Here is a 115,343-nt window from a genome sequence, read left to right on the forward strand (position 1 = left end):
GAAAAGTAAATCCATATTTTACCGCGTCCTCTATCACCCTCTTTGCATCAAAAAATTTATGAATATGCAAGGTTCCACCCACATGAACGAATAAGCCCAATAGAGCAACGAGACCGGTAATATGATAAATCGGGGTTGCAATTACAGAAATATCTCTATCCGTAATGCCCAGCGTCCTTCTATATACTTCCACGGCATGCATTACATTATAATTTTTAAGCACTACCCCCTTACTCTGGGAAGTCGTACCTGATGTAAACATAATAATCGCCGTGTCCTCAGTCTTTCCCCTTTTGTTTCTCTTTGTTTCTTCTATGTCCGTATTACGGTTCTCCCATCCCTGAAATACCGTTTCAAACCCATATCGCTCTCCCACACCGGTCACAGTCAGCACAGTTTTTTCCGCAAATCTTTCTTTGAACCATCCTGTATAGTCTTCATCGCAGATCAAAACCTTTACTTCCGCACGCTCAATCAAAGGCAGCACCTCCGCCTTTTTAAACTTGCTCGGCAAAGGAACTGTGACCGCCCCTAGTTTTGACAGTGCTAAAAAAGCAACACAAAATTCAACACAGTTATACATAAGCAGCCCCACATGTGTTCCTTCTCTGACAGACTTTACATAATACAAAAAAGCCGCAAGTTCATCCACCTTCTCCAGAACTTCCCGATAACTGTATTTCTTTTTTCTATCATCATACAGCAGTGTTTTTTCTGCATGCTGTGAAACTGACTTTTTCAGTGCTTCATACAAATTTACGGGTAATTCCGGAAAAGTGTCGATTATCTTTTCTGCCGAAACACTTTTCTGTATCATATCTCGGGTTATTTCATTATCCCACATAGAACTTCCTTCTATCACTCTTTTTCCTCCCTCTGCATATACCTCACATTTTAAGGTCAGTCATTACGCAATCGATTTCTTTATTTTTCATCATATCAAACGCATTTTCGCAAGTCAATACACATTTCTTCTATATCTTATCGTATTTTTTTAGTTATTCTGTACATTTCACTTTTCTGTACTGCCCTCTTTTTATTTGTATATTTTTTATATATTTTATACATCATTTTTGTATATCATATACAATATGCACTCTTTTTTGTATTTATATCTTGTTTTTACCCCCCCCCTTGTGATATTATCTACTCATATTTTAGAGAAATCGATTTCGTTAATCTCCTCTCTGATTTTGTTATCGGTTTCTCTATATCAACATATTACTACATTCAGAAAGGAGACAGATCTATGAAAAAAGGTGTAAAAATAGCATTTGTAATCTTTAATATTATTTATTTCTTTATTGATTACATATTAGTCACGTTTTTACCCAACCCGATTCTTTTTGGTTGGCTGCCTTTGCAGCTATGTATACTTTTATTTTTACCTGTACCTGCTGCAATCGTCTGGGGTCTTTATTACAACGCTTTTTTCAATACCCAGGAACATGTAAAATAGGAATTTTAAACGAATGAGATAATAAGGAGGATATTTATGAACCCAGCTGTTCTTATCAGTTTAGGAATTTTAATTTATGCCGTCTTTATTGTATGGCATGGCTTTCGTTCCTTTAAATCTACCAGTGAATCTTCTGAAAAATTTTTCACTGCTGACCGAGGATTAAATCCTTTTGTTCTGTTATGTACTACATCTATTTCTGTATTCAGCGCCCTTGCATTTTACGGTGCTCCTGCCGGTATTTACAAAGACGGTATCGGTTTCTATTCTAACACCGGAGGTATGGTAGCCGGCCTGATGTTCGTAGCTCTCGGATACAGATTGTGGCTTTTAGGAAAAGAGTATGGTTTTACGACGCCAGTAGACTATCTGCGTTCCAGATATTATTCTGAAGGATATGGCCTGCTCGTTTCTATTGTCCTAGTACTTTTCATTGTTCCCTATGTTGCCATGCAGCTCATCGCTATAGGGGATGCTGTTGTCGTTACAACAGATGGACTAGTTCCCTACGTGATCGCTGTCGCTGTCGGAACGATCGTCGTATCCTTACATATTGTCGGCGGAGGTATGGGATCGGTTGCCTGGATGGATACCTTCCATATGTGCTTGGGATTCGGTACCCTAATCACATTAATTGTTTATCTGACGATGCACTATTTTCCAAATGGAGGGTTTGCCGAGGCCGTAGATATTATGAGACAGAACGGAACCTTCAGTATTCTTTCCACTCCCGGGCCAAACGGAGCTTTTGACTGGAAAGGAATAGTCGGGAACGCGCTTACCGGAGCTATTGCAACGGTTGTATGGCCTCATATTTTCATGAGAACCTTCGTTGCTTCCAGTAAGGAAAACTTCCGTCAGATGTCTTGGGCTATGCCAATTTCCTATGTGCTGGTTTATACTCCTATCGTATTAATCGGTGCAATCATTGCCCCTGCAATTTTAGGGCCTGGTTTTTCGCAGCCAGACAACATTGTTGCCGTATTATCTACACAGTACGCTCCACCGTTTATCGCATTTATCTCTCTGCTGTGTCTGTTTGCATTTGGTGTCTCTACGGCTGATTCCCTTTTGCTTTCCGCAAGTGCGATGGCCTCCAGAGATATCTATCTGCATCATGTATATGAGCTGAAGGGAAAGACATCTGACCCAAAACAAGTCGTAAAATTTGGACGTATTGTCCTTTTGATCCTTATGGTAATCACATTGATCATCGTAGCAATCCGACCAGCGTCCATTACCGACTATGCATACAAGCTTTCTTCTCCATTCTTTGCACAGATACTTCCCGCCACAATGGCAGGCCTATTCTGGAAGAAAGCTTCTAAAGAGGGTGCGATTGCAGGTACTGTCGGAGGACTCATTGTTGCAACTGTCTTTACTTTCTTTGTGACTCCTCCGCTTGGTTTTTCAGCGCTTATCTGGGCATTGGTAGCAAATACTGCTCTGCTTGTTGTCATCAGTCTGTTTACCAAGGTTCCTGAAGATGTAATTTCTAAATATCATACAAGAATTGATTCTATCATTTACTCCGGCGCAGAGCTTTCTTCTCTGACAGATGCTACTATCGCCGCTGTAAACAATAAATAATTTTGTGCAGAAAGGATGTTGTATATGTTTCGTTTTAACAGAGGGAATCTTGCAGAACAAGATTTTCATCAGCCTAACCACTTACAGAAAATCGTATCTGAAGAGTATCATTTGATTCCGTTTCAAGTTTATGGAGTAGGTATCCTACATCCAGATACGTGGCAGATATATGTAAATCCCAGTAAGTCTTTCGCATTTCACGATGGCTTCGCTAAAATCGATCGTTCTGCTGATAAGCGCAGCCCTGACCAGGCCTCCCTATCATTGAGGTGGGCAAAGCTAAAGAAGGAGACAACGATCGATGAGTATATGCAGGAAATTCAAGTGCAGTATAAGAGGAAGCAAAAGAAAAACAAAAAAGACCGCTTTGAGATCGTCTCTATAGAACCAGCAGAAGGATTGCCGCATAAGGCTTACCTTATGCACTCTTCTATTCGGGCTAACCATTCTGTTTACCGTTCCTTCGGAAAAGAAGAAACAATATTGTCGCTACAACTCACTACTTACTGTGATGTAACCAAGCGCCTGGTCATTGCAAGTATAGCTTCTACACCGGAGGACTTTAAGCAAAAGGAGGAAATGTATAAAAAGATATTATTTTCTTTGACCTGTCACTAAAGAAATATATACAGCATTTTTTCAAGAGGACATCTCTCCTGCCAGAGTATTAACTTATAAAAGAGAGATGTCTTCTTATTTTCTTTTTTCCTGAAAAATGTTATACTACAACTATATTAATTAATATTCGGAAACAATATCAGGTTAAGGGGATAAAATTTATGGATAAACATTCTTATACAATAGCTGAGGTCGCTAAAATGCTTAAGGTTTCTCCTTCTACAGTATCACGTGCTATCAATAATGCCCCTGGAGTCAGTGACTCTGTAAGAGAAAAAATTCTTAATTTTGTAGATGAGATCGGTTACCGTCCCAATACAATCGCCCAGAGCTTAAGCCGCGGTAAGAGCAATATGGTAGCATTGATCCTCGGTGATATACGGAATCCATTTTATGCTGATCTCGCTTTTGGAATCCAGAAAAATTTAGATACACACGGCTATATCGTCACAACTTTTAACAGTGAATATGATTTTCGCAAGGAATTAGAGTTTATTCAATTTGCCAAACAGTATCATTACTGTGGAATCATTCTTGTAACTGTCAACAGCAAAGAAGCCGATAAGTATATCAATAAGCTGGAGCTTCCTATTCTGCTTGTCAACCGTATCACTGAACATTACAGTGGCTCCTTTGTCGTCACAGATAACTTTCAGGCGGGTTATATCGCTGCCAGACATCTGATCAATCTCGGACATAAAAAAATTAGCTTTATGTCCGGACATCATAAAAGCTCTACAGCTTCTTACCAGCGTTTTTTAGGGTACCGGCAGGCTCTCAAAAATTATTGCCTGACATATAATGAACAGTATTGTCTCTTTGATCTGAACTGGAAGATGGAAACAGGCTATGAGGCTGCGAAAAAGATTTTTTCCCTGTCCTCTTCCCCTGATTTTCCTTCTGCTTTTCTTTTATCAAATGACCTACTTGCTCTCGGTTTCATGGATTACTGCGAAGAACATGGTATACGAATACCAGATGATATATCCCTCGTTAGCTTCGATAACATCGTTTATTCCGGACTACACCGGATACAGCTTACTACTGTCAGCCAGCATGTAGAGAAAATATCATCGGAAGCTTCTAAGGTTATGATCGATCTGCTGGAGGAACCTTCGAAAGAGCCTAGAAAGATTATCATAGAACCCACTTTAATCGAACGAAATACTACGCGTGCATACAAAAATGCTGAATCTTGAAATTAAGATTCAGCATTTTCATAATTTATATCTATTTTAGCATATTCCCATCTTTAAATGCATTTCCGACTTTCTCCCCCAATGCCAGATAAGTATAATTTACAGGATCAAATGTAATTGGCTTTAATTTTGCCGGATCTATTTTTCCGTTTTCATCCAATATTTTTTCATCCGCATTTACATTTACAATCTCTCCCACTACACGTTCATATTCTGTATCGTAGCTAATAAGCCTGCACTCCAGCGCCATAGGGAATTCCTCTATCAGTGGCGCGTCAACGAATTCACTTGGAAAGGTGTGAAGTCCCGCCCTTTCTAGTTTATCTGGCACTTTATTTCCTGAAACGATTCCCACATAATCCGCCTCCACAACATGCGCTTCATCTGCCATACTAACAGTAAACGCCTTACGCGCCAGAATATTTTTTACAGTTTTATGTCCCGCACTTAAGCACATGGAAATCTGATTAGACTCGCTGATTCCTCCCCACGCCGCATTCATAGCGTCCGGTGTTCCATCTTCCCCATAAGTAGCAATAATCAAAACCGGTTGTGGATACGTAAACGGTTTTGCTCCAAAATTTTTTCTCATTTTTCTTCCTTCCTTTCCCTGTTCATATTCTTCCTTCCTGCCAGGAGAGCCTCCTATATAGTCATCCTGCCCGATAGAGCCACAGTAAAAATACTGTTATCTAAATTATACAATAGTCTACATAAAAATAGTCGGTAACCAGCCTGCAGAATGAAGTCCATCGCATACAAAAGCGAATAGAAAACCCCAGTGATGCACCACTGGGGTTTTACTGTAGGTTTCTTAGAATTTACCTTCTTTATGTGCTTCTTCGATGCTTACAGCAACCGCTACCGTCATTCCGACCATTGGATTGTTTCCTGCACCGATAAGTCCCATCATCTCTACGTGAGCCGGCACAGAAGAAGATCCTGCAAACTGTGCGTCAGAGTGCATACGTCCCAGGGTATCTGTCATTCCATAGGAAGCCGGCCCTGCCGCCATATTATCTGGGTGAAGAGTACGTCCTGTACCGCCGCCGGAAGCTACAGAGAAATATTTCTTTCCTGCCTCTACACACTCTTTCTTGTATGTTCCCGCAACTGGGTGCTGGAAACGTGTCGGGTTTGTAGAGTTTCCTGTGATAGAAACGTCAACACCTTCCTTCCACATGATTGCGACACCTTCACGTACATCATTTGCCCCATAGCAGTTTACTTTTGAACGAAGTCCGTCTGAATAAGCAGTTCTGGATACTTCCTTCAATTCTCCTGTATAGTAGTCATACTCTGTCTGTACATATGTAAATCCATTGATTCTGGAAATAATCTTTGCCGCGTCTTTTCCAAGACCGTTTAAGATAACACGCAGTGGTTTTTTGCGGACTTTGTTTGCTTTCTCTGCAATACCGATAGCGCCCTCTGCCGCTGCGAAAGATTCATGCCCTGCAAGGAATGCGAAGCAGTCTGTCTCCTCCTCCAGAAGCATTTTGCCAAGGTTTCCATGTCCTAAGCCTACTTTTCTCTGATCTGCAACCGAACCTGGAATACAGAATGCCTGCAGTCCTTCTCCGATTGCCGCTGCCGCGTCTGCTGCTCTTGTACACCCTTTTTTGATCGCGATTGCCGCGCCAGTGATATATGCCCAGCATGCATTCTCAAAACAGATTGGCTGGATTCCCTTAATCTGATTATAAACATCCAGTCCGGCATCTTTTGTAATCTTCTCTGCTTCTTCCAGAGAAGCAATGCCATAGCTATTTAATACTTCATTGATTTTATCAATTCTTCTTTCATATGATTCAAATAAAGCCATTCTATTGTCCTCCTGATTATTCTAATGTTATCTGTATCCATTTGCCGCGGATGCAAAATGAACTTTGTTCCTGCCAGTGTGGTTCACTTCTGCATTTTCTGCCCGCCTTTTTGACTATTCTTTACGTGGATCGATAATTTTCACTGCATCAGCTACACGGCCATACTGTCCTTTTGCTTTTTCCCAAGCATCATTTGGTGTATCGCCTGCCTTGATAAAGTCAGTGAATTTTCCAAGACTTACGAACTGGTATCCTATGATCTCATCTTTCTCATCCAGAGCAATACCTGTTACATAACCCTCTGCCATTTCCAGATAACGAGGACCTTTTGCCAATGTTCCATACATTGTTCCTACCTGAGAACGCAGTCCTTTTCCAAGGTCTTCTAATCCTGCACCGATCGGAAGCCCGTCTTCTGAGAAAGCGCTCTGTGTTCTTCCGTATACAATCTGTAAGAACAATTCTCTCATTGCTGTATTGATTGCATCACAAACTAAGTCTGTGTTTAATGCCTCTAAAATTGTTTTTCCCGGAAGGATCTCAGATGCCATAGCTGCAGAATGAGTCATTCCAGAACATCCGATTGTCTCAACCAGCGCTTCCTGAATAATTCCGTCTTTCACGTTGAGCGTCAGCTTACATGTTCCCTGCTGCGGAGCACACCAGCCTACACCGTGTGTCAAACCGGAAATATCCTTGATCTCTTTTGCCTGCACCCATTTTGCTTCTTCCGGAATCGGAGCTGGTCCGTGATTAGCACCCTGAGCCACCGGACACATCATTTCTACTTCATGTGAATAAATCATGTTAAAACTCCTTTCAAATATCTATAATTTTCTTCCTATACGGCACGTTGCCTTTTTCCGCACAAAAACGGACGACCTCACGCCACCTGCCGCGAAAGGTCAGCCCTGCACCATATACAGGTATTTTCGCACAATTTTCGACATTCGTCAATCGGTACTTTGTACAAGTTTCCACGCTAATTCGGTCTTTCCTCTAACATTTCAAGCAGCATCTTAAGCGCCGTCTGTACAGTCATCAGCCGGTTCTCCATCCGGCTTCCATTAAAGTGACATTCCTTCACTGTCACATTGCCGTCCACGAAACAACCGATATAAACAAGACCCACCGGCTTCTCTTTTGTTCCCCCACCTGGTCCGGCGATTCCCGTCGCACTCAACGCCGCCTCTGCTCCTGCCGCTTTCGCTGCTCCAAGAGCCATCTCTTTTGCAGTCTGTGCACTAACGGCACCATAGTTCTCCAACGTCTCACGCTGCACGCCCACCAAGCGTTCTTTTGCTTCATTAGAATACGTAATGTATCCTTCACACAGTACCTTTGATGCTCCTGCCGCATTGACAAGCGTTCCTGCAATGAGCCCTCCTGTGCAAGATTCTGCCGTAGTAACTGTCATATGACGTCTAAAAAGCGCTTCAACCACTTTTTCTTCTAATTCCATTTTACATGCCTCCTTGTGTCAGCACCTGCTTATTTTTCATAATATAGTCAAACAGTGAAATGAGCGTAAGCGCGAGCGCAATCCAGATGAGAATCTCTCCAATTACATCAAATACACCTCCAAAATCTGCAATTAGAACAATGATCATTGCCATCTGGAATACGGTCTTAAATTTTCCCCAATAGCTTGCAGCAATCACAATTCCATTGTCGGATGCCACCAGCCTGAAGCCACTGATAATAAATTCTCTTGCAATAATCACAATCACAATTCCGGCAGAAAGCTTTTTCTGCGGAATCAAACAAATCATAGCTGAGCATACGAGCAGCTTATCTGCAAGCGGATCCATAAATTTCCCAAAATTTGTCACTAGATTGTATTTTCTTGCTATCTTCCCATCCAGCATATCTGTTAGGCTGGCAATCACGAAAAGTGCAAGAGCAATCCACTTATTTGCTGCTCCTCCTACATCTGTAAGCATAAAAAACACAAAAAAAGGAACCATTATTACTCTTAAAACCGTCAGTTTATTTGGCAGATTCATTCTACTAATCCTCCTATCAAATCATAATCTATGGCGCCTGTTACCTTCACCTTAGCGAAGTCTCCGGATACCAGCACCTCTTCTGTATTGATGAATATCAGCCCGTCCACATTTGGTGCATCCCGATAAGTGCGTCCTACATATGCATTCTCATCTGCAACCTTTCCCTCTACCATCACCAATACTTCTTTTCCAACCATCGCATCTGCATTGTCGAAGGCAATTTCCTGCTGAAGCTCCATCAGCTCCGCCTGTCGCTCCTCTTTTACCTCCTCTGGAATCTGATCCGGCATGCCGGCTGCGGGGGTATCCTCTTCCGCGGAATATGTAAATACACCCAAACGGTCAAATTCCATTTCATCTATAAATTCCAGCAATTCTTCATGCTGCTTTTTTGTCTCTCCGGGAAATCCTGTAATCAAAGTAGTCCGCAGGCAGATGTCCGGAATTTCTTTCCGCAGCTTTGCAATCATTTCTTTTATTTCCGCCTTTGTGGTTCTTCTTCCCATCCGTTTTAAAACCGCATCACTTGCGTGCTGGATCGGCAAATCCAAATAGTGGCAGATCTTCTTTTCTTCCTTCATCACCTGGATAAGCTCCTCTGTGATCTCCTCCGGATAGCAGTATAGTAACCGTATCCACCTAAGTCCTGCAATTTTGCATAATTCTTTCAATAGAAGAGGCAGTGTTTTCTTCCCATATAAATCTGTTCCGTATAGCGTCGTCTCCTGCGCTACTAAAATCAACTCTTTGACTCCCTGCTTTGCAAGTTCTTCTGCTTCCTTTAAAAGTCGTTCCAGGGGAACACTTCTAAAATTCCCCCTTATTTTAGGTATGATACAGTATGTACAGCATTTGTCACACCCTTCCGCAATTTTCAGATAGGCAAAATGTCCTCCCGTAGTGACAAGCCGCTTTGTATCCACGAGTGGAAGCATATCCTTGTCCTTGAGTATCACTTCACTTTTGCCTTTCAGTGCTTCGTCCACTGCTTCCAATATTTTATCATATGCAGTCACGCCCAGAACAATATCCACCTCCGGTATCTCCTGTAAAATCTCCTCGCGGTATCTCTGTGCGAGACAGCCTGTCACAATCAGTGCTTTTACTTTTCCGTTCTTTTTATATTCTGCCATCTCTAGGATGTTCTGGATACTTTCTTCCTTCGCATCATGGATAAAGCAGCAGGTATTGATCACAATTACGTCCGCCTCTGCCTCATCATCTGTCATCTGGTATCCTTTCGAATCTAAAAGTCCCAGCATCACTTCTGTATCCACCAGATTCTTATCACATCCAAGAGAGATAAACAATACCTTCATCCTTGTCTCCTTTACAGTGGAAAGGACAGATACCACACATGCGCATCTGTCCTTTCTTTTTATTCTTCTGCGTTTTCAGCGATAATCTTTAACTTTCCTTCATTCAGTTCTTCGATTGCAATGGAAAGCGGCTTCTCTCCGTTTTTTGTATGAACGAGAGATGGTTCTCCATCTATGAGCTGTCTCGCCCGCTTGGATGTCGCAAGAACAATCGAATACCGGCTGTTTACGATCTTTGTCTCTCCCTCTTCAACATCCTTATTTACCACTTTCATTAAATCTGTATAAGATGGGTGCAGCATAATCCTTTCTCCTTTCTGATCCCTTTTTCAAATTTTTCTTAATTCTTCTTTTATTTCCTGTATAAATTCACTGTTACGGCTGCTGCGCAGATGTTCTCCCTGGATAATGGCATGCATCTCTTCTACACAGGCTTTCAGATCATCATTGACAATCAGATAATCGTAGAGCTCCATGCCTTCCGCTTCCTGGGCAGCCCGCTTCATACGGGACTCGATCATTTCCATTGTCTCCGTTCCTCTCCCCACCAGACGCTTTTTCAGTTCTGCAATCGACGGCGGCGTGACGAACAAAAGCAGCGTATCCGGAAACTTCTTTTTTACCTTCAATGCACCCTGGATTTCAATTTCCAGAATCACATCTTTTCCGGAATCGAGCATTTTTTCTACATATGCTTTCGGTGTCCCGTAATAATTTTCCACATATCTAGCATACTCGATCAATTCCTCTTTCGCAATCATTTTTTCAAATTCGTCTTTTGTCTTGAAAAAATATTCTCTGCCCTCCTGTTCCCCTTCTCTTGGGCTTCTTGTAGTAGCAGAGATAGACAATGCATACGTTTCTTCATACTTAGAAAGTAGCTCCTTCATCAGTGTTCCTTTTCCGGCACCGGAAAATCCAGAAACAACAATCAGAATCCCTCTTTTTCTCATATCTTTCTCCAACTTTTTTATACTTCGTTATCTTTTTATTCTATATTTTGTATCTGTTCTCTGATTTTTTCGATCTCTGTCTTTAGCCCGATCGCATAATTAGATACTTCCAAATCATTCGCTTTCGAAAGAATGGTATTTGCCTCTCGGTTCATCTCCTGAGCAATAAAATCCAGCTTCCTGCCGATCCCTTCTTTTTCCTCTAAAGTCTTCCGCATATTCAAGACATGGCTTTTTAGCCTCACCACTTCCTCATCTGTACAGATTTTATCTGCAAACAGAATCACCTCCGCTGCAATCCGGCTTTCTTCTATCTGCGTATCGCAAAGTAGTTCCTTTACCTTAGTCTCCAGTTTTTCTCTGTATTCTGCCATAATCTGGGGCGAACGCTCCTCCACTGATGCAATCAGCTTCTCCATTCCCGTTAATTTTTCAAGAATGTCTTCTTTTAAATGTCTTCCTTCCGCAGTACGCGTCTCCACAAACTGCTGGAACGCTCCGGTAAGCGCATCCTTTAATCCCAGCCAAAGCTCTTCTTCATCCTCACACTGTTCCTCTAACGTAAGTACCTCTGGATAACGGGACAAAGCGGACACCTTGACATCATTTTCTAAAGAAAATTCTTCCTCCATCTGCTTTAAATACTTCAAGTATTCACCTGCAAGAGACGCATTATACTTCAAAGCCCCTTCTCCTTCAGATAAATTCTCATAGGTGATGAATATATCCACCTTTCCGCGATTTGCATACTGTTTCAGCAGATTTCGGATTGCTGTTTCAAAAAAATTCAGTTTCTTTGGCATACGGATATTGACGTCCAGATAGCGGTGATTCACACTTTTTAGTTCCACCGTATATTTTCTGGAATCCTTTTGTATCTCACATCTTCCATAGCCAGTCATGCTTTTTATCATATTATGTATCCCCTGTTTTTATAATTAAAATTGGAGCCAGTACAAAAGGCAGATATTTCTCCTTTGTACACCTACGCTATTATACCCCCTACAATAGTGTGAGGTCAACCTTCAAACAGTCTTTTTTATGTCTTTGGGAAAATCCCTTATAGCCTCAAAATACAGCTTCTCTTTTTAAAAATAAGTAACAGTCCAGCCCGCGCTATTCCTAAAACCGCACTTCGTGCTTATTGCGGCTGAGCTGATACAAAAATTAAGTAAAAACTCCTTCTTTTTGACAAAATATAAGCTGCTTGTGGTATAATTTAAAAAAATATGAAAGGCTGGTGCAAAACTAAGCAGTGTCTGACTATCAGAAATATAAGAAAATATAGAAGCTGCCATTGATGAAACCATGGACAGCACCAACCTGGAAGTACAGGCAAACTTCAAGCGATATTTGGGTAATAACCAACCTGCACCAGAGGAATATATTATACTATTACTCAAAAATAGAGGAAGTTATAGTTTGAAAAGTGAGATAAAATATGCAGTATAAAATTTTAATAATTGAAGATGATGTGGAAATCAATAAATTATTATCCGATTTTTTGACAGAAAACAAATACGAGGTAATCAGTCAATATGACGGACTGCGTGTATTGGAAATTCTGCAAAAAGACACAATAGATTTGGTGATTCTTGATATTATGTTGCCGTATCGGAGTGGTGATGTTGTTCTTTCCGACATAAGAAAATCTGACACTGTTCCAGTTCTTATTATATCTGCAAAAGAAACAACCCAGAACAAAGTGGATTTATTACGTTTGGGGGCAGATGACTATATTACGAAACCTTTTGATATGGAAGAAGTGCTTGCTCGAATTGAAAGCAGCTTACGGCGAGTGCAATTTCAGAAAGCACCGCAAAGCCGGTTACAGTATGAGGATTTAATTTTAGATATAAATAAAAATACAGCTTTCTTACAAGGAAAGGAATTGTCTTTAACCGCAAAAGAATTTGCAATTTTAGAATTAATGATGAAGTACCCAGATAAAATATTTTCTAAAGCAAACCTCTTTCAAAATGTTTGGAACACCGAGTATATCAGCGAGGATAATACATTAAATGTCCATATCAGTAATTTGCGTAATAAACTGAAAGTATTATGCCCTAAAAAAGAATATATAGATACTGTCTGGGGGATTGGCTATCGTCTGCATAAAGCTAGGAGTTAAACTCTTAGCTTTATGATTTTTTTAACTTTTCCCTGTATGATTTAAGAAATTCTTTATAATTGCTGTTTATACTGAAGCTATAGAGGAGGTCTGTTATTATGAGCGAAGTTATTTTAGAAACAGAAAATCTTACAAAAAAATATAAACATACTTTGGCATTAGACCATATCAGTTTGCAAATTGAACAAGGAAAAATCTATGGCTTTATCGGACAAAATGGAGCAGGAAAAACTACTTTATTGCGATTGGTAACAGGATTAGCGTTTTCAACAAGCGGAACGCTTAGTTTATGGGGAAAATCAAATCCGGCAGAATTGCAGGAGCAAAGGAAAAGAATTGGCTGTATGATTGAAACTCCTGCATTATTTCCGAATTTGACTGCTTTCCAAAATATGGAGATACAACGTATTCAACGGGGGATTCCCGATAAGGAAGTCATTGAAAAGACTTTAAAATTAGTGGGCTTACATCAGATGAATAATAAACGAGTCCGTAATTTTTCGTTGGGAATGCGGCAACGTCTTGGAATTGGAACAGCACTTTTGAACACGCCGGAGTTTTTGATTTTAGATGAACCAATTAACGGGCTTGACCCGGCGGGGATTGTTGATGTCAGAAATTTGTTAAAGACATTGAACAGAGAATACGGAATGACAATTCTTGTTTCAAGCCATATTTTAGAAGAATTGTATCAGACTGCAACGGAATTTATTTTGATTGATAATGGAAAAATCATTGAAAAAATTTCTGCTCAAGAATTAGATGAGCGTTGTAAACGCCACATTGCCATTCAAACTCTTGATACAAAACAGGCACTTATTGTTTTAAGCGAACAGCTTTGTACAGATAATTATAAAGTAATGCCAGATGGAACAATCCGATTGTATGACTACTTAGACAATATAGAACAGGTTGCAAGGGTATTCTCCGATGCGCATATTCTTGTGACAGGTCTTACACTATCTGGCGATACATTGGAAGATTATTTTTTAAGCAGAGTAGGAGGATTTAAAAATGGTAAATCTTCTGAAAGCTGAAATTTATAAACTGGTTCATAGCCAAAGTTTTTTGATATTAGAAGTATTATCCTTTCTTTTGTATGGTGTACTTTTATTGGACAGTAAAGGTTTAACGACAGATTTTTTTTGTGCGGCATTATATAATACACCGCTGCTGTATTTCCTAATAATTATTTTTACTGCACTTTTTGTAGGAAACGACTTTGGACAGCAAACCTTACATACTTATATCTATACAGGGCATAAACGAAGTTCTATTTTATTTGCAAAAACATTTATTTATATAATTGCGTGCATGATACTTCTACTATTACCCATAGTATTTTATGGAATTGTAGGTATATTAAAATTCAATCTTCCAATATGTATCAACTGGACAGATGTTTTTATTATTTTAATTTCAACAGTCTCTATGTGTTTTCTTCCATTTATTCTTGCAATTATTTTCCGAGATACAGGGAGAAGTCTGGCAGTATCTATAACCGTTTTCTTTTTGATGATTTTTGTTATGAACGGAAATCACGCGCAACAGATAGGAATGTTTTTGCCAATGGGACAATTTCGCCTTATTGCTTTACAACAAAATAGTTTCCTATTGCCGATAATTCCAGTAGATATTTTGTGGATTTTAGTTTTATATTTTGGAGCTGTTGTCATTTTTAATCGTTCCGATTTAAAATAAAGGGGGTATCTAAATGAGTAATTTACTTAGAATGGAAAAATATCATTTATTGCATAATCGGGTGTATTGGCTTGGTGCGGCAACGGTTTTTTTGATTGGTTTTTTTACGGCAGATACTTATGTGCAAGACTTGATTTATAGTGCAACTGCCATATCTCTTTCTGGTATTTTTGACAAAATGGTTTATGACTCTACTTTTTTGCTCATTATCATTTCTTGTCTGCTTGCATTGATTTTAGGGCAGGAATTTTCCAATCGCACGATTGTTTTAGAGATCACTGCAGGACATTCAAGAAAAGAAATTTTTATTAGTAAGGTTATTGTATATCTGATTTTCTTTAATATTATGGCAGTTATTTATCCATTTGCAGGGTGTTTAAAAGAATATGGATATTTCAGTATTCCAGATATCGGAAATTTTATTTATCATGTCGGAAAAAACATATTCTATTCATTTTTACTAAATAGTGGTATTTTTTTTGTTGCAATATGGATTTGCTTTTGCTTTAAAAATACTGCTAAATCTGTAGCGGTTACAGCAGTCACGCTATTTGTGTTAAGTTTATATTTAGGGTATGGAATGATGATGAAATTTCCTGTTTCATTTTTACCAACTTATCAAATTCGGTTAGCAGTTAGTAATATAAAATTTGTTCTTTTTCCAGCGGTTATGGCAGGTGTTCTATGGATAGGTATATTCGCTATTCTAACATGGCGTAATTTCCGGACAAGTGATTTTAAATAAATGAAAAGAAGGTGTCTGGCGTGAAAACAGCAATATTTATTTTAATATTTTTTTGCTTGATATTGCTTTGGAAACATTTACTGCTAAAACGGCAAATACGAAATATAACAAAACAAATCACAAACTTAGTCAGCGGAAATTCTCAAAAAATGTTAGATATTTCTCTCGTTGACAAAGACTTAGAAAGATTAGCGGCAATATTGAATAAATATAACAATAAGCAACGTCAGACTGTTGCACAGGCAATACGACATGAGGAATATTTAAAAGAATCCATTGTCAATATTTCACATGATTTACGAACACCATTAACTGTAATACTGGGACATTTGCAATTACTTCAAAAATCAGAATCGAAAATAGAGCAGAAACAGCGTGTATTAGTAATTTTGAATAAAGCAGAAAAAATGAAATCTCTTATATCCGATTTTTACGAAATTTCTGTTTTAGATACAAAAAATGTGATGCCCGAAAAAGAGAAATTTAATTTATCTAATCTATTGCTTGATTTGATTGCCGAAAATGCACCATCTTTAGAGAAAAGAGGGATTTTGCCTAAATTTCATTTTCCAGATTATTCTGTTATGCTTGTTTCTGACCGTATCATGGTAGAACGAATTTTTCAAAATTTGATAACTAATGCGGTACGGTATAGTACGGGAACAATAAATTTAAGTTTGACCCAAAAAGAAAACGGCAAAATTATTTTCTCTATTGAAAACCCAGTATCCAAAGACACAAAATTAAATCCTGACAGACTGTTTGAGCGTTTTTATACAGGCGATAAATCAAGGCATAATGAAAGTACAGGGATTGGACTTTCTGTTGTAAAAATATTAGTGGAAAAACTGGACGGAGCTGTTTCAGCCAAACTTCATCAAGAAAGATTGATTGTGACGTTAGAAATTTAAGGGTATAATCGGTTCAAACCGGGTCATTATGAATGGAAACCGTATGCAGAATAAGTAAAAACAATTTGAGAAAATTATAGACAATTGGATGCAATCTGATGAAAGCAAGCCTTAAATGTGGTATAATTATTGCATTAAGTTTAAGACTACGATTTTACTATTTCCGAACAGGAAAACACATAGAGATAATACTATATGAATTGAGGATAATTATGGCTTTTGATGGAATTGTCGTGGCGAATCTCGTCTATGAATTAAAAACAGAACTATTAAATGGAAGAATTACAAAAATTGCACAGCCCGAGCCAGATGAACTACTGTTGACTGTGAAATCTGCTGCCGGCCAGAAAAGGCTTTACATCTCGGCCAGTGCTTCTCTTCCTTTGATTTACCTGACAGAAGAAAATAAACCCAGTCCTATGACTGCCCCCAACTTCTGTATGCTCTTGCGCAAGCATATAAACGGTGGGAGGATTGTGAATATATGGCAGCCTGGATTAGAGAGAATCCTGCATTTTACAATCGAACACCTGGACGAATTGGGAGATCTGTGCCAGAAGGAGCTGGTTGTGGAAATCATGGGAAAGCACAGTAATATTATCTTCTGCGATGCCAAAGGAAACATCATTGACAGCATTAAACACGTCTCCGCACAAATGAGCTCTGTGCGCGAGGTCCTGCCTGGAAGATCCTATTTCATCCCAGACACGATGAAAAAAGCAGATCCTTTCTGCGTATCAGAGGAAATGTTTCTTTCTCTGCTGACAGAAAAGGCAGCGCCTCTTTCGAAAGCAATTTACACAAGCTTTACGGGTATCAGTCCAATCGTGGCAGAGGAAATTGCATTTCTGTGCGGCATAGATTCTTCAATCCCGGCAAAGGAGTTTTCCGGTGACGTACTGCATCATCTGTACAATCAGTTTCATATTTATTTGTCTGATATAAAGAACAACAACTTTACACCTGCCATCTACTACGACGGTGCAGAGCCAACGGAATTTTCCTCTCTGCCTCTCACCCATTTTAAAAACTGTAGCCGCAGAGAGTTTTCTTCCATCTGTCTTGTCCTTGAAACCTATTATTCCCTGCGCAATACTCTTACCCGTATTCGGCAGAAATCAGCGGATCTGCGCCACATTGTTCAAACTGCATTAGAACGAAACCGAAAGAAATATGACTTGCAGCTCAAACAACTAAAGGATACTCTAAATCGTGATAAATACAAAATATATGGGGAATTGATTCATACTTACGGATACAATCTGGAGGAAGGTGCAAAAAAATTGGAAGCTCTAAATTATTATACAAACGAAATGGTTTCCATTCCTCTAGATGCGGGGAAAACGCCGGCAGAAAATGCACAGCGCTATTTTGATAAATACAACAAGCAAAAGCGCACTTTTGAGGCACTTTCCCATTTAAGCCAGGAGACAAAAGAAGAAATTTTATATCTGGAATCTATTCAAACTGCACTGGATATTGCGCTGACAGAGGAAGATCTCGCGGAGATTAAAGAAGAACTTATTCGTTCCGGATATATGCGCCGGAAGTTTACAAGAAAAAAAATAAAAATTAAAAATCGTCCACTCCACTATATTTCCAGTGACGGATTTCATATGTACGTTGGAAAAAACAATCTGCAAAATGACGAACTCACCTTTGATTTTGCCGTTGGAAACGACTGGTGGTTCCACACAAAAGATGCTCCTGGTTCTCACGTCATCGTCAAATCAGAAGGACGTGAGCTTCCGGACTCTACATTCGAAGAGGCAGGCAGGCTTGCCGCCTACTATTCCAGTATGCGCGGCGGCAAAAAAGTGGAGATCGATTACGTAGAAAAAAAACATGTTAAAAAGCCTAAGGGCGGCAAACCAGGATTTGTCGTCTACTATACCAATTACTCACTTATTATAGACAGCGATATCCGACAAATCACACCGGCAGATTAAGCCTTTATGTAAAAACAAACAGACAGCACTTTTCCTTCTGTGCTACCGTTCATTTTAAGCATCTATTATACAGAATCGAAATGCTGTCTGTTTTGTTCTGCTAGATTCCCTCTCCTACAATTGTATAAAACAGCTTTCAAACGCTTCCAGTTCTACTTCCCGTCTTTTCCCTTTCAACCAGATGGTTGTACTTTGTCTCTTCTCCGTATTATTAATGATAATCGCAGTATCTACATTCGGGAAAACGGTACATTCTGTATACAAATTTTCCGTAATTCCCTCCTGTTCTAAAGATTCTCCTGTTCCATATAGAATTAAGTTCTGAAGCATTCTTATATTTTCTAAACTAAGTTCATAGCCTCCCATATAAATGCCTGTTCCCTTTCCTGCCTTATATAACGTAAGCGTAGGAATGCCATCTTCCTCTAGAAGAACCTGTGCTTTCCCATCTGTAAGATAGATGTTTTCTTTTTTCTTTACATACGCGTTTGAAGGTATCAATCCCTTTATTCTTCTTGCCTCGAATTTCCATTTGCCATGGCAGACACGTTCTCCTCTATCCTCATCTACCCCTAATATATGGGCCATCCGAAAATAGGTATCTGCTCCAGGAGCCGCAGAGGGTTCATTAACCCCAATAAATACACCACCCTCATATACCCATTGAGTCAGTTTTTCTATGATTTCTGTCTTATTCCACACTTCTCCCCCACTCCATGCACTCCCTCCATATCCTGCATTAATAACTACGTCAAGTTCCTTAAGCGTTCCGTTTTTTATATCCTCAAAGCTTAGAAACGTTACATCAAATGGAAGTCCTGCTAAACTTTCATTGATATGAATCAAATCGTGCTTATATGTCTCATGGAAATGGCCGGACAATGTCCAAGATCTAAGGCTTCCCCAATAATGCAGCACTCCGATTTTCGGTTTTAGCACAGCCGGTCTCCCACTTTCATGCAATTTCCGGATCTTCCTAAATTCTTTTGCTATACAGGTAATATATTCTTCAAATTCTGGTGCCTTTTCTACTAAATGTAGATAACCTCCCAGGCCAATTCGTTCAACCGGAGCACGCAGAATTCCCCGTCTTACTGACTGCCAGTATTTCTGTGCATCTTTTTTTGGATTTCCTCCTTCTAAAAAGCTTGGAGAGCCATCCACTCCCGTAGGAAACAGATACGGATGAAGTCTTAACTCATGGATTTTTACATCCACTCCACTACACAAACGTGCCTCATACCCATGAAAGACACATTTGATTATTCCATCAAATCCAAAATCTTTAAAATGTATACCGTATGGTTCTATTCCTACCCAACTATCATCATAAAAAACATATGCTTTTTTTCCATATTTGTGTACAATTTCAATTAATTCTTTTCCGAAAGAAACCACAAATGTATTAATAAATTCCATCCAGTCTCTTTTTCTTTGATTCCCCGGCATATGAGTAACATGCAACTTTCCTTGATTTATAAAATCTTCCGCAGACAGAGCATAGCCATAACATGCCTCAAATTCCTTTAATGCTTTTGGACTAACTGTAAAATCATACGATGCCCAGTCTGTAAACCAATTTAATTTTCTTTGAGAGCTCCCCCATATCCAGACAAAATTATAGAATAAGGAAGTAAATCTTACTACATTTGTATGCGGATGTCGTTCACACCACTGTCTAAGCCAGTCTTTCATATAGTCTCTTACCTCCTTATACCGAGGATCTATTTGCAGGAGGTGTTCTTTATCCCAATGGTTTGTCTTATGATTATACATAGAAATCTCTTCCCAAATTCTATACGCCAAAAAAGAAACCGTATATTTGTGCCATGGGAGGATTCCTTTTATTTTTACACACTGTTCTTCTTTCTCATAATGCCAGCAAGCTCTATCTATCTTTTTGCCCGTCGTCCGATCAAATACTTCCCAATATTCTAAAGACTCTACACTGTCATTTATTTCAAACTGTTCTTCTGAAAAATCCTTTAAAAGAAAAAATGATATTTCATTTGACCAAGCTGTTTCTGGCTGTGTCATTAAAAACGTCTGCTGTAATCTATTTCTGTTTTTTTCTGCCCATGCATTGTGGTCCCTTATGATACAGATTGTAGAATAAATGTCGTACCTTGCTTCTAAAATTTCTGAAGACAGTTCTGTCCCATCACTGTCCCGTATCACATCTGCTCCCCATTTCTCTGCCAGTCTAAGCGTCAGTGCCTCATATCCAGCTTCCCCTGGAAGTGTAAAACCACCAGATTCCACTCTGTCCTTTGTCATGTCATACCTCCTTGTCTTTTTCTTAAGTCCAAAGCCTTGTATATATTTGAATGATGTCCGATTTTGTGACCTCTTTCCTCAAGTTCTGCGGACTTCCACTTATAAGGGCATCGTCTGCCATCTTGTCTATTACCTTTAAGAAATATTCTTTGTCAATTCCATATTCCTCCGCTGTCGGTATTTTACAAAGCTCACACAGTGCCTCCAACCTTTTCAAAAATCTCTCTGCATTCTCTTTTGTATCTTTTCCTGACGCAGCCAGCTGAACTCTTCTCGCTAAAATTTCCATTCTCTCATAAGAGCTGTCTGCCATAAAATACATACATTCTTTCAAAAGCATTGCATTTGCCAGGCCATGCGGCACATGAAACAAAGCACCGATTGGCCGACTCATCCCATGAATCAATGTTACCGAAGAATTATTGAATGCAATTCCCGCCTCTAAAGCAGCATATGTCATTTGTATCCGTCCTGTTTTGTTTCTTTCGTCTTCTGTTACAACCGGCAAGTACTTCATAATTCTCTGAACTGCCGACAGTGCAAATATATCGCTCAAAGGCTGTGCTTTTTTCGACAGAAAAGCTTCTATACCGTGAATCAGGGCGTCCATTCCTGTAGATATAGTAACCATTGTAGGTGTCGTCATTGTAAATTCCGGTACTAAAATAACAAGTCTGGGCATCAGTTCCTTCGCACCTATCAACATCTTAATATCTCTTTTCGTATCTGTAATGATCGTAAATTGAGTTGCCTCAGATCCTGTTCCTGCCGTTGTAGGCACGGCCACCATAAAAGGAAGTGGATTTAAATCCGCCTTATTTCCCATATAACTCGCTATCTCCCCCGGATTTGAGATTAGTAGTCCGACCGCCTTCATAACATCCAGGACACTGCCCCCACCTATTGCCATCAAAAAATCACAGTTTTCTTCTCTGTAAAGTTCTACCCCGTCCATCACCATTTTATCTGTAGGTTCACTGTCGATCTTATCATAAATAAACCAACTATATCCTGCCGTTTTTAATATTTCCGTAAACCTGGTAACAAAACCTAATGCGATGTTGCACTGTGCAGTTACAATAAATCCCTTTTTCAGCCCTCCTGGTATTCTTTTCATTCCTTCTTCTATCGCATTTTCTCCCGATAGAATCATCTCTGGCATACTAAATGTGTGTGTCATCTTTCTTCTCCTTGTCTATTTCCTCCGCTGATTCTGTCTATCTCTTTTAATTCTTCTTCAGAGAATGTATGATTTCCTATCACTTTCATATTTTCCTTAATCTGTTGTGGCGTAGAAGCGCCAATGAGCGCACTACAGATTTTATCATCTTTTACAACCCACGCCAAAGCCATCTGTGCAAGTGTCTGTCCCCTTCTGTTCGCAATTTCATTCAACTGCTTAATCTGCATTTTTTTTTCTTTTGTTAAACAACTCGGTTTTAAAAACCGTGGATCTTTTGCAATTCTGCTATTATCGGGGATTCCCTTTAGATACTTATCTGTTAAAAGCCCCTGCGCTAGAGGACTAAATGCCACCACTCCGATCCCATTTTCAGAGGCAAATTCTTTTACTCCATCTTCTTCGATTGTTCTGTCAAAAATCGAATATCTTCTCTGATTGACAATACACGGACATTCTAATTTTTTTAATATCTCTGCTGCTTGCTTTGTATATTCTTCATCATAATTTGAAATTCCTATATACAATGCTTTTCCACTTTTAACGATATATGCCATTGCCTCCATTGTTTCCTCCAACGGCGTCATTTTATCCATACGATGATGATAAAATATATCTACATATTCACATCCTAATCTCTTTAGACTCTGTTCCAGACTTGCAATCAAATGTTTTCTGCTGCCCCAGCTTCCATACGGTCCTTCCCACATATCATAGCCAGCTTTTGTACTAATAATCAGCTCATCTCTGTATGTCTGCAAATCTGTCTTAAGTATTCTTCCAAAATTTTCTTCTGCGCTTCCTGGCTCTGGTCCATAATTATTTGCCAAGTCAAAATGTGTAATTCCCTGGTCAAATGCCGTAACACACATATCACGCATCATGTCAAAACTATTATGTATTCCGAAATTATGCCATAGTCCCAAAGAAAGAATAGGGAGCTTTAGCCCACTCTGCCCACATCTTCCATATTCCATATTCTGATACCGGCTCTCATTTGCCCTATATATTTTCTCCATATTCTGTGCTCCTATTTGTTATCCCTGTCTATCCTTATTCTTTTACTGCTCCCATCACAACACTGCTCATAAACTTATCCTGGAATATAAAAAATACAATCAAAAGAGGAATTGTAATCAATACACATCCTGCAAAAATCAATTCCCAAGGTATTACATAACTTGTTCCTGTATCGCTTAATGTTGGTAAAATAACCATAATCGGCATATACTCTTGTTTTGTAATCATCGTTCTCGGCATCAAATAATCATTCCATTTTCCCAAAAACATAATGATTGCAAGAGCGCTTGTCGCTGGTTTTACCATCGGCATCACAATCTTTGAATATACTGTCCACTTTCCTGCTCCATCTAAATAGGCGGACTCCATAACTGAATCCGGCAACCCCTCCATATATTGTTTATACATATACATTGCCAGTACATTGGCAATTCCAGGCAATATTTGCACCTGATAAGAATTCAGCCAATGTAATTTTGAAAACATAATAAACAATGGAGTCATATTTACTTCCAACGGAAGCATCATCGTTGCTAAAAAGAAAATAAATAGTCCGCGTTTAAAACGAAATTTAAATTTTGCAAAAGCATACCCTGCCAGTGACGCCAAAATAAGTATTACAACCGTAGATACAATGGATACACCAATTGCATTAAAGAATGTTCTTGATATAATGTGAGAATTATAATTCAATAATCTTGAAAAATTTTCCAATGTAAAGTGAATGGGCCATCCGGACGCATTGACCGTTAGCTCTGACGAAGTCTTAAACGCTCCTGCAAACATAATGAAAAATGGATATAATGTGATAAAAGAAAAAAATATCAGTATCACATGTAGGCTTATCCTGCTAATCTTTTTCTTCATCTTTTACACCCCTCCTTTTTCATTAAAAATAAGCATATAAACCAACGTAAAAATCAAAATTACTGCAAAAAGTATCCACCCTGCTGCTGATGCCATTCCAAATTGTCCGCCATCCAGATTGCTGACAATTACATTCACAAAGGGGGCTGCCGCGATCGGCATTGAAGTAGCTGTCACATTATTTGTAACTAAAGCAGGTTCTGTGTAAATTTTGATAGAGGACATTGTCTCTGTAATAATCAGAAATGAAATAATCGGCTTCATAATCGGTAGTATTACATAACGAATCTGTTTCCACCGGCTTGCCCCATCCAACCTTGCTGCTTCAATCAAATCTGTACTGACTGTGCTCATTCCAGAAAGCAAAATCAAAAAATACCATCCCATAGTCCTCCAGATGATCAAAATAATCACCGGTATTTTTATATAATTTAAATTTGTTAAAAATGGAATTGATGTTCCTAATAATTGATTTACCACACCAATATTTGTCCCAAAAATAACTCCAAAAACCATTGATGCAGCAACTGTTGCACAAAGCTGGGGAAGATAAAATATCGGCTTATAGATTCGCTGTGTACGCTTGCCTACCATACAGTAAACGGCATATGCCAATATAAATCCGATCACAAGACAGGGAATCAAATGTGAAATATAATAGATCATTGTATTTCCCATTTGTCGCCAGGTTGAACCCATACTAAGTAAATTTTTATAATTTTCTAGTCCGATAAATTTTGCTTCTCCATATCCTCTATATTTAAAAAAGCTCAAAACAAAAGAATAGACTGCAGGAATGACTGTAAATATCAGATGCAGTACCAAAAATGGTACCAATAAAAACAGTATAAATCCCTTGTCAGATTTTCTTTTTTTCTTTATTCTCTTCATTTGCGTCTGCTCCTCATTTTACTTACATATAATTATGGCTCCGCTTTTATGAAATATCGACTTTGTACCAAATGTACAAAGTCGATATTTTTTACTCTGCCGTTTTAATCATATGCATTTCCAATCTGCGCTTTCATTTCATCTTCTGCAGTCTGTAATGCGGTATCTAAATCCATCGTTCCAGATAAATACTCTCCTAAGTACCGTACAATAATAGTTTCTTCCAGAGAAGAGTTTGGCGTGTATGGATATACACTTAATAAATCCATCGCTTTAAATTCTGTTTCCATTCTGTCTACGCCAAAATAGTCATTCTCCACAAGAAATTCTTCACTTTCTGCACACGATTTCAGATATGGAATAATTCCCCTCTCACTGTGGAACAGTGCACTTGCACTTTCTTCTGTATAACAGAATTTTGTCAGAAGTTCTACACAAAAGTCTGCATTCGGGCTTAGGTCATTGACCATCATCAGTTTCGCACCGGATTCCGATCCTCCTGCGATTTCTTCAGGCCACAGGGCAAGCCCCCATTTTCCTGCTAAATCTGGGCATTGGTTCGGCAGATGATTAGAGGTAAACCATCCTGCCAGTACCTGTGAACATATTGTACCGTCATTTAAAGCCGCATACCATTCTTCTGAAAAATCTTGAATCGTAGTACTTACCACTCCTGATTCCCTCATTTTCGTATAAAATTCAAACGCGTCCTTCACTCCTGGATCCGATGCGCAGATATAATTTCCTTCCTCATCTGACAGCCGCGCTCCATTTCCAGTAAAATATGCAAACAAGTCATATCCTTGAGGCACTTCCGTATAATTCTCAATATAAGAATCTGGATACACTTCCTGTATCTTCTTTCCTGCTTCAATCAAATCATCTACTGTTTTGCATGCATTGGGATCTACGCCCGCCGCTTCAAACATGTCCTTTCTGTATGCCCATATCTTTGTCTTTACTTCCGCAGGAAATCCCATGTACTGATCCTCATATTTCATAAGGTTAACAACCCCTGTAAGAATCTCATCCCCTTTTTCCTCATATACATCTGATACATCTCTGATAATATCCATTTCATAATATTCTGGCACTTGTGCCCAGTTACAGGTAATAATATCCGGCATTTCATCTGTTTCTCCGGAAGCCACCATCTTTCTCATGGTTTCCATGATGTCAATCGGACCGCTTCCTCCTGTCACTACTTCAATCTCTACCTTATCTTTATATTCTGGAAAAGTGTCTAAAAATACTTCCCACTCCGTCTTAGCGTTGTCTACCCCGCTGTCCCACTCCATTAATGTAATCTTGATTTTCTCATCTTCACTCTCCCCATCTTTTTTCCCTTCTTGGCTGCTTCCGCAAGCAGCAAGTCCTGCTACCATTGTCATACTCATCAATACCGCAAGTACTCTTTTTCCTATTTTCATAAACTTTGTCCTCCTTTTATACAGTAAAATGTTTATGCAGTCTCATAGCATTTTTGTATAATATGTTCTCTGCTGTTTCTGCCGCATGCTCCTCGGACATAAATCCGTTTTCTACTGCTCTGCTTAATACGGAATTCAATGCATTTCTGGCTGTTTTTGCTGCCATCCACCCTTTTTCTGGAATACCGCCTTGACCGCTTCCCACTACAATTTTAGTAAACGGAGCATAACTCATCAGTTCCTCTAATGTTCTCTCACTGGCAAATGATGTCCATGACAACGCGCAAGACATATCAATATATACATTCGGAAAGAATGCTGCCATCATGGAAAGATTTCTAAGCCACGGATATCCTCCATGCAGAAATACCACTTTTGTATTTCTAAATGCAGGCTTTGTTAAAAACAATGACAATGCAAATGGTTCTCCATCGAACATGCTGCCCTGTTTCACTGTAACCTGTCCTGCAATCCCCGGTTCTCCAAGATAAGTAGAATGTCCTGTAATCCCCGAATGAATATGCAAAGGCACATCCAATTCCTGACACAGAAGCATTGTCTCTGTCAACATCGCTAAATAAATAACCTTCAGTTCTTCTCTTCCATGTACTTTTGCTCCCGCAAATGCCTCTCTTGCTTCTTCTTTATACACCGGTCTTGCCTCTGCATGTGAAAACACTTCCGATAAATGGCATTTAATTCCTGTATAGTGTGGATCCTCAAATGCTTTTTTTGTTTCCTCAATAAAACGTTCCAAGAGTTCATCATAACTGTTTGTCTCTTTTAACAGTTCAAATACTTTGTGATCAAATGAGTATAAGCGAAGTACTTGAAATCCTGGAATTTTATCTTCTACATCCTCTCCGACTGGATTGTCTGTCTCTAAGACGCCTCCGATTAAGTTTCCTTCTGCATACAGCATCTGTGTATATTTCTGTATGCCATGCTCCTCTACATACTGATTTCTTCTTTCTATTACAGTTTCAAGGATGGGGTCGCATGAAAAAAGTTTGGCAAGATGACAAATTGTAGAATATACTACGCCTGTACTTTTTGTGTGCAGAATTAATTCTTCCGAGAATCCCCCATACAGCGGATCTCTTAAATCTCCACTCGGTGGTTCCATACGATCTTTTAATGCTTGGTATCCTTTTAGAAAATCAAATGGAGTAATACGCTCCTGGTTCCCATCAATGGAATGTGCATGATTATCAAAACATGGTATCTTTGAAAAATCCATAATATCCTCCTGTTCTTTTATAAATTATCGATAATTTATTTACTTAAATTATATCTTTTTTCGGTATCTTTTACATAACACAAAGGAATCCAAACATGACACTATGTCACTTCCTAATTCCTTATTCCATTAATGCTGTATTCCTTTTTTCCGTATTTTACTGTGTGCCGATAATGTACTTCCACTGTCTCTTTTTGCATCTTAATTCGCATAATATCTACAAAAGGAGTTTCTGTATATGCCAACTTTATCACATATTCCTCTCCCTGCCATGCACCCGTGCATGCCACCCTCTGGAAAAAAATAACCTTGTCACATGAAAAGCCATCTGGGTCATATCCATTCTGATTTGACAACCATTTTTCATACCCTATCTCGACCTTAAAACTACCTTTTGAAGTAGTAATTGTAATGACATTCGGGCTATTTTCTTGGAACTCTAATTCCAATGTCTGTATATCCATCTCATTTTCTGACATATGGTATTTTCGTCTCACATGTTTCTTTCCACTAGCAGGATATTTTGAACCTTTTACTATAGGTAGCTTTAAATTTTCTAAAACTCTGTTTAATTCTGCTTCTGCTTTTTTATCTGCAAATGGCACATCCACAGCAGGAAGCAAATTTCTCCATATCACATCCAATATCCTGCCTGGTTCTTCACAACCTGCTGCCACGGCAATTGTCATATTTTGTTTCGGCAGAATTATACACATCTGCCCAAAAATTCCATCTCCACGATAACCTTCTTTCTCTTTGCAGTGCCAAAACAGATAGCCGTATCCACTTTTCCAATCTTCTGTAAATTTTCCAAATCCTTGTCTGTATCCTAACTCCTGATTTTTTGCGTTATCTATATTGTCTATCTGTAATTTTCCTGCTTCTGTAACCCACTTTTCAGACAAGATCTGCTTCCCTTTCCATTTTCCTTTGTTCAGATATAAAAGAGCAAGCTTCGTCACATCTTCTGCTGTCGCATTCAATCCATTAAACCCTGTATTTAACCCTTCCGGAGACGTCTCCCACCAAATGTTTTCTGAAAATCCTAATGGCTTAAAGAGGCGTTCCTTCAAATATTCAAATACCGTCTGTCCGGTTAGTTTCCAAATCACCGCACTTAATAAATATGTAGAACTGCTGATATACCGAAATGTCTTTCCTGGCACTTCATCAATGTATGTACTTAGCAGAGAATATGTCCAGGATTCTCCGTCAGAAAATATGTTTCGCTCATCCCTTTGTCCTGTACTCATAGTCAATACATGCCGGATTTTTAATTTCTCCATATTTTTGCATGGTGCTGCTGGAAGAATATCATCTAAAATATCCAGTACATAATCTTCCGTTGAAAGTAATCCCTCAGAAACTGCGAATCCTACTGCCGTTCCTACAAAACTTTTGCTAACAGAATACAAAATATGATTATATTCCGGACGATATGGTTCCCACCATCCTTCTGCAATTACTTTGTTATTTCTTGTAATCATTACAGAATGTACATTCCATTCCCCTAGTTCTTCATACATCTTAGCAATCCCTGCTGGATCCACACCGCAGGAAGAAGCCTTTGCACGTTCTAACGCTTCCAAATAAAAACACCTCCTATTTTGTTATATAAAGATAACGGTCTTTTCCTATTACTGCATAAAATTCTCCGCCTAAGGAATCATTCGCAGATTCTATTTTCTCCGCCTTAATAAAATGTTTTCTATCCGTTTCCCACCTCCCTTTTCTGACATACTCTATAATATTGCCATCATAGCATACTGAAATCACTCTTACATTTCCATTTTTATCCATTACAGGTGCTATATCTCTACATGCTTCTACCTGCAGTATCTCCCATCCTTCCCATGTGTCCATTTCCTTTCCCTGTTTACAGGTTAAAAGTTTTCCATCTGTTTCAATCAAAAAAATACGAATCGTCCCATCTTTTTCCTGAATACTTTTCATTTTTTCTGCTTTGTACTGCTTTAACACCTGCCATTCTCCCCATAGTCCATCGTCATGGTGTCTCCTTGTCAAAATAGACTTCTCTTCATTTATCAAAAATATTTCAGGAAATCCTTCCTTATTATTTGTCACCGTAATTGCTGTTCCATACTGCCCTTCCAACGCCTGCCATTGGGACCAATTCCCCTTTTTATCCGTCCACTGATGCCATAATCGGCCTGCAAAATCTAATCGAAATAACTCTATACCCCCGTTACATCTTGCACATACCTCCATCGTCTCTCCGACAAGTTCACCTGACTCATTCCAGCAAATCTTCTTTCTCCTCTCCCCCTCTTCTAACCATCCGTTTAGACTCTCGCCGTGTATTCCTATAGCGAACACACCTATCCTTCCGTCTCTTTTGTATAACGCTGCATAGATTCCCCGTTCGATATCCACTTGTTTTTCTCCGTATTCCTCGATTACGTTCCACTCACCCATTTGTCCTTCTTCTATTTCTTCATTCCACAAAAGCTCTCCTGTCTTGCTACGCACAAACAAACATAATCTACCATCTTTTGTATGTGTCATTCCTAACCTGCCAAGAGGTTGAATTTCCTGTCTCTTCAATTCTATACTCATTTTTCTTCCCTCCTAATTTACCATGCATATGCTTCAGGAGCCTGTCCTCCAGGTCCTGGGAAAATATCGTTTAACTGTTTCAACACCATCTCATCCAGGCTGATTTCCACTGCGCGTAATGCACTGTAAAGTTGCTCTACAGTTCTAGGTCCTATAATAGGAGCTGTAATTGCCGGATTGTTAAGAATCCATGCTAAAGAAACTGTATCCTCTGCTTCTCCTAGTTCTCTGCACAATTTTTGGAATCTTTCTAGCCTATACAGAACTTTTTGTTCTATAATTCTCTTATTTTTTCCGTTTCGTGAAAGCAGCCCTCCATTTAATGGACTCCATGCCATCATTCCCATTCCATGCGCAGCCACGCTTGGAATTACTTCTAATTCCGGAGTCCGACACATAAGATTATATTTATGCTGTTCACAGACTAATCCAAACATATTCATTTTTTCTGCTTCTTTTTGTATATCCGCAACATTCCACCCTGCAAAATTACTTGAAGCAATATAATCAATGTCTCCTCGTTGTATCATTCCATGGAATGTTGGAAGTACTTCACTCCATAAAACACTTCTGTCTATATGATGCATATAATAAATTTCTACGTGATCTGTCTGTAATCTTCTAAGAGAATCCGTAAAATGCCGCCTTATCTTATATGCAGACAATCCAGCTTCTTCATTTGGCCCATTTCTTTTCATCGCCTCATATACTTTTGTAGACAATATGACTTTTTCTCTTCTTTTATCCCCCTTCATAAACCATCTTCCAATAATCTCTTCGGATATTCCCTCCCGATTTATGCTCTTGCCATAATTATTGGCAGTGTCAAAATGATTAATCCCCATTTCTACAGCCGCGTCCATAATTCGAAAAGCTTCTTTTTCCTCTATACTACTTCCGAAATTCATCGTTCCGAGTACAAGCCTACTGATCCATAAGCCTGAACGTCCTAACTTTTTGTATTCCATATTCTCTTCCTGTTCATCCTTTCCTCATAATAATTACTTATAGATAATTATAGGCTTTCTATTTCTAGAAACCATTACCATAAGGCTACCGTTTATGATGGAATGTCTCTACTTTACATTTTCTCTATATTGCAATTCGATTTTTAATGAACTATAATCAAAATAATATGTGTGGTGTCACTTAATATTTTTAAGTAAGGGAGAGGTTTTATGGCTAAAAATTCCATCCTAAATGATGGGGCAGATAACAAAAAAAATACCGATTTAGAATTGTATTATTTTGGCACACAGCAGTGCAAACCGAATGAATCCTGGGGACCAGGAATCAAAAATCAGTATAAACTTCACTATGTCCACAGTGGAAAAGGTTATTTACATGCAAATCAGAAAGAATACACAATCATGGCAGGCCAGCTTTTTGCCTGCTATCCAAATGATGTCGTATACTATAAAGCAGACGCACAGACTCCCTGGAGATATTCCTGGGTCGCTTTTGATGGATTAAACTCAGAATTTTATTTTGAGCGCGCTGGTTTCACGAAAACAAATCTGGTGATCGATTGTCCCAATTGTACGCTCATTGAGAATGCATACAACGAAATACTGGCAACCCAAAAATCTGCTGAAAATAAGGACTTGAACTATATGGGCTATCTATACCTTATTCTGGCTTCCATTGTCGATAAATCACCGAGAGTAACGGATACAAGTAATTCTAAAAGATATGTCAAAGAAGCGTTAAAATACATTAAAAAGAACTACTCACAGGCAATCACAATTACAGATATTTCCGCCAATCTATCTTTAGACAGAAAATATTTTTCTAAAATATTTAAACATGAACTTCAAATGACTCCAAATGAATACCTAATTCATTACCGCCTTACGCGCGCCTGTGAGCTCATGGAAACTACCAGCCTTACAATCGCTGAAATTGCCGCTACTGTCGGTTATGACAATCAATTTTCGTTTTCCAGGGTATTTAAAAAATACAAAAAATTATCCCCCAGCGATTATAGAAAGCAGCTTGTTTCTACTTGTAAAAATGCTTGATCGCCTATATTTGTTTTTGTCAGACAGCTAGAACTTTTGTGATAAGAAAAAGGAACGTTTCCGCATAACGCAAAATCTTACATAAGATTGCGTCTCTGCTTAAAAACGTTCCTTTTTTACAGTTTTCTTACAAAACAGGCTTTATTCCACACATATATTTTACTCTGCCGCTTCTTTTACCTCCTGTGGCACCTGTATCTGCGGCACTTTCCCATAATCTCTGAATATAAGCTCTATTGTAAAATCGCTTACATTTTTCCCCTCTCCATAGGAATCATACAGGTTTTCTACTGCCTCTTTCATATCTACAATCATTCGCGCCGGAAGCATCTCTTCTTTGTAGACGTCAAAAATCACCGGAATTTTCATATTTTCCACTGTATCCATTTCCGGAAGTTCCAAAAGTCCAAATGCATAAATCATTTCTTCGCCCAAAAAATCTGTCAATTCCTTGCATGGAATATCCCCATACATCTGATAACACTCTTTTCCCTCCACTTCTACTGTTTCTTCCGACAAGTGGAATGCTTCCATAGGTTCCTTGGCAGATTGAAAAAAGTTTTCATTCACTCCGATTTGGGAGGAAGCGCCTGCCGTTTCTTTTGTCCACTCATCATAGATACTGCTGTAGGTCACATGCTCGTTTCCCTCTGTCACCTGGTAAATCTCCATATCACTGGCAACTTCCGTCCCTTTTACATTTACCTTTGCAGTCCCTTTCGCATGCCCTGCCCGCGGGGAGGCGGTTGACTCCATCTCCATCTCCATGGATACCCCCATACTGTCCACCACTTCATCTACCTGGAAATCTAATTTTACAGTATTGGCAAAGGACTTTTCCTTCTCCATATTCTTAGCCGCATTGTCCACCAGCTTTTTCGATGTCACCTGGCTGCACCCTGTCAAGCATACTAGACATACACCGATTAAAGCAACGTACTTTCCTGCCAAAGCAATGCGCCTTTTCTTTTTTATTTGCTCCATAACACTCTCTTTTCTAAGCTTCCGGCAATTTTTGACCAAGCAGATAGTCAATAAACTGCTGGGCCGTTCTTCCAGACATTCCCCCGTGAGATAATTCCCACTTGTTTGCCTCCAGAAGAAGTTTTTCCTCCGGCATGGAGATTTCGTTTACTTTTGCCAGTTCTTTTACAATCTGCTGAAATTCCTTTTTATCTGGAGAGCCGAAATAAATCGTCACACCGAATCTCGCCACCAGAGACAGCTTTTCCTGTACCGTATCATTGGTATGAAGCTCTTCGTCCCTGTCTGCTTTGTCTTTAAAGGTCTCCCGCACAAGATGCCTGCGGTTGGAGGTTGCATAAATCAGAACATTTTGGGGCTTTCTCTCCAGTCCGCCTTCAATCACTGCTTTCAGATATTTATATTCCGTTTCAAATTCTTCAAAGGAAAGATCATCCATATAAATAATAAACTTATAATTCCTGTTTTTAATCTGTGCAATAACATCATTTAAGTCTTTAAACTGGTGTTTATAGACTTCAATCATCCGAAGCCCTTGATCGTAGTACTGATTTAAAATCGCCTTAATAGAAGAAGATTTTCCTGTACCTGCATCCCCATACAGCAGGCAATTATTTGCCCGCCGTCCTTCCACAAACGCCTCTGTATTGTCCTTAAGCTTCTTCTTTGCGATCTCATAACCGACCAAATCATCCAAATGTACATGAGCAATGTTGGTAATTGGAACAATCTGCGCTGTGCTCCCTTCGGGGTGTTCTACCCGAAAGGCTTTGTGAAGCCCCAGCTTTCCTACGCCGAATTCTTTATAAAATTGTGTCATTTTTTTCTTAAATGCTTCTATAGATGCAGCTTCTCCAAGTGCTTTACTTAAGTCACAAATCCTGTCCCGGATACGGCGGTTAAAAATCTTTCCGGCATTTTTACCATTCTCATAAGAAAATAAAACAGACAAGCAAGGCGCCTTAAGTGTCTCTTCCATCGGCTTAAAATCATAGTCAAACAATTCCTTAAAAATGGAAAAGTCATGCTCTGCAATTGTATTGATGCTCCCTTTTGCCTCTCCTACAATCTCGCAGGATGTACTGTAGGCATTCTCATCGTTTGCCAGCAGAAAGGTAAGATAAGCATGCCACAGATTTCCTTCAAATCCATGACTTGTGGAAAGCTCCAAAATTTCATTCATACATTCAAACAAAAGAGCTCTCAAATCTTCCCGATTGTAATACTCGCTGGCATAATTCTCCATCAAAAAAGCCATATCCTTTAAGACTTTTCCATAGTCCATATTTTTATATAGCATCAGTTCGTTGATTCTCATTTTACATCCTCTTTTAATAATTCCCAAGTATCTTTAAATTCCTGGCTTCTTCTCTAAGTCCTCGTATTGCATTTTTTACAGCCGGTTCTGCCATATTTCCTTCAAAATCCACGAAAAACCGGTATTCCCAGTTTCTTCCTTCTATCGGACGAGATTCAATCTTCGTCATGCTCAAATCATTGTATATAAAATGGGAAAGAATCCTGTAAAGGGAGCCACTTTCATGGGGCAGTTCAAAGCAGATGCTAATCTTATCCGCTTCTTTTAAAAATATTTTCTGGTTTGTCACCACAATAAAACGAGTTGAGTTATTCGGTTCGTTGTTTATCTCATCTACCAGGACAGACAATCCGTATACTTTTGCCGCATAAGCGCTGCACACAGCCGCCTGTGTTTTATCCTGATCCTCTAATATTTTCTTTGCCGCAACGGCTGTATTGACAACACTGATCTGCTGCCAGTGCGCCTGCTCATCCAGAAAGCGGGAAGTCTGCATCAGTGCTTCTGCCTTAGAATAGACTCTCTGAATGTCTGAAATATCAGCTCCCGGCAGTCCCGACAGTGTATTCGTAATTGAAATGATCGTCTCCGCCACAATATAATTTTCAAACTCGTCCAGCAGATCATACATCTCATTGACCGCACCCGCTGATGAATTTTCAATTGGCAGTACCGCATAGTCTGCAGCGCCCTCTTCAATCGCCTCCATTGCATCCCGAAATGTACGCACATGAAAGCTATTTACATTTTCTCCGAAATATGCCTGCATTGCCGCCTGTCCATAGGCGCCCTCCACACCTTGAAACACCACTCTGGCCGATTCTTTTTCCAGAGAATCTACCTGGATAAACGGCAGCTTTCCAAGAGCCCCCGCCTCTACTAACTGCTGGTACTGCAGCTTCCTACTCATAGACATGAGCTGTTGATACAGCTCCTGAATTCCTTTTTTATTAAATTCTCCAGATACCTTAGACGCTACATCCAAAAGTTTATTTTTTTCTCTTGTCCGGTCAAATACCTTCCGACCAGACTGAATCTTGTATTCTCCTACTTTGCTGCACACTTCCATCCGTTTTTCATACAGCTTTGCCATCTGATCATCTATTTCATCCAACTGTTTTCTTAATTCTTCAAGTTCCGCCATCTTTTCTTCTCCTTTTGCAAAAACTAAATCACATTATAATACATTTCAAGCATAAAATCTACGTTTTCTGCTCATACTTTTTCCTATGAAGAACAAATTTATTTTATGCGGCACCCTCGGCTGGTGCATGGAAATCCTGTTCACAGGATTGCATTCCTTAAAAAACAAAGAACATACGCTTACCGCACGCACCTCCATCTGGATGTTTCCGATTTATGGCATGGCCTGCCTCCTAACCCCAGCCTGCCGTCTCTTAAAAGGAAAGAGTCCCCTCCTGCGCGGAAGTATTTATACCTGCTGCATTTTTGCCGGAGAATATATCACAGGCAGTATTTTAAAAAGACACCGTGCCTGCCCCTGGGACTACACAGATGCACGTTTTAATATAAATGGCGTGATTCGTTTTGACTATGCTCCGCTATGGTTTGGAGCAGGTCTTATTTTTGAAAAATTCCTGTCATAAAACTTAAAAATTTCCGGTTGAAAATCCTTTATAGATAGTATATCATTAGAGGAAGGAAATTTTGCACAGGCTTTTTTGTGCCTTGTGCCAGCAGACAGGGAGGTTACATATATGAATATTACGCAATGCATTAAAACCCGAAGAAGTATTCGTAAATATAAGCCGGATTTAATTGAACATTCCATTATTGATTCTATTATTTCAGCAGCTTCTTATTCCCCTTCTTGGAAAAATACCCAAATTACTCGTTATATTGCAATTGAAGATGCTTCTCTTCGAAAACAGATTGCAGACAATTATACCCCTCCATACAATTCCCAAATTATCAGCCAGGCTCCTATGCTTATCGCATTGACCTTTTTAAAGGGACGCTGCGGTTTCGAACGCGACGGCTCTTATTCCACTAAAAAAGAAGACCGCTGGCAGATGTTTGACGTAGGAATATGTGCACAGACTTTCTGTCTTGCTGCAAAAGAGCAAGGATTGGGGACTGTTATTATGGGGATTTTTGATGAAGACGGAATTTCCCATCTTCTTCACATACCAGAAGATCAGGAACTGGCCGCTTTAATCGCAGTCGGTTATCCGGCGATAGAACCGGAAGCGCCCCGACGCAAAGCTGTAGAAGAACTACTGGAATACAGATAAAAAAGAATGTGCAAAGCACATTCTCGCGCCGAAGCGCGGCTGTGTCAGCAGCCATTTTCCACTTACGCGCAGTGCGCATCCCCCCAGAGGGTTTTATTGTATAGGAAACGAAGTTTCCTATACAATAAGAATATACGCCGTTTACCGGCAGTAATAGGAGGATATTTTATTTATGAGACATTTGATGAGCCCACTCGATTTTTCTGTGGAGGAACTGGACAAACTGTTGAATCTCGCCCAGGATATTGAAAAACACCCTGAAAAATATGCACATGCCTGTGCCGGGAAAAAGCTTGCAACCCTCTTCTATGAGCCAAGTACCCGCACCAGATTAAGCCATGAGGCTGCCATGTTGAATCTGGGAGGAAGTATCATGGGATTTTCTTCTGCTGACTCTAGTTCAGCGGCAAAAGGAGAAAGCGTATCCGATACAATCCGAACGATCTCCTGTTATGCAGATATTTGTGCTATGCGTCATCCAAAAGAGGGCGCCCCTATGGTAGCAAGCCAGCACTCCTCTATCCCTGTTATCAATGCTGGGGACGGAGGACACCAGCATCCTACACAGACACTGACAGATCTTCTGACGATTTTAAATGTAAAAGGCAGGCTGGACAATATGACTATCGGTCTGTGCGGTGATTTAAAATTCGGTCGTACCGTACATTCTCTTATTCACGCCCTGGTTCGTTATCCAGGCATCCGTTTCATCCTGATCTCTCCAGAAGAACTGCGCCTGCCCGGATATATGCGCTATGATGTGCTGGATAAGCTTGGGATTCCATATGAAGAGGTTGTACGGTTAGAAGAAGCTATGCCGGAACTCGACATACTCTATATGACCAGGGTTCAAAGGGAACGTTTCTTCAATGAAGAAGACTATGTCCGTATGAAAGACTTCTACATATTGGATAAAAAGAAAATGCTTCTGGCGCCTTCCGATATGTATGTGCTTCACCCACTTCCTCGTGTGAACGAAATCAGTGTGGAGGTTGATGAGGATCCAAGGGCAGCTTATTTCAGGCAGGTGCAGTACGGCGTCTATGTGCGCATGGCTCTGATTCTTACCCTGCTTGATATCCATGTCGATTGACAAGGCGCGCATCATATCATTGTTGTATGAAATATAATAAGAGGAGGCAGATTCTATGGTAAAAAACACTTTGAATGTAGGACGTATTTCCGAGGGGTTCGTGCTTGACCACATTGAAGCAGGAAAAAGTATGGAAATTTATAAATATTTGCACTTAGATAAGTTGGACTGCTGTGTTGCAATTATTAAAAATGCGAAAAGTACAAAAATGGGAAAAAAAGACATTATTAAGATTGAGTGCCCCATTGACTTTATGGATTTAGATATTCTTGGCTTTATCGATCATAATATCACAGTAAATATTATTGAGAATGAGCAGATTGTTTCAAAAAAAGAGCTTCGGCTTCCAAAAGAAATCACCAATGTAATCCGCTGTAAAAATCCGCGGTGCATCACTTCTATCGAACAGGGACTCGATCACGTTTTTGTTCTCACAGATGAAGAAAAACAGACTTATCGCTGTAAATACTGTGAAGAAAAATACAGTTTATAATTCTTAGCAGGTAGCTTATATGGGAACAAAGCGTATTTTACAGGAAGCTTTGATTTATGAGATTCTCTCGGTAGTCGAAGAAATCCCTGAGGGAAACGTCGCTACTTACGGACAGATCGCCGGACTTATCGGCAGGGAGAAAAATGCAAGGCTTGTCGGCAAAGTGCTTAGTATGGCAGAATACTATGGAACATATCCCTGCCATCGGGTTGTAAACCATGCCGGAAGACTGGCTCCAGGCTGGTTTGAGCAAGGTATACTGTTAAAAGAAGAAGGGGTTCCCATGAAGGACAGTACACATGTGGATTTAAAAAAATGCCAGTGGGATCCGTAAAATGTATTTTATTAAAATAACCCTGGAAACGCAGTATCTGCATACTCCAGGGTTTATTTTTGTTTACGGTTAAGCAAGACGATAAGCCGGGTTATGTCGTTGGACAATCATCTATCTAGACCTAGCGTCGCCGCTAGGTTCAAGCGACTTACCTGAGGCGTGACGGGCAGCCACATAGCCTGCGTTTAGTCTTGCTTCGGATGGGGTTTACATGTGCCCTTCCCGTTACCGGCAAGGCGGTAGTCTCTTACACTGCCTTTCCACCCTTACCTATCAACTCTTAAGGCATTCGCCTAAGAGGCATTGACAGGCGGTTTATTTCTGTTGCACTTTCCTTGGAGTCACCTCCACCGGACGTTATCCGGCATCCTGCCCTGTGAAGCCCGGACTTTCCTCGTCTGCTGCTTTCGCAGACAGCCGCGATTGTCTGTCTTACTTAACACAGTTTTAAATTATACTATAACTGCCTGTAAATGTCCAGTCATCCTCTATGTCTTCTGCCGGAAGCCCGCTTTCTTTTCTGCTTTATACGCCTTCGTCCACTATCAGCTCCGTCCCGTCTGCTGCTGTTGTTGCCAATGTATCGCACCGTTCATTCTGCGGATGTCCGTCATGCCCTTTCACCCAGCAAAAGCGCACCTTGTGTTTTTCTTTTGCAGCTAATAACCGCTTCCATAGATCTACATTTTTCACTGGTTCATTTTTTCCACGCTTCCAGCCTTTTTTCAGCCAGCCATCCACCCAGTGTTGATTAAAAGCGTCAACCACATATTTCGAATCAGAATACACCTCCACCTCACAAGGCCGGTTTAGAGCCTCTAACCCTGCAATCACTGCCATCAGCTCCATGCGGTTATTCGTTGTGCGGACATATCCCTGGGACAGCTCTTTTTTATGCAGTTCCCCCTTTGTATCCACATATTCTAACACGGTGCCATACCCTCCTGGCCCGTCCGGATTTCCTCTGGCCGCGCCGTCCGTATATATTTTCACTAGCATATTTTTCTTCTCCTCTTCTTAACGTCGGTGTACAAGGGGCGTGTTGCCCCTTGTACACCGACGTTATTCTCTTCCGAAATCATTCCAGTAAAAAGGTCTGCCCTTCCTTTTCTATATTCTGTATTCTTTCCAGGTATTCTTTTGTACAGTGTTCCAGAGCCAGCCTGGAAAAAATATCATATTTTTCCCAGAAGTGCATGGGAAATACCACTTTTGTTTCTATTCTCTTCATAAAACAGTCCAGACCTAAACAGTACTGCTCCCCTAGTCTTGGATCCACCGGCACAAATGCAACATCTATCTTTTCCTTCTGCAATTTATTGATCTCATGCTGATAATTTCTTCGCATCTGCGTATTATATTCTTTTGTCTCCCCCTCCCAGTGCCACCAATTCAGATCTCCTGCATGATACACTGTCTTTCCCGCATAGTGAATCAGAAAAGCCACCCCTGCGTCTGTAGAACGCAGTGTCTCAATCCGCAGCTTTCCAATCCTCCTATGCTCTCCTGGCCCCATAAAAATAACATTCTCTTTTTCCTCTGCCGGTATATCCGAAGAAAGAATATACTGAATGTCCGGGTGCATATCCTGAAATGAAAAAATTTCCTTCCTGAAATGATCGTAATGCGCATGGCTTGCGAATACATACCATTCTTTTTCTCTATCTATTTTAGGAAGTTCTCCTTTATAATAATCAAATAAAAAATATGCTTCCTCCATCTCGACAAGGAAACCGCTGTGTGCCAAATATGTTACCTTCATCATACCTGCATCGTCTCCACTACTTGTACTAGTTCTGGCAAAATATATTCCAGCCCTTCTTTCGCCGCCTTCGCGCTGTCTGGAAGATTCACAATCAATGTCTTATTCCTGATTCCCGCGGCGCTGCGATCCAATATCACTTTCTTTGTATACCTAAGCGTATATGCCCGCACCGCTTCTGGTATACCTGGAAGAAGTCTGTCCGCTGATGCCATCAATGCATCCGGCGCACAGTCCTTCTCCCTGTAACCACATGCTCCTGTTGTCAAAATCAGATCCACTGCCTTTGTATCTGCAAGTCTGCAAAAAACAGAAGCTGCTATCGCCTTCTCCTGGGGAAGAACCCCCGCCGCTTTCACTTCGAATCCTACTTGCACAAGCATCCGTTTTAATACGGCTGCTGCCGGACTTTCTTCTTTTGCCTTATACATCCCTGTATCTAACGTAAATATTGCTGCTTTCATCCTTCGTACCCCTTTCGATTTTATTGTACTCTCCTTAAGATTGTTTTACTCCTGCTCTTTTAGAATCCGCCTGACTGTCTTTTCAGCCTCTTTATAAATTTCTTCTTTGGAAGAATCCAGATAAAACTCCCCATTCTGATACAGTACTTTTCCTGCTATCATTGTCATCTTTACATTCTGCTTGCTTCCACTGTACACCAGATTTTTCTCGATATGGTGTAATGGCTGCATATTCGGCTGTTCCAAGTCAATTAAAATCAAATCTGCCTTTTTGCCCACACGCAATGTATCACACTCGGCAAGACCCATCGCATGTGCTCCATTTACGGTCGCCATCTTAAGAACCTCCATTGCAGGCACTGCCTCTGGATCATCATATAACACCTTCTGAAGTCCTGTCACCAGAAACATCTCCCGAAACATGTCCAGACAGTTGTTGCTCGCCGGACCATCTGTTCCAATCGCAATCGGGATTCCCATATCCAGATACTTCTTTACCGGTGCGATCCCACTGGCAAGCTTTAAATTAGATGCTGGATTTGTCACAATGTACAGACCCTTTTTCTTCACCACCTCAAAATCTGCTTCTTCCATATGCACTCCATGAAAAAGACCGCCGCCATGTTCAAACAATCCCAGTGTATCCATATATACAGGCGGGGTCATGCCTGTTCGTTTTTTGCAATCCTCCACCTCTTGCTTTGTCTCTGAACAATGAACGTAGACTGGAGCAGCATACTTCTTGGAAAGTGCCGCAATCCCCTCCATCTTTTCTCTGGAAGTCGTATACTCTGCATGAAACCCAAGCTGATAAGAGATAAGCTTCGACTTGTCCTTGTTATATGTAAGATAATCTTCCTCTACTTCCTCAACTGTCCCGCCAAAGTCATTGATACTTTCGCAGAATACATTCCGAAAGCCCGTATCAATCGCTGCACGTGCGCCGTCCTTCCGATACATATACATATCAAATATAGAAGTGATTCCACTCGTCAGATACTCCAGAATGGCAAGTTTCGTAAGCCAATATACATCTTCTCCCGTAAGCTTGGCCTCTGCCGGAAAAACCCTTGTATGCAGCCACTCATTCAGCTTCATGTCATCTGCATAGGAGCGAAGAAACGTCATCGCAGAATGTGTATGCGCATTTTTAAATCCCGGCATCAAAAGATTTTGCTTCCCGTCAATTTCCAGATCCCATTTTCTTTTGGCTGTTTCTTTTGGCTGTCCGACACAGATAATTGTATCGTCCTCAATCCAAACTTCTCCTTCTGCAATTTTTCCTCCTTCTTCCATTGTCAAAATTCGTACATTATATATTCTTGTATTCATCCTAGTCTTCTCCCCTGTGTATCTTTAAAATACTCTTTGTTACAAGCCGTTCAAATTCTTTTGCCCGCTTATCTGCCACAGCCTGTACATCCAGGTGGCTCAACTCTTCTTTTGAAATGCCGCTTGCCATATTAGAGATACAGGACACCGCGCACACACGGATATTCGCATGCCGCGCCGCCACTGCTTCACATGCTGTACTCATCCCTACAGCGTCTGCACCGACGGCGGCAAACATTTTAATCTCAGCCGGACTTTCAAAATTCGGCCCGCTGGTCTGTACATACACTCCCTTTTGAATGGAAATTCCTTCTTCTGCTGCTGTCCTGCTTATAATATTTTGCAGTCTTTTATCATAGATTTGCGTCATATCCGGAAAACGTTCCCCCAGCTCCTCTATGTTTTCCCCTATCAGCGGAGACGGAACAAAACTGGAAATCTGATCTGTAATTATCATAAAGTCTCCCGTCTGAAAGTTCGGATTGATCCCGCCTGCAGCATTCGTCAGAAACAGAACCTCTATTCCCATCATTTTCATCAGACGTACAGGCAGAACCACATCCTCCATCGCATATCCTTCATAGTAATGTACCCTTCCTTTCATCACCATTGCCGGAACATTCCCGATATAACCAAGCAGAAATTTCCCATCATGCCCTTGTACTGTAGAAACCGGAAAATCTGGAATATGTCCGTATGGAATTTCACATACAACCTCCATATTTTTCGCATATCCGCCAAGTCCGGACCCCAGTATCAACCCAATCTTTGGCTTAAAGTCTGTAATTGTTCTGCAGTATTCATAACAGCGCTTTATCCGTCCATATTGCCTGCTCATGTATTTTCACTCCTTTTTCTTGTCTTTTGCGTTTTTTATTTTTTCGTATCCCGCCATGTAAGTATTGTACTACATAATCTCCATTTTCACCACAGAAGTTTTTGTCATACCTTCTCTTATATGATAATACATACCAGTCCGCCGTTACTGTCATTGACAATTTTCTGCATAGAATCCTGCAGTTTTACCTGGCTTTCTTCATTAATTGTTGTAATCTTATTTCTCATTCCGTCCATAACCAGTTCCTCTATAGACTTTCCGAAAATATTCGTTCCCCATATTCCCTGCGGCGTCTCGCTCTCTGTCTTGATATACTCCACCAAATCCTCTGCCTGTTTTTCATTTCCGACGATCGGTGCAATCTCTGTCTCTATAACCGCACGTATCATATGAATGGACGGAGCCTCAGAACGGATTTTCACCCCATACTTGCTGCCTTGTTTAATAATGACTGGTTCATCCAGTGTAATATCTTCCTTTTTAGGACTTACCACTCCATATCCCTTCATCTTCACATCTGCAAAGGCATCTTTGATCTGCGTATATTCCGCTTTCATAGCTGACAATTCTTTCATCGCCGCGATCAGTTCGTATTCCCCTTTGATCTGCGCGCCTGTCAGTTCACTGAGTACTTCATAATAATACTGTTCTTTGAAATCAATCCGTACTTGAACACATCCCGTATCCATCGCCACTTTTTCTACCGCAGCCTTCTCTATGTATTCGCTCTCCGGAAGCTCTGGAACATGCAACGCACTTCTTATGTCTTCCATACCCTGCATAAGCGCCCGCACATTTTCCAATAAATCCTTCTTAATTTTATGCTCTCTAGAAAGCATTTCTACCCATTTGGGAATATAAAATTCCACTTCTGAAATAGGAAATTCATAGAGTACCTGTCGCATAATATCGTGAATATCCTCTGCTTTAAGCTGTTCACAGTTTACCGCTACCACAGACACTCCATATTTCTGACTGAGTTCCTCTTTTAATTCCTTTGCTTCCTGGGTGTAGGGTTTTAAACAGTTCAATAAAATCAGAAATGGTTTTCCAATGCTTTTTAATTCTCTGACTGTTTTTTCTTCTGCATCTACATAATTTTCTCTTGGAATCTCTCCAATACTGCCATCTGTCGTCACGACAAATCCGATTGTTGCATGATCATGGATTACCTTCTGCGTACCGATTGCCGCTGCCTTGGTAAATGGAATTTCATATTCAAACCAAGGAGTCTTTACCTGCCGTTCTTCTCCATTTTCTGTATGTCCAGATGCGCCGTCTACCATATAACCTACACAGTCAATCAGTCGGATTTTCACCTGTACGTCCTCCGTAAGCCCCACCAAAGCCGCTTCCTTTGGCACAAACTTTGGCTCTGTTGTCATAATCGTCGCCCCAGATGCCGACTGCGGCAATTCGTCCTGTGTCCTTTCCTTTGCATGTTCATCTGTCATATTGGGGAGCACTAAAAGATCCATAAATCTTTTTATAAAGGTAGACTTGCCTGTCCGCACCGGCCCAACCACCCCAATATAGATTTCACCGTTTGTTCTTGCCTTCATATCCTTGTATACCTGAAATGATTCCATAGAAATACCCCCTTGTTCTGCTGATAACAATCTATGCTTCCAAGGGGGTAATTATTCTGCTTTTTTCTATTTCCTGGTTCTAGTTTTCCCAGGGCAACTGTTCATTTTCACTCTTCGATGCACGCTGCATCAATTCATCTACTGCCTGCGCAGGGGCTTTTCCTTCAAACAGTACAGCATTGACCTGCTCTACAATCGGCATAGATACATCATATTGCAGGGCAAGCTGTTTTGCTGCCTTTGCAGAATACACTCCTTCTACAACCATTTTCACCTCATCCATTGCTTCCTGCATGGACTTGCCCTGTCCAATCAAGTATCCTGCCTTTCTGTTTCTGCTGTGCACACTGGCGCAGGTTACAATCAAATCTCCAATCCCTGTCAGACCTGTAAAGCTTTCAATCTTTCCGCCCATCTTAACACCCAGTCTCGCTATCTCCGCAATTCCTCTTGTAATAAGCGCTGCCTTTGTATTGTCTCCATATCCCAGCCCGTCTGCTATTCCGGCGGCAAGTGCAATGACATTTTTTAGGGCCCCTCCCAATTCAATTCCCAGAATATCCGGACTTATATATACACGGAATACTTTACTGATGAACATAGACTGTAGAAAAATTGCTGTCTGTTTGGATTTTGCCCCTATCACACATGTAGTTGGAAGCTTTCTTCCCACTTCCTCTGCATGGCTGGGCCCAGACAAGACTGCCACATCCGCCTGCGGAATTTCCTGTTCAATCTGCTGGGAGAGCGTCATCAGAGTAGTTTCTTCAATTCCTTTCGCCACATCTACAACAATCTGTCCTTCTTTTACATAAGGACACATCTTCTTCGCCGTAGCTCTGGTAAACGGCGAAGGAACCGCTAGTACAAGAAAGTCTTTATCCACAATCCCTTCTTCTAAGCTGTCTGTAATCACCATACTCTCTGGGAGCTTTACTCCCGGAAGCTTCGCCGTATGCTCTCGTTTCGTCTGAAGCATCTTGACTTCTTCCTTGTCGATAGACCAGATTGTCACCTGGTGTCCATTGTCACTTAAAAGTATGGATAGAGCAGTTCCCCAGCTGCCTGCCCCTAGTATTCCAACATTTGCCATTGCCCTTACTCCTTCTTCTTTGAACCAAATTTATTTTCTGTTCCTGCCATCAGTCTTTTGATATTGTCCTTATGTCTGTACCATGCAAGGCAGGTCAACGCAAACAGCAGTATGTACAGCTCATATAAATAGGCCGCCTTCATCTCAAAACAGCCCAGTTGTCCGCAGACTACTACCTCCAAAAAGAACATAGAATACGCCAGAAGTGACCCCAGCGATATGTATCTTGTAAAAATCACCGCTATTAAAAACGCAGCCAACGGAATCGGAGCCATCCAAATTTTCGTTGAAATCACAAGCCCAGCCAGAACTGCAATTCCTTTCCCTCCTTTGAATTTCAGATAGAATGGGAAATTGTGTCCCAATGTCGTTCCTGCTCCTGCATACATTGCCAAAAGCGGCAGCCATTGGCTCCCATCATAAATATAGCGCACAATCAAAATTGCAATCACACATTTTAGCACATCTCCTGCAAAGGTCATAAGCCCTGCTTTCCACCCCATGACTCGCAGCGCATTTGTAGAGCCGGCGTTCCCACTCCCCTTCTGTCGAATATCAATATGGTTCATCTTTCCCACCAGATAGCCTGTCTGGAAAAGTCCGCATACATAACCGATTGCAAGACAAATTAACCGTTCCATACTCTTACTGCTCCTTTTCCTTTCTTTCCCTGATGAAGAACTTCAAGGAAGTCCCCTTAAATCCGAACGCTTCCCTGATTTTATTTTCCAAATATCTTGTATAGGAAAAATGCATCAGTTCCTTGTCATTGACAAAAATAACAAACGTCGGCGGTTTTACTGAAACCTGCGTAATATAATACAGCTTCAAGCGTTTTCCCTTATCAGAAGGCGGCTGCTGCATTGCTACCGCTTCTGTCATAATCTCATTGAGTACACCGGTTGCAATCCGAAGCGTTTGATTTTGAATTACCATATCAATCATATCATACAACCTATTCAGGCGCTGTCCTGTCTTTGCAGAAATATACAAAATCTCCGCATATGAAAGATAGGATAAAACCTGTCTCACCTGAGCCTCAAATTCCCGCATCGTTCTGTCATTCTTTTCTATCGCATCCCACTTATTGACAACAATGATCATTCCCTTTCCTCTTTCGTGGGCAATCCCTGCAATCTTTGCGTCCTGTTCTGTCACTCCTTCTGTAGCGTCAATCACCATGACCACTATGTCTGCTCGCTCCACCGCAGTAACCGTACGGATAATACTGTACCTCTCCAGTTCTTCTTTGATCTTATTCTTACGGCGCAGCCCCGCAGTGTCAATAAAAATATATTCTTTTCCGTCATGCGTTACTTCTGTATCAATCGCATCGCGTGTCGTTCCTGCAATATCTGAAACAATCACTCGAGATTCTCCTAAAAGCTTATTGATGATCGAGGATTTTCCTACATTGGGCTTTCCTACAATTGCAATACGCGGCCTGTCATCTTCCTCCTCTTCCTTCATGCTTTCTGGAAAATGCGCAATTACCTCATCCAGCATGTCCCCAAGTCCTAAGCGCGACGCAGCGGAAACCGGAATCGGATCTCCAATGCCCAAATTATAAAATTCATATACATCCGGCATATACTTTTCAAAATGATCGACTTTATTGACAACAAGCAGAACCGGTTTGCCGGAACGCCGCAGCATGTCTGCTACCTTCGAGTCTGCATCCACAACTCCCTGCTTCACATCTGTAATAAAGACAATCACATCTGCCGTATCGATCGCGATCTGTGCCTGTTCCCGCATCTGTGAGAGAATAATATCTTTGCTGTCTGGTTCAATTCCCCCTGTATCTATCATGGTAAATTCCCAATCCAACCAGGAAACGTTTGCATAAATTCTGTCTCTTGTAACACCAGGCGTATCCTTTACGATAGAAATTTTTTCTCCTGCCAGGGTATTAAATAATGTAGATTTTCCTACATTCGGTCTCCCTACAATCGCAACTACTGGTTTACTCATAATTATTTACTACCTTCCTAATTTTCTATACATTCTCTAATACTTTATTCCTGTTCCTTATACTTTTTATATGCCAAGAACTGCATCCAGCAGATCCTGCCCGCTTGATTTTACAATATCTACCGGAACTTGTAAAGTCTCTGCCACCTCTTCTACTGTAAAATCATCCAGAAATGTGTTTTCCTCTGCACGCAGCATATTACATGGGAGCAGTAACCTATCGCCTAATTCTCTGCCCTTTAACTGTGCCGTCAGATCCTGTCCGGTTATCAGTCCGGACACTGTAATGCGCTCTCCAAAAAAGTCATTGCGGATTGGATAGACATGCACCCTCACCCCCGGGAATTTTTCTTTCACCTGCCCCATCATCTCTTTCAGATAAGGCGCCGCCAGTTTCCCTGTCGCAAGAGAAAGCTCTCTCTTTCTTGTGTCTCCCTTTATCTGTGAAATGCCCTCCGCAAATTCATTCAATAAAAGCCTTATCATTCCGACTCCATTTTCTAGTTGGGGATACCCGTCATAACGTTCTTCCGCCGGAAGCCCCTCCCCTGCGAGAAGATACCATTCATCTCCTGCATGAATAAAATGCCTTCCATATTCGGCAAACACTTTGTCCTGCCATCTGTGAATGATGTCCAGTACCTGCTTTGCATCTTCTTTTTCAAAAGGCTGCAGCGGATAGAGATTATCTCTGTACTTCGTAAGACCTACAGGAACAACAGACACACTCTGAAGCTGCGGCAAATACCCTGTCAAGTCCTGAATTGTCCGTTCCAATTCCTTCCCATCATTGATGCCTTTACACAAAACGATCTGTCCATTCATCTCAATGCCGCCCTGATAAAGAATATCTACTTTTTTCAATGCATCCCCTGCAAACCGATTATGCAGCATTTTGCATCGAAGCTCTGGGTTTGTCGTATGAAAAGAAATATTAACCGGCTCCAAACGGTATTTGACAATTCTTTCCACATCCCGATCATCCATATTGGTAAGTGTGATGTAGTTTCCCTGCAAAAAGGAAAGCCTCGCATCATCATCCTTAAAATACAGTGTCTCTCTCATTCCCCTCGGCATCTGATCGATAAAACAGAACATACATTTATTTCTGCAGGAACGATATTCATCCATCAGGCTTTGTTCAAACTCAATCCCCAGCTCCTCTTCCTCTTCCTTCTCAATCTCTAATTCCCACTGCTCTCCATCTGTTTTTTCAATCAAAAGAAAAATATGTTCTTCTCCTGCAAGGAAATGATAATCAAATACATCTATAATCTCTTTTCCATCTATTGAAATCAGTTTATCTCCCGGCTCTATCCCCATTTCCTCGGCAATACTTCCCGGACGGATATTCTTTACTATATGTTCATGCCTTTTCCTGTTCAATTTCCATAACCCTTTCTTGGCGTTTATTAAGCTTCTGCTTTCCGATCGCATCCTATTTTTCAAACGATTGTTCCAGACTTCTGCTCTCTTAAAGGACTGCACCGTACTGTAACCAGTATAACATAATTCCCTCTCTCGGCAAAGCTATGCTTGAATTTCCAGGTAAAAAATGATATAACCATATATGTAAAATATCTAAATTATCATCAAATCTCATCAAAAGAAAACAAATCAATCATAGGAGAATACCATGCCAAATATCGAATTATTAGAAAAAACACTTCCAGTTGCCCCTTTAAAAATTGTTGCAATGGAAAGCTGTAAAGTACTTGGTCAGAAAGTAAATGACTACATTGTCTCTTTCCGGCAAAATACTATCAACGAAGTAACTGAATCCCCTCTGTATGTCAACTACAAATCTAACAATTATCTTGTCGACTGCTGCTGTCCGCGTTTTGGGACAGGGGAAGCAAAAGGAATGCTAAAAGAAACCATCCGCGGTACAGATTTATTTATTATGACAGATGTATGTAACTATAGTCTGACTTACACAGTGAACGGACATTTAAACCATATGTCTCCAGACGACCATTTCCAGGATTTAAAAAGGGTTATCTCTGCCGCAAATGGTAAAGCCAGACGCATCAATGTGATTATGCCATTTATGTATGAAAGCCGCCAGCATAAACGTACAAAACGGGAATCTTTGGACTGTGCGATTGCATTGGAAGAACTGACTGCAATGGGTGTAACGAATATTATTACATTTGACGCCCACGATCCACGTGTACAAAATGCAATTCCACTGAAGGGCTTCGACAGCTTTAATCCACCTTATCAGTTTATGAAAGCGCTCTTTCGCGATGTCCCAGATCTCATCGCTGATAAAGATCATCTGATGATTATCAGCCCTGATGAAGGAGCTATGCACCGCGCCGTTTATTTCTCTAATGTTCTTGGCGTAGACATGGGTATGTTCTATAAGCGCCGCGATTACTCTACCGTTGTAAACGGAAAAAATCCGATTGTGGCACATGAATTTTTAGGCGACGACGTGGCGGGAAAAGATGTGTTGATCATCGATGATATGATTTCTTCGGGCGAAAGTATGCTGGATGTCGCAAAACAGTTAAAAGAACGCAAGGCCGCGCGCGTATTTGTCTGCACCACATTTGGTCTTTTTACAGACGGATTAAAAAAATTCGACGAATACTACGAAAAAGGCTATATTACAAAAGTCATCACCACCAATCTCACATACCTTCCGCCTGAATTGTATGAAAAGCCTTATTTTGTAAAGGCAGATATGAGCAAATTCCTCGCATTGATTATCGACTCCCTAAACCACGATGTCTCCATCGGTACAGTCCTGAATCCAACAGATAAAATCCATGCACTGCTGGAAAAACGTGCAAGAGGAGAAGTATAAATTTAACTGACAAAATGCATTCCTTGTCTGTTAAAAAAATTTTAATAGAAGGTACGCAAAAAACACTGTATCAGAACACAGGGCAGGACCCGCTTATCTGATACAGTGTTTTTTGCTGTCACTTCCAGTCAGAAGTTTTTCCCCCGCCATTCGGAAGGCACCTTGTTAGTTAAATTTTATAAAAAAGAAATCGACTTCACGCTGCCACGAGTTCCTAATCAGAAAATTTGTTTACTTCTGATTGGAAATGTGTAGCAGCGTGAAGCCGATTTCTTCCGCTTGGAAATATAAACTTAAGCTGGCGAAAGTGTAAGCGCAAGAGGGCGTGTGTTGCAAAAGTAAGGAATTCCGGCGAAGCCCTGACGAACGTTGCAATACACGCCCTCTTGCGCGAACCATTTCGTCAATTAACTTTATATTTCATGGATTCAGCATTGTCTGTGCTACTTTTTTGATTCCTTTCCACATTGCAAATCCCCATACGGGCGTGGAATCTAAATATTCTATATGTTTTCTGCTCAAATCTACAACTACTGGAAGTTCAAACGCAGAAAAATGTTCAGACGGTTTTTTCTTTGTATACGCCACTGCCTGAGGATTTGCCTCAGTCTGACACATTACGGCATAAATAACGATACCTTTTTGTAACCCTCTCGGCAAACCTTTATAATTATTCAGTGCGTACTGCACACAGGCCTTTGTATAATTTTCCATTACTTGATAGTCGGCAGCATCATTTTGTGAGATAAAAAAATACTGATGCATATTTACCAGCGCTGCGGACATTCTTTTTGATATGTACAGATAACTGTGAAGAGAAGATACAAATTCAGGCTGTACTTCTACTCTTGTACTCAATGTCCTTAAATATTCCTCCAGTACAGGAAAATGCGTATTTTTTCTATCTAATGTTCCCCTTAGAGATGGTTCTTCTCTTTTTACTGTCTGTGTCTCTATTGGTATATTTGTGATTTTGTTCCCACAGGATGGGCAAAACGTATATCCATCCTCCAATTTCTTTCCACAATTGCCGCAAAACATACGTATCTTCCTCCTTTTTCTGTTAAGATTATAAACTTAAGCTGGCGAAAGTGTAAGCGAGGGAGGGCGTGTGTTGCAAAAGTGAGGAATTTCGGCGAACGTTGCAATACACGCCCTCTTGCGCGAACCATTTCGTCAGCTTCCGCAGCGCCAGCTCAATTCCGCATATGCTCCATTTCGCTATCTGAGTCTTCTTCCTTCATATTTCATCTTTGTCTTTAAAAATTTTATCAAATCTTGGTATCTTTCTTCGAGTGTACCTTCATTTTCTGTGTACTCCAGGCTCTCCGCTGCTGCACTTAAGAAAGTGCTGTCCAGATTCTTTTTATTTCTCTGTAAAAACTCTGCTCTTTCCTCGTTCTCTTCAAGCTCCAGGAAGTCAAAGATCAGCGGGTTCCTCTTATTTTCTTCAGCCTCTGCTTTTATTTCTTTACAAAGCTCAAACCGGTATACCTGTGCTGCATCTGGATATTTATTTTTATCCACTATACTTAGAAACATCTCAAGCGGCCTGGCATAGATCTCTTGGTTTCCATATAATGCCTGGTATACTACCAATTCTTCTTCTGTCTCCGTATGAACAGCCGTACAAAGTACCTGATATTGCTGCCCTTTGAAATGCGTATAAATTTCTCCGTTTCGGGGTCTTTTTCTCTCCATGTTTTTCGCCTTTCTGTCTTAGAGATGTTCTTCTTCGCATTAATAAAGCTTTGCACTGATTAATTTGGGCCGAAATCCTTTTTTCTCCAAAGCATCCAGTATCTTTTTCTTATGCTCTGTTCCAAATGCTTCCATCGTAATACGCAGCTCCACTGCTGCATTACGGTTTGTACTTACAAACTGATTGTGCTCCAGCTTGATAACATTTCCTTTTGCATCTGCAATGGTCGCTGCCACGCTGACCAACTCGCCTGGTTTATCTGGCAGAAGCACAGATACAGAAAAAATTCTGTCTCTCTGGATCAGTCCATGCTGTACAATGGATGCCATTGTAATTACATCCATATTTCCCCCACTCAAAACACAAACTGCCTTTTTCCCTCTTAAATCCATCTGCTTTAATGCCGCTACAGAAAGCAGTCCTGAATTCTCTACAACCATTTTATGGTTTTCTACCATGTCCAGAAATGCTCCAATCAGTTCATCATCCTCCACAAGCAGAACATCATCTACATTTTCTTTTACATAGGGAAGAATTTTCTCACCAACAGCCTTCACTGCTGTTCCGTCGGCGATCGTATCTGCACTGTCCAGTTCCACAACCTCTCCTGCTGCCAGTGCAGCCGTCATACTTGCCGCCTCTGCCGGTTCTACTCCAATCACCTTAATCTTAGGGTTAAGCATCTTTGCAAGTACAGAAATCCCTGTCACCAGGCCTCCTCCTCCAATTGGAACGAAAATATAGTCTACTGTGGGAAGCTCCTGTACAATTTCCATTGCTATCGTTCCCTGTCCTGTTGCCACATCCAGATCATCAAACGGATGAACAAATGTATATCCGTTTTTCTCTGCAAGCTCCATTGCATATGCACAGGCATCGTCATATACATCTCCGTACAAAATCACCTCTGCCCCATAATTTTTTGTCCGGTTTACTTTGATCAGAGGCGTCACTGTAGGCATAACAATGGTCGCCTTACAGCCATATTTTTGTGCGGCATAGGCAACACCTTGCGCGTGATTTCCTGCCGATGCGGTAATCAGCCCTTTTTCTCTTTCTTCTTCGGTCAGTGTGCAGATTTTGTAGTAAGCGCCTCTTAATTTATATGCGCCTGTATGCTGCATATTTTCTGGCTTCAGATACACTTTTCCACCAGTCTGCGCACTTAAATAGTCACTGTAGACCAATTTTGTAGGGTTGGTTACCTGCTTTACGATCTCACTTGCTTCCTCAAACTTTTCCAATGTCAACATCTCTTACCCTTCTTTCTCCTCTGTCTTATAAAACAGTGCATTTACAAATTCATCCGCATCAAATTTCTGTAAATCCTCTATTCTTTCGCCAACCCCGATATATTTGACAGGGATTCCCAGCTCCGACTGAATCGCCACTGCAATACCGCCTTTGGCAGTTCCATCCATTTTTGTCAGGATTACCCCTGTAATCTCTGCCACCTCATTGAATTCTTTTGCCTGTGCGAGTGCATTCTGTCCGGTAGTCGCGTCCAGTACTACCAGTGTTTCCCTGTAAGCTTCGGGATATTCCCTCTCAATTACACGGTTGATTTTCTTTAATTCTTCCATCAGGTTCTTCTTGTTATGAAGCCTCCCCGCCGTATCACAGAGCAGTACATCTGCCTTTCGTGCCTTTGCCGCCGCAACCGCATCATACACTACAGATGCCGGATCTGCGCCTTCCTGTCCGCCAATCATCTCTGTTTCAGAACGGTTTGCCCATTCCTTTAACTGCTCCCTCGCGGCAGCACGAAATGTATCTGCCGCAGCCAGAACCACTTTTTTCCCTTGTGCATGAAGCTTCCCAGCCAGTTTTCCAATCGTTGTCGTTTTTCCCACTCCGTTTACGCCAATTACAAATACAACCGACGTCCGATTTTCAAATTCATACGCTGTTTCTCCCACATGCATCTGTTCCCGAATACTGTCAATCAAAAGTTGCCTGCACTGAACTGGTTCTTTTATATGCTCGCTGCGTACCTTTTCCCGCAGATTCTCAATAATTTCCATTGTCGTGTGTACGCCCAAGTCTCCCATAATCAGCGTCTCTTCCAGCTCCTCATAGAAATCATCATTGATTTGAGTAAAGCCATGGAAAATACTATCCATGCCGGAGACAATATTATCTCTTGTCTTGCTAAGGCCTGATACAAGTCGTTTAAAAAACCCCTGTTTTTCTTCCATCTTTTTTCCCTTTCTTAGTCAGTATCATTAAATTACTATTTATCCAGCTCCTTTTCCAACAGATCCACAGATACAAGGGTAGAAACCCCTTTCTCCTGCATTGTAATTCCATATAGTCTGTCCGCAGATGTCATCGTTCCCCTTCTGTGAGTAATCACAATAAACTGTGTATTCTCTGTCAGCTTATGCAGATACCGTGCAAAACGATCCACGTTATTGTCATCCAAAGCTGCTTCAATCTCATCCAAAAGACAGAACGGCGAAGGTTTTAGATTCTGTATTGCAAACAGAAGCGAAATTGCTGTCAGAGCTTTCTCTCCTCCAGAGAGCTGCATCATATTCTGCAACTTCTTTCCCGGAGGCTGTGCGATAATGCGGATTCCCGCCTCCAATATGTCCTCCTCTTCCATTAATTCCAGTGTTCCTTTTCCTCCACCAAACAACTGTTTAAACACATGGTCAAACTCTTTGGAAATCAGAGCAAATTGCTCCTTAAACTGCCTGCGCATCGCGGTGTCCAGCTCTTCAATAATCTGCTGTAGAGATTTTTCTGCCTCTACTAAATCATCATGCTGATCTTTTAAAAATGTATACCGTTCCAGCAGGTTTTTATAATCTTCTATGGCATTGACATTCACTGTCCCTAATTTTTTGATGTCATTTTTTAAGCTCTGTATCTGCCGTTTCATATAAGCAAGATCTGTCAGATTTTCATTTCTAAGCTCCATCGCATGATTATATGTGATTTCATATTCCTCCCACATATAATTTATCAGCTTTTCGGCTGCTTCTTCATAAGACTCTTTTTGGCTGTTCAGACGAAAACACTCCTTGTCCAGATCTGACATATGTCTGGAAATTTCTTCTCTCTCTCCTAAGAAATCCTTGTGTTTACGGTTTAACTCTTCCCGCTTCTTAACCTGTGCTTTGATCTCTTCTTCAATTTCTATAAACAACTCTTTCGAATTTTCAATTGTCTCTTTTAACTCTTCAATTTCCTCTTCTTTTTTCTGAATCTCTTCGGTCGCATTTCCTTTATTTACATCTAATTCTTTTAATTCATCTGTAAATTTCTGGATTTCTTCTTCAATACGGCTGATATTTTCCAGAATAAATACATTTTGCTGCTCTAATCCGGCTAAGGACAGATGCACTTCTTCTGAAGTATGAAGCTGTACCGACTCTTTTTCTCTGTCTTCTGACAACATACTGTTTAGTCTGTCTATCTTTCTGTTCAATTCCTGTTCCAGACTTTCTGAAGTCTCCAACTCCATCTGAATCGAATCTTCATTGTCCAAAATTTCTTCCAGATTTCTCTTAAGTGTCTCTTGTTCAGCCCTATACGCCTCTTGCTGCTTCTTTGTCTCTGCCTGTCTGCTTTTTATCTGTTCGATATGCATCTTCGCTGTATTTTCTATAACAGATGCCTTACGAAGCTTCTCCTGTATCTCATCCATTTCATTATAGCATGCAGTACGTTTCTGTTTTATGCGATTGACCGATTGCTCCATCTCATCCATGTCCGCTTTTAGCAGAGCAACCGTTTTTTCAAACTCTTCAATCTCCCTGCGCCTGCTTAATAAATTACTTGAATTCTTAAACGCACCTCCTGTCATAGCGCCGCCTGGATTGATCAGTTCCCCCTCCAATGTCACAATCCGCAGCGACTGACGGTATTTTCTGGCAAGCTGTATTCCATGATCAATCTCGTCTACTACGATCGTACGGCCCAAAAGCTGTTCTGCGAGCACCTCAAATTGTTTTTCTACATGCACCAGTGTATGCGCAAGTCCAACAACCCCTGGCTCCTTTAACGCCTCCGGCGTGCGGATTGTGCTTCCTTTCGCCATACTCGTCAATGGCAGGAACGTCGCACGCCCAAACTTGTTTTGTTTTAAATAGGCAATCATCCGTTTTGCCGTATTTTCGTTGTCTGTAACAATATTTTGAATACTGCCCCCAAGCGCTGTCTCTATGGCTATTTCATATTCCTTTTCTACTTTAATAATATCTGCCACAACGCCGAGAAGTCCTCTTTCTTTTTCCTTGTTTGCCATCACTTTACGGATGCTGTTCCCATATCCGTCATAGCGCTCTGTAATATTTTTCAAGGATTCTAAACGGGAGGACTCCCTGTGGTATGCAGTCTGTCCAATCCGCAGCTTCTCCTGTTTTTCTGCCAGTTCTCTTTTTAAATATTCAATCTGTTTTTCATTCTCTTCTATCTGGGCAGTATATTCTGCGATCTCTTTTCTTATTTTACTCTGTTCATTTTCATGTACAAGCAGAGCCTCGTCCTGCTTTTTTATCTCCGCAGTGAGTTCTTTCAGACTTTCTTTCAATATTTCTTTTCTGGAGGCAATCTGCTGTTTTGTTGTATCATAATGCTGGATTTTTGCTTTTGTGGAAGCGCGGTTTCCAAGCAGCTCCATAATCTCTTGTTTGCTCTTCTCTATTTGATCTGTCTGCTGCGCAATCCGCGTCTGAATTTCTATCAGCGTCTGCTTTGCTTCATTATCTTTTGCAGATATATCGCTTAATTTTGCATGCACCTGCTCTTTTTCACTGCACAACTCTCTTTTTTGTGCCTGTCTCGTCTCAATCTCTACCCGAATGGTACTCAGACGATTATCATAATGCTCATCATTCATACGAGCTGTGTTAATCTGTTCTTTTAAGACATTGATATTTCCTTCCAACTGCTGTTTTAATAAGGTTGTCTCATTTAACTGGCTCTTTGCTTTCTCAATAGAATAGTCAATTTCGTCCACTTCTTCCTCTATTGCCTCATACTCCGCCTTCATCTCTTCATAATGTACATTGGCACTTTTTAATTCTTCTGAAGCAGTCTCATATTTTTCTTCGATTCCCTGTATCTGCTCTTTCACACGTTCTGCTTCCAAAAGAAACATATTGATGTCATAGGTTTTTAATTCCTCTTTTTTCTTTAAATATTCCCTTGCCACCTCTGCCTGTATTTCCAACGGCCCCAGCTGATGTTCTAATTCAGAAAGAATATCGTTTACTCTGGTTAAATTCATCTGTTCTTCTTCCAGCTTCTTCACAGACATATTCTTTCTTCTCTTAAACTTCACAATTCCGGCAGCTTCATCAAAAAGCTCTCTTCTCTCTTCTGGCTTTCCACTTAGTATTTTATCAATCTGGCCTTGTCCGATAATGGAATAACCTTCTTTTCCAATCCCCGTATCATAAAACATTTCATTTATATCTTTTAACCGGCACATTGTCCCGTTAATCAGATACTCACTTTCTCCAGAACGATAAAGCTTTCTTGTCACTGTCACTTCTTTATAGTCAACTGGAAGCTGGTGATCGGAGTTATCCAGGGTAATTGCCACAAACGCATAGCTTAAGGGTCTTCTGTTCTCTGTTCCAGAAAAGATAACATCCTGCATACTGCCGCCCCTTAGCTGCTTTACCCGCTGCTCTCCTAACACCCATCTCACTGCATCTGCCACATTGCTTTTTCCGCTTCCGTTTGGACCTACAATGGCTGTGATCCCATTATGAAATTCAAACTTTATCTTATTGGCAAAAGACTTAAAGCCCTGTACCTCTATACTTTTTAAATACATAAAATCCCCGCTTTATCTTTCTTTTTTCAGTTTCAGGATTGCTTCATAAGCTGCCTTTTGCTCTGCCGCTTTCTTAGTGCGCCCTTTCCCGATACCGAATGTTCTGTCCCCGATTTTTACCTCCACAAAAAAAGATTTGTTGTGGTCTGGCCCTTCTTCTTTTACAAGCTGATAGAGAATTTTTTCATCTGTCTGCGCCTGTATCATTTCCTGTAAAATAGTTTTACTATCATAAAAGAGTTTTTTATTCTCCAAATCTGTCAGTATAAAACGATGGATGAACTCTTTTGCATTAGTAAAACCACCATCCAGGTAGATTGCTCCAATCAAAGCCTCCATTGCATCAGAAGTGATCGAATCTCTCTGTCTGCCTCCCGTTGCCTCTTCCCCTCTTCCCAGAAGCAAGTACTCTCCCAGCCCGATTTCACGTGCACAAAACGCCAGCGACGGCTCACATACCATACTGGCCCTTGTCTTTGTCAGTTCTCCTTCTGAAACCTTCGGCTCATTTAGAAACAGATATTCACTGGATACCAGTTCTAATACTGCATCTCCCAAAAACTCCAGCCGTTCATTGCAGTAATGCTTCTCCATATGCTTCTCATTTGTATAGGAACTGTGCATCATGGCCTTCTTTAACAGAGAAAAATCCTGAAAGGTATAGCCGATTTGTCTCTCTAGTTTTTTTAACTTTTCATTCATATATTCACTTCCTCTTAAAATGAAAAAGCCCATAGGGGCTTTTTCATCTTTCCATTCCTATTATTCAACAGCCTTTTTAATCTGATCTACTGCGTCCTGTACAGTCGTAATTTTCTCAGCTTCTTCATTGTCAATCTCAATGTCAAATTCTTCTTCAATCCCCATGATAATCTGGAAAATATCCAACGAATCTGCCCCCAGGTCATCTACGAATGTAGTCTCCGGTGTAATTTCCTCCTTCTGGACATTTAAGACGTCCGCAATGATTTCCTGTAATTTTTCAAATTCCATAGTTCTCTTTCCTTTCTTTCCTGATTATTCTTCTTTTTGTTCATCCTCTGCCTTCTGGATCGCTTCTCTTATCTTCTCATTGATCCTTTGTTCTTTGAAAGTAAGGCATTGGATAATGGAATTGCATACCTCTTTTGAAGTAGAACTTCCGTGTGTTTTGACAACCAGTCCATTCAATCCCAGAAGCGGTGCACCGCCGTATTCACTGGAATCAAAGTCTTTTAAAGTAGCTTTCAGCGCTGGTTTTACAAGAAGTGCTCCTATCTTGCTTCTTACAGAGCTCATCATTCCTTTCTTGATTTTCTTAACCAAGGCTCCGCCTACGCCCTCATAAAGCTTGAGAATTACATTTCCCACAAACGCCTCACAGACTATCACATCCGCGGCTCCATACGGAATCTCGCGTGCCTCTACGCTTCCGATAAAATGAATGTCTTTGCACGCCTTTAAGATCGGGAATGTCTCCTTTACAAGTGCATTGCCTTTTTCTTCCTCTGCACCAATATTGACAATTCCGACCGTAGGATTTTTCTTGCCGAGAACGTGTTCCATATAAATAGTCCCCATCCTTGCAAACTGTACCAAATGAGACGGACGTGCATCTACATTTGCTCCACAGTCTATCAGAAGTGAAACACCCTTTAGAGTAGGTAAAAGCGGCGCCAAAGGAGGTCTTTTTACACCTTTAATCCTTCCAACCAAAAGCTGTCCTCCTACCAGAACAGCACCGGTACTCCCTGCTGACACAAAGGCATCTGCCTCTTTCTTTTTCACAAGGTTCATGGCCACTACGATGGATGAATCCTTTTTTCTTCGAATCGCCATTACCGGCGGTTCCGCAGTTTCAATTACTTCCGTCGCATTGATAATCTCAATTTGGTCTTCCGGATAAGTATATTCTGATAATTCTTTCTTTAATACTTCCTCCCGTCCGGTCAGCAGGACATGAATATCCTTTCTTAGCTTCACGGCTTCCACTGCCCCTTTAACGATTTCTTTCGGCGCATTATCCCCGCCCATCGCATCCAGGGCGACTCTTGTAATATCAGACATTTCTTCTCCTCCTATCGCTACTGACAATTATTCTACTGGAAATCATAGTAAAAATCAATAAAAAAAGACGTAAAACACAAAGTTTTTACGCCCTTTCTCTCTTTCCTGATTAATCTACAGAAATGATTTCTTTTTTGTTGTAAGAGCCGCACGCCTTGCACACTCTGTGAGGCATCATAAGTTCTCCGCATTTGCTACATTTTACCAGATTCGGAGCACTCATCTTCCAGTTTGCTCTTCTTTTATCTCTTCTTGCCTTTGAAGATTTATTCTTTGGACAGATTGACATAGGTTACACCTCCTTAAAATTCTTAAATAGGTCACGGACAACCGACATTCTAGGGTCAAGCCCCGTATCTTCACAGTTACAAAAACCCTCGTTCAGATTCTGACCACATATACTGCAGATTCCCCGGCAGTCTTCCCTGCACAGGACTTTCACCGGCCATCCTATCAAAATCTCATTATAGAGTAATTTCTCTACGTCAAGGTTATATCCGTCAATAATAAAATTGGATTCATCCAGTTCTTCTGTCAACTTATCATCCGGTACTTCTAAGTCTATATGCTTCTTTATATCCAACACAAATTTCTGCCGGACTTCTTTTAGACATCTGTCACAGGGAATCTCAATGTCAAGGTCTGTCTGTACATATATCAACATTTCCTTTCCTCTGACATGCTCCACTCTTATACGCACCGGATTTTTCCTGACAATAGGAAACTGTCCTGCTTTTGACTGAAACATATCCATATTAAGTTCCACTGTTTCATCCACCGTCTCATGCCGATCTGACATGACGTCTGACAGGTTGATTAACATAACTGATTACTCCTATCCATACCTAGACTATTATAGCATGTAAATACTGTTTGTCAAGAGGTGTCTTTGATTCTATTTTACCAGCGCCATCGTCTCTCTTGCGATTGCCAATTCTTCATTTGTAGGAATAACAAATACTCTTACTTTTGAACCTGGTTTGGAAAGCTCTTCTTCCTTTCCTCTCAAGCCTTTGTTCTTTTCCTCGTCAAATTCCACTCCCAAATATCCCAGATAGCTGCACACCTGGCTTCTTACAATATCATCATTCTCGCCAATTCCAGCAGTAAATACAATATCATCTACCCCGTTCATAGCAGCCGCATAAGCTCCGATATATTTTGCGACACGATAGGAAAATACCTCCATTGCAGTCTGTGCCTTCTTATCTCCAGCCAGGGAAGCATCTGTCAAGTCGCGGAAGTCACTGGAAAGTCCTCCGGAAATCCCATAGACACCAGAATCCTTATTCAGCACCTTCATCATGCCGTCAATATCAAGCCCTTCCTTGTGTGCGATAAATTCTATAATTGCCGGATCAATATCTCCGCTTCTCGTCCCCATCACAAGACCCTCCAACGGAGTCAGTCCCATAGAAGTATCTACCGATTTGCCGTTTAACACTGCCGTTACACTCGCTCCATTTCCGAGATGGCACACAATTGTTTTTAGCTGATCATATGGCTTCTCCATTACTTCCGCTGCTCTCTTAGATACAAAGCTGTGGCTTGTCCCATGGAACCCGTAACGTCTTACTTTATATTTCTCATAGTATTCATATGGAAGTCCGTACATATATGCTCTTGCAGGCATTGTCTGGTGGAATGCGGTATCAAATACACCAACCATCGGTGTACCCGGCATAAGCTTCTCGCATGCTTCTACCCCGATCAGATTTGCAGGATTATGAAGCGGCGCCAGCTCGTTGCACTCTTCTACCGCCTTCTTTACTTCCTCTGTGATGACAACAGAAGATGCAAATTTTTCTCCACCGTGTACCATGCGGTGTCCTACTGCCCCAATCTCGTCCAGACTGCTTACAACACCTGTCTTATCATTTGTCAGCGCCTCCAGCACATACTGAATTGCCTCTGTATGTGTCGGCATTGGTTTTGCGGATTTTTCCTTTTCTCCACCTGCCGGCTGATAGGTAAACTGTCCGTCAATTCCAATCCTTTCACAGATACCCTTTGCCAGTACTTTCTCTGATTCCGCATCGATAAGCTGGAATTTCAGGGAAGAGCTTCCACAGTTGATTACTAATACATTCATTTCTTATTCCTCCTGAAGATTTTTCTTAATGATTGTAAACGCTTCCCAGCCGTCAGCAGACTGCACAGGAACGCTTCTATCCTTTTCCTATTGAGCCTGTGCCTGTACCGCTGTAATCGCAACAACTCCTTCGATATCTTCCGCACTGCATCCGCGGGACAAATCATTGACCGGTGCTGCAATTCCCTGTGTCAGAGGACCATATGCTTCTGCTTTTGCAAGCCTTTGCACTAATTTATATCCGATATTTCCTGCATCCAAATCCGGGAAAATCAAAACATTGGCATGTCCGGCCACCGGACTGCCCGGCGCTTTTGACTCTCCGACTGCCGGAACAATCGCCGCATCCAGCTGCAGTTCGCCGTCCAGCTTTAAGTCTGGTGCTAATTCTTTTGCGAGCTTTGTAGCCTCTACTACTTTATCCACATCCGCATGCTTCGCGCTTCCCTTTGTAGAATGAGAAAGCATTGCAACAATCGGTTCTTTTCCTGTCAGTGTACGGAAAGACTCTGCGGAAGAAAGTGCAATATTCGCAAGCTTTTCCGGATCTGGATTCTGTTCTAGTCCTGAATCTCCGAAAATGAATGTGCCGTCAGCTCCCATATCACAGTTCGGCACAACCATTAAAAAGAAAGCAGACACCAGCTTTGTGCCTGGCTTTGTTTTCAAAATCTGAAGACATGGACGCAATGTATCTGCTGTAGAATGGCATGCTCCGGAAACCATTCCGTCTGCATCTTTCATTTTTACCATCATAACACCATAATATAAATAATTTGACAAAAGCAGCTCTCTTGCCTTCTCCTCTGTCATTCCTTTTTTCTGTCTCAGCTCCACGAGCTTTGCAATATAGCTTTCTGTCTTTTCACTCGTAGCAGGATCCACAATTACAGCTCCGGAAATGTCATAATTTTTTTTGTTTTTTTCAATCTCTTCTTTTTTTCCTACCAAAATAAGATTTGCTGTCCCGTCTCTTAAAACTGCCTCTGCAGCTTTATACGTTCTTTCGTCCTCTGTCTCAGGAAGAACGATTGTTTTTTTGTCAGCTTTCGCTCTTGCTTTGATTTCATCAATAAATCCCATGGTTTACAGCCACCTTTCATAATTTCTCACTTAAGCCTTATTATAACGCAAAGGTTTTTTGTATACAAGGAAATTTCCGGGAAATCTATGTGCATTTTTAAGTACAATCTATTTATAATCCAAAGAACGCCGTCACAATATTAAAATATACCAATATCGTGCATGTATCCAGTATCGTTGTGATCAGAGGCGCCGCCATAATTGCCGGATCTAACCCTAATTTTTTTGCCAGAAGCGGCAGCGTACAGCCAATACATTTTGCCATAACAACTACTGCTATCATAGTAAGTCCAAGCGCCACAGAAAGCATCATATTTTGCCCGTACATGATATAAATGCGAATCCCATTCACAAATGCAAGCATCATACTTACTACAAGTGCAATTCGGATTTCCTTAAATATGACCCGAAAAATATCTTTAAACTGAATCTCTCCGACCGCAAGTCCGCGTATAATTAAAGTAGAGCTCTGGGAACCACAGTTTCCTCCCGTCCCCATCAGCATAGGAATAAACGTGATCAAGACCGGCATCACTGCCATTGCTTCCTCATAATAGCCAAGAATCTCCCCTGTCACTGTTGCCGAAAGCATGAGAAGCATAAGCCAGGGGGTACGGTTTCCTGCATGCTTGAAGATCGAGGTGCCAAAGTAGGAGTCCTCATTTGGACTGACACCAGCCATAATACTGATGTCTTCTGTTGTCTCGTCCTGCAAAACAAGCATGGCGTCGTCAACTGTTACAATCCCGACCAGACAGTTTTCATGATCTATGATCGGAATCGCAACCAGTCCATATTTCTTAATCGTTTTTGCCACGTCCTCCTGATCGTCCAAGGTTCTGGCATAGAGTACATTTTCATCCATGATCTCTTCAATTGTTCTGGACTCTCCCGCTGTGAGCAGATCCTTTACATCCACCATACCGATTAAATGTCTCTTTTCTGTCACATAACAGGTATAAATTGTTTCCTTATTAATACCGACCTGCCGAATCTTTAAAATCGCATCCGCCACCGTCATTTCTCTTCTAAGGCTGATATATTCTACATTCATAATGCTGCCCGCACTGTCCTCAGGATACTGCAGCAGTGCATTGATTTTTGCCCTGGTCTCCTCATCTGTTGCAAGCAAAAGCCTGTCCACTACATTTGCAGGCATTTCTTCCAACACATCCACCGTATCATCTACATACATTTCTTCCATGACTTCTTCCAGCTCAGAATCTGTCAGCGCATTTATCAGATCCTCTCTTTTGTCACTGTTCATGTCTGTAAATACTTCCGCTGCCTCTTCCTTTGCAAGAAGACGGAAAATCAGAATCATCTGTTTTTTGTCCAGTTCTTCTAAAATTTCTACAATATCAACCGGGTGCATACTCTCCAGAACTTCTTTTAGCTCTTTATAATTATGTGCTTCCAGCATTTCCAAAATCTGATTTTTCCTCATTTTATACCTGCACCCTCTTTCTACAATGATTTTACTACCATCAGCCTGTCTTTTTATAGTATAATAGTTCATATATTTATATACAAGGAGATTCTTATGAAAATTGTCGGTTTAATTACAGAATATAATCCTTTCCACAACGGACACCGTTACCATATCGAAGAAGCAAAGCGCATTACAGGAGCCGATACAGCCATTGTCATTATGAGTGGGGATTATGTACAGCGAGGAACCCCTGCTATTATGCCCAAACGTCTGCGGGCAGAAATGGCCCTCAAATGCGGTGCGAGTGCTGTTTTTGAGCTTCCCGTCTGCTATGCCACAGGAAGCGCTGAATTATTTGCTCATGGCGCCGTCTCTTTTCTGGACAGCCTGCATATTGTAGACGCACTCTGCTTTGGCAGTGAATGTAACGATTTAGAAGGCTTAAACACAATTGCAGATATTCTTTTAGAAGAACCGCCGCAGTACAGGCAGCGCCTTCAAGCCGAACTCAAGGAAGGCAAATCTTTCCCGGCTGCGAGACAAGAGGCTCTTGCGGCATACAGCGGTTCAAAAGACCGCGCCTTTCTTCTCAATGATCCGAATAATATCCTTGGCATTGAATATTTAAAGGCGTTAAAAAAAATAAAAAGCTCTATTCGTCCATATACAATCAAACGAAAAGAATCCCACTACCATGACACTGCATTAAGCAATCAGTACAGCTCCGCCTCTGCCATTCGTTCCCTGCTTGCCTACTCTAGTTCTTCTATACACACGAGCAGCTTTGGTTCCACCTTTGAAAACACTCCTTTTTCCAACATATTAGGTGAATTGGAAAGCCAGGTTCCCTCCTGCTGTCTGGAACTTTTAAAGGATTATCACCATGTCCTTTATCCTGTATATCAAAATGATTTTTCATTGATATTAAAATATAAGCTGCTGAATAAAAAACCAAAAGAATTCATACGCTACAATGATGTTTCAGAAGAACTTGCCAACCGTATCTGTTCTTGTTTAAATGATTTCTTTAACTATAAACAGTTCTGTGAACTGCTCAAAACCAGGGAAGTCACACAGACAAGAATTAACCGCGCCCTCCTCCATATTATGCTCGGCATAAAAAAAGAAAATATAGAAACATCTGCACAGCAGGGAGGACATTTTTATGCCCGCCTTTTAGGATTTCGAAAAGACAGAGAAAAAATACTTCCCCTCATTTCCAAAAAAAGCGCCCTGCCGCTTCTTGTCCGTTCCACCGATATAGAAGCGCTTACAGGAACAGCAAAAAAAATGCTCACACAAGACATACTGGCGTCCAATCTTTATACCTCTGTCATAACAGATAAATATAAAACAGCTTTCGCAAATGAATACAATCAGCCTGTTATAAAAGTGTAAATTATAATAGAACCATTATCACCATATAGATTTGCTTGTTTGCTTAGAAAGGAGGAAGTCGAGAAAACCAACTCGACGCTGCCATTGTATTTCAAAAAATGTAAGCGTATACTATTTACTATATTCATGCTAACGACTGCCAGCTTACTAATTTTTAGTGCACTAAATTTGCTGTGGACTATCGTTGGTAAAATACAGCCCTTTTTATTACTTTTATGGAGCATTATATTTTTATTGAATATTATTATAGATTACATTAAAAAGGAAGAAAAGAATACTACTCCATTAAAGACTATTATTTATGCTATAAGTTTCTCGATTTTTCTTTTTAGTAGTTTTAGTTATTTATGGACGGCGGATATTTATGCAGGCGGATTCCATGCAATGTAAAATTTTTATTCAGAAAGACGGAGGTGTCTTTCATTTAAAAAGCAGTTCATCTCTAAAGATAACTGCTTAATATTATAATTATTAAATTGACGAAACTGGGATTTATAGTAAAATCGTCCTTAATAATAAAAACAATAATAGCATATGAATACTGCTAATATTACTATAAAGGGAGCAATAACTATCAGACAATATGAAAAATGCTTTTTCTTTTTAGCTTCATTGATTGCGTAGGGGTACTCCGATTGTTCTCCCTTTTAGAAATAGCTTGACGAGATGTATTTAATTCATTAGCCAGTTCTTCTTGAGAGATTCCTTTCTTTTTTCTTAAGAGTACTATTTTTTCTGCTATATTCATTGAAATGCTCCTTTCTTAATCCTGACCATATTATACAAGCTATTTTAGTTGCATTTCTACCAGTCATATACAACAATTTGTCAACTAACAGTTGCGTTCAATATATTCATATTTCACTGACAAAAATGCCTTCCTTGTTTGGAAGAAAAACTTTGACAGAAGAAAGTACACAGCTTTGTTAGTTAAATTTTATATAAAAGAAATCGGCTTCGCTTTGCTATAACCATCCACTTCGAAGTATCTATATTACTTCCAATTGGAAATGTGTAGCAGCGTGAAGTCGATTTTTTCTACCTGGAACTATAAACTTAAGCTGGCGAAAGTGAAAGTGTGAGTGTGAAAGAGATGCTTTGTGTGAGTGAAGAATTTCGGCGAAGCCCTGACGAACGTTGCAATACACGCCCTCTTGCGCGAACCATTTCGTCAATTAACTTTATATTACATCACTTTCTTTGTACATGTGACTGCCATCGCCCCTGGGCCAATATGGCATGCCACGCTTAGAGAAAGGGGAGCTTCCATGATTTCATACTGCGGAAATCTGGCATGAATTTCTTCTCTCCATTCTTTTGCCTCCTCCACACTGCATGTATAAGCCATTCCCAATACTAATTTATCTTCTTTTCCGGCAAAGCGTCCGTTTATGTCTTTCTCAACCGCCTCCAGCATCGTGCGCTTTGCAGCCTTCCAGCCTCTTACCTTTGCATAGGCGTCTAGCTTTTCACCCTGTATCTGCAACACAGGCTTCAAATTTAAAACGGTTCCGAGCGCCGCCGCTGCAGGGGTTATTCTTCCGCCCTTTTTCAAATATTTCAAGGTATCCACTGTAATATAAATGCTAGACTCTAATTTTTCTTTTTCCAGGATCTCCTTTATTTCCTTAGCGCTTTTCCCCGCCTCTACCAGATGAAGCGCATCTATTACAGCCTGCTCCTGCGTGACAGAAATTCTTTGGTTGTCCACGACCTGAACACGTCCCTCATAATTTTCTGCCAGCGTAATTGCTGTTTCACAGGTACTGCTCAACCCACTGGACATTGGAATATGCACAATTGCATCAAATTCATTCAAAAGGCTCTCCCACAGATTCATCACTTCTCCCGGCGCTGGCTGAGAAGTAGATATATTAGAATCCTCTGCCAATTTCTTATAGAACTCTTCCTGGGTAAGATTGATGTCCTCCAGATATAACTCCCCATCGATAAAAAACGGCATTGGGACAACAAAAATCCCCATGTCTTTTCCTTTTTTCTGTGTAATTCCGCTGTTGCTGTCTGTTACAACTGCTATTTTTTCCATAACCCTTCCCTCATTTTAGTTTTTAAAACTATGAATTGGAGCTGGAATCCGTCCCTTTCTGCTGACAAATGCCTCGCATCCAAATTCGTTTACAGGCATAATCGGTGCATATCCTAAAAGTCCGCCAAACTCTGCTGTATCTCCAACATCCTTCCCAATCACAGGAATCAGCCTTACCGCCGTTGTCTTTTGATTTACCATACCGATTGCCATTTCATCTGCAATAATGCCGGCGATTGTACTCGAAGAAGTCTTGCCCGGAATTGCTATCATGTCAAGTCCTACTGAGCATACACAGGTCATCGCTTCCAGCTTTTCCAGTGTCAAGGCCCCTGCCTGAACCGCATCTATCATCCCCTGATCTTCACTGACTGGAATAAAAGCACCGCTTAATCCGCCTACATAGGAGGATGCCATCACGCCGCCTTTTTTCACCTGGTCATTGAGCATAGCAAGTGCCGCTGTCGTTCCCGGTGCTCCAACTCTTTCCAGTCCGATTTCCTCCAATATTTCTGCTACGCTGTCTCCGATTGCCGGCGTCGGTGCAAGCGACAAGTCCACAATCCCAAAAGGAACTCCTAACCTCTCTGATGCTTCCTTTGCCACAAGCTGTCCGACTCTGGTAACTTTAAATGCAGTCTTTTTGATCGTCTCGCACAGCTCCTCAAATCCTTTTCCCCGCACCTTCTCCAGCGCTTTCTTGACAACACCCGGGCCGCTTACTCCTACATTGATCACAGCGTCTGCCTCTGTCACTCCCAGAAAAGCGCCTGCCATAAAGGGGTTGTCATCTGGAGCATTACAGAATATCACCAGCTTTGCACATCCAAGAGAATCTTTCTCTTTTGTCGCCTCTGCCGTTTCTTTTACAATCTCCCCGCAAAGCCGCACCGCATCCATATTAATCCCTGTCTTAGTGGAACCTACATTGACAGAACTACAGATCCGTTCTGTCTGGGCAAGTGCCTGCGGAATAGAACGAATTAAATATTCATCGCTCTTTGTCATTGCTTTGGACACCAATGCTGAATATCCACCGATAAAATTCACTCCAACCTCTTTCGCAGCTTTATCCAATGTCTTAGCAATACTTACAAAATCTTCCAAGCTTTTACATGCCGCACCTCCTACCAGTGCAATCGGGGTAACAGAAATTCTCTTATTCACAATCGGAATCCCGAATTCCTTCTCAATGTCAGCTCCTGTTGATACCAGCTTTTCCGCAGTTGAAGTAATTTTTTCATATATTTTGCGGTTTAATTGCTCTACATCCGAATCTATGCAGTCTAAAAGACTGATTCCCAGTGTAATCGTACGTACATCCAGATTTTCATGCTCGATCATTTTATTGGTTTCTGATACTTCATACATATTAATCATGTTGCTTTCCTCGCCTTCATCAACTTATGCTTACTTACAACCTGTGCATTTTTTCAAAAATCTCTTCTCTCTGGCAATGGATCTTCACCCCAATCTCTTCTCCAATTACAGTAAGCTCATCACAGACTACCTTAAAGTCTTTCTTCATATCTGTCACATCCACAATCATCATCATGTTGAAATATCCCTGGATAATCGTCTGAGAAATATCTAAAATATTAATTTCATTTTCCGCCAAATAAGCGCACACCTTTGCAATAATTCCTACCGTATCTTTCCCCAGTACTGTCACAATACATTTTTTCATAATTTTTCTCCTTACTGTGCTTAAACTATAATAATATCTGAAACAGCATCTCTTTTCGCCACAAACATGTCGAGGTCATCTCCTTTATATTCATTGTCTGCTAGCGTTACTTCCAGTTTTACTGTCTCATATGCCAGTTTCGCATAATTATTCTCTTTGCTTAAATGCCCAAGAATAATATGATTCAAATTATCATGTAGTATATCACAAAGGAGCCTTCCTGACAATTCATTTGAAAGGTGCCCCTTTTCGCCGAGAATCCTCTGTTTCAGATAATAAGGATACCCGCCTACCTCCAGCATATGTATATCATGGTTTGCTTCCAGCAGAACCGCATCCAGATTTTTTAAATTTTCTACTGTATACGCATCATACACTCCTAGATCTGTCGCTACTGCCACCGCTTTATTCCCGCACTCCATCCGATAGCCACATGGCTCGTTCGCATCGTGGGAAATCGCAAAAGGATGAATACGAATATCACCTAAACAAAGCTCCACATCTGTATGAATCGGATGGAACAACCCTTCCGGCACCTTTCCAAGTCCTGCATATGACAAAATCCCCTGAATCGTTCCTGGTGTGGCGTATATTGGTATCTCATATTTTCTGCTGAACACCCCCAATCCTTGTATATGATCTGAATGTTCATGGGTAATCAGAATACCATCCAATTCTTCTCCTTTGATTTCCAATTCTTTTAATCCCGCGTCAATTCTCTTTTTGCTGATTCCCGTATCCACAAGCAGATGCGTATGATCACTTCCCACATAAATACAGTTTCCACTGCTTCCGCTGGCAATACTGCACATTCTCATAACAATCTGTCTCCTATTTGTTTCTCTGTATTTTCAAATGTTCCACTGTTGTCAATTACAATGGTACAGTTTTGTCTAAATGTTTCCTCACTAAGCTGAGAGGCAAATATTTTATTCGTCTTTTCCTCCGTATATCCTCTGGACATTTTCAGCCTCTCCATACGTATCTTCTCTGGCGCATAGATATACCATATTTGATCACAAATATCCTCATATCCCGCCTCGATAAGCAGAGCTGCCTCTATGACATAGAGCTTTTGCCCTTTCTTTTTCTGTCTCTCTATATCAGAACATACCCATGCTTTTACTTCCGGATGCACAATCTCATTCAATGCTTTTAATTTATCTGCATTTTCAAATACTTTTTCGCTTAGCTTCTGTCGTTCCAGTTCTCCGTCTGCACGCAGGACATCTTCTCCAAACTCTGCTACAATCTTTCTGTAACAGTCTGTTCCCCGCCTTTGCAAATTTTTTGCCACTTCATCCAGCTGGCAGACATATGCCTTATATTTTGTCTTTAAAAACAAAAGCACTTCACTCTTTCCGCTGCCAATGCCGCCTGTCACTCCGATAATTTTCATATCCTGCCTTATGGCTTCCTTTCTATTTGCGTCCATTCCTTTTCGTCTGCTACTTTGCCTCATACCAGCTCTGTCCTGTATGCATGTCCACAATCAGCGGCACCTTTAAATCTGCTGCTTTTTCCATCTGTTCTGCCAAGATTTCCTTCACTTGAGCCAGCTCTCCCTTTTCTGCCTCAATCAAAAGCTCGTCGTGAACCTGCAATATCAGCCTGGACTTTAGCTTACGCCGCTTCAACTCTCTGTCCACACCAATCATCGCCACTTTAATAATGTCTGCCGCTGTACCTTGAATCGGTGCATTCATTGCTACTCTTTCACCAAAAGAACGCTGCATAAAGTTACTGGACTTCAGTTCCGGAACAGGTCTGCGTCTTCCAAACAAGGTAGACACATATCCTTTTTCCTTCGCCTGATTTACTGTGTCATCTAAAAATACTTTCACACCCGGGTACGTCTCAAAATAATGTTCGATATATTTTGCCGCTTCTTTTCTTGTAATACTTAAGTCCTGACTCAGACCAAAAGAGCTGATTCCATATACAATCCCAAAGTTCACCGCCTTTGCGTTTCTCCTCTGCAAATCCGTCACCTTCTCAAACGGCGTGTGAAATACCTGGGACGCTGTCATCCTGTGAATATCCTTCGCTTCCCTGTACGCCTGAATAAGCTGGGCGTCTCCCGAGCAATGTGCAAGAATACGAAGTTCTATCTGGGAATAATCAGCATCTACAAAAACGAATCCCTCTTCTGGCACAAATACCTTTCGAATCAGCCTTCCCAATTCCATACGTACTGGTATATTCTGCAGGTTCGGCTCTGTACTGCTGATCCGTCCAGTCGCCGTAATTGTCTGATTAAATGTTCCGTGAATCCTTCCGTCCTTACCGATAAAATTGACCAATCCATCTGCATATGTGGACTTTAATTTTGCCAACTGACGGTACTCTAAAATCTTTGCTACAATCGGGAAATCCGGCGCCAGCTTATCCAGAACATCTGCCGCGGTAGAATACCCCGTTTTTGTTTTTTTGGCATGAGGCATTTTCAATTTATCAAATAAAATAACACCTAGTTGTTTCGGAGAATTAATATTAAATTCTTCCCCTGCCATTTCATATATTTCTCTTTCCAGCCGTACAATCTGTTCTCCCAGACGGCTGCCGTACATTTTCAGCTCTTCTGCCTCCACTTTGATTCCTGCGCGCTCCATATCATACAGAGTAAATAACAGCGGCATTTCAATCTCTTCAAAAAGCCTGTACATTCCTGTATCGTTTAGCTTTTTTGACATCGGCTCCACTGCCTTTAAACACGTATATGCCTCATAACAAGCCTTGATGGACTCCTCTGTGTTTTCATCTATCATCAAATGCAACTGTTCTCTGGCTATATCTTCATACGTATAATCATTTTTTAAAGGATTCAAAAGATATGCTGCTATGACAGCATCAAAGCAGCGTTCTCTTACAATACCTGGAAGTAATGTAAGGTAACGCTTTATATCACACATCACAAACAGTCCGGCATGTGCTGCGACCTCGGAAAGTCTGCTAAACAGATACTCCATGTCTGTATGCATATCGCAGGGAATCGAATATATCTGCTCTTTTCCAAAAGCAAGCGCTATCCGCCCGTATCCTGAAGGATGCGAAAATAACGGAAGCACATTTCCTGCATCCTTTGAGATTGCCGCCCCCACTATATCCGCTTGACATGCCTTTTCAAATATCGCATCTATCGCCTTCTTATCCGTCACTTCTTTAAAATATTTTTCCACCTCATTTGCCGAAGCCTCTACATCAAAACGGCCGAGCAGATTTTTAAACTGAAGACGCTGAAAATACTCATAGGCTTCCTTTGTAAAAATATTCCCATGCTTTGCCGCCTCCAAATCAAACACAATTTCTGCGTGTGTATTGATAGTGGCAAGTACTTTACTTAATTTTGCCTGTTCCCAGTACTCTGCCAAATTCTTTCCTGCCCGCGGCGGCTTTAGCTCTTCTGCATGTTCATGCGCATTTTCTATATTTTTATACTCCTGGATAATTTTTGTCGCAGTCTTCTCTCCAATCCCGGGCACGCCTGGAATATTGTCAGATGTATCTCCCATCAGTGCCTTTACATCAATGAATTCTTCTGGAGTCACCCCATATTTTTCCAGCACATCAGCAGCATAGTAGTCCTCTATCTCCGTCTTACCCTGCTTTGTCTTTGGAATTCGGATTTTCACATGCTCTGTTGCCAGCTGCAGTGTATCCCTGTCCCCTGAAATAATAGATACATCCAGACCTTTCGCCTCACAGTCAACTGAAATCGTTCCAAGAAGATCATCTGCCTCAAGTCCCGCCTGTTCAATCGTCGCAATCTGCATTGCCTGAAGCACTTCTTTTATCACAGGTACCTGCTGGCGCAGCTCTTCCGCCATCGGCTTTCTCGTTCCTTTGTACTGTTCGTACATTTCATGTCGAAAAGTCGGCGCGTGCACGTCAAAGGTGACCGTAAGATACTGCGGATTTTCCTCATCTAGTATTTTAAAAAGAATATTTAAGAAACCATAGATCGCGTTCGTATGCAGTCCTTCTGCATTTGTCAGATCGGGAAGCCCGTAAAAAGCCCTGTTTAAGATACTATGACCGTCTATCAGTACGATTTTTTCTCTCATTATCCATCTCCATTGTGTCTTTTCATAGAATTTGTGCCTTTAAACCACACACACTGTATATTTTTCCAGATACTATTCGGTAAAAAGCACTACGAGACAAGTATACACTAAAATCCCGCTTTTTAAAAGGCTCTTTTTATGTTATGATAGCGGTGGTGTAAGGTAAAAAGAAAGGAGTTTACAAAAGACATGACTACAACTGGAATTATATTTGATGTAGACGGTACTCTGTGGGATTCTACCGATACAGTAGCAAAAGCCTGGACAGACGCAATACAGCAGCATACACATTTGAATCTGGAAATCAACGGTGCTGTTTTAAAAAATCTGTTTGGAAAAACAATGAGTGAAATTGCCGCCGCGCTTTTCCCTTCTTTGCCGGAGAAGGACAGGCTCTCCATTCTAGATATATGTTATGAATACGAAAACCGGCTTTTAAAGACACAGCCAGGCAGGCTCTATGACAAGGTATATGAAACACTTTCTATTCTTTCCAAAAAATATCCCCTTTTCATTGTCAGCAACTGTCAGTGCGGATATATTGAGCTGTTGTTGGAGACAACGAAAATTACGCCTTTTATAACAGATACGCTCTGTTTTGGCCAGACACAGACTCCCAAAAGCCAGACCATCTTAACCTTGATGGAGCGCAACCATTTAAAAAATGCCGTATATATCGGGGATACCCAAGGGGATTACGACGCTTGTAAGGCGGCCGGCATCCCTTTCATCTATGCCGATTACGGATTTGGCGAAGTAAAAAACGCGCCTGTAAGTATCCATACGTTTTCCGAGCTGGTCACACTGCTTCCAGACTTTTTTTAACATCTGCGAGACAGGCAGGTATCTCTTCTGTCTGTCCCTTTTCTTATCTATCTCATCAATTTCATGCTATCTCCTGAAAAAGAAAAACCTTTGAAAATACTGTATTTACAACATTTCCAAAGGTTTATTCAATGCGGATGGTGGGACTTGAACCCACACGTAGTCACCTACGCAAGATTTTGAGTCTTGTGCGTCTGCCATTCCGCCACATCCGCATAATCGGCTTCCACCGGAAGCCGAAATTAATTATAGCACAGCTATATCTATAATGCAAGCTCTATTTTAAAAGCTTTTTCCCTATCTCAAAGCAATCAAAAGTTGCAAAATAATCTTTCGGTGTCTCAGCACGACGGATCAATTTTGTACTTCCATCCTCTTTTAAAAGTACCTCTGCGGATTTCAGTTTGCCATTATAATTATATCCCATTGAAAATCCATGTGCTCCTGTATCGTGAATCACCAGATAATCTCCTATATCAATCTTTGGCAGCATCCGGTCAATTGCAAATTTATCATTATTTTCACACAAGGAACCCGTAATATCATATTTGTGATCCTGGGGAAGATTTTCTTTTCCTATCACTGTAATATGATGATATGCCCCATACATGGCAGGACGCATCAAATTCACCGCACATGCATCTACTCCGATATAATCCTTATGTGTATGTTTTTCATGGATTGCCTTCGTAACTAAGCATCCGTATGGCCCCATCATAAATCTTCCAAGCTCTGTATAAATCGCCACATCCCCCATGCCTGCCGGAACCAGTATTTCCTCATATACACGCCGTACGCCTTCTCCGATCACCCGAATGTCATTCGGCTCCTGATCTGGACGATAGGGAATGCCAATTCCTCCTGAGAGATTGATAAACTTTATATGCACTCCCGTCTCTTTTTGAAGCTTCACTGCCTGCTCAAACAAAACCTTTGCAAGCATTGGATAGTATTCATTTGTCACTGTATTGCTGGCCAGAAACGCATGAAGCCCAAATTCCTTTGCTCCTTTTTCTTTCAGAATCTTATAGGCTGTAAAAAGCTGTTCTGTCGTCATTCCATATTTTGCGTCTCCTGGATTGTCCATAATGTCATTACTGATTTTAAACAAACCACCTGGATTATAACGACAGCTGATTGTCTCTGGAATATGCCCGATTGCCTTCTCCAAAAACTCAATATGTGTAATATCGTCCAGATTGATAATCGCTCCTAACTTATCCGCCAACTGAAAATCAGCTTCCGGAGTGTCATTTGAAGAAAACATAATCTCTTCTCCTCTGATCCCAATTGCATCCGAAAGCATTAACTCTGTGTAGGAAGAACAGTCGCATCCACATCCATATTCCTTCAAAATATCTATCAAGAATGGATTCGGTGTCGCTTTCACCGCAAAATACTCTCTATAGCCTGGATTCCAAGAAAATGCTTCTTTCAGCGCTTCCACATTTCTGCGAATTTCCTTCTCATCATAAAGATGAAATGGCGTTGGATACTCCTGTGTTATTTTATCTAATTGTTCTTTTGTTACAAACGGTTCTTTTTTCATTTTATCTTTCCTCCATGTATTGTAATTAATTGGATTTCATTTGCCAATGCATCTTTAAACAGCTTCACAAAATTTTTCTGTCCGGAATACAGACATGTATTCTGGCTTCCTGTTCCGTATTCACCAGATATAACATATGCAGAATCTACAATCATTCCTATCTGGCTTCCTTTTTCATCTGTGACATAGACCTCAACACCCTCAAGCATTGTAGGACTGTCTGTTATAACTACAACCCTCTGCCCTTTTTTTACAAGCATCTCTAACTCTTTTCTCAAACTTTCCAGACATTCTCCCGTACAAGACAAATACACCCGTTCTTTAGCATGAGACAGCAGGTTTACCATTTTGTTATAAACATTTTGTTTTCCTTCTACTGTAATATATCCTTCTTCTTCCTGCTTTACCGCCGGTGCATGCGCAATCAGCCACTCTTTTTCCTGTTCTATTTTCTGCATACAGTTTGATAAAAATTCTTCCAACGGAACAGGGATATATTTCTTTGCTGACTCTTTCACTACATATGCCGCGCCCTTCTCCACCAAAGCCGCAAGTGCACTATACGCGTTAGATCTGGAAATTCCGATTTCTTTCGCCACTTCATATCCTGTCTGTTTTCCCTTTAAAAGCAAGTTTTCATAGACTCCTGCCTCCTGTCTGGTCAGACCAAAGTGCAGCAAATTTTCTGCAAATTGACGTTCATCCATAGAATTCATTCTTTCTTTTTGTTATTAGTAGTTCTTTTCAGGAACACTATATAGCACATTTCTCCTCTTGTCAACATATATTTCGGATTTTCATACCGTTTTAATATGCTCACAAAATGAGGAAGGAGAACCTTCGCACTCCTCACAAGTGCGGACAGTTCTCCTTTTCTTCGTCTGTTTTTTCTCTATTCTACCGTCGCAATTCTCATCATATTGCTTACGCCGCTTCTTTCTTTTTTTACATTCGGGGACGGGATTCCTGCTGTCAAAACTACAATATCTCCCGGCTCCACATACTGTTTTACAACTGCAAGCTCAACGGCTCCATTACAAATATCCTCTGTTGTATCAAACTCTAATGACTTAATTGGGCGCACTCCCCAATATATAGACATTCTGCGGAGTGTCCTTTCATTCGGAGTGACTCCTAAAATTTCTTGCTTTGGTCTTAAATTTGATACAACTCTTGTCGTAGCACCTGAAACAGAAGGAGTAATAATACATTTTGCATGCAAGTTCGCCGCTGCAAGAACAGAAGAATAACCAATCGCACTGGAAACTCCGGCTTTCAGATGCTCTCCGGCTTTTTCCAGCATCACATCATATTCCAGATGCTGCTCTGTATTCTCGATAATATGCACCATCATTTGCAGCGCTTCCAACGGATATTTCCCCTGTGCGGTCTCCCCTGAAAGCATTACGGCATCTGTTCCATCATATACTGCATTTGCCACATCTGTCACTTCTGCTCTGGTTGGACGCGGATTGCGCATCATCGAATCCAGCATCTGTGTAGCTGTAATAACCGTCTTGAAGTTGCTGTTACACTTCTGTATCATCATTTTTTGGAGATACGGAACTTCTTCTGCCGGAATCTCCACACCGAGATCCCCTCTCGCAACCATAATACCATCTGCCGCCCGAATGATCTCATCTATATTTTGAATACCTTCTACATTTTCAATTTTAGCAATAATCGGAATATAAGGAGCTCCCAATTCTTTCAAATATGCTCGGATTTCCAATATACACTCCGCATTTCTTACAAAAGAAGCAGCAATAAAGTCTATTCCCTGCTCCACACCAAATTTTAAGTCCTCTTTGTCTTTCTGTGTGATCGCCGGAAGTCTTACCGGCACATTCGGTACATTTACGCCTTTGCGCTCTCCTAGCTCTCCGCCGTTTACAACCGTACAAATAATCTCTTTATCTGTAGTACCGGTTACTTTCAGCCCGATTAAGCCGTCGTCGATTAAAATTGTTTTCCCAATCTCTACATCCTCAACAAGTCCTGCATATGAAATAGATACTTTTCTTTCATCTCCTTCTATTTCATCGATTGTCAATGTAAACGCTTCTCCTGTTTTTAATGTAACCTTTTTTCCATCCTTTAAAAGTCCAGTTCTGATTTCCGGTCCCTTTGTATCTAAAAGAATTGCTGTATTTGTATGCTCCTCTTCGCGGAGCTGCTTTAACATATCCATACGACCTTTATGTTCCGCATGGTCTCCGTGGGAAAAGTTAAACCGAGCCACATCCATCCCATTTTGGATGAGCTTTCTCATAAGCTCTCTGTCATTTGTATTCGGCCCCATCGTGCAAACCACTTTTGTCTTTTTCATTGTTACGTCTCCTTTTCTCTCACTCAATTTCTATCCCTTATCGGGCGAAGCCCGCCTTCCCGAAGGGAATGTATTGCGGGGTCCCCTTTAAGATATACTTATTTCACATGTTCATGCGTAAATAAATGTTCTTGGCAATATTCATAATTTCCATTACATTTTGAACAAAACCGAAATTCCAACGTAGGATCATCCAGCTCCGTACGGCCACAGACAGCACAGCGGTGCCTTGCCCCATTTGCATATGTCATATGAGGCCGCGTCTGCTGCTTAAATTTTGCCTTTCTTGCCTTCTCTTTCGGCGTATAAGGCTTTAAATTTCTGCTGGAAAGGAAAAAGATAACAAAATTCAAAAGTGATGCGCCCACTGCCACCTTTGTCGCAATTCCTCCCATAACAAAATAGTAAAGTGCCATCGCCGCATACACAAACGCCATCCATTTCATCTTAATCGGCAGGATAAAGTACAGCAATATTTCCATATCTGGATACATTGCAGCAAAGGCAAGGAAAATTGACATAGTAATATAGTTTGTGCTAATCATTCCCACGCTGGAAAGTGACACAGAGAATCCGTACACTCCATAAAGCACGCCATATAAGACAAATGTAGCAATAACAGTAAAAATGATACCGGAAAAAATATATACATTATAGCGGAACGTCCCCCATGCCCTCTCCAGAGCTGTACCAAGAGAATAGTATAACAGCACTAAAAACGCCAGAGAAATCAAATTCGTAGTAGGCGGTATCAGTACCCAAGATACAAGTCTCCACACCTGTCCTCTTAAAATCAGCGCCGGCTCCAGCGTAATCCAGCCTATAAGCTGCGGCATAAGATACACAATTCCAAACCCAATAACATAACCTGCCAGCAGATACATAGTCAGATTTGGAATTGCAAAACGTCCAAATTTTCGTTCTAATTTGTTCAGCCAGTTCAAGAATTTTTACTCCTTACTTTTTAAATATTTATATCCATGAGTAATTGTAACGTTATGCTTCTTGTTTGTCAAACAGTTGTTGTCTACTTTCATTCTTTTTAACATTATCTTTATATAAATTCCCCATAACCCTCTGGAATTATTTTGTAAACCCGCATAATAATTACAATTGTCTTTTTACACGTCCTGTCGTATAATGTAAATTGTTGTAAAATGAAAAAACACATTTAATAGGAAATAACTGACATAAACTAAATGAAAACGAGGTTATACTTATGGGTTTAAATGAATTACATACTCTTGGAATCGATATTGGTTCTACGACAGTAAAGATTGCTGTCTTAAACACAGATAATGAAGTTCTATTCTCCGATTATGAACGGCATTTTGCCAACATCCAGGAAACGCTTTCGGATCTTTTAAGTCGTGCGCTTTATAAGCTTGGTCCAATTTCTGTCTCTCCGGTCATCACTGGTTCCGGCGGACTTACACTTGCCAAGCATCTTGATGTTCCTTTTGTACAAGAAGTCATTGCTGTCTCTACAGCATTACAGGACTACGCGCCGCAGACAGATGTGGCCATTGAATTAGGCGGCGAAGATGCGAAAATCATCTATTTTGAGGGCGGTAATGTAGAGCAGCGTATGAATGGAGTATGTGCGGGTGGAACAGGTTCTTTTATTGACCAAATGGCATCCCTTCTTCAGACAGATGCTTCCGGTTTAAACGAATATGCGAAACAGTATAAAGCGCTCTATTCAATCGCCGCGCGCTGTGGTGTGTTTGCAAAATCTGATATTCAGCCTCTTATCAATGAAGGCGCATCAAAGGAAGACTTGGCTGCCTCTATTTTCCAGGCAGTTGTCAACCAGACAATCAGTGGGCTTGCCTGCGGGAAGCCAATACGCGGACATGTAGCATTTTTAGGAGGGCCTCTTCACTTCCTCTCTGAGCTTAGAGAAGCATTTATCCGGACTTTGAAGCTAGATGAAGAACATACAATTGCCCCAAATCATTCCCATCTTTTTGCTGCAATCGGTTCTGCCCTAAATTCCAAAAAGGACTGTCAGGTTGAATTACAGACGTTGCAGAAACGCCTGGAAGGTAAAATCCAGATGGAATTTGAAGTAGATCGTATGGAACCTCTATTTGCAACTACCGCAGACTACGAAGAATTCACTTCACGTCACGCAAAGCATCAAGTACCTGTCAAAGATTTATCTTCTTATCACGGAAAGGCATTTTTAGGAATTGACGCCGGATCCACTACTACAAAAGCTGCACTTGTAGGCGAGGACGGCACCCTTCTTTATTCTTTCTATCACAATAATGACGGCGATCCACTGGGCACTACCATCCGTGCAATCAAAGACATATACAGCCAGCTACCCGAAGATGTAGAGATTGTTCATTCCTGTTCTACCGGATATGGAGAAGCTCTGATTAAAGCTGCCCTTCTTCTGGATGAAGGAGAGGTTGAAACCGTATCACACTACTATGCCGCTTCCTTTTTTGAACCGGATGTAGACTGTATTCTGGATATTGGCGGTCAGGATATGAAATGTATTAAAATTAAGAACCAGACTGTAGACAGCGTACAGCTAAATGAGGCATGTTCCTCTGGCTGCGGATCTTTTATAGAGACTTTTGCTAAATCCTTAAATTACAGTGTAGAGGAGTTCGCACATGAAGCGCTCTATGCGCAGAATCCGATCGATCTTGGAACACGATGCACAGTATTTATGAACTCCAAAGTAAAACAGGCACAAAAAGAGGGAGCCTCTGTAGCAGATATTTCCGCTGGTCTTGCTTATTCTGTTATCAAAAATGCCCTGTTTAAGGTCATTAAAGTATCCAGTGCTTCTGAACTTGGAAATCATATCGTTGTACAGGGCGGTACTTTTTACAACAATGCTGTGCTTCGCAGTTTTGAAAAAATTGCAGACTGTGAGGCTATCCGCCCAGATATTGCCGGTATCATGGGGGCATTCGGCGCAGCGCTTATCGCCAGAGAACGCTACGTAGAATGTGAAGGCACTACTATGCTTTCCATCGAAGATATAGAAAGCCTCGAATACTCCACTACAATGACAAAATGCAAAGGATGTACAAATAACTGCCGTCTGACAATCAACCATTTCAGCGGCGGGCGTAAGTTTATCACTGGAAACCGCTGTGAACGCGGATTGGGAAAAGAGAAGGCCTCCAACACACTCCCTAATCTCTTCGATTACAAATTTCACAGATATTTTGATTATACCCCGCTTAAAGAAGAGGAAGCAACAAAAGGAACCATTGGAATTCCGCGTGTTTTGAATATCTATGAAAATTATCCGTTCTGGTTTACTTTTTTCACAAATCTTGGTTTCCGTGTTGTACTCTCTCCTGCTTCTACGCGGAAAATATATGAGCTTGGAATTGAATCCATCCCCAGTGAATCAGAATGTTACCCCGCAAAACTCGCACATGGGCATGTACAGTGGTTAATCAATCAAGGTATTAAGCATATTTTTTATCCCTCTATTCCCTATGAGCGAAATGAATTTAAAGAGGCGAATAACCATTACAACTGCCCAATCGTCACTTCCTATCCGGAAAATATAAAAAATAATATGGATCCGATTGTACACGGAGAAGTCGATTTTATACATCCGTTTCTATCTTTCCAAAATGAAGATACTATTTCTTACCGGTTGTTAGAGGAACTCGGAGAAAAATTCTCTCTTACAGAAGAAAATGTAAAATCTGCTGTTCACACAGCATGGACAGAGCTTGCTTCCTGCCGTGAAGACATGCGTAAAAAAGGAGAAGAAACGATTCGTTTCCTGAATGAAACTGGCAATCGGGGGATTGTGCTTGCCGGCAGACCTTATCATATTGATCCGGAAGTGCACCATGGGCTCCCTGAAATGATAAACTCTTATAATATAGCTGTGCTGACAGAGGATTCTATTTCCCATTTGAATCCGGTAGAGCGTCCTTTAAATGTCATGGATCAGTGGATGTATCATTCCCGTCTGTATGCAGCGGCAAACTATGTAAAAACAACTGAAAATCTGGATCTCATTCAGTTAAATTCTTTCGGCTGCGGCTTAGACGCGGTAACCACCGATCAGGTTGCCGAAATATTGACAAACTCTGATAAAATTTATACAACCTTGAAAATCGACGAGGTCAACAATCTCGGCGCTGCCCGAATTCGTGTACGCTCTTTGCTCGCGGCAATTCGGGTACGTGAACAACATAAAACAAGACGGGAAATTCATCCTTCTGCTATTGAAAAGATACCATTTACAAAAGAAATGCGTAAAACACATACGATCCTTTGCCCGCAGATGTCCCCCATGCACTTTGAGCTTTTAGAACCGGCATTTAAGGCGGCAGGATACAAAGTGGAGGTTCTTCCAAACGACAATAAGCAGGCGGTAGATGTAGGTCTGAAATATGTAAACAATGATGCTTGTTATCCTTCTCTAATGGTAGTTGGGCAGATTATGGAGGCAATCTTATCCGGTAAGTATGACACCGATCGTCTTGCCGTTATTGTCAGTCAGACAGGCGGAGGCTGCCGCGCTTCCAACTATATCGGATTTATTCGGCGCGCGCTGAAGAAAGCCGGATACGGACATATTCCAGTCATCTCCATCAACCTAAGCGGATTAGAAGGCAATCCTGGCTTTAAGCTTACTCCTTCTCTGATTCTGCGCGGAGTCTACGCCGCTGTATTTGGAGATATATTTATGAAATGCGTTTACCGGATGCGCCCTTATGAAGTCGTACCAGGCACTACTGATGCCCTCCACCGTAAATGGGCAGAGGTCTGCAAAAAATTCGTATCTGTCGGCTATCCCTCTCGCCGTCGGTTCAAGAAACTGTGCCGAGATATAATTACAGATTTCGATAACATTGAAACATTAGATATTAAAAAGCCCCGCGTTGGAGTTGTTGGCGAGATTCTTGTCAAATTCCTTCCCGCTGCAAATAACCACCTGGTTGACTTGCTTGAGAACGAAGGCGCAGAGGCAGTAGTTCCTGATTTAATCGACTTTTTACTCTATTGCTTTTATAACCAAAACTTTAAGGTATCCCATCTCGGCATGAAAAAGTCTAAGGCGTTGGTAGGAAATTTAGGCATAAAGGCAGTAGAATGGTTCCGTGCTCCTGCCTCTAAAGCATTTGCCAGAAGTAAACATTTTACCCCGCCCGCGCATATAGAAGATTTGGCAAAAATGGCATCCGAAATTGTTTCTATCGGAAATCAGACTGGAGAGGGCTGGTTCTTAACGGGTGAAATGCTGGAACTGATTCACAGCGGAGCCGGTAATATCGTATGTACACAGCCATTCGCCTGCCTGCCTAATCATGTAGTAGGAAAAGGCGTTATCAAAGAATTGCGGCGCCGATACCCGAAATCCAATATAGTAGCAATCGACTTCGATCCAGGCGCCAGTGAAGTAAACCAGTTAAATAGAATCAAACTCATGCTGTCCACAGCAAATAAAAATATGAACTAGAATATAAAGTTAATTGACGAAAGAATGGTACGCAAAAAGAGAAGGCAGTGCAACGCAGGTCAGGGCTCCACTGTGGTAAATCCGATTGAATGTTTGTAACAGTGAAGAAGCATATCGTCCATTGGAACTCCATGCTTCTCACTTAACAAACAGAACAATCTGTATCTACCACGCTCCGCTTAAAATTCCCTGCTTATGCACTGCCTTCTCTTTATGCTTACGTTCTTCCCCAATTAAATTCACAATTTCAGACAGAACAGAACCGGTTTCACGCTGCTACAGACTCCCAGTCAGAAGTTTTTCCTTCGTCTATAGGAAGGTGGCGCCCTAACTGAAATTCATAAAAAAGAGAACGGCTTCACGTTGTTCCAGCCCTTCAATTAGAAGTATCTATACTACTTCCGATTGGAAATGCATAACAGCGTGAAGCCGATTTCTTTTTTATAAAATTTAACTAACAAGGTGCCTTCCGAATGGCGGGGGAAAAACTTCTGACTGGAAGTGACAGCAAAAAACACTGTATCAGATAAGCAGGGCATTGACAAGGAGCGTTCCGAATACAGTTCGCCTGGTTCTTAGCGCAGGGCATCTGCGTGTTCCAATGGACACACAGATACTTTGTGCTTAGAACCACTCGAACGGATGAGGTAAAGCGGGTCCTGCCCTGTGTTCTGATACAGTGTTTTTTGCGTACCTTCTATTAAAATTTTTCTAACAGACAAGGAATGCATTTTGTCACTTAAATTTATATTTTGATATTTTTATGGAGAAAGAGAAGTCCTCCGCACAGTCCTAACAGGATGCCTGCATATGCCCCTGCGCAGGTAATATCTGCCAGGCATTTTACAATGTTATTTCCTTTTATTCCACAGATAGCCACACCTGTAAGGATAACCAATATAGTCCAAGCTATAATAAGCATAGTAAGATATGCGGATACTGCCGTTTCTTTTTTTACAAAACGTTCTGCTAATTTCCATAATCCTTTGTACATCTTATCTTCCTCACAATTCTTTTTAAATATCGTTTTATTTTATTGTAAGGATAATATATTAAAATTATACTTCTTTATATGCTAATTTTATGTTAAATCCAGTTATCTGCATTTTTTATAATCACAGACGCCAATTCTTCTGGAGATGACACAATCTGTTCTGCCTTAGCATTTATAAGCTCTTCTTTACTTCCATATCCATATAGTACTCCGAGTGAATGTATCCCTGTCTTTGCAGCGCCGACCATATCATAGGAACGATCGCCCACCATCACTGCTTCATTTCTCATACTAATCTTCATGCTTCTTAGTACATATTCAATCACTTCTGTTTTATCTGTCCGCCTGCCGTCTAATAATGCACCGCCTATAAAACAAAAATATTTTGCGAATCCAAAATGCTCTGCTATAATCTTTGCAAAATGTTCTGGTTTTGAAGTCGCAATCATTAATTGAAGGCCTTTCTCTATTAGGCTTTGCAATGCTTCTTCTATTCCCTCATACACCCGATTTTCGAAGATTCCCTTTGTGCTATAATATTCGCGATAATATTCCACCATCTGGAAGCTCTCTTCTCTTGTAATCCCACAGAATCTTTCAAACTGTTCTGCCAGCGGAGGGCCGATAAAACCGCGAATTTTTTCTAAATTTTCTCGTTTTCTTCCGGCCTTTTCGAGGGCATAATTCACACTGTTTAAAATTCCCGGGCCAGAATCTGTGAGTGTACCGTCTAAGTCAAAAATTACTGTCTGTATTCCCATATTCTCTTCCTCGCTCTCTGCACAGATGATTTCATATATCAGTAACTTCGGATTTTATCTTCTGACTCATCCTGTGTTTTTATAATTCTCTTAATCACTACATAATACCCAGCGCTTTCACTCACTTTTACGTAGACGCGCTCTCCCTCTCTTTTCCCAAGAATCGCTTTTCCAACCGGCGACTCGATACTGATAAGCCCTTTTAAAGAGCTTCCCCGTACTGAGGTAACCAAACGGTATGTCTCTATTTCCGCATCATCCTCACAGTATAATTCCACAGTATTGTTTAATCCGACCTCATCTTCTTTCGACTGATCCTCTACAATTATTGCGGTTTTTAGCATTTTTTCTAAATATCGTATTCTGCTCTCGTTTCGATTTTTTTCTTTTTTTGCCGCATGATATTCAAAATTCTCGCTTAGATCCCCATGTGCCCTGGCCTCTTTAACCGCCTCAATTAGTTCTTTTCTTTCTACCAATTTTCGATGTTCTATTTCTTCCTGAATCTTTTTCACATCATTTTTTGTCAGTTTTTCACGCATTTTTTTACCCTGCCTTTTCAACTCAAACGCCGGTATACTAAAAGAATCTCTTCTTAGCACACCGGCGCTGCACTCCTCTTTCTAAATTACATCCCTGCTGTCAATATTATCGTATCAACAGTGATTTTCCTGTCATTTCTTCTGGCTGCTCCATTCCCATCATTTCAATTAAAGTTGGGGCAATATCTGCAAGACACCCGCCCTCTCTGAGTTTATATGATGGATCTGCATTTACTATAATAAATGGCACTGGATTTGTAGTGTGTGCCGTAAACGGCTCCCCAGTCTCTTCGTCAATCAATTGTTCTGCATTTCCGTGATCTGCACAGATAAACATCTGTCCGTCAACTTCTTTAATTGCCTCTACTGCTCTGCCTACACACTTGTCCACTGCCTCTATCGCCTGGATAGCTGCAGCTTCTACTCCTGTATGTCCTACCATATCTGGATTTGCAAAATTAATAATGATGACATCATATTTATCTGATTTGATCGCATCTACCAGTCTGTCGCACACTTCGTATGCGCTCATTTCTGGTTTTAAATCGTAAGTCGCAACCTTGGGTGATTTCACCAGAATCCTGTCCTCTCCCTCATTTGGCTCCTCCACACCGCCATTAAAGAAAAAGGTAACATGTGCATACTTTTCTGTCTCCGCGATTCGTGCCTGTTTTAAACCATGTGCAGCAAGAAATTCTCCAAATGTATTGGTTATTTTTTCTTTTACAAAAGCAACCATCTTATTTTCAATTGTCACATCATATTCTGTAAAGCAAACAAATGTCGTCTGGATCCGCGCTCCTCTGTCAAATCCCTCAAATTCATCATCACAGAAGGTTCTTGTAAGTTCTCTTGCACGATCTGGACGGAAGTTAAAGAAAATAATGGAATCATTTTCTTTGACAGTTGCCACTGGCTTTCCTTCTTTCTCAATTACCATAGGCTCAACAAATTCGTCTGTCTTTTCCGCATCGTAAGAAGCCTGAATTCCTTCCACAGCAGAACCCGCTTTCACACCTTCTCCTTTTACAAGTGCCTTATATGCTCTCTCCACGCGATCCCAACGGTTATCTCTGTCCATCGCATAGTAACGCCCAGAGACAGTCGCCACTTCCCCAACGCCGATTTCTTCCATCTTCGCCTCTAGTTCTTCTACATATTCTTTTCCTGAAGCCGGAGGGGTATCACGTCCATCCAGGAAGCAATGCACATATACTTTTTTCAACCCTTGTCTTTTCGCCAGTTCCAAAAGTCCATAAATATGTGTATTATGACTGTGTACACCTCCATCTGATACAAGCCCCATTAAATGTAGAGCAGAGTCCTGTTTCTTTACATTTTCACATGCTGCTACCAATGCTCTGTTCACAAAAAAATCTCCATCCTGTATGGACTTCGTAATTTTCGTAAGTTCTTGATATACAATTCTTCCGGCTCCCATATTCAAGTGTCCTACCTCTGAATTTCCCATCTGTCCCTCCGGCAGCCCTACTGCCAGTCCACTGGCATTTCCTTTTACAAATGGATATTCTGCCATCAGGGAATCCATCACCGGTGTTTTTCCTTCTGCAACTGCATTTCCTTTAATTGTATCATTTAATCCATAGCCATCTAATATCATCAATACGGTTGGTTTTTTACTCATATCTTTCTCTCCTTTACATTGATTCGCCTTCCGGTACTTATTGTACCCGTTTTTTCTGGATTTTGCAATTACCTTTTCTACTATTCTACAGTGCATTATATTAAAAAGCAGCCTGTTTTTTAAGTCAAAACAGACTGCTCCTTCTTTTATATGTCCTTATTACTTATTTCTGGCTCTTTTCTGATCGGCTGTTCCATCTTTTCAAGCATACTGTAATTGCCGCAGTAAAAAGTACGCTCGCTATACATAAGCTTAATTTCGTTTTGTCTCCTGTCCGAACATTTCCATCTGTTATCTTTTCTTCCTCTAAGTTATGATACTTATTGTTAAATACTGCCGCATCTTTCTTAACGCCTGTCACATCCCCTACTTCGCGGATACTTACCACCGCATTTATCCCATTCTCTGTATTCAGCACCTCTACTTTTAAACGGTACTGCTTTTTATCATACGTATACCCTTTCAGATTTCCTTGTTTTTCACGTAATATATAAGTATAAACTCCTGTGCGGATATATGAAATAGAAATCTGCTTTTTCTCACCATTCTTTAGTAAAATCTCTGTTCCTTCTTCTGGAAGAGGAGCATCTTCCTCCTCTGGTATAATCTGAATACTAAAGGTAGGATCTGTATTCGGTGTATCTCCGACGAGCCGTTTTTCTATAGGTATCTGTGCCACAGCTTCATTCGTCTGCGCTTTTACTTCTGATATTGGAATCACACAAGCACTAATCATCAGAAGCAAGAGAAGAATCCTCCTCGTTTTCTTGGCGCGCCACATCTGCTTTTCCCCCTTCCACAGTGTCTATAATCCTCGCAAATATCACATATCTTCCGTCTGTATTTCCTGAATCACACGTGGACATTCCTAAAATTTTCTCTCCGCCTTGCGGATATTCTTCCGTCCGCCACAATGCTTTCTCTGCGGTATAGTCTAATAATTGTCCCTGGTTTTCCCACGTTGTCTGATTTGGCCGAAACACCAATTTATCATGGGCATTCGTGTCTATAAAAGCAAAAATTTCAATTTCATACGCCTGTTTGGGCAGATATAACATTCCACTTCTGTGGGTGGAAAAAAACGCCTCTTCTTTATACTTTTCCAAATCTCCAAACATTTTTCCACCGTTCATATGATGTCCGTACAGAAGTGAATAACTGTCTGTAAAATTTCTGTCATTTCGGTAATCCAGGAAAATACTTCCGGAAAGCAAATATTCTCCGTAAAGATCGTGATTTAGATATTCCGTATTGTCTGTCCCCTGCACGACAGGATAGTCAATGCCGGTATCATCTATCGTAATCCATGCGCATACATCTGAATTTATCTTCATTAATTCTTGTAGCGCTTCATAGGGGGCTTCTTCGTCTGGTTTGTACTGCGCCAGTTCTTTAGAAAGCCCAGCGTTTTGATATACTTTGTATATATCCCAAAGCGAATATAGTCCATACAGCAGTAGACAGCACAAGCACAGACAAAAAATTCCATCAATCAATGTATTGCATACGCGCCCCACTTTTTTCAGAAACCGCATAGATGATTCCTCCCGTCAGCAGAATACACCTTTTATTATGTATGTTTATCTTCTGCCTCTTACTTTCCTAGTCGCAACAACAGCTAAAAGGACTACCGCCGCCAGAACAATAACTGCGAATGGAAGAATATCCATGAAAATTCCTGTATCTTCTTCACCTTCTTTGTCATTTGTAAATGTAATCTGATTTTCTCCTTCTGTAATACTTCCTTCCGCTTTTCTTTCCGCACTGCCTGTAATTTCCTGTCCTTTTGTACCCTTATTGTCGATCGTTGTTGTATAATCTGTAATTCCTTCGGAACTTTCTATAATCGAATAGTTCGTCCCTACCGGCAGATAGGACACTACTAGGTACTGCCCGTCTTTTAAAGTAAATGCTGTCTGTTCATTGCTTTTTACATTACCGCTTTTTCCTGAAGCAGGCGTACCATTACTTTCATATATCTGATATGTATAAGTTCCTTGTGGACTATCTCCATTGACTGTCAACTGAAAAGAAAACTCTTTTGTCTTGTCTCCCAAAGAACCTGTAACATCTTTATCAATTCGCAAATCTGCTGTCTGCTTCTTATTTGTGAATTCAGGTGATTTTTTCACTGCTTCCATTGTTGCACCTGTACTATCTTTTGTCTGACGAATAGCCGTTGAAAGAATCTTAAGCTCTCCATTTTCCTCTCTGACTACTGTATATTTCACTTGATATTCAGATTTATCATAAGTTACCCCTGTATTGGTCCCTGCTGTCTCAGTAATAGTGTATGTATATATTCCAATCTCGGAAAAGGTAATTCCAGGATTCCATGTTCCCGTCAAAGTCTTTGTAAAGGGACTCTGCTGCCCTGACGCTACAGCGTCTTTCCATCCCTCTCCTCCCAGAGTAAATTCTGCATTTGTAATATCGGGAACCTGCGTTCCTTCCGGCGCATCCGTCACAGTGCCTTTTGCCATTGAAAACCTGTATACTTCATCAACCGGAGCATCCTTTTGCGATAATTGTAGAACCTTTGTCATATTTATCTGACCGCCTGTCTGTGCTCCTGTTGTCACTGTACCTGCTGCCTTTACCGAAACCGACGGAATAGCCAACGCAGCCAACATCAGAAATGCCAGCACGCTTCCGCCCCACCTCTTCAACCATGTTTTTCCTTTTTTCTTCATCGTTTCTTCCTCCTATTTTACATATTACTGTATTTAAAACCCTCTGCGCCGTATCAATGTGAAAATCCTTCCAGAAATATCTGTCTTTTCTACCGTACCGTATTGTCGGCTGTCCTTTCCATCTGTCCGGTAATCACAGAGAATAAATACACTGTCTTCTGGCACAATACAGGGGAGGTACACCTCTACTTCCTCCCTTTTCACGGGGAAAAAGAATTCCTCCTGCTGCACACTGCCGTTTATCATCAGATATCCGTCTTCTGTAAAATCTACGGTATCTCCTCCGCCCGCTACAATACGTCCAATAAGTTTGTTTTTCTCTGCTTCATATACAACTGTATCGTCTTGGCTGTAGTCCTGTGCAAGACGGTAGTAAAATAAAATATCTCCATCGCGAATATATGGATACATACTCTCGTCTGTTGCCGTAAATATTCCAAAAACTCCAAAAAACAATATCCAACATACTAAAAAGCCTATTACTATCTTACACACCAGTCGAATATACAGTCCTTTTATTTCATGTACTGTATCTTTTTCACCTTCTTTTACAGGTTTCCTTTTCATTTTCTCTATTTCTCTGTTTTTCTTCCTGCACTGGCCTTTTTTCTGTCTCATTTGTCGTGTACTCCTATTTTCTTCTGTTTCGGGATTTTCTGCTGCGGTTCCAGACATATCCTCCAGTACCAGCCCCTGCTATCAGTAGAATGAAAGGAACTTTTGTCATACCAATACCGAGATCTCCTGTTGTCTCTTTTTCATTTATAAAATGTACCACCGTATTCTCCTTGAGTGTTCCTGCGGCATTATCCGGTATTGTTACCGTGTAGCCATCTGTTTCCCCATCCATCTCTTTTATATCATATACATAATTTGCAGGAATCTTTTGCATGCAGATATATTCCCCATCCTTCAACTGAAATGTCGCTTTTCCTTTCACAAATTCCAAGCTGACTGTCTGAAAGCTTTCCGTTCCAGTTTCACCCTTCAGACAAAGATATGAAACATTGTCAACCAGATCTCCCTCTAGATTTTTCAGGATTACTTCAAAAGTAAACAATTTTTCTTTGTCTCCCAGATTTCCAGTCACTTCTTTTTCTACAGTCAGATTTAGTACATTCATATAAAATCCAGAGTCATTATATCTAGATTCATAGAGGTATGTATTCATATCCTCTTTCTTCGGCATTTCTATTCCTCGTATCTCCGTACACGTAAGCACTCCATCTTTCATTACCGGTATTCCATCCGAATCCATATAATCTGGCACTCCATCCTTATTTGGTTCTGATGCTTTATATATACTTACTTCCTCCTCTGTTCCAAATCGCACTCCATAAGTTCCGGCATGTAAACCCTCAAACTGATATTTTCCCTCTTCATCTGTCTTACATATGCGAGGTTCCTTATCGTCCCCTAATACCGTTTCATAAATTCCCTCCTCGTTTTCTTTTAGCAAAGTTACTGTAATCCCTGGAAGGATAGCCTCTTCTCCATCGCGAATACCGTCTTGATTCGAATCCAACCAGGCGGTTCCACTCAATGACCGAGTTAAAATATACGCTGTTGCATCCACTTCATTAGGACCGTTAGAAAGGCTGTTGACAAGTTTATCTCCTCCGTCCGCATCTGGGACTGCCATTTCTGTGTCCGCCTTATACGCTTCATTTCCCTTCAAATTTCCTATGACTGCTACTGCACTTACAGCTTTGTCTTTTAATAGAGGAATTTCTCCATTCTCATCAATAGAAGCCTCTGTCCAGGTTATCTGCAGTCCCTCTGTCGTAGTAATCCCATCTTCAAAATCATCTGCCGTATAATCTTCCGATGTTGTTTCTTTCACTTTTTTATCTGTTGTATAAAAGACTCTCCATTCTCTCCAATTAGTTGCCATGCTCGTATCCAGTTGCCACTTTATAATTGTCAGGCTTCCTGAAAAATTACTTCCTTTTTCATCTCCATTTTGTGGTAGGACATCCAGCATCACTTGCTCTGTCTGTTCATTTGCACTGTTATTTGCCACCGTAATGGTATACCCGATAGGGTCCCCCTGCTCATAGATAGGCTCGTCAACAAACTTATTAAGAGAAAGTGCCCCTAACTTAGAAACCTGAATTCCTTTTTCACTGTAATTTCCGTTGTAAACTGCCTGTTCTCTCATATCCAGTGTACTCGCGATAGAGGCCGTATTAAGAAACTGCTGGCTGTTCTTAGCCTCTGCATCAATGGAAGCACTGAAATAAATTGGCTCCATTGTCCCGCCCACAATAACATTCTCTATAATCCAAACTAACTCTATCGTGCCATCCTCATTTCGGGTAATTTCTGGTTCTATCTGCACTCCTCCTGTCACTGTCCCCTGCCTTCCCGGGGATGGATTCTGCGTATAGCTCCCGCCCAAATATGCGGAACCATATACATACTCCAATCCTTCGGGTAATCTGTCCTTAATGACAACCGTTGTCCTTTTTCCTTCTTCTACATCTCCTGTTGTCTCGGTTATTGCCGGTTCTACCCCAGGGGAAAGTATATAATCTACTGTCCTTTGCCCGTTGTCCAGATTATATACCTTCTTTTCATCTCCTATATCACTTTTCTGTGCTACATTCTTTCTTATTTGCGCCTGCTCTCCGATAATATAAAGAGAATCCCCCTCCTGGTAATCCCCTCTGTGCCCACTTTTATATCCATTCTCGTCATACTCTACCTTTACATAAGCTCCTTCATGTTTCGATATAGATGCCTTTGGAAGCTCTATCGATTTTTCTGGATCATTTCCAAGCAAACTTGGAATGGGTTCTTCAAGGTTTATGTAATCTTCCAGCCTCCAAATCATCGAAGTCACCGTCACCATATAAACCTGGTTTATCGCCTCCGTGTCTGTACTAGCTGTCACTGGAAGGGATGCCATAGGATAGGAGCCTCCATCATAGTAAGTAATATTGTTCGGATCTCCATCTTTTGGATATACTTCGAATAGAGCTCCCACACAGACATGTCCTTCTGGAATTTCCTCTAGTGAACGGTAATACTTCATGTCTGTCATTGTTGCCGCACGCAGTTCTGTTTCATCTTCCCAGTCTGTACCGTCTGCCTTCGTAGCAAAATATACATTCGCCTCATATCCCGCATCCTGTACAGATTCCTTCCGGTAGAGAATTTCTCCTGTGAGCTCTACTCCATCAGGCTCAAACTTCATCAAAGATTTCCCTACCACCATTCTATTCGGCATGTCCCCGCCTTCTTTATTCGACATTGCCCATGAAATTGCCAGATGTTGCCCCGGAACTGCCCAGTCAAGTCCATTTCTTAGGCAACTTCCAAGTTCTCCGTCTCCTCTTCCATTTACATCATACAGCCCTTGCTTCTCATCCGTAGACCACAGAACCGTATTACTGTAGCCACCTTCCTGCCGCAGCGGCATCTGACTTAAAACCCGATCGTCTGTAGTGTCCGTCTGATTTTCATTGCCGTCTGGATCCTCTGGCAACGCCTGTCCAGTAACGGAAGTTGCCTTTAAATTCTGAGCACGGACTACCATTTCAAAATCACCGCCCTCGGCTTCCTTATCTTCTACAATAGATGGGTCTTCCAGAATATATTCTCCTGTCTCACTGTTGTTATAAGGCACTACAAAGTAAAATTCCCCTGCTGAAAAGCACCCCCTCTCGATCTCTTCTCGCGTGCCGTAAATCTCATCTATCCCCTCTCTACCATCAATATTCATAGTTGGAAAGCAATCTTTGTCTATCTCATAATCAGAAACGGTCACATGAATGATATTCCCTTCCTTTTGGGCGGACCAGTCTCCCCCGTTATAGCATCTAGTTGCCTTATAATCTTCTGCGCTGTTTCCATCGTTGTATGGCGCTGCCCCACTGGGTCTGCCTACATTGTTTGCCACAGTCTGGTTTCTTTCCTCATTTCCAACAGTCGTACCGCTACTTTTGCTGTAGCTCCACAACAATGGCGCATAGTGTTCCATGACATCTACACTTTCTGCCCCCTCTTCCTTTAAGTAAAAAGAATTTTCCAGCACTAAGTCAAATGTAATATCTCCCTGCGGAAGCTCAATCCCCTTAAGTCCTTTCCCAACGCCATTATATAACTGCAATGTAATTCCATATGTATTAATTCTCCCACTCACTTGTCCAGCTGCTTTGTCCGGAGCATCTGAATTTCCCGTGTTAAAATCAAATATACCCGATTTCTTTGACTGGGAGGATCCTGGAACCTCCTTTACCTGTACATTATATTTCGGTGCCGCACTTACCGTTACGCCCTCTGGCACCGCCTCTGCTCGCGGTTTCTCTTGCTGATGTTCCAGCCATACTCGGAATATTGGCTGTATAATAGCATTGTTTGGCATTGCCTGTACCTTTACTTCTACATTTAACTCTCCAGTCCCCGGAATTGCGTTCGGAATAGAGGTGGAAGGAAGAATATGGTACCTCCCCCGCAATACTTGGCAAGTTTTTATCTCTTCTCCAATCTGTATATCTTCTGAAGTAAGCGTAAAGTCGCTTTCCATCCAGGCCATAGAATCTGTTACAAATTCTGCTTCCTGTGCTGTATAAGGAAGCAGAAATTCAAATTCCAGATATCCTGCCTTTACATAACTTACCGTAGAAGGATCTAACATCTGGGTAACAAAACTCAAATCATATGTCACTGTGTCAAAGCTCCGCACCCGCTTATTGTTTTTACCTGCATCATTACCGGCATTGTCATTTTCATCAAAGGGCATCGTACCGTCTGTAATGTTCTCTACTGTCAGACTTTCTACATAGGCATATTCTCCATCCAGCTCTTCTTTTATCACACCATCCTGCATTGGCAAAACATCTGTCTGTTCTACTCCTACCGAAATGTTTTTCCCATCTGTCTCTTCTGCATATACTGGAAAAGGTATTCCTACCAAGATCAAAGCTGTACATAGCAACGCAGTTATCCGCTTCCTCATTTTCTCTCCTCCTGCTTTAAATCGTTCCGACTAAATTTATTTGAATTTTCTTTTCTCTTTTGTATCACTCAAATATTATTACATATCATATTATGATATATACGTTATTCAAATATTATCACAATATGGCATAGAATAACAATAGTTTTTTTTAATAACTAATATTTTGTACATGTAATAATATAAAACAGACCAGGAGGTGAGGGCTTGAACATTGATATTAATTATGTACAGCTCGGACAGAGAATAAAAAAACAACGTACACTTGCTCACATGACACAAGAGCAACTGGCATCAAAGGTCGATATTGCTACATCTAATATAAGCCATGTAGAACGTGCCACCACGAAGGTTAGCCTACCCACCCTGGTAAAAATTGCAAATACGTTGAATGTTTCTCTAGATCAGCTCGTATGCGACAGCCTTCCTGTTGCAGATTCCTATTTAGAAAAAGATTTTACCGCTTTATTAAAAGACTGTACTACCTCTGAAAAAAGAATTTTATATGATGTGGCTTCTGCCGTAAAAAAATCAATAAGAAAGAATCAAAGATAAAAAAAGGAGTTTGAACGTCCCGTTTCAAACTCCTTTTTTACAAAATGAAAATAAAATATCTCAGACCTGATTTTCCATCCACACTTTCAACAGCTCTATCCATGACTGTACCGCCCTGCAAATTTGACCTCCATCCTTTTTGCTGGTAGAGGCATTGCCTAATGACAGCCCATGTTCTCCTTCTTGGTAAATATGCATCTCTGCATTTACCCCTACCTTTCTAAGTGCCAAAAACAAAAGCAGTGAATTCTCCACCGGAACAGTCTTGTCTGTATAAGTGTGCCATATAAAGCAAGAGGGAAATTGTGTTCCCACCTGCTTTTCTATAGAAAGCTGTTTCTTTAATTCCTCTGAGGCATTTCCTAACAGATTTTTAAAGCTTCCTTCGTGTGCATATTCTTTCTCTGCAGTAATAACCGGATAGCAGAGAATTACTCCAGCAGGTTTCAGCAGTTCTGCCTGAACTCCTGTCTTCGCATAAACCATTTCTTGATTCCAGAATGCCCCAAGGCTTGCCGCAAGATGACCGCCGGCTGAAAAGCCCATCACATAAATTTTTTTCCTATTCACATGCCATTCTCCGGCATGCTCATGGACTATTTTCATCGCCTGCGCAAGCTCTAAAAGTGCCGTTGGAAATCTAGCAGGGGCTACGGAATATCGCAGTATTCCGACATGGTATCCCTGCGCAAGAAGCTGCATTGCTACAGGCTCCGCCTCTCTGTCACTTGTATGTTCATATCCGCCGCCCGGACACAACAAAATCATGGGCCGCACAAGCCCTTCCTGATAACTGGGCGCACTGTCTAAGATATAGGCATGCAGTCTTGCATATTCCAAAGAACCTTCTGCCTGTATAGAAATCGTCTCGTATATCATGTTTTATATTCCCTCCTGAAAACAAGGAACTGCATTTTCTTAAGAAAACCCGTTTCCAGCGGCTGTCTGCTGTGGAAACGGGTTTTTTACACACTATTTGTTATAATTTACAATTTTTCCAAAGTCAGCTTTTAATGAAGCCCCTCCAACGAGTCCTCCGTCAATATCGGGCTGCGCGAACAATTCTGGAGCTGTCGCCGCGTTTACGGAGCCGCCATACTGAATCCGGATTTCTTCTGCTGTAGCCTCATCATATACTTCTGCAATACATGCGCGGATTCCTGCGCAAACTTCCTGTGCCTGCTCTGTCGTCGCAGTTTTTCCTGTACCAATCGCCCAGATTGGCTCATATGCAATCACTGCCTTTTTCGCCTGCTCTGCAGTTACATTCTGAAATCCTACTTTTACCTGCTGACGGATAAAGTCCATTGTAACTCCCTGCTCTCTCTGCTCTAACGTCTCTCCACAGCACATAATCGGTGTAATTCCATGCTCAAATGCCTTTAAAACCTTCTTATTTACATCTTCATTTGTCTCTCCGAAATAATCTCTTCTTTCAGAATGTCCGAGCACCACATATTTTACGCCTGCATCCACAAGCATTGCCGGAGAAATCTCTCCTGTGAAAGCTCCACTTTCCTCAAAATACATATTTTCTGCCCCGACCTGGATGTTTGTTCCTTTACAAGCCTCTACAACCGGTACAATATCAATTGCCGGAACGCAGAATACAACATCTACATCATCGTTTGCTACCAATGGTTTTAATTCTTCTACAAGCGCTACTGCCTCGCTTGGTGTTTTATTCATTTTCCAATTTCCCGCGATTATTTTCTTCCTTGCCATTTTTCTATTCTCCTTTGTCGTTTCATGTTACATATTCGGTCAAATACCAGACTTCGTTTTACTAAACCTTTTACTTGTCGTTAGCCGCAGCTACTCCCGGCAACTCTTTTCCTTCCAGGAATTCCAGTGAAGCACCGCCACCTGTAGAAATGTGTGTCATCTTATCTCCATATCCAAGCTGGTTTACTGCCGCCGCAGAATCTCCGCCGCCGATAATCGTAACAGCATCTGTCTCGGCCAACGCTTTTGCCACTACCTCTGTACCGTTTGCAAATTTTGGCATTTCAAAGCATCCCATCGGTCCGTTCCATACTACTGTCTTTGCTGTTTTCACTGTATCTGCATATAATTTTGCTGTCTCAGGTCCAATATCCAAGCCCATCCAGCCGTCCGGAATTTCATCCTGTGCGACAACCTTTGTATTTGCATCATTTGAAAAATCATCTGCAATCACGGAGTCAACCGGAAGAAGCAGGTTTACTCCCTTCGCCTTTGCCTTTTCAATCATGTCCAATGCATACTGGCAGTAGTCTTCTTCCAGAAGAGATTTTCCAACTTTGCCGCCCTGTGCTTTGCTGAATGTATAGCACATTCCACCTCCGATAATCAGAGTATCTACCTTCTCCAACAAATTTTCTATTACAGAAATCTTGCTGGAAACTTTAGAACCACCCAAAATTGCTACAAATGGTCTCTCTGGATTTTCAACCGCATTTCCAAGGAAGTCGATTTCCTTCTGCATCAAGTATCCTACCACTGCTGTATCTACATATTTTGTAACGCCTACATTCGAGCAGTGTGCTCTGTGCGCCGTTCCAAATGCGTCGTTTACAAATACATCACAGAGAGATGCCAGTTCTTTTGAGAATTCCTCCCCATTTTTTGTCTCTTCTGCTCTGTAACGTGTATTTTCCAAAAGAATGATTTCTCCGTCTTTCATTGCCTCTACTGCTGCTTTCGCATTTGGCCCTACTACTTCTGGATCAGCCGCAAATTTTACTTCCTGTCCAAGAAGTTCAGAGAGTCTTACAGCAACTGGAGCAAGAGACAGTTCCGGTTTCGGCTCTCCCTTTGGTTTTCCAAGATGAGAACACAGAATAATTTTCCCACCGTCAGCTACCAGCTTTTTGATTGTAGGCAGCGCTGCTACCAGACGATTTTCATCGGTAATCTTGCCGTCCATCAACGGTACATTGAAATCACATCTTACAAGTACTCTTTTTCCTTTTACATTGATATCATCTACTGATTTTTTGTTAAGCATTTTATCTTGCCTCCCTGTTTTTCATTATAAAAAAGAATGTGCTTTGCTGTACAAAAAGAAGTCCGGTCCAAATTAGACCGGACCCCTCGTGAGTCAATTTCTTTTATTTTCCGGATTACAGTAATGTTCCGAAATGTTTGATTGTTCTTACCATCTGGCTTGTGTAAGAATTCTCATTGTCATACCAGGAAACAACCTGTACTTCTGTTGTTCCGTTTTCCAATGGAAGAACCATTGTCTGTGTAGCATCAAATAAAGAACCATATTTCATGCCCACGATATCGCTGGATACGATCTCATCTGTATTGTATCCGAAAGATTCATTTGCTGCTGCTTTCATAGCGTCATTAATCTGATCCACTGTTACGTTTCCTTCTACTACTGCTGTCAGGATAGTTGTAGATCCTGTCGGAGTAGGAACACGCTGTGCAGAACCAATCAGTTTTCCATTCAGTTCTGGAATAACAAGACCGATAGCCTTTGCTGCACCTGTGCTGTTAGGAACAATATTGCAAGCTGCTGCGCGAGATCTTCTCAAATCTCCTTTTCTCTGTGGTCCGTCCAATGTCATCTGATCACCTGTATAAGCGTGAATTGTGCACATAATACCGGATTTGATTGGAGCCAGATCATTCAATGCTTTTGCCATTGGCGCCAAGCAGTTTGTTGTACAGGAAGCTGCGGAAATAATGTTGTCTTCCTTTGTCAGCTTTTCGTGGTTTACATTGTATACAATTGTAGGAAGGTCATTTCCTGCCGGAGCAGAGATAACAACTTTCTTTGCACCTGCGTCAATATGAGCCTGTGCTTTCGCTTTAGATGTATAGAAGCCTGTACATTCCAAAACTACATCTACACCGATTTCTCCCCAAGGAAGTTCTTTTGCATCTGCCTTTGCATAAATTTTAATTTCTTTTCCATCTACGATAATAGAGTCTTCCCCTGCTTCTACTTTATCAGCTAATTCATATTTTCCCTGTGTAGAATCATATTTTAATAAGTGAGCCAGCATTTTCGGAGATGTCAAGTCATTGATCGCAACAACCTCATATCCTTCTGCTCCGAACATCTGTCTGAATGCAAGACGTCCAATACGTCCAAAACCATTAATCGCTACCTTTACTGCCATGATTAATTCCTCCTAAGGTTTTAATAAATTATTGACCGGCTTCGCGGTCTTTATGGTAAATCCTCAACAATCCCCTAATAATTGTTAAAGATTCATCAACTAGACTCATTGTACTAAAACAAGAACAAAAATTCAAGTACTAAATGTATTTTTATGGAACATGCTTAAAAATCGGTTTTCTTTCCTTAAATTCTGTATAATATTCGAATCCGCAGTCCTTTAAGATCTTTCCCGCCTTCTGAAAATCATATGCAATATGTTCCGGACAGTGTCCGTCGGCTCCGATCGTAATAATCTCACCGCCCAGTTCCTTATACCGTTTTATTATGTCTGGATGTGGATGTGCGAAATTGAGCCCATACTTAAATCCTGCCATGTTCATCTCGATCCCTTTTCCCATATCGATTATTTTCCTCAAAATGTCATCAATATAAGACGCAAATCTTCTATAAGAATATTCCTGCGCCCCATGTGTCCCATACCGCACCACATAATCCAAATGTCCAAGCACATCAAAATCCTCCACAGACTCAAGGTCTTTTAATGTAGCTGCAAATGTCTCTGCATAGGCCTCTTCATCCGACTTATCCTGAAACATTTCTTTATAATAAGGATCTTTTCCGTTTACTACATGGACAGAACCGATCACAAAATCAAACGGATACCGGTTTACCAGTTCTTTATAGTACTGGCCTAAATGCGGCTGAAGGCCCAGCTCGATTCCAATACGAATTTCTATCCTGCCGGCATATTCCTTTTGAAGCTTTGTAAGTATGCGAAAATATTCCTCTAAGTCAAACTCAAATTTTTGCCCCTGCATTTCTCTATGTTCTGGATAATCCCTGTCATTATGGTCAGTGATGCAGATTGTTTTCAGTCCCTTTTCCATAGCTCCTTCCACCATTTTACGGGCAGGTACATCGCAATCCCCTGAAAATGCCGTATGCATATGAAAATCACTTCGTATCATAGTATGGTTCCTCCCCCTAAAACATATTCATCCTGATAGAAAACAACTGCCTGTCCGGGTGTTACAGCGCGCTGTGGTTCCTCAAAGGTACAGACTACTTCATCTTCACTTGTCTTTTCTATTGTACACCATGCGCCTTTATGATTATATCTGATTTTTGCAAAAACCCGCACCGGCTCTTCGATATCCTCCACAGCCATAAAATTCAGCTGATTTGCGCGCAGCGTGCTCGTCAATGACTGTGCATGTGTTCCAATCACCACTTCGTTCGTCTCCGGACGAATTTCCAGCACAAATACCGGATAGCCCAGCGAAAGTCCAAGCCCTTTTCTCTGTCCTACTGTATAGTGTGTAATTCCTTTATGCTTCCCTAAAATTTTTCCTTCTAAAGTCACAAAATTTCCTTCTGGTATTGGAAATTCTGTATTTTCTTCTATATAAGAAGCGTAGTCTCCGTCAGGTACAAAGCAAATGTCCTGGCTGTCCGGCTTATCTGCCGTCTTAAGATGTATCTTGGCGGCAATTTCACGCACTTTTTCTTTGCTGTAACGTCCTATCGGCATCAAAGTCCTTTTTAACTGTTCCTGTGTCAGATTATACAGTGCATAGGTCTGATCCTTTTTTAAATTTTCTGAGCGCTTCAATACATATCTTCCGTTTTTCAGTTGTTCTATCTGCGCATAGTGTCCGGTCGCTATATAATCTGCCCCGATCGCAAGGCTTCTTTCCAGAAGAGATTCCCATTTTACATATCGGTTGCAGGCAATACAGGGGTTCGGAGTTTTTCCCTGTAAATAAGAATTCACAAAGTAATCTATTACATTTTTTTTAAACACATCTTTAAAATTCATAACATAATATGGAATATCCAGCGCCGCTGCCACACGTCTTGCATCGTCCACCGCACTTAATCCGCAGCAGCCCGCATTCTCTTCCATGACTGTCTGCTCTTCGTCCTGCCAGATTTGCATAGTAACCCCGATCACATCATACCCCTGCTCTTTTAAAAGATAAGCGGCGACAGAAGAATCTACGCCTCCCGACATTCCCACTACTACTTTACTCATTAGTATTCTTCTTCCTCTTCTTCCTCGCCCTCATGGATATCTGACTTTGGCTTTTCCAAACCTTCTATTTCAATCCCATGTTTCTGTGCATAATCCCAAAGGGCTGCATGAATTGCCTCCTCTGCCAGGAGAGAGCAGTGCACCTTTACCGGCGGAAGTCCGTCGAGCGCTTCCATCACCGCCTTATTTGTCACCTGCAACGCTTCATAAATTGTTTTTCCTTTTACCAGTTCCGTCGCCATGCTGCTTGTAGCAACTGCTGCTCCGCATCCAAACGTCTTAAATTTTACATCTCTGATAATCTGGTTGTCATCTACATCCAGATAAATTCTCATAATATCCCCGCATTTTGCATTTCCTACCGTACCGACTCCACTTGCATTCTCGATTTCTCCTACATTTCTCGGATTCTGAAAATGATCCATTACTTTTTCTGTATACATACTAATCAACCTCCTGATTCTCTCTATTATTCTCTCTTTTATTTGTTTGCCTGTTTCCTCACAAAATCCTCATATAGAGGGGACATACTGCGAAGATGCTCTACTATCTTTTTCAATTCTTCCACCACATAATCAATATCGTCCTTCGTCGTATCTGCTCCCAGCGTCATGCGTAAGGATCCATGTGCGATTTCATGTGGAAGCCCGATCGCCAGAAGTACATGAGAAGGATCCAGAGAACCGGAAGTACATGCAGAGCCGCTGGACGCGCAGATCCCTTTCATATCCAGCATAATCAAAAGAGATTCTCCCTCGATAAACCGGAAGCTGAAATTCACATTGTTAGGGAGTCTTTTTGTTCTGTCTCCATTGAGTCTGCAATAAGGAATCTCTTTTTCAATTCTTTCAATCATATAATCTCTTAAAGCTCTTTCCGCCCCAGTTCTCTCCTCCATAGAATCCGCTGCCAGCTGGGCCGCTTTTCCCAGTCCTATAATACCCGGCACATTTTCTGTCCCTGCGCGGCGTTTTCTCTCCTGTGCGCCTCCATGAATAAACGAACGGATTTTTACGCCTTTTCGGATATATAAAAACCCAATTCCCTTCGGGCCGTTGATCTTATGTCCACTGGCGCTAAGCATATCAATATGACATGCATCCACGTCAATTAAAATCTGTCCGAATGCCTGCACCGCATCTGTATGGAATAAAATTCCATGCTCATGCGCTATCTGTCCAATCTCTTTTATCGGCTGGATACTCCCAATTTCATTGTTGGCAAACATGATAGAAATCAAAATAGTATCTGGACGGATTGCCTTTTTCAGCGCCTCTAAATCTACAATCCCATTCTCATCCACGTCTAAGTAGGTTACTTCGAAGCCATGCTGTTTTTCCAGATACTCACATGTATGCAAAATCGCATGATGCTCAATCTTGCTTGTTATAATGTGTTTTCCTTTTGCCCCGTATGCTTCCGCCGCCGCTTTTAACGCCCAGTTGTCACTTTCTGTTCCGCCTGCTGTAAAATAAATTTCATTTTCCTTTGCTCCCAATATAGAAGCAATTCTTTCCCTTTGTTCTGCAATTCTTTCTTTGTTTTGGGACGCAAAGCCATATACACTGGACGGATTTCCAAAATGCTCTGTAAAATATGGCAGCATCGTCTCCATTACCTCCGGTGCAATTTTCGTTGTCGCTGCATTATCTAAATAAATGAATTTTCCCATCTCGTTTCCTCCTCTTTTATGGTGTTCTTCTCTTCTTTCTGCTATTCTTAATTCCGGCATTCTGCTTTTGCTCTTCTGCCTGCAGTGTATTGTTTCTTCCTGCTTTCATTTACAAGCTGCTCCAGTTTTATTTCATCTACTGTCTGATTGATGCTTTCATTTATTCGTTTCCAGACATATTTTGTCACACAGATGTCGGAGGCGCTGCAGCTGTTTCCCGGCTCTAATCCTGCGCACTCGACAGGTTCTAAACTCCCTTCTAACGCCCTTAGGACATCCCCCACTGAAATTTCCCGCATAGGTTTAGCCAGAATATACCCCCCTCCGGCTCCACGTACACTTTTGACAATTTCTGCTTTTTTCAGTTTTGCCATCAGCTGTTCCAGATAACGTTCTGAAATATCCTGACGACCGGAAATGCTTGTTATGGAAATCGGCCCTTCTTCGCTGTATTGGGCAAGATCAATCAGTGCTCTTAGTCCATATCTTCCTTTTGTCGATAATTTCAAATCTTCACCTTCTTAATTTCATCCGATGAACATCGGCAGTTTTATATTTTATTTCCTATTATTTTACTAGGATTTCCCTTCTGTAGAATATCATCTGCTTCAAGTTCTGTCAAGCCGCAACTGTGAATATGTTTTAAAAAGTATATATTTTAGGAGAATCCTATGGCCAAAAAGCACGCTTTCATTCGTGGGACACTGGTTTTGACCTTTACTGGCCTTATCACCCGTTTTATGGGCTTTTTCTACCGTATATTTTTAAGTCATGCCTTCGGTGAAGAAAATGTAGGACTCTATCAGTTAATCTTTCCCGTTTATACACTGTTCATCTCCTTGTCCTCTGCAGGAATACAGACAGCCATCTCACGTACTGTAGCCAGGAAAATGTCTCTTGGAAAACCCGGTGAAGCCAAAAATGTCCTTTTGTCAGGTCTGATTTTTTCCTGTTCTCTTGCCTTTGCCGGCCTATTATTTATCCAGGCAAACGCTGCATATATTGCAGAAGAATTTTTAGGAGATTCTAGGTGCTTAGGTTTACTGACAGCAGTCTCCTACGCACTTCCCTGCTGCGCTGTACATAGCTGTATATGCGGCTACTGTTATGGTTTAAAGCAGACCAAAATTCCTGCTCTTTCCCTATTAATAGAACAGACTGTCCGCATCACCTCTGTTGCGCTTCTATATTTTTACCTTAAGCAAGACGGCTCACAGCCCTCTGTCGTGATTGCAGTATTTGGTCTCGTCTCAGGAGAATTCGCATCTGCTTTATACTCTGCAAAATCTTTATGGGGACACCATTTTCGTCTCCCGCATTTTATGCCTGCCAAAGTCGCCGGCAATACAAAAGAGCTGCTCTTCCTCTCTCTGCCCTTGACTGCAAACCGGTTGTCTGTCACTCTTTTGCAGAGTATCGAAGCCGCTGCAATCCCAAACTGCCTGAAGCTGTACAGCCACAGCACTTCTGAAGCTTTAAGCATTTACGGAGTCCTCACTGGAATGGCTCTTCCTTGTATTCTTTTCCCTTCAGCGATTACCAGCTCCGTATCGATTATGCTAATGCCTGCTGTCGCCGAAATTCAGGCTTCCGGACAACAAACAAAGCTAAAACATCTTGTTAAAAAAGCGGCAGGCTCCTGTTTTATTCTTGGTCTTGCCTGCTGCCTTTTCTTTTTGATTTTTGGTCCCTTTATCGGCTCTGTCATTTTTCACAGCGCCACCGCCGGCAAATTTATCGTCACCTTAGCTTGGATTTGTCCGTTCCTCTATGTAAACGGAGCATTTTTAAGTGTTATCAACGGATTAGGCAAAACAGCCTTTACCCTCGCCATCAATCTTCTGGGACTTGGCATACGTATATTAAGCGTATTTTTCATAGTGCCCGGTTTCGGTATACAAGGCTACCTGTGGGGACTCCTCGCAAGCCAGTTCTTAGTCACACTATGCGCTCTCCTCATACTAAAATTCAATTATAAAGTTAATTGACGAAATGGTTCGCGCAAGAGGGCGTATATTGCAACGTTCGTCAGGACTTCGCCGAAATTCCTCACTTTTGCAACACACGCCCTCCCTCGCTTACACTTTCGCCAGCTTAAGTTTATATTTCCAGGCGGAACATAACCGGTTTCACGCTGCTACAGACTCCCAGTCAGAAGTTTTTCCTTCGTCTATAGGAAGGTGGCGCCCTAACTGAAATTCATAAAAAAGAGAACGACTTCACGTTGTTATAGCCCTTCAATTAGAAGTATCTATACTACTTCCGATTGGAAATGCATAGCAGCGTGAAGTCGATTTTTTCCGTTACAAATTATAAACTTAAGCTGGCGAAAGTGTGAGTGTGAAAGAGATGCTTTGCGTGAGTGAGGAATTTCGGCGAAACCCTGACGAACGATGCAAAGCATCTCTTTCACACGTTCTTTTTGCCAATTTTCTATACTGCTTTCCACTTTTTTACTGGTTCTTTATAGTATATAATCCCTTCTTTTATTATCTTCGGCACTCCATCTGTAATCTCTACAATTGTCACTGCACAGTTTGGCGGCACTTCATATTTCCAAAAATCGGCTGTCTTCGTATTATTTCTAATATGGTTTAACAGAGAAGTCATAGCCGCCCCATGGGTGGAAACCAATACATTCTTTCCTTCTAAGTCTTTTCGGGCACACATTTCTTTTAGAAAATCTTCTGTTCTTTTATTTACCTGTTCAATTGTCTCTCCATGCCTGGCTGGTATAAAATTAGCTGTGTCACCGAAAAACTTCTGAAATTCTTCGCTTTTTTCATCTTTATTTTGCCCTGCACAGCATAGTCCTTCATACTCCCCAAAACCCATCTCTTTCACTCTTTCCTCTTCATATAATGGAATCTTTCTTTCGCCTAGTATAATCTGTGCGGTCTGCCGCGCTCTTTTTAGCGGGCTTGTATATGCTACATCAAACCTTGTGTCCTTTAGTCCTTCTGCGGTCTCTTTTGCCAAATGTATTCCATATTCATTCAAAGGAATATCTGAATGTCCCTGTACTCTCCGCTTTTTATTCCAGTCCGTCTCTCCATGCCGGACAATATACAGTCTTGTCATCTCTCTTCCTCCGTTCTCTCCTGCCAATTCACATACTACTATATTTATCATCTTTTTATTGCCGGTAACAGACAGCCTTCTGACCATCTGTTACTATTGACGCTCTCTTAGTATAAACTTTTCTTTTCAATTTTGCAAAAAAGATTTATACTAATATCATCGACAATCGAAAGGAGTCTCCTATGGAAAAAATAGCAAGCTTTACAGTCAACCACCTAAAATTAGTTCCTGGTATCTATGTCTCACGCAAGGATTTCTTTTGCGGAACATGCGTCACTACCTTCGATATCCGCATGACTTCTCCTAATGACGAGCCTGTAATGAACACGGCTGAAGTACATACAATCGAGCACCTCGGAGCTACTTTTTTAAGAAATCATCCAGACTTCAAAGATAAGGTACTATATTTTGGTCCCATGGGCTGTCGGACGGGCTTCTACCTTTTGCTCTTCGGCGACTACGCCTCTCTTGATATTCTCCATCTCCTTAAAGGAATGTTTACTTTTATTGCAGAATATCAGGGAGAAATTCCAGGTGCTTCTGCCAAGGACTGCGGAAATTACTTAGATATGAACCTTCCTATGGCAAAATACCAGGCAAAACGCTATCTAAAAGAAGTTCTTTTAGATATTCAGGACTGCCAGCTTTACTATCCTGAATGAAAACAGCGCCAGTGTACAAGTATTTCTTTGTACACCGGCGCTGTTTTTCCCTTTTATTTATCTTTTCTTTCTCAAAATATTTGTCCGAATATACCGATATGTCTTCTCCTCTCCGTCTTTTGCCAGCATACGGAGAAGTTTTTCTAACAAAGCCTGTGTATCCGGATGCATGAGATATTCTCCTTTTCCTTTGAGGTAATACTCCAAAGGGGAACGATCCGTATATTCTTCTCCTTTATACACCTTACAGGCAGCTATCCGATCCAAAAACATCTCCACTACATATTTGACCGGCATTTTCATGCCGATCATCCCTTTCTCTCCATCAAGGCCATAGTCAATCCAGTATTCATAATGATGCTTATTTCTTCCTTTGTGATGCAGCCACGCCGAGGAGTATCCGACCGCCTCGCGCTCTGCGTTATTCGGACTGCGCGATCCTTGATAATACTTACATCCTATCTTAAATTCTGTCCAGCTGTACTTCGATAAATCATGGAGCAAGCCTTGACGATATAACCCCACCTGGAAACATTCTTTCATAACCAATATCTTGTGTCTTGTAATTGTACAAAAATGTTGTAATGCTTTCATATTCTCATGCCGCCCTGCTCTTCTATCTTCCAACCAGAAATACGATACTTCTTTCTTTTGCTTCTATTGTCCTCTGGTTCTCTAAACCTTCTTCTTTTTCTGTCTCCTGCTGTGTCCCAAACACCTTATACCACTTCTTTCCTCCATTGAGGGCCGGCAAGGCAAATGTATGCTTAACCCAGTGCATATTATATGCGATAAAGCATATATCCTTTTTGGCCTCATCATAGTACAGAACCCCCAGCTGCCGGCTGGAAACCTCATTTTGTATCTGCCAGGCATTTTCTCCATGATAGGATACATCTGGTATTCCACACGCTGTCATGTCCATCCCGCGTATTTCTTCCTTCTTATGCAGTACTGCATGCATTTTTCGCAGCGCTATCAGTTGCTTTACATATAAAAATAATGTGTTGTCTGTCTTAAGCTTTCCCCAATTCAGCCATGCCAGCTCATTGTCCTGGCAATAGACATTATTGTTTCCCTCCTGGGAATTGTAAAATTCATCTCCTGCCAACAGACATGGAGTCCCCTGCGCTGTAAGCAGTAAAAGGAACGCATTTCGCACCTGATTTTTGCGAAGCCGTACTACGCTTTTCTTTCTGCTGGGCCCCTCAACGCCGCAGTTCCAGCTATAATTATAATCCGGCCCGTCTTGATTTTTTTCTCCATTTGCCTCATTGTGCTTTCCATCATAAGAGACAAGATCCCATAAGGTAAACCCGTTGTGGGAAGTAATATAATTACACTTTCCATCCTCGCCCGAATTGTGCTTTAACGCCCAGATAACGGAATCAATCATTCCCTCATCGCCTTTTAAAAACCGACGCATTACATTTTGGAAGCCGTCATCCTTACACATAATCTTTCCATCCTTCAGAAGCGGATCTTTATGCAGCATCTCCCAGGAAACATGATATGGATTCACAACAAAACCGTCTATATGGTATTCCATCATATAATATCTCAGACACTCCAATGCTGTCTGAGGCAGAATTTCAGAATCAAAGGGCATCTCCAGAACTACCTCTATCCCTGCACTGTGGCACGCCTTTACCATATCCTTTAATTCTCTTCTTGCATCTTTACCAGCCGCATAAGAGATTTTTGGCGCAAAGAAATACCCTGCCCCATATCCCCAGTAATTTGTATATCCCTTTACAGATTCTTCAAATTCATAAACCGGCATACACTGTATCTGATTGATCCCAAGCTCTTTCAAATACGGGATTTTCTCTATCACTCCAAGAAAAGTTCCTTTGTGACGTACACCAGAAGAACTATGCTTTGTAAATCCCTTTACATGAATACTATAGGCAATGATTTCATGGTAAGGAAGATGCAGTCTTTTGTCCCCTTCCCAGTCGTACTGCCCCTCTGCAATTTTTCCCCGCCTCTGCAAGGTATGTTCTTCTTTTTCTTCCAGATATTCTCTATAATAAACCAGTTCTTTCGCAAAAGGGTCTGTCCATATCTGCGCTTCTGTCTTATAATTATACTCATACTTCCCAAGCGCCGTTCCTTCTATAGACAGAAAGCGGAGCTCTCCGATTCCTTCTTCTTCCGGCATCTCAAATGTATATGCCGGATTTTCTTCTCCTGTTCTATATAGCATAAGAATACACTCTTTCCCTGCCGGTACTGTGACGGAAAAATTTACTTTGCCTTCTTCTACCGTTGCCCCCAGTGGAAGCGGATGCCCTTTTGTCTTCTTCACCATTTCATACTAGTCCTTTCTTACTGCCAGCCATCAGTTCCATACATCTCTACATTTTCCCTGCTGATAAAAAATGTCTCCACATGTACTTCTCTTTCATAATCTTCTCCGCTTAAAATCGCCTTCGCTGTCTCCACCGCTGTTTTTCCAATACTGATCGGAGACTGTGCTCCGGTTCCCCTCATTGTATTTGTTCCTTCCGCCAATAACTGCTTTACCTCTGGAGAGCCATCCACACCATAAATCAAAATGTCTGCGCGCTTTGCAGCCTGCACTGCCTGGTATACCTCCATTGCCATCTCATCATTTCCGCACATAACAGCATCAATTTGGGGATACTGATTCAGCACTTCTGCCATTACATCTGCAACCTCTTGCTCACCGCTATTAATTCTTGTCAGTACTTCAAATCCCCCCTTTGCGATGGCCTCCTCAAATCCGGTAATCCGGTCATTTACAGAATTTACCGACGGGCATTCCACAATCACAATTCTTCCTCCGTCCGGCTTCGCGGCTATTAAATCCTCCCCACATACATAACCGGCATTTTTATTGTCAGAGCCAATATATGCATCAATCAAATCTGTTTCTTTTACTTCTGTATCTAAATTAATGACAGGAATATCCGCTTCCTTGAGCGCTTCTAATGCCGGTGTAATCTCTTCCCAGTCCGCGGGACATAAAAAGACGGCGTCTACCCCCTCCTCAATCATCTCTTGAATCTGGGTAATCTGCACCTGTACGTCCCCTTCTGGATTCTTGACAATCAAGTGTGCCCCCTGCTCTTCTAAAGATGTCTGAATTGCCGTTTTTAACGTATCGTAAAACGGATTGGTCAGATTAATACAACTGTATCCTAAAACATATTCTTCTTGTTCTTCGGGTTCTTCCTCTTCTTGTGTCTCCACCACTGCATTGTCTTCAGGAGTACCGACATTTTTTTTGCAGCCGCCTGTAAAAACAGCCGCTATTGTCAACATCAGCAGTAGTTTTGCAGCCTTTCTTTTCATCCTGTCATTTCCTTTCTTTTTTCTATTCCTGTAAAGAGACAAAAATACCTGTGCTGCCTTTTATGCACAGGCACCTGTAGATACTATGTATTGAATAGATCTTTTTATGTCTATTTTTATGCCTCACTCTTACATTCTACCTTATTTCAGAGGATTGTCAACCGATCGCCGTCTATGTTTTTCTTGCTTTTTTATATTCGATCTGATAGAGTTTTAATAGCAGTGGTTCCCTTATTCTAATGAGGAATCCAATACAATAAAGGAGAAAAACAATGAACGAAAATGAAGCGCTCACTGTCACCTTGACACTGGACAATGACGAAGAATTGGAATGTGCGGTACTTACTATATTTGAAACCGACGGGCAGGAATATATTGCCTTGCTGCCTCTAAATGAAAACGGAGACAATGAAGACGGCCAAGTCTATCTGTATCGTTTCTTTGAAGGTACCTCTGAAGAGCCAGAGCTTGAAAACATCGAAGATGACGATGAATTCGAGCGTGCCTCCGAAGCCTTTGATGAATGGCTGGATACACAGGAATACGAAGAGCTTGATTTAGACGCTCTTGAGTAAATCATTTACAAAACGGGAGGGAGCTGTCTCTTTCCCGTTTCTTTGTTTTACATAGCAGATCTGCAGCACTTCCTTTGCCCGCGTCATTGCCACATAAAACAGCCGTCTTTCCTCTTCTGTCTCTTCCTCACTTTTTGCTTTTTTATACGGAATTTGGCCTTCATTTGCCCCTATGATAAATACCGTATCAAATTCCAATCCCTTTGCGGCATGAATAGTCATCAAATGTATCCCTTTTTGTTCTTCTTTCTTTTTCTGTTCCTTTCTGCGCAAAGCCTCTGTATACTCCTCCACATGCCGGAACCATTCTTCAAGTGTAGAAAACGGTCTTGCCGCCTCTTCTATCTCGGAAAGAATTTCAAACAAATCGGCAGCCTGTATCTGTTTTATCTTTGCATAGTCTCTTAAAAAATCGTCGTATCCGATTTTTTTGCGCATATACTGGATTGCCGCATAAGGCGCCATTTTAGAAAGCATTTTTAAATCCCACTCCAACTGGTCAATTCTATCCTGCATCCATTCCTTGTCGAAATAGAACTTCCGAAGCTCCTCAAAAGAAACCTCCCCTTGCGTAAGACTTTCCCTGGAAAGATAGCGCTTCGGACGGTTCATAATCTGTAGAAATTCTGCGCGCAGTCTGCTTCCCTGGGCCATATGAAAATAGGCCTGTATATCCTTTCCGATAAAATGGCTGTATAGGTTTGGAAGATACTCTCGCATCTGAAATGCAATTTTATGTTCCAGAAAACATTCTGCCAAAGGCCTGGCATCAGTATGTACCCGAAACAAAACAGCTATCTGCTCTGCTAAAACTCCTTTTTCTATCCGCCTTTCTATCTCTCTTACTATGTATTTGCTTTCCTCCACCGGATCTTTTACTTCCTGTATATGTACGGTTGTCCCCTTTTCCTTTGCCGCGTGCAGCTTCTTTTTAAAACGGACTGTATTTTTTTCGATGACTTTCAGGGAATTGTTCACAATATTGGCAGTCGAACGGTAATTTGTATTTAAAAATATTTGCTCTGCCTTAGGGAAATCCTTTAGAAATTCAAACATAATTTTCGAGTCTGCCCCGCGGAATCCATAGATTGCCTGATCATCATCCCCTACCACAAACAGATTATTTTCCGGCAGAGCCAGCATTTTTATGACATCATACTGAATACGGTTTATATCTTGAAATTCGTCGATCAGAATATACCGAAACTTCTTCTGCCACTGTTTTAAAATATCCGGATGGGTTAAAAATAAATTGCGGCAGAGCAATAGCATATCGTCGAAATCAATTTTTTTTAACTTTTTCTTCTGTCTTTCATATGCTTTGTAAATTTCATAAAAAGCATCGCTGTCACACTTTTTCGAATGAAATTCCTCTATAGCAATCCCATTGTTCTTTATTACACCTATTTCGGAGACAAGCCCTTCGAGAAAATCTTCTTCATCGAACACTTCCATTTTTTGCTGGGCGACGGCTGCTCTTAGAATCTGGTATTTTTCTTCCTCTGAAAGAATATTGCCAGAGCCTATCCGATACGCCCATTTTAATATTCCATAATAGATTCCGTGAAACGTCCCCGCCGTAACTGGAGCTGCACTTTTCCCTGCCTGTTCACACAGACGGCTTTTCATCTCAGATGCCGCATAGCGGGTAAAAGTAACGACCAGAATTTCTTCTGGTCTTACCTTATACTCCTCAATCAGGAATCTTATTCTATTTACAATCGTCCTTGTTTTTCCAGATCCTGGCCCTGCAAGTACAAGGCAGGGTCCATTCTTTATCCTTGCTGCTTTTTCCTGTGCCTGATTCAATCTTTATTTGTTTCTCCTTTATGCTTTTAGTTTTTCGATTCCCGCGCGGATCCTTTTGAGTGACTCGTCTTTTCCAAGTACTTCCATAATCTCTGTCGCTCCGCCCGGCGTATTTTGTCTGCCTGATACGGCAGTCCGAAGCGGCCACATTACATAACCGATTTTATATCCATGTTCTGTGGCATATGCTTTGAGCACCTCAAACAGAGCGTCATTGCTGTAATCCTCCTGCTCCTTAAGCACCGGTAAAATTTCCTGCAAAAACGCAAGTGAATTTTCCGGATTCGTTTTCATTTTCTTATGCGTATATAATGCCACATCATAGTCCGGCACGCTCTCAAAGAAATCGATCTGTTCTTTTATATCGGGGAAGGTTTCGATTCTCGTCTTAACAAGAGCCGCTATTTTTTTCAAATCATAGTCTGCTGTTATGACTTCCTTGATATAAGGCTCTGCCATCTCATAAAAACGTTCAAATGACATCGCCTTTAAGTATTCTCCGTTCATCCATTTTAATTTTACCGTATCAAATACGGCCGGAGACTTGCTCATATGGCGATAGTCAAACGCTTCCACCAGCTCTTTTAGAGAAAAGATTTCCCGATTGTCAGTCGGACACCAGCCAAGCAGGGCCACATAGTTGACAACCGCTTCTGATACATATCCCTGTTCTATCAAGTCTTCATAAGAAGCGTGGCCGCAGCGTTTGCTTAATTTTTTATGATTTTCATCTGTAATCAGGGGACAGTGTACGTATACCGGTACCTCCCATCCAAACGCCTCATACAGGCGGTTATATTTCGGCGCAGACGACAGATATTCATTTCCTCTTACAACATGGGTGATTTCCATCAGATGATCATCTACCACATTCGCAAAATTATAAGTTGGAAATCCGTCTGATTTAATCAGTATCATATCATCAAGTTCTTGATTTGGAACTGTAATATCTCCATATATCTCATCATGGAAGGTTGTCGTTCCCTCATTCGGTACATTGAGCCGAATTACCCAGGGTTTGCCTGCTTTTAAATTTGCCTGTACTTCCTCCGCACTTAATCCCAGACAATGCTTGTCATATACGACAATATCTGTTCCGTCCTCTGAAACAGAGGTTTTTAAAGATTCCAGCCGTTCTTTATCGCAGAAGCAATAATATGCGTCTCCCTGTTCTACCAGTTGTTTTGCATATTTCAGATAGATTCCCTGCGCGCACCGTTCACTCTGTACATAGGGACCATATCCAGCATCCTTATCCGGCCCTTCATCATGGTGAAGCCCTGTCTTTTCCATTGTGCGGTAAATAATGTCGAGCGCCTCATCTACAAACCGTTCCTGATCCGTATCCTCCACTCTTAAAATAAAATCCCCGCCCTCGTGCTTTGCAATCAGATATGCGTACAATGCGGTACGCAAATTTCCGACATGCATTCTTCCTGTAGGACTTGGCGCAAATCTTGTTCTTACTTTTCTATCCATCGTTCTTTCTCCACCTTCTGTTTTATTTTACTATAAACTGGTATTTTATCAGCTATGCTGTATCTTTTCAGCTTTTTTCATATTCTTTTACCAGATTTTCCAGAAATACATCACATCTGGAATGTATACATATATCTGCCTGTGTATCTGAAAAATGTTCCGATGCCTTTACGACAATGAACTGATTTCCTTCATAATACTGTCTCAGCATCTGACACATCGGCGCATGGACGGGGGCACCCAATACAAGTATCACATCTGCCCGTTCCATTTCCATTGCTGCTTTTGTTATCACGGAATTGTCCACCGCTTCCCCGAACAAACATATCTTAGGCCGTATCGGAGCCAGACACACTTCACAGAGTGGAACTCCTTTTGTATTCCTGATATATTCCATGGAATATCTTTTTCCACATTTGGGGCATACATTCGTATAGATCGTTCCATGTAGGTTTATTACATTTAGGCAACCTGCCCTGTCTTCAAGTCCGAAAATCCGTTTCGTAATGATTGTCTGTATCAGTCCGTGATCCTGCAGCCTTTTCAGGCTTACATACCCTGCTCCCGGAGTTTTTTGCGCCGCCTTTAATATCTCTTCCTTATAAAACTGAAAAAAGAGTTCTTTACGTGTTGCATAAAATACACTGCTTAAAATCTCCTCCGGACAATACCC

General features: G+C 41.2%; 106 protein-coding genes, 1 tRNA gene and 1 other RNA gene (2 of these 108 running past the window's edge). 24 read left to right on the top strand and 84 right to left on the bottom strand.

Annotated elements, in window-relative coordinates; translation table 11 throughout:
- Positions 1–862: the 5' portion of a class I adenylate-forming enzyme family protein gene (locus ACZ5C4_RS10070; RefSeq protein ID WP_464520873.1), read on the bottom strand. It extends 767 nt beyond the left edge of the window; only the first 862 of its 1,629 coding nucleotides appear in the window; the start codon lies at positions 860–862; the stop codon falls past the left edge of the window.
- A gap of 387 nt (positions 863–1,249) precedes the next feature.
- Here ACZ5C4_RS10070 and ACZ5C4_RS10075 point away from each other — a divergent pair, with 387 nt between their 5' ends.
- The 4 genes from ACZ5C4_RS10075 to ACZ5C4_RS10090 all read left to right on the top strand — a co-directional run bounded on the left by ACZ5C4_RS10075 (position 1,250) and on the right by ACZ5C4_RS10090 (position 4,866).
- Positions 1,250–1,459, top strand: coding sequence for a hypothetical protein (locus ACZ5C4_RS10075; RefSeq protein WP_464520874.1), 210 nt, complete (start codon positions 1,250–1,252; stop codon positions 1,457–1,459).
- 36 nt (positions 1,460–1,495) lie between these two features.
- The gene (locus ACZ5C4_RS10080; protein WP_464520875.1) at positions 1,496–3,049 is read left to right on the top strand and encodes a sodium:solute symporter family protein; all 1,554 of its coding nucleotides are present in this window, start codon (positions 1,496–1,498) and stop codon (positions 3,047–3,049) included.
- Positions 3,050–3,073: 24 nt separating this feature from the next.
- The gene (locus ACZ5C4_RS10085) at positions 3,074–3,667 is read left to right on the top strand and encodes a hypothetical protein (RefSeq protein ID WP_464520876.1); all 594 of its coding nucleotides are present in this window, start codon (positions 3,074–3,076) and stop codon (positions 3,665–3,667) included.
- Between the two features lie 161 nt (positions 3,668–3,828).
- On the top strand, positions 3,829–4,866 hold the full coding sequence (locus ACZ5C4_RS10090; RefSeq protein WP_464520877.1) for a LacI family DNA-binding transcriptional regulator: 1,038 nt from the start codon (positions 3,829–3,831) through the stop codon (positions 4,864–4,866).
- A gap of 31 nt (positions 4,867–4,897) precedes the next feature.
- Here the strand turns inward: ACZ5C4_RS10090 and ACZ5C4_RS10095 are convergent, their stop codons facing one another.
- From ACZ5C4_RS10095 to ACZ5C4_RS10135, 9 genes are all read right to left on the bottom strand, one after another.
- Entirely contained in the window at positions 4,898–5,458 is a 561-nt protein-coding gene (locus ACZ5C4_RS10095; protein WP_464520878.1) for a flavin reductase family protein, read from the bottom strand.
- A gap of 222 nt (positions 5,459–5,680) precedes the next feature.
- Complete coding sequence (locus ACZ5C4_RS10100) at positions 5,681–6,691, bottom strand: GGGtGRT protein (protein ID WP_464520879.1); 1,011 nt, start codon at positions 6,689–6,691, stop codon at positions 5,681–5,683.
- Positions 6,692–6,805: 114 nt separating this feature from the next.
- On the bottom strand, positions 6,806–7,498 hold the full coding sequence (locus ACZ5C4_RS10105) for an iron-sulfur cluster assembly scaffold protein (protein WP_464520880.1): 693 nt from the start codon (positions 7,496–7,498) through the stop codon (positions 6,806–6,808).
- A gap of 176 nt (positions 7,499–7,674) precedes the next feature.
- Positions 7,675–8,154: a CinA family protein gene (locus tag ACZ5C4_RS10110; protein ID WP_464520881.1), complete on the bottom strand. Its 480-nt coding sequence runs from the start codon at positions 8,152–8,154 to the stop codon at positions 7,675–7,677.
- A gap of 1 nt (position 8,155) precedes the next feature.
- Entirely contained in the window at positions 8,156–8,698 is a 543-nt protein-coding gene (gene pgsA / locus ACZ5C4_RS10115; RefSeq protein WP_186874364.1) for a CDP-diacylglycerol--glycerol-3-phosphate 3-phosphatidyltransferase, read from the bottom strand.
- Entirely contained in the window at positions 8,695–10,020 is a 1,326-nt protein-coding gene (rimO, locus tag ACZ5C4_RS10120; RefSeq protein ID WP_464520882.1) for a 30S ribosomal protein S12 methylthiotransferase RimO, read from the bottom strand. The genes pgsA and rimO overlap by 4 nt, the downstream gene beginning before the upstream one ends.
- Before the next feature lie 59 nt (positions 10,021–10,079).
- Positions 10,080–10,322 (bottom strand): DNA-directed RNA polymerase subunit omega, encoded by a 243-nt coding sequence (gene rpoZ / locus ACZ5C4_RS10125; RefSeq protein WP_186874362.1) that lies wholly within the window; start codon positions 10,320–10,322, stop codon positions 10,080–10,082.
- Between the two features lie 27 nt (positions 10,323–10,349).
- Entirely contained in the window at positions 10,350–10,973 is a 624-nt protein-coding gene (gmk, locus tag ACZ5C4_RS10130) for a guanylate kinase (RefSeq protein WP_464520883.1), read from the bottom strand.
- Between the two features lie 35 nt (positions 10,974–11,008).
- Positions 11,009–11,887 (bottom strand): YicC/YloC family endoribonuclease, encoded by an 879-nt coding sequence (locus ACZ5C4_RS10135; RefSeq protein WP_464520884.1) that lies wholly within the window; start codon positions 11,885–11,887, stop codon positions 11,009–11,011.
- A 527-nt stretch (positions 11,888–12,414) separates the two neighbouring features.
- On the opposite strand from ACZ5C4_RS10135, the gene ACZ5C4_RS10140 reads away from it, so the two are divergent.
- From ACZ5C4_RS10140 to ACZ5C4_RS10165, 6 genes are all read left to right on the top strand, one after another.
- Positions 12,415–13,104, top strand: coding sequence for a response regulator transcription factor (locus ACZ5C4_RS10140; RefSeq protein WP_464520885.1), 690 nt, complete (start codon positions 12,415–12,417; stop codon positions 13,102–13,104).
- A gap of 98 nt (positions 13,105–13,202) precedes the next feature.
- The gene (locus tag ACZ5C4_RS10145; protein ID WP_464520886.1) at positions 13,203–14,141 is read left to right on the top strand and encodes an ABC transporter ATP-binding protein; all 939 of its coding nucleotides are present in this window, start codon (positions 13,203–13,205) and stop codon (positions 14,139–14,141) included.
- Positions 14,119–14,805, top strand: a complete 687-nt coding sequence (locus tag ACZ5C4_RS10150) for an ABC transporter permease (protein WP_464520887.1) — start codon at positions 14,119–14,121, stop codon at positions 14,803–14,805. Before ACZ5C4_RS10145 ends, ACZ5C4_RS10150 begins: the two co-directional genes overlap by 23 nt.
- 13 nt (positions 14,806–14,818) lie before the next feature.
- Complete coding sequence (locus tag ACZ5C4_RS10155; RefSeq protein ID WP_464520888.1) at positions 14,819–15,550, top strand: ABC transporter permease; 732 nt, start codon at positions 14,819–14,821, stop codon at positions 15,548–15,550.
- A 20-nt stretch (positions 15,551–15,570) separates the two neighbouring features.
- Complete coding sequence (locus tag ACZ5C4_RS10160) at positions 15,571–16,461, top strand: sensor histidine kinase (protein WP_464520889.1); 891 nt, start codon at positions 15,571–15,573, stop codon at positions 16,459–16,461.
- Between the two features lie 212 nt (positions 16,462–16,673).
- Positions 16,674–18,410, top strand: coding sequence for an Rqc2 family fibronectin-binding protein (locus ACZ5C4_RS10165; RefSeq protein ID WP_464520890.1), 1,737 nt, complete (start codon positions 16,674–16,676; stop codon positions 18,408–18,410).
- 114 nt (positions 18,411–18,524) lie between these two features.
- Here ACZ5C4_RS10165 and gnpA read toward each other — a convergent pair whose 3' ends face one another.
- The 10 genes from gnpA to ACZ5C4_RS10215 form a co-directional block, all read right to left on the bottom strand.
- A complete protein-coding gene (gene gnpA, locus ACZ5C4_RS10170) occupies positions 18,525–20,687 on the bottom strand; it encodes a 1,3-beta-galactosyl-N-acetylhexosamine phosphorylase (protein ID WP_464520891.1) in 2,163 nt (720 codons plus the stop codon).
- A 22-nt stretch (positions 20,688–20,709) separates the two neighbouring features.
- Positions 20,710–21,867 (bottom strand): iron-containing alcohol dehydrogenase, encoded by a 1,158-nt coding sequence (locus ACZ5C4_RS10175; protein WP_464520892.1) that lies wholly within the window; start codon positions 21,865–21,867, stop codon positions 20,710–20,712.
- Entirely contained in the window at positions 21,864–22,877 is a 1,014-nt protein-coding gene (locus tag ACZ5C4_RS10180) for an aldo/keto reductase (protein WP_464522331.1), read from the bottom strand. The genes ACZ5C4_RS10175 and ACZ5C4_RS10180 overlap by 4 nt, the downstream gene beginning before the upstream one ends.
- Positions 22,878–22,920: 43 nt before the next feature.
- A complete protein-coding gene (locus ACZ5C4_RS10185; protein ID WP_464520893.1) occupies positions 22,921–23,754 on the bottom strand; it encodes a carbohydrate ABC transporter permease in 834 nt (277 codons plus the stop codon).
- A 3-nt stretch (positions 23,755–23,757) separates the two neighbouring features.
- Positions 23,758–24,645, bottom strand: a complete 888-nt coding sequence (locus tag ACZ5C4_RS10190) for a carbohydrate ABC transporter permease (protein ID WP_464520894.1) — start codon at positions 24,643–24,645, stop codon at positions 23,758–23,760.
- Positions 24,646–24,749: 104 nt separating this feature from the next.
- On the bottom strand, positions 24,750–26,075 hold the full coding sequence (locus ACZ5C4_RS10195; RefSeq protein ID WP_464520895.1) for an ABC transporter substrate-binding protein: 1,326 nt from the start codon (positions 26,073–26,075) through the stop codon (positions 24,750–24,752).
- Positions 26,076–26,091: 16 nt separating this feature from the next.
- Positions 26,092–27,315, bottom strand: a complete 1,224-nt coding sequence (locus ACZ5C4_RS10200) for an amidohydrolase family protein (protein WP_464520896.1) — start codon at positions 27,313–27,315, stop codon at positions 26,092–26,094.
- A 113-nt stretch (positions 27,316–27,428) separates the two neighbouring features.
- A complete protein-coding gene (locus tag ACZ5C4_RS10205) occupies positions 27,429–28,904 on the bottom strand; it encodes a serine hydrolase domain-containing protein (protein ID WP_464520897.1) in 1,476 nt (491 codons plus the stop codon).
- A gap of 13 nt (positions 28,905–28,917) precedes the next feature.
- Positions 28,918–29,892, bottom strand: a complete 975-nt coding sequence (locus ACZ5C4_RS10210; RefSeq protein ID WP_464520898.1) for a DUF8189 domain-containing protein — start codon at positions 29,890–29,892, stop codon at positions 28,918–28,920.
- Between the two features lie 17 nt (positions 29,893–29,909).
- The gene (locus ACZ5C4_RS10215) at positions 29,910–30,860 is read right to left on the bottom strand and encodes an aldo/keto reductase (protein WP_464520899.1); all 951 of its coding nucleotides are present in this window, start codon (positions 30,858–30,860) and stop codon (positions 29,910–29,912) included.
- A 210-nt stretch (positions 30,861–31,070) separates the two neighbouring features.
- Here ACZ5C4_RS10215 and ACZ5C4_RS10220 point away from each other — a divergent pair, with 210 nt between their 5' ends.
- Positions 31,071–31,913, top strand: coding sequence for an AraC family transcriptional regulator (locus tag ACZ5C4_RS10220; RefSeq protein ID WP_464520900.1), 843 nt, complete (start codon positions 31,071–31,073; stop codon positions 31,911–31,913).
- A gap of 159 nt (positions 31,914–32,072) precedes the next feature.
- Here the strand turns inward: ACZ5C4_RS10220 and ACZ5C4_RS10225 are convergent, their stop codons facing one another.
- Genes ACZ5C4_RS10225 through ACZ5C4_RS10235 form a run of 3 tightly spaced genes read right to left on the bottom strand, consistent with a single transcriptional unit; the run spans position 32,073 to position 35,359 of the window.
- A complete protein-coding gene (locus tag ACZ5C4_RS10225; protein WP_464520901.1) occupies positions 32,073–32,897 on the bottom strand; it encodes a DUF6612 family protein in 825 nt (274 codons plus the stop codon).
- Between the two features lie 13 nt (positions 32,898–32,910).
- Positions 32,911–34,215 (bottom strand): ATP-binding protein, encoded by a 1,305-nt coding sequence (locus ACZ5C4_RS10230; protein ID WP_464520902.1) that lies wholly within the window; start codon positions 34,213–34,215, stop codon positions 32,911–32,913.
- A 13-nt stretch (positions 34,216–34,228) separates the two neighbouring features.
- The gene (locus ACZ5C4_RS10235; RefSeq protein ID WP_464520903.1) at positions 34,229–35,359 is read right to left on the bottom strand and encodes a bifunctional chorismate mutase/prephenate dehydratase; all 1,131 of its coding nucleotides are present in this window, start codon (positions 35,357–35,359) and stop codon (positions 34,229–34,231) included.
- An 85-nt stretch (positions 35,360–35,444) separates the two neighbouring features.
- On the opposite strand from ACZ5C4_RS10235, the gene ACZ5C4_RS10240 reads away from it, so the two are divergent.
- The 5 genes from ACZ5C4_RS10240 (at position 35,445) to ACZ5C4_RS10260 (ending at position 38,390) form a co-directional block, all read left to right on the top strand.
- On the top strand, positions 35,445–35,822 hold the full coding sequence (locus tag ACZ5C4_RS10240; RefSeq protein ID WP_464520904.1) for a putative ABC transporter permease: 378 nt from the start codon (positions 35,445–35,447) through the stop codon (positions 35,820–35,822).
- Positions 35,823–35,933: 111 nt separating this feature from the next.
- Positions 35,934–36,470 (top strand): nitroreductase family protein, encoded by a 537-nt coding sequence (locus ACZ5C4_RS10245; protein ID WP_464520905.1) that lies wholly within the window; start codon positions 35,934–35,936, stop codon positions 36,468–36,470.
- A gap of 172 nt (positions 36,471–36,642) precedes the next feature.
- Entirely contained in the window at positions 36,643–37,563 is a 921-nt protein-coding gene (gene pyrB / locus ACZ5C4_RS10250; RefSeq protein ID WP_464520906.1) for an aspartate carbamoyltransferase, read from the top strand.
- Positions 37,564–37,618: 55 nt separating this feature from the next.
- Entirely contained in the window at positions 37,619–38,056 is a 438-nt protein-coding gene (locus ACZ5C4_RS10255; protein ID WP_186874352.1) for an aspartate carbamoyltransferase regulatory subunit, read from the top strand.
- 19 nt (positions 38,057–38,075) lie between these two features.
- Positions 38,076–38,390 carry an MGMT family protein gene (locus ACZ5C4_RS10260; protein ID WP_464520907.1) on the top strand — a complete coding sequence of 105 codons (315 nt, stop codon included), beginning with the start codon at positions 38,076–38,078 and terminating at the stop codon, positions 38,388–38,390.
- A 66-nt stretch (positions 38,391–38,456) separates the two neighbouring features.
- Here the strand turns inward: ACZ5C4_RS10260 and rnpB are convergent.
- From rnpB to ACZ5C4_RS10315, 11 genes are all read right to left on the bottom strand, one after another.
- Positions 38,457–38,829, bottom strand: an RNA gene (rnpB, locus tag ACZ5C4_RS10265) — RNase P RNA component class A.
- Positions 38,830–38,915: 86 nt separating this feature from the next.
- Positions 38,916–39,389: a ribonuclease HI gene (gene rnhA, locus ACZ5C4_RS10270; protein ID WP_464520908.1), complete on the bottom strand. Its 474-nt coding sequence runs from the start codon at positions 39,387–39,389 to the stop codon at positions 38,916–38,918.
- A gap of 79 nt (positions 39,390–39,468) precedes the next feature.
- A complete protein-coding gene (locus ACZ5C4_RS10275; RefSeq protein ID WP_464520909.1) occupies positions 39,469–40,155 on the bottom strand; it encodes an MBL fold metallo-hydrolase in 687 nt (228 codons plus the stop codon).
- Positions 40,152–40,616: a molybdopterin-binding protein gene (locus tag ACZ5C4_RS10280; protein ID WP_186874347.1), complete on the bottom strand. Its 465-nt coding sequence runs from the start codon at positions 40,614–40,616 to the stop codon at positions 40,152–40,154. The genes ACZ5C4_RS10275 and ACZ5C4_RS10280 overlap by 4 nt, the downstream gene beginning before the upstream one ends.
- Positions 40,617–40,661: 45 nt before the next feature.
- Positions 40,662–41,948, bottom strand: coding sequence for an amidohydrolase (locus ACZ5C4_RS10285; protein WP_464520910.1), 1,287 nt, complete (start codon positions 41,946–41,948; stop codon positions 40,662–40,664).
- Position 41,949: 1 nt separating this feature from the next.
- Positions 41,950–42,786 carry a purine-nucleoside phosphorylase gene (locus ACZ5C4_RS10290; RefSeq protein WP_464520911.1) on the bottom strand — a complete coding sequence of 279 codons (837 nt, stop codon included), beginning with the start codon at positions 42,784–42,786 and terminating at the stop codon, positions 41,950–41,952.
- A gap of 116 nt (positions 42,787–42,902) precedes the next feature.
- The gene (gene spoIVA / locus ACZ5C4_RS10295; protein WP_464520912.1) at positions 42,903–44,375 is read right to left on the bottom strand and encodes a stage IV sporulation protein A; all 1,473 of its coding nucleotides are present in this window, start codon (positions 44,373–44,375) and stop codon (positions 42,903–42,905) included.
- A 79-nt stretch (positions 44,376–44,454) separates the two neighbouring features.
- Positions 44,455–45,468: an NAD(P)H-dependent glycerol-3-phosphate dehydrogenase gene (locus ACZ5C4_RS10300; RefSeq protein ID WP_464520913.1), complete on the bottom strand. Its 1,014-nt coding sequence runs from the start codon at positions 45,466–45,468 to the stop codon at positions 44,455–44,457.
- Between the two features lie 5 nt (positions 45,469–45,473).
- Complete coding sequence (gene plsY, locus ACZ5C4_RS10305) at positions 45,474–46,109, bottom strand: glycerol-3-phosphate 1-O-acyltransferase PlsY (RefSeq protein ID WP_186874342.1); 636 nt, start codon at positions 46,107–46,109, stop codon at positions 45,474–45,476.
- A gap of 4 nt (positions 46,110–46,113) precedes the next feature.
- On the bottom strand, positions 46,114–47,442 hold the full coding sequence (gene der / locus ACZ5C4_RS10310; RefSeq protein ID WP_464520914.1) for a ribosome biogenesis GTPase Der: 1,329 nt from the start codon (positions 47,440–47,442) through the stop codon (positions 46,114–46,116).
- 66 nt (positions 47,443–47,508) lie between these two features.
- Positions 47,509–48,879 carry a DUF512 domain-containing protein gene (locus tag ACZ5C4_RS10315; RefSeq protein ID WP_464522332.1) on the bottom strand — a complete coding sequence of 457 codons (1,371 nt, stop codon included), beginning with the start codon at positions 48,877–48,879 and terminating at the stop codon, positions 47,509–47,511.
- 199 nt (positions 48,880–49,078) lie between these two features.
- Here ACZ5C4_RS10315 and ACZ5C4_RS10320 point away from each other — a divergent pair, with 199 nt between their 5' ends.
- Positions 49,079–50,257 carry a ribose-phosphate pyrophosphokinase gene (locus ACZ5C4_RS10320; RefSeq protein WP_464520915.1) on the top strand — a complete coding sequence of 393 codons (1,179 nt, stop codon included), beginning with the start codon at positions 49,079–49,081 and terminating at the stop codon, positions 50,255–50,257.
- 420 nt (positions 50,258–50,677) lie between these two features.
- Here ACZ5C4_RS10320 and ACZ5C4_RS10325 read toward each other — a convergent pair whose 3' ends face one another.
- The 13 genes from ACZ5C4_RS10325 to mgtE all read right to left on the bottom strand — a co-directional run bounded on the left by ACZ5C4_RS10325 (position 50,678) and on the right by mgtE (position 64,421).
- A complete protein-coding gene (locus ACZ5C4_RS10325; RefSeq protein WP_464520916.1) occupies positions 50,678–51,298 on the bottom strand; it encodes a zinc-ribbon domain-containing protein in 621 nt (206 codons plus the stop codon).
- A gap of 180 nt (positions 51,299–51,478) precedes the next feature.
- Positions 51,479–51,958 (bottom strand): DUF1653 domain-containing protein, encoded by a 480-nt coding sequence (locus ACZ5C4_RS10330; protein ID WP_464520917.1) that lies wholly within the window; start codon positions 51,956–51,958, stop codon positions 51,479–51,481.
- A 39-nt stretch (positions 51,959–51,997) separates the two neighbouring features.
- A complete protein-coding gene (gene ilvA / locus ACZ5C4_RS10335; RefSeq protein ID WP_464520918.1) occupies positions 51,998–53,212 on the bottom strand; it encodes a threonine ammonia-lyase in 1,215 nt (404 codons plus the stop codon).
- Positions 53,213–53,215: 3 nt separating this feature from the next.
- Complete coding sequence (ftsY, locus tag ACZ5C4_RS10340) at positions 53,216–54,157, bottom strand: signal recognition particle-docking protein FtsY (protein WP_464520919.1); 942 nt, start codon at positions 54,155–54,157, stop codon at positions 53,216–53,218.
- A 35-nt stretch (positions 54,158–54,192) separates the two neighbouring features.
- A complete protein-coding gene (smc, locus tag ACZ5C4_RS10345; protein ID WP_464520920.1) occupies positions 54,193–57,753 on the bottom strand; it encodes a chromosome segregation protein SMC in 3,561 nt (1,186 codons plus the stop codon).
- Between the two features lie 12 nt (positions 57,754–57,765).
- A complete protein-coding gene (rnc, locus tag ACZ5C4_RS10350) occupies positions 57,766–58,455 on the bottom strand; it encodes a ribonuclease III (RefSeq protein WP_464520921.1) in 690 nt (229 codons plus the stop codon).
- Positions 58,456–58,515: 60 nt separating this feature from the next.
- Entirely contained in the window at positions 58,516–58,746 is a 231-nt protein-coding gene (gene acpP, locus ACZ5C4_RS10355) for an acyl carrier protein (RefSeq protein ID WP_186874334.1), read from the bottom strand.
- 24 nt (positions 58,747–58,770) lie between these two features.
- The gene (gene plsX, locus ACZ5C4_RS10360; protein ID WP_464520922.1) at positions 58,771–59,799 is read right to left on the bottom strand and encodes a phosphate acyltransferase PlsX; all 1,029 of its coding nucleotides are present in this window, start codon (positions 59,797–59,799) and stop codon (positions 58,771–58,773) included.
- Positions 59,800–59,908: 109 nt separating this feature from the next.
- Positions 59,909–60,088 (bottom strand): 50S ribosomal protein L32, encoded by a 180-nt coding sequence (gene rpmF / locus ACZ5C4_RS10365; RefSeq protein ID WP_004068723.1) that lies wholly within the window; start codon positions 60,086–60,088, stop codon positions 59,909–59,911.
- Between the two features lie 3 nt (positions 60,089–60,091).
- Positions 60,092–60,622 carry a YceD family protein gene (locus ACZ5C4_RS10370; protein ID WP_464520923.1) on the bottom strand — a complete coding sequence of 177 codons (531 nt, stop codon included), beginning with the start codon at positions 60,620–60,622 and terminating at the stop codon, positions 60,092–60,094.
- A gap of 72 nt (positions 60,623–60,694) precedes the next feature.
- Positions 60,695–61,891 (bottom strand): acetate kinase, encoded by a 1,197-nt coding sequence (locus ACZ5C4_RS10375; RefSeq protein WP_464520924.1) that lies wholly within the window; start codon positions 61,889–61,891, stop codon positions 60,695–60,697.
- Between the two features lie 87 nt (positions 61,892–61,978).
- Complete coding sequence (gene pta / locus ACZ5C4_RS10380; RefSeq protein ID WP_464520925.1) at positions 61,979–62,974, bottom strand: phosphate acetyltransferase; 996 nt, start codon at positions 62,972–62,974, stop codon at positions 61,979–61,981.
- Positions 62,975–63,086: 112 nt separating this feature from the next.
- Positions 63,087–64,421 (bottom strand): magnesium transporter, encoded by a 1,335-nt coding sequence (gene mgtE / locus ACZ5C4_RS10385; RefSeq protein WP_464520926.1) that lies wholly within the window; start codon positions 64,419–64,421, stop codon positions 63,087–63,089.
- 96 nt (positions 64,422–64,517) lie between these two features.
- Between mgtE and ACZ5C4_RS10390 the strand changes: the two genes are divergently transcribed.
- Complete coding sequence (locus tag ACZ5C4_RS10390; RefSeq protein WP_464520927.1) at positions 64,518–65,804, top strand: nucleotidyltransferase; 1,287 nt, start codon at positions 64,518–64,520, stop codon at positions 65,802–65,804.
- 574 nt (positions 65,805–66,378) lie between these two features.
- On the opposite strand, the gene ACZ5C4_RS10395 is transcribed toward ACZ5C4_RS10390, so the two are convergent.
- The 7 genes from ACZ5C4_RS10395 to polA form a co-directional block, all read right to left on the bottom strand.
- Positions 66,379–66,552, bottom strand: a complete 174-nt coding sequence (locus tag ACZ5C4_RS10395; protein WP_464520928.1) for a helix-turn-helix transcriptional regulator — start codon at positions 66,550–66,552, stop codon at positions 66,379–66,381.
- 438 nt (positions 66,553–66,990) lie between these two features.
- The gene (locus ACZ5C4_RS10400; RefSeq protein ID WP_464520929.1) at positions 66,991–67,851 is read right to left on the bottom strand and encodes a DegV family protein; all 861 of its coding nucleotides are present in this window, start codon (positions 67,849–67,851) and stop codon (positions 66,991–66,993) included.
- A 15-nt stretch (positions 67,852–67,866) separates the two neighbouring features.
- On the bottom strand, positions 67,867–69,231 hold the full coding sequence (locus ACZ5C4_RS10405; RefSeq protein WP_464520930.1) for a DUF711 family protein: 1,365 nt from the start codon (positions 69,229–69,231) through the stop codon (positions 67,867–67,869).
- 34 nt (positions 69,232–69,265) lie between these two features.
- On the bottom strand, positions 69,266–69,538 hold the full coding sequence (locus ACZ5C4_RS10410) for an ACT domain-containing protein (RefSeq protein ID WP_186874319.1): 273 nt from the start codon (positions 69,536–69,538) through the stop codon (positions 69,266–69,268).
- 20 nt (positions 69,539–69,558) lie between these two features.
- A complete protein-coding gene (locus ACZ5C4_RS10415) occupies positions 69,559–70,356 on the bottom strand; it encodes an MBL fold metallo-hydrolase (protein ID WP_464520931.1) in 798 nt (265 codons plus the stop codon).
- Positions 70,353–70,973 (bottom strand): dephospho-CoA kinase, encoded by a 621-nt coding sequence (gene coaE, locus ACZ5C4_RS10420; RefSeq protein WP_464520932.1) that lies wholly within the window; start codon positions 70,971–70,973, stop codon positions 70,353–70,355. The genes ACZ5C4_RS10415 and coaE overlap by 4 nt, the downstream gene beginning before the upstream one ends.
- Positions 70,974–70,986: 13 nt before the next feature.
- Positions 70,987–73,602, bottom strand: a complete 2,616-nt coding sequence (gene polA / locus ACZ5C4_RS10425) for a DNA polymerase I (RefSeq protein ID WP_464520933.1) — start codon at positions 73,600–73,602, stop codon at positions 70,987–70,989.
- A gap of 189 nt (positions 73,603–73,791) precedes the next feature.
- Here polA and ACZ5C4_RS10430 point away from each other — a divergent pair, with 189 nt between their 5' ends.
- Positions 73,792–74,427, top strand: coding sequence for an HAD family hydrolase (locus ACZ5C4_RS10430; RefSeq protein ID WP_464520934.1), 636 nt, complete (start codon positions 73,792–73,794; stop codon positions 74,425–74,427).
- Positions 74,428–74,559: 132 nt separating this feature from the next.
- Here ACZ5C4_RS10430 and ACZ5C4_RS10435 read toward each other — a convergent pair.
- From ACZ5C4_RS10435 to ACZ5C4_RS10455, 5 genes are all read right to left on the bottom strand, one after another.
- A tRNA-Leu gene (locus ACZ5C4_RS10435) sits at positions 74,560–74,642 on the bottom strand.
- A gap of 62 nt (positions 74,643–74,704) precedes the next feature.
- A complete protein-coding gene (locus ACZ5C4_RS10440) occupies positions 74,705–75,976 on the bottom strand; it encodes a diaminopimelate decarboxylase (RefSeq protein WP_464520935.1) in 1,272 nt (423 codons plus the stop codon).
- Positions 75,973–76,683, bottom strand: a complete 711-nt coding sequence (locus ACZ5C4_RS10445; RefSeq protein ID WP_464520936.1) for a TrmB family transcriptional regulator — start codon at positions 76,681–76,683, stop codon at positions 75,973–75,975. Before ACZ5C4_RS10445 ends, ACZ5C4_RS10440 begins: the two co-directional genes overlap by 4 nt.
- 185 nt (positions 76,684–76,868) lie before the next feature.
- The gene (pyk, locus tag ACZ5C4_RS10450; protein WP_186874312.1) at positions 76,869–78,305 is read right to left on the bottom strand and encodes a pyruvate kinase; all 1,437 of its coding nucleotides are present in this window, start codon (positions 78,303–78,305) and stop codon (positions 76,869–76,871) included.
- Between the two features lie 98 nt (positions 78,306–78,403).
- Positions 78,404–79,249 (bottom strand): rhomboid family intramembrane serine protease, encoded by an 846-nt coding sequence (locus tag ACZ5C4_RS10455; RefSeq protein WP_464520937.1) that lies wholly within the window; start codon positions 79,247–79,249, stop codon positions 78,404–78,406.
- 275 nt (positions 79,250–79,524) lie between these two features.
- Here ACZ5C4_RS10455 and ACZ5C4_RS10460 point away from each other — a divergent pair, with 275 nt between their 5' ends.
- The gene (locus tag ACZ5C4_RS10460) at positions 79,525–83,763 is read left to right on the top strand and encodes an acyl-CoA dehydratase activase-related protein (RefSeq protein WP_464520938.1); all 4,239 of its coding nucleotides are present in this window, start codon (positions 79,525–79,527) and stop codon (positions 83,761–83,763) included.
- Between the two features lie 745 nt (positions 83,764–84,508).
- Here the strand turns inward: ACZ5C4_RS10460 and ACZ5C4_RS10465 are convergent.
- The 9 genes from ACZ5C4_RS10465 to ACZ5C4_RS10505 all read right to left on the bottom strand — a co-directional run bounded on the left by ACZ5C4_RS10465 (position 84,509) and on the right by ACZ5C4_RS10505 (position 95,361).
- On the bottom strand, positions 84,509–84,757 hold the full coding sequence (locus ACZ5C4_RS10465; protein ID WP_464520939.1) for a hypothetical protein: 249 nt from the start codon (positions 84,755–84,757) through the stop codon (positions 84,509–84,511).
- 92 nt (positions 84,758–84,849) lie between these two features.
- The gene (locus ACZ5C4_RS10470) at positions 84,850–85,518 is read right to left on the bottom strand and encodes an HAD-IA family hydrolase (RefSeq protein WP_464520940.1); all 669 of its coding nucleotides are present in this window, start codon (positions 85,516–85,518) and stop codon (positions 84,850–84,852) included.
- A 38-nt stretch (positions 85,519–85,556) separates the two neighbouring features.
- The gene (locus ACZ5C4_RS10475; RefSeq protein WP_464520941.1) at positions 85,557–86,060 is read right to left on the bottom strand and encodes a GreA/GreB family elongation factor; all 504 of its coding nucleotides are present in this window, start codon (positions 86,058–86,060) and stop codon (positions 85,557–85,559) included.
- Positions 86,061–86,166: 106 nt separating this feature from the next.
- Complete coding sequence (gene gpmI / locus ACZ5C4_RS10480; protein WP_464520942.1) at positions 86,167–87,705, bottom strand: 2,3-bisphosphoglycerate-independent phosphoglycerate mutase; 1,539 nt, start codon at positions 87,703–87,705, stop codon at positions 86,167–86,169.
- Between the two features lie 163 nt (positions 87,706–87,868).
- Positions 87,869–88,441, bottom strand: a complete 573-nt coding sequence (locus ACZ5C4_RS10485) for a Spy0128 family protein (protein WP_464522333.1) — start codon at positions 88,439–88,441, stop codon at positions 87,869–87,871.
- Positions 88,434–89,240, bottom strand: a complete 807-nt coding sequence (gene srtB / locus ACZ5C4_RS10490; RefSeq protein WP_464520943.1) for a class B sortase — start codon at positions 89,238–89,240, stop codon at positions 88,434–88,436. The genes ACZ5C4_RS10485 and srtB overlap by 8 nt, the downstream gene beginning before the upstream one ends.
- Positions 89,241–89,285: 45 nt before the next feature.
- On the bottom strand, positions 89,286–90,398 hold the full coding sequence (locus ACZ5C4_RS10495; RefSeq protein ID WP_464520944.1) for a DUF7601 domain-containing protein: 1,113 nt from the start codon (positions 90,396–90,398) through the stop codon (positions 89,286–89,288).
- A gap of 33 nt (positions 90,399–90,431) precedes the next feature.
- Positions 90,432–91,016, bottom strand: a complete 585-nt coding sequence (gene lepB / locus ACZ5C4_RS10500) for a signal peptidase I (RefSeq protein WP_464520945.1) — start codon at positions 91,014–91,016, stop codon at positions 90,432–90,434.
- A gap of 13 nt (positions 91,017–91,029) precedes the next feature.
- Entirely contained in the window at positions 91,030–95,361 is a 4,332-nt protein-coding gene (locus ACZ5C4_RS10505) for a DUF7601 domain-containing protein (RefSeq protein ID WP_464520946.1), read from the bottom strand.
- Between the two features lie 207 nt (positions 95,362–95,568).
- Here ACZ5C4_RS10505 and ACZ5C4_RS10510 point away from each other — a divergent pair, with 207 nt between their 5' ends.
- The gene (locus ACZ5C4_RS10510) at positions 95,569–95,916 is read left to right on the top strand and encodes a helix-turn-helix domain-containing protein (protein ID WP_464520947.1); all 348 of its coding nucleotides are present in this window, start codon (positions 95,569–95,571) and stop codon (positions 95,914–95,916) included.
- Positions 95,917–95,976: 60 nt separating this feature from the next.
- Here the strand turns inward: ACZ5C4_RS10510 and ACZ5C4_RS10515 are convergent, their stop codons facing one another.
- The 9 genes from ACZ5C4_RS10515 to ACZ5C4_RS10555 form a co-directional block, all read right to left on the bottom strand.
- Positions 95,977–96,795 carry an alpha/beta hydrolase gene (locus tag ACZ5C4_RS10515; RefSeq protein WP_464520948.1) on the bottom strand — a complete coding sequence of 273 codons (819 nt, stop codon included), beginning with the start codon at positions 96,793–96,795 and terminating at the stop codon, positions 95,977–95,979.
- Positions 96,796–96,888: 93 nt separating this feature from the next.
- Positions 96,889–97,641: a triose-phosphate isomerase gene (gene tpiA / locus ACZ5C4_RS10520; protein ID WP_186874300.1), complete on the bottom strand. Its 753-nt coding sequence runs from the start codon at positions 97,639–97,641 to the stop codon at positions 96,889–96,891.
- Positions 97,642–97,711: 70 nt separating this feature from the next.
- Positions 97,712–98,905, bottom strand: a complete 1,194-nt coding sequence (locus ACZ5C4_RS10525) for a phosphoglycerate kinase (protein ID WP_464520949.1) — start codon at positions 98,903–98,905, stop codon at positions 97,712–97,714.
- 115 nt (positions 98,906–99,020) lie between these two features.
- Complete coding sequence (gene gap, locus ACZ5C4_RS10530) at positions 99,021–100,034, bottom strand: type I glyceraldehyde-3-phosphate dehydrogenase (protein ID WP_186874298.1); 1,014 nt, start codon at positions 100,032–100,034, stop codon at positions 99,021–99,023.
- A 151-nt stretch (positions 100,035–100,185) separates the two neighbouring features.
- A complete protein-coding gene (locus tag ACZ5C4_RS10535; protein WP_464520950.1) occupies positions 100,186–101,004 on the bottom strand; it encodes a histidinol-phosphatase HisJ family protein in 819 nt (272 codons plus the stop codon).
- Positions 101,001–102,071 (bottom strand): tRNA 2-thiouridine(34) synthase MnmA, encoded by a 1,071-nt coding sequence (mnmA, locus tag ACZ5C4_RS10540; protein WP_464520951.1) that lies wholly within the window; start codon positions 102,069–102,071, stop codon positions 101,001–101,003. Before mnmA ends, ACZ5C4_RS10535 begins: the two co-directional genes overlap by 4 nt.
- Positions 102,071–102,514 (bottom strand): Fe-S cluster assembly scaffold protein NifU, encoded by a 444-nt coding sequence (nifU, locus tag ACZ5C4_RS10545; RefSeq protein WP_186874295.1) that lies wholly within the window; start codon positions 102,512–102,514, stop codon positions 102,071–102,073. Before nifU ends, mnmA begins: the two co-directional genes overlap by 1 nt.
- Before the next feature lie 38 nt (positions 102,515–102,552).
- Complete coding sequence (gene nifS, locus ACZ5C4_RS10550) at positions 102,553–103,743, bottom strand: cysteine desulfurase NifS (protein ID WP_464520952.1); 1,191 nt, start codon at positions 103,741–103,743, stop codon at positions 102,553–102,555.
- A 47-nt stretch (positions 103,744–103,790) separates the two neighbouring features.
- Entirely contained in the window at positions 103,791–104,252 is a 462-nt protein-coding gene (locus ACZ5C4_RS10555) for an RrF2 family transcriptional regulator (RefSeq protein WP_464520953.1), read from the bottom strand.
- Positions 104,253–104,414: 162 nt separating this feature from the next.
- Here ACZ5C4_RS10555 and ACZ5C4_RS10560 point away from each other — a divergent pair, with 162 nt between their 5' ends.
- On the top strand, positions 104,415–105,731 hold the full coding sequence (locus ACZ5C4_RS10560; protein ID WP_464520954.1) for an oligosaccharide flippase family protein: 1,317 nt from the start codon (positions 104,415–104,417) through the stop codon (positions 105,729–105,731).
- Between the two features lie 445 nt (positions 105,732–106,176).
- Here ACZ5C4_RS10560 and ACZ5C4_RS10565 read toward each other — a convergent pair whose 3' ends face one another.
- Positions 106,177–106,875, bottom strand: a complete 699-nt coding sequence (locus tag ACZ5C4_RS10565) for a histidine phosphatase family protein (RefSeq protein ID WP_464520955.1) — start codon at positions 106,873–106,875, stop codon at positions 106,177–106,179.
- 131 nt (positions 106,876–107,006) lie between these two features.
- Between ACZ5C4_RS10565 and ACZ5C4_RS10570 the strand changes: the two genes are divergently transcribed.
- Positions 107,007–107,486, top strand: coding sequence for an S-ribosylhomocysteine lyase (locus tag ACZ5C4_RS10570; protein ID WP_464520956.1), 480 nt, complete (start codon positions 107,007–107,009; stop codon positions 107,484–107,486).
- A gap of 57 nt (positions 107,487–107,543) precedes the next feature.
- Here ACZ5C4_RS10570 and ACZ5C4_RS10575 read toward each other — a convergent pair whose 3' ends face one another.
- From ACZ5C4_RS10575 to ACZ5C4_RS10585, 3 genes are read right to left on the bottom strand one after another with little or no spacing between them, the layout of a single operon-like run.
- Positions 107,544–108,080: a DUF5662 family protein gene (locus ACZ5C4_RS10575; protein ID WP_464520957.1), complete on the bottom strand. Its 537-nt coding sequence runs from the start codon at positions 108,078–108,080 to the stop codon at positions 107,544–107,546.
- Positions 108,081–108,102: 22 nt separating this feature from the next.
- Entirely contained in the window at positions 108,103–109,797 is a 1,695-nt protein-coding gene (locus tag ACZ5C4_RS10580) for an alpha-amylase family glycosyl hydrolase (protein ID WP_464522334.1), read from the bottom strand.
- A gap of 20 nt (positions 109,798–109,817) precedes the next feature.
- Positions 109,818–110,807, bottom strand: a complete 990-nt coding sequence (locus ACZ5C4_RS10585; protein ID WP_464520958.1) for a substrate-binding domain-containing protein — start codon at positions 110,805–110,807, stop codon at positions 109,818–109,820.
- Positions 110,808–111,079: 272 nt separating this feature from the next.
- On the opposite strand from ACZ5C4_RS10585, the gene ACZ5C4_RS10590 reads away from it, so the two are divergent.
- Positions 111,080–111,382 (top strand): DUF1292 domain-containing protein, encoded by a 303-nt coding sequence (locus tag ACZ5C4_RS10590; protein ID WP_464520959.1) that lies wholly within the window; start codon positions 111,080–111,082, stop codon positions 111,380–111,382.
- On the opposite strand, the gene ACZ5C4_RS10595 is transcribed toward ACZ5C4_RS10590, so the two are convergent.
- The 3 genes from ACZ5C4_RS10595 to ACZ5C4_RS10605 form a co-directional block, all read right to left on the bottom strand.
- Positions 111,365–113,191, bottom strand: coding sequence for an ATP-dependent helicase (locus ACZ5C4_RS10595; RefSeq protein WP_464520960.1), 1,827 nt, complete (start codon positions 113,189–113,191; stop codon positions 111,365–111,367). The two genes, ACZ5C4_RS10590 and ACZ5C4_RS10595, sit on opposite strands and share 18 nt — an antisense overlap.
- Positions 113,192–113,209: 18 nt before the next feature.
- On the bottom strand, positions 113,210–114,670 hold the full coding sequence (gltX, locus tag ACZ5C4_RS10600) for a glutamate--tRNA ligase (protein WP_464520961.1): 1,461 nt from the start codon (positions 114,668–114,670) through the stop codon (positions 113,210–113,212).
- 67 nt (positions 114,671–114,737) lie between these two features.
- Positions 114,738–115,343, bottom strand: the 3' portion of a protein-coding gene (locus tag ACZ5C4_RS10605) for an SIR2 family NAD-dependent protein deacylase (RefSeq protein WP_464520962.1). 138 nt of this gene lie beyond the right edge of the window; 606 of the gene's 744 nt are visible here — the last part of the coding sequence; the start codon falls outside the window, past its right edge; the stop codon is at positions 114,738–114,740.

The organism is Mediterraneibacter flintii, assembly GCF_055387595.1.

What these genes read in the sequence shown, in the direction of transcription:
- gap (WP_186874298.1), bottom strand. Translation starts at nt 100,034, where the DNA reads ATGGCAGTAAAGGTAGCGATTAATGGTTTTGGACGTATTGGACGTCTT.
- spoIVA (WP_464520912.1), bottom strand. Translation starts at nt 44,375, where the DNA reads ATGGAATCATTTCAGGTATACAAGGATATGAAGGCAAGAACAAACGGT.
- nifS (WP_464520952.1), bottom strand. Translation starts at nt 103,743, where the DNA reads ATGGGAAAATTCATTTATTTAGATAATGCAGCGACAACGAAAATTGCA.
- ACZ5C4_RS10575 (WP_464520957.1), bottom strand. Translation starts at nt 108,080, where the DNA reads ATGAAAGCATTACAACATTTTTGTACAATTACAAGACACAAGATATTG.
- ACZ5C4_RS10395 (WP_464520928.1), bottom strand. Translation starts at nt 66,552, where the DNA reads ATGAATATAGCAGAAAAAATAGTACTCTTAAGAAAAAAGAAAGGAATC.
- ACZ5C4_RS10105 (WP_464520880.1), bottom strand. Translation starts at nt 7,498, where the DNA reads ATGATTTATTCACATGAAGTAGAAATGATGTGTCCGGTGGCTCAGGGT.
- der (WP_464520914.1), bottom strand. Translation starts at nt 47,442, where the DNA reads ATGAGTAAACCAGTAGTTGCGATTGTAGGGAGACCGAATGTAGGAAAA.
- ACZ5C4_RS10440 (WP_464520935.1), bottom strand. Translation starts at nt 75,976, where the DNA reads ATGAAAAAAGAACCGTTTGTAACAAAAGAACAATTAGATAAAATAACA.
- ACZ5C4_RS10290 (WP_464520911.1), bottom strand. Translation starts at nt 42,786, where the DNA reads ATGAGCAGGCAATATGGACGGATAAAGCGCTGTTATGAATACTGCAGA.
- ACZ5C4_RS10315 (WP_464522332.1), bottom strand. Translation starts at nt 48,879, where the DNA reads ATGCGATCGGAAAGCAGAAGCTTAATAAACGCCAAGAAAGGGTTATGG.
- ACZ5C4_RS10165 (WP_464520890.1), top strand. Translation starts at nt 16,674, where the DNA reads ATGGCTTTTGATGGAATTGTCGTGGCGAATCTCGTCTATGAATTAAAA.
- ilvA (WP_464520918.1), bottom strand. Translation starts at nt 53,212, where the DNA reads ATGTTGACATTGGAAAAGTTTGAGGAAGCAAGTGAGATCGTAAAGCAG.
- ACZ5C4_RS10280 (WP_186874347.1), bottom strand. Translation starts at nt 40,616, where the DNA reads ATGAAAGCAGCAATATTTACGTTAGATACAGGGATGTATAAGGCAAAA.
- ACZ5C4_RS10410 (WP_186874319.1), bottom strand. Translation starts at nt 69,538, where the DNA reads ATGAAAAAATGTATTGTGACAGTACTGGGGAAAGATACGGTAGGAATT.
- tpiA (WP_186874300.1), bottom strand. Translation starts at nt 97,641, where the DNA reads ATGGCAAGGAAGAAAATAATCGCGGGAAATTGGAAAATGAATAAAACA.
- ACZ5C4_RS10260 (WP_464520907.1), top strand. Translation starts at nt 38,076, where the DNA reads ATGGGAACAAAGCGTATTTTACAGGAAGCTTTGATTTATGAGATTCTC.
- ACZ5C4_RS10375 (WP_464520924.1), bottom strand. Translation starts at nt 61,891, where the DNA reads ATGAATGTATTAGTAATCAACTGTGGAAGCTCTTCCCTGAAATTCCAG.
- ACZ5C4_RS10235 (WP_464520903.1), bottom strand. Translation starts at nt 35,359, where the DNA reads ATGGCGGAACTTGAAGAATTAAGAAAACAGTTGGATGAAATAGATGAT.
- pyk (WP_186874312.1), bottom strand. Translation starts at nt 78,305, where the DNA reads ATGAAAAAGACAAAAGTGGTTTGCACGATGGGGCCGAATACAAATGAC.
- ACZ5C4_RS10320 (WP_464520915.1), top strand. Translation starts at nt 49,079, where the DNA reads ATGCCAAATATCGAATTATTAGAAAAAACACTTCCAGTTGCCCCTTTA.
- ACZ5C4_RS10445 (WP_464520936.1), bottom strand. Translation starts at nt 76,683, where the DNA reads ATGGATGAACGTCAATTTGCAGAAAATTTGCTGCACTTTGGTCTGACC.
- ACZ5C4_RS10535 (WP_464520950.1), bottom strand. Translation starts at nt 101,004, where the DNA reads ATGATACGAAGTGATTTTCATATGCATACGGCATTTTCAGGGGATTGC.
- gnpA (WP_464520891.1), bottom strand. Translation starts at nt 20,687, where the DNA reads ATGACAAAGGACAGAGTGGAATCTGGTGGTTTTACACTTCCAGGGGAA.
- mgtE (WP_464520926.1), bottom strand. Translation starts at nt 64,421, where the DNA reads ATGAGGAAAAATCAGATTTTGGAAATGCTGGAAGCACATAATTATAAA.
- ACZ5C4_RS10590 (WP_464520959.1), top strand. Translation starts at nt 111,080, where the DNA reads ATGAACGAAAATGAAGCGCTCACTGTCACCTTGACACTGGACAATGAC.
- rimO (WP_464520882.1), bottom strand. Translation starts at nt 10,020, where the DNA reads ATGAAGGTATTGTTTATCTCTCTTGGATGTGATAAGAATCTGGTGGAT.
- ACZ5C4_RS10200 (WP_464520896.1), bottom strand. Translation starts at nt 27,315, where the DNA reads ATGGATTTTTCAAAGATACCATGTTTTGATAATCATGCACATTCCATT.
- plsX (WP_464520922.1), bottom strand. Translation starts at nt 59,799, where the DNA reads ATGTCTGATATTACAAGAGTCGCCCTGGATGCGATGGGCGGGGATAAT.
- ACZ5C4_RS10470 (WP_464520940.1), bottom strand. Translation starts at nt 85,518, where the DNA reads ATGGGAATACAGACAGTAATTTTTGACTTAGACGGTACACTCACAGAT.
- gpmI (WP_464520942.1), bottom strand. Translation starts at nt 87,705, where the DNA reads ATGAGTAAAAAACCAACCGTATTGATGATATTAGATGGCTATGGATTA.
- pyrB (WP_464520906.1), top strand. Translation starts at nt 36,643, where the DNA reads ATGAGACATTTGATGAGCCCACTCGATTTTTCTGTGGAGGAACTGGAC.
- ACZ5C4_RS10505 (WP_464520946.1), bottom strand. Translation starts at nt 95,361, where the DNA reads ATGAGGAAGCGGATAACTGCGTTGCTATGTACAGCTTTGATCTTGGTA.
- ACZ5C4_RS10080 (WP_464520875.1), top strand. Translation starts at nt 1,496, where the DNA reads ATGAACCCAGCTGTTCTTATCAGTTTAGGAATTTTAATTTATGCCGTC.
- ACZ5C4_RS10570 (WP_464520956.1), top strand. Translation starts at nt 107,007, where the DNA reads ATGGAAAAAATAGCAAGCTTTACAGTCAACCACCTAAAATTAGTTCCT.
- rnhA (WP_464520908.1), bottom strand. Translation starts at nt 39,389, where the DNA reads ATGCTAGTGAAAATATATACGGACGGCGCGGCCAGAGGAAATCCGGAC.
- ACZ5C4_RS10215 (WP_464520899.1), bottom strand. Translation starts at nt 30,860, where the DNA reads ATGGAATACAAAAAGTTAGGACGTTCAGGCTTATGGATCAGTAGGCTT.
- ACZ5C4_RS10475 (WP_464520941.1), bottom strand. Translation starts at nt 86,060, where the DNA reads ATGCGTGAAAAACTGACAAAAAATGATGTGAAAAAGATTCAGGAAGAA.
- ACZ5C4_RS10175 (WP_464520892.1), bottom strand. Translation starts at nt 21,867, where the DNA reads ATGACACACACATTTAGTATGCCAGAGATGATTCTATCGGGAGAAAAT.
- ACZ5C4_RS10485 (WP_464522333.1), bottom strand. Translation starts at nt 88,441, where the DNA reads ATGATTAGTGCTTGTGTGATTCCAATATCAGAAGTAAAAGCGCAGACG.
- ACZ5C4_RS10400 (WP_464520929.1), bottom strand. Translation starts at nt 67,851, where the DNA reads ATGGAAAAAATAGCAGTTGTAACAGACAGCAACAGCGGAATTACACAG.
- ACZ5C4_RS10110 (WP_464520881.1), bottom strand. Translation starts at nt 8,154, where the DNA reads ATGGAATTAGAAGAAAAAGTGGTTGAAGCGCTTTTTAGACGTCATATG.
- ACZ5C4_RS10210 (WP_464520898.1), bottom strand. Translation starts at nt 29,892, where the DNA reads ATGAGTATAGAATTGAAGAGACAGGAAATTCAACCTCTTGGCAGGTTA.
- ACZ5C4_RS10220 (WP_464520900.1), top strand. Translation starts at nt 31,071, where the DNA reads ATGGCTAAAAATTCCATCCTAAATGATGGGGCAGATAACAAAAAAAAT.
- ACZ5C4_RS10240 (WP_464520904.1), top strand. Translation starts at nt 35,445, where the DNA reads ATGAAGAACAAATTTATTTTATGCGGCACCCTCGGCTGGTGCATGGAA.
- ACZ5C4_RS10140 (WP_464520885.1), top strand. Translation starts at nt 12,415, where the DNA reads ATGCAGTATAAAATTTTAATAATTGAAGATGATGTGGAAATCAATAAA.
- ACZ5C4_RS10515 (WP_464520948.1), bottom strand. Translation starts at nt 96,795, where the DNA reads ATGATATACGAGACGATTTCTATACAGGCAGAAGGTTCTTTGGAATAT.
- ACZ5C4_RS10245 (WP_464520905.1), top strand. Translation starts at nt 35,934, where the DNA reads ATGAATATTACGCAATGCATTAAAACCCGAAGAAGTATTCGTAAATAT.
- ACZ5C4_RS10300 (WP_464520913.1), bottom strand. Translation starts at nt 45,468, where the DNA reads ATGGCAAATGTTGGAATACTAGGGGCAGGCAGCTGGGGAACTGCTCTA.
- ACZ5C4_RS10390 (WP_464520927.1), top strand. Translation starts at nt 64,518, where the DNA reads ATGAAAATTGTCGGTTTAATTACAGAATATAATCCTTTCCACAACGGA.
- ACZ5C4_RS10565 (WP_464520955.1), bottom strand. Translation starts at nt 106,875, where the DNA reads ATGATAAATATAGTAGTATGTGAATTGGCAGGAGAGAACGGAGGAAGA.
- ACZ5C4_RS10075 (WP_464520874.1), top strand. Translation starts at nt 1,250, where the DNA reads ATGAAAAAAGGTGTAAAAATAGCATTTGTAATCTTTAATATTATTTAT.
- ACZ5C4_RS10100 (WP_464520879.1), bottom strand. Translation starts at nt 6,691, where the DNA reads ATGGCTTTATTTGAATCATATGAAAGAAGAATTGATAAAATCAATGAA.
- ACZ5C4_RS10560 (WP_464520954.1), top strand. Translation starts at nt 104,415, where the DNA reads ATGGCCAAAAAGCACGCTTTCATTCGTGGGACACTGGTTTTGACCTTT.
- ACZ5C4_RS10285 (WP_464520910.1), bottom strand. Translation starts at nt 41,948, where the DNA reads ATGAATACAAGAATATATAATGTACGAATTTTGACAATGGAAGAAGGA.
- ACZ5C4_RS10255 (WP_186874352.1), top strand. Translation starts at nt 37,619, where the DNA reads ATGGTAAAAAACACTTTGAATGTAGGACGTATTTCCGAGGGGTTCGTG.
- ACZ5C4_RS10150 (WP_464520887.1), top strand. Translation starts at nt 14,119, where the DNA reads ATGGTAAATCTTCTGAAAGCTGAAATTTATAAACTGGTTCATAGCCAA.
- ACZ5C4_RS10325 (WP_464520916.1), bottom strand. Translation starts at nt 51,298, where the DNA reads ATGTTTTGCGGCAATTGTGGAAAGAAATTGGAGGATGGATATACGTTT.
- ACZ5C4_RS10405 (WP_464520930.1), bottom strand. Translation starts at nt 69,231, where the DNA reads ATGATTAATATGTATGAAGTATCAGAAACCAATAAAATGATCGAGCAT.
- rpmF (WP_004068723.1), bottom strand. Translation starts at nt 60,088, where the DNA reads ATGTCAATCTGTCCAAAGAATAAATCTTCAAAGGCAAGAAGAGATAAA.
- ACZ5C4_RS10225 (WP_464520901.1), bottom strand. Translation starts at nt 32,897, where the DNA reads ATGGAGCAAATAAAAAAGAAAAGGCGCATTGCTTTGGCAGGAAAGTAC.
- ACZ5C4_RS10195 (WP_464520895.1), bottom strand. Translation starts at nt 26,075, where the DNA reads ATGAAAATAGGAAAAAGAGTACTTGCGGTATTGATGAGTATGACAATG.
- mnmA (WP_464520951.1), bottom strand. Translation starts at nt 102,071, where the DNA reads ATGAGTAAAGTAGTAGTGGGAATGTCGGGAGGCGTAGATTCTTCTGTC.
- gmk (WP_464520883.1), bottom strand. Translation starts at nt 10,973, where the DNA reads ATGAGAAAAAGAGGGATTCTGATTGTTGTTTCTGGATTTTCCGGTGCC.
- ACZ5C4_RS10275 (WP_464520909.1), bottom strand. Translation starts at nt 40,155, where the DNA reads ATGATGAAGGTAACATATTTGGCACACAGCGGTTTCCTTGTCGAGATG.
- rnc (WP_464520921.1), bottom strand. Translation starts at nt 58,455, where the DNA reads ATGAATGAAAAGTTAAAAAAACTAGAGAGACAAATCGGCTATACCTTT.
- ACZ5C4_RS10230 (WP_464520902.1), bottom strand. Translation starts at nt 34,215, where the DNA reads ATGAGAATCAACGAACTGATGCTATATAAAAATATGGACTATGGAAAA.
- srtB (WP_464520943.1), bottom strand. Translation starts at nt 89,240, where the DNA reads ATGCGGTTTCTGAAAAAAGTGGGGCGCGTATGCAATACATTGATTGAT.
- lepB (WP_464520945.1), bottom strand. Translation starts at nt 91,016, where the DNA reads ATGAGACAGAAAAAAGGCCAGTGCAGGAAGAAAAACAGAGAAATAGAG.
- ACZ5C4_RS10135 (WP_464520884.1), bottom strand. Translation starts at nt 11,887, where the DNA reads ATGATAAAAAGCATGACTGGCTATGGAAGATGTGAGATACAAAAGGAT.
- ACZ5C4_RS10190 (WP_464520894.1), bottom strand. Translation starts at nt 24,645, where the DNA reads ATGAAGAGAATAAAGAAAAAAAGAAAATCTGACAAGGGATTTATACTG.
- plsY (WP_186874342.1), bottom strand. Translation starts at nt 46,109, where the DNA reads ATGGAACGGTTAATTTGTCTTGCAATCGGTTATGTATGCGGACTTTTC.
- ACZ5C4_RS10430 (WP_464520934.1), top strand. Translation starts at nt 73,792, where the DNA reads ATGACTACAACTGGAATTATATTTGATGTAGACGGTACTCTGTGGGAT.
- coaE (WP_464520932.1), bottom strand. Translation starts at nt 70,973, where the DNA reads ATGGACGCAAATAGAAAGGAAGCCATAAGGCAGGATATGAAAATTATC.
- ACZ5C4_RS10085 (WP_464520876.1), top strand. Translation starts at nt 3,074, where the DNA reads ATGTTTCGTTTTAACAGAGGGAATCTTGCAGAACAAGATTTTCATCAG.
- pta (WP_464520925.1), bottom strand. Translation starts at nt 62,974, where the DNA reads ATGGGATTTATTGATGAAATCAAAGCAAGAGCGAAAGCTGACAAAAAA.
- ACZ5C4_RS10370 (WP_464520923.1), bottom strand. Translation starts at nt 60,622, where the DNA reads ATGTTAATCAACCTGTCAGACGTCATGTCAGATCGGCATGAGACGGTG.
- ACZ5C4_RS10330 (WP_464520917.1), bottom strand. Translation starts at nt 51,958, where the DNA reads ATGGAGAGAAAAAGACCCCGAAACGGAGAAATTTATACGCATTTCAAA.
- nifU (WP_186874295.1), bottom strand. Translation starts at nt 102,514, where the DNA reads ATGTATACAGAAAAAGTAATGGATCATTTTCAGAATCCGAGAAATGTA.
- pgsA (WP_186874364.1), bottom strand. Translation starts at nt 8,698, where the DNA reads ATGAATCTGCCAAATAAACTGACGGTTTTAAGAGTAATAATGGTTCCT.
- ACZ5C4_RS10095 (WP_464520878.1), bottom strand. Translation starts at nt 5,458, where the DNA reads ATGAGAAAAAATTTTGGAGCAAAACCGTTTACGTATCCACAACCGGTT.
- ACZ5C4_RS10465 (WP_464520939.1), bottom strand. Translation starts at nt 84,757, where the DNA reads ATGTACAAAGGATTATGGAAATTAGCAGAACGTTTTGTAAAAAAAGAA.
- ACZ5C4_RS10155 (WP_464520888.1), top strand. Translation starts at nt 14,819, where the DNA reads ATGAGTAATTTACTTAGAATGGAAAAATATCATTTATTGCATAATCGG.
- ACZ5C4_RS10145 (WP_464520886.1), top strand. Translation starts at nt 13,203, where the DNA reads ATGAGCGAAGTTATTTTAGAAACAGAAAATCTTACAAAAAAATATAAA.
- ACZ5C4_RS10525 (WP_464520949.1), bottom strand. Translation starts at nt 98,905, where the DNA reads ATGCTTAACAAAAAATCAGTAGATGATATCAATGTAAAAGGAAAAAGA.
- ACZ5C4_RS10090 (WP_464520877.1), top strand. Translation starts at nt 3,829, where the DNA reads ATGGATAAACATTCTTATACAATAGCTGAGGTCGCTAAAATGCTTAAG.
- polA (WP_464520933.1), bottom strand. Translation starts at nt 73,602, where the DNA reads ATGAGAGAAAAAATCGTACTGATAGACGGTCATAGTATCTTAAACAGG.
- acpP (WP_186874334.1), bottom strand. Translation starts at nt 58,746, where the DNA reads ATGGAATTTGAAAAATTACAGGAAATCATTGCGGACGTCTTAAATGTC.
- gltX (WP_464520961.1), bottom strand. Translation starts at nt 114,670, where the DNA reads ATGGATAGAAAAGTAAGAACAAGATTTGCGCCAAGTCCTACAGGAAGA.
- ACZ5C4_RS10495 (WP_464520944.1), bottom strand. Translation starts at nt 90,398, where the DNA reads ATGAAGAAAAAAGGAAAAACATGGTTGAAGAGGTGGGGCGGAAGCGTG.
- ACZ5C4_RS10415 (WP_464520931.1), bottom strand. Translation starts at nt 70,356, where the DNA reads ATGAGAATGTGCAGTATTGCCAGCGGAAGCAGTGGAAACTGTATTTAT.
- rpoZ (WP_186874362.1), bottom strand. Translation starts at nt 10,322, where the DNA reads ATGCTGCACCCATCTTATACAGATTTAATGAAAGTGGTAAATAAGGAT.
- smc (WP_464520920.1), bottom strand. Translation starts at nt 57,753, where the DNA reads ATGTATTTAAAAAGTATAGAGGTACAGGGCTTTAAGTCTTTTGCCAAT.
- ACZ5C4_RS10460 (WP_464520938.1), top strand. Translation starts at nt 79,525, where the DNA reads ATGGGTTTAAATGAATTACATACTCTTGGAATCGATATTGGTTCTACG.
- ACZ5C4_RS10585 (WP_464520958.1), bottom strand. Translation starts at nt 110,807, where the DNA reads ATGAAAAGAAAGGCTGCAAAACTACTGCTGATGTTGACAATAGCGGCT.
- ftsY (WP_464520919.1), bottom strand. Translation starts at nt 54,157, where the DNA reads ATGGAAGAAAAACAGGGGTTTTTTAAACGACTTGTATCAGGCCTTAGC.
- ACZ5C4_RS10185 (WP_464520893.1), bottom strand. Translation starts at nt 23,754, where the DNA reads ATGAAGAAAAAGATTAGCAGGATAAGCCTACATGTGATACTGATATTT.